The organism is Occultella aeris, assembly GCF_902703175.1.
Classification (GTDB): Bacteria; Actinomycetota; Actinomycetes; order Actinomycetales; family Beutenbergiaceae; genus Occultella; species Occultella aeris.
In genome coordinates, this window is record NZ_CACRYJ010000030.1 from 1 (window position 1) to 93307 (window position 93307).

Genomic DNA, 93307 nt, shown 5'->3' on the forward strand with positions numbered 1-93307 from the left:
CGGTGGGCGCGAGGTGGTGGGGCTGGTCAGGTGGTGGATGGGGAGTCGGCCAGCTGGACGACCTGGAGGCCGTGCTCGCGGCTGACGAACTGGCCACGCCCGGGCTCGCTCGGGCGCGGCTTCGCGGCTCCGACGAGGGCGCCCTCGTCCTTGCTGCCGGACAGCACCAGGCCAGGTGCCGCCAGGTCCCGCAGGGCCTGCAGCACCGGCTCGTACATGGCTCGGCCGGCGCCACCGGTGCGCCGGGTGATGTTCAGGTGCAACCCGACGTCGCCGGCCTGGGCGAGCAGTGGGATCAGCGGGCTGATCGGGTTTCCGGTGGAAGTGGCCACCAGGTCGTAGTCGTCGACCAGCACGAACACCTCGGCGCCGGTCCACCAGGACCGGGCCCGCAGCTGCTGCGGGGTCACGTCGGGACCGGGCAGTCGGCTGCGCAGGTACTCGGCGATGCCCGCGATCTCCCCGGCCGCCTGGTCGGCGGTCGTGAAGTAGCCGGCCAGGTAGTCCTCGGGGATCTCCGCCAGCAGGGACCGGCGGTAGTCGACCACGAAGATCTGGGCCTGCTTCGGCGTGTACAGGCGCTGCACCTCGCGGGCGATCCCACGCAGCAGAGAGGACTTGCCCGAGCCGGAGTCCCCGAACGCGTAGAAGTGTGCGTCCTGGCGGGGGTTCAGACCCACCGGGCCGAGCGCGGACTCGTTGATGCCGAGCAGGATCTGGTCGGCGACGGGTGTGCCGGCCGCGAGGTCGCGGACCTCCTCGAGGGTGATCAGCTCCGGCAGCAGACGCAGCTTCGGGGGAGGCGGTCCGGTCCAGGCCGCGTTGACGGTCTCGATCAGGTGCTCCACACCGCTGCCGAGGGTCGTCGGCGATCCGTCGCCGTCGATGCGCGGCAGGGACGTGAGGACGTGGTGGCGGGAGACCACGAGACCGCGACCGGGCCGGTCCTTCGGTACGTTGGCGGCGACCTTGCGGTCGATGTCGGAGTCCATCGGGTCACCGAGGCGCAGCTCCAGCTTGGTGCCGAAGACGTCCTTGACCTGGGTTCGGAAGTCGATCCAGCGGTTCGTCGTGGCGATCAGGTGCATCCCGAACGTCAGCCCGCGCCCGGCGAGCGCCTGGATCTCCATCTCCATGCCGTCGAACTCGGCGCGCAGGGTCGACCAGCCGTCGACGATCAGGAACACGTCACCGTAGCCGTCGTCGGCTCGGCCCTCGAGGCGGCGCTGCCGGTAGGTCTCGATCGAGTCGATGCCCTGCTCGCGGAAGTACACCTCGCGGGCGTTCACGATCCCCTCCAGCTCGGCGAGGATCCGCCGCACCACATCGGGCTCGCTGCGGGTCGCGACACCGGCCACGTGTGCCAGGGACGCCATCGGCGAGAACGTGCCGCCGCCGAAGTCCATCACGTAGAACTGCACCTCGAGCGGGCTCTGCGTGAGCGACAGGCCGGTCACCACCGACCGGGCCACGGTCGACTTGCCGGACCGCGGTCCGCCGACGATCGCCATGTGGCCACCGGCGCCGGACAGGCTCAGGCGAAGGGTGTCGCGGCGCTGTTCCAGCGGCCGGTCGACGATGCCCAACGGGAACGTGAGCGCACTCGCGCCCCGCCAGGCCGCGGAGACCAGGCCGAGCGCCGGGTCGGTGGTGAGGTCCGGCATCATCTGGTCGTAGGTGAACGGCACCTCCAACGGTGGCAACCACACCTGGTGCGCGGCCGGTCCCTTGCCCTTCATCCGATCGACCGCGATGTCGAAGGTGACCCGCTTCTCCTCGGGCTCGTTGTTCGACGGTGCGAGATCGGGTTCGTCGTCGCTGTCGAGGGAGAGTACGGGAGCCGCCGTGAACGCCTCGATCTTCGCCTCGGCGACGGACCCGGACGGACCGCCGACGGACCGCCGTCGGGCCTTCGGCGGAGCCGACACGTACGCCGCACGGAACTGGATCAGCGTGGACGCGTCAGATTTCAGGAACCCGTGGCCACCGCCGCCCGGGAGCTCGAACGCGTCCGGCACGCCGATGACGGCCCGGGAGTCCGCGCCGGAGAACGTCTTCAGGCCGACCCGGTAGCTCAGGTGGGACTCCAGGCCACGCAGCTTGCCCTCCTCGAGCCGCTGCGTGGACAACAACATGTGGATCTGGAGCGAACGCCCCAGCCGCCCGATCGCGACGAACAGGTCGGCGAACTCGGGCTTGGCCGAGAGGAGCTCGGAGAACTCGTCGGCGACGATGAGTAGCGCGGGCAGCGGTGCGAGATCGCTGCGACCACCCTTGCGGGCCTTCTCGTAGTCGGCCACGTTGGCGAAGTTCCCGCTGGCTCGGAGCAGCTCCTGGCGACGCACCATCTCGCCCTTGAGAGCGTCCTGCATGCGGTCCACCAGGGTCAGTTCCTCGCCCAGGTTCGTGATGATCGCCGAGACGTGCGGCATGTCCGCCATCCCGGCGAACGTGGCACCACCCTTGAAGTCGACCAGCACGAAGTTCAGGTCCTCGGAGGAGTGCGTCAGCGCCATGGCGAGCACGAGCGTGCGCAGCACCTCGGACTTGCCTGACCCGGTGGCACCGATCAGCAGGCCGTGCGGGCCCATACCCTGTTGGGCGGACTCCTTGATGTCCAGCGCGAGCGGTTGGCCCTGCGAGGTCAGTCCGATCGGCACCCGGAGCCGGTCCCTGGGCAGCCGCGGTGCCCAGGCGACGGCAGGGTCGAAGTCGCGCACGTCCGGCAGGCCGAGCAGGTCGGTCAGTTCCGCCGATACCGTCGCCTTCGGGGCACCACCCTCGTCGGAACCCTCGACCAGCAGCGGTGCGAGCCGTCGAGCGGTGGCCTCCGCCTCGGCGATGCTCATCTGGTCGGCCATGCCGCGCTGGGGCGGGAACCCGCGCTGGAGCACCTGCATCGGGGTCAGACCGGCCTCGGCACCGGCACGGATCGTGGCGTACAGCTGGATCCGCATCGTGTTCCGGCTGGACAGCTCCTCCCAGGTCTCCGGCAGGTCCAGGACGGTGACGCCCATGACACCCTCCGGGCTGACCAGTGGGTTGCCGCCCGGGATGTGCCCGCCGTCGATCACGACCAGCACGTGCGGACCGTCGAATTCTCCGTTGCGCTGGAAGCGGCCGCGCTCGTGGATGCCCTTCGGGAGCAGAGCCTCGATGTCGGCGTACGTCTCACCGATCATCCGCGCCGGCCCGACGGCGTCCCGCTCGTGTGTGGAGTGGGCGTGGGGCAGCCACTTCACCCACTCCCACTGCGGCAGCGCGTCCGGTGCGGCCACCACGGCGATCTGGAGCAGTTCGGGGGCCACGAACGTGGCCAGGTGGCTGATCATGGCGCGGGCCAAGGACCGGGACGGCTCGGCCGACCCGGCGAGCTCGACTCGGGCAACCGTGCGGATGTCGACGCCGAGGGGGAGCGAGGGTTGGTTCGCGTGGGTGACCAGGAACCGGTGCGCGGCGGACGCGGAGACGGGGTCGAGCTGGGCAAGCGGCGACGTCTGCGGCGGCTCGAGGGTCAGGGACAGCGGCTGCGTGGACCGGCCGATCCGCGTGCGGAGCAGGTTCTGCTCACCGCCCAGCCGTTCCCAGACCCGGGCGCCCTCCTCGGCGACCACCGGTAGCGCCGCCGGATCCGGCATCAGCCACTGGGTGTGGTGCCGCTGACGCTTCGCCGCCCCGCGGACCGTGGTGCGCATCTCGGACAGGTAGGCCAGGTACTCGCGCCGGGCCGAGACCACGTCCGCGGTGTGTTGCGACTTCTGCCGCCAGATGTTCATGCCCACCATGGACAGCGCCATGAACAGGAACATCCCACCCATGAGGAAGGTTCGGCCGCTCGGACCGCCCTGGCTGAACGTCAGGACGGCGATCGATCCCATCGAGCCCAGCATCGGCAGCGCCGTGGTGAGGGTGTTGCTGGCACCCTCCGGCTTGATCAGCTCCGGTGGTGGCTGCAGGGGCAGTTGACCGGTTGGAACCTTCGGCGGCGCAAGGCGTGAGGCCGGGCCTGCGGACATGCATGACTCCTCGGGTGCTGGTGGCCGGTCCAGCCTACTGGGCGGATCCCTGCGCGCGGCGGGCGGGACCCGAGGACACCGGTGTCCGGATGGGCACCTCAGCCCATTCCCGAAGGCCCGTGGGGGTGGTCGGCGGGGGAGCCGACTCCGGCGGGATGGCTACTATGGCGGAAGTCAGCAGGCACCGGTGGGCCCTGCCACCAGGCCCACCGACTCCGAGCGCACCGGGGGGACAGTGAGCACCACCGCACCGGCTCGTCTCTTCCTCGCGGTCGTCGACGGCGACGAACGGGCGGACATCTCCGTCTCACCGGACGCGCTCGTCGGCGAGGTGCTGCGTGCGCGGGGTGCGGACCCTGCCCGGGTGGTGGCGGTGTCATCGTCGGGAGCTGTGCTCGATCCCGACCACGCCATCGGCCGACACCTCGGCAACGGGAGTGTGCTCTGGTTGGTGACCGGCGATGCCGCCGGGTCCACCGACGGCGCCGGCAGGCCAACCCGGGAGCGGCACCGGGCGGTGCGCCGGCGCACACCCTCCGGCAGCGCCGGTTGGCTGGCCTGCATCGCGGTCACCGCGGCGTGCGCGCTCCTGGTCGTGATCCACTCAATCTCGGTCGGAGCGGGCGCGGGCGTGCTCACCGACCCGTTCCGGTATGCCGTCGCGGCCCTGCTCGGCGCCGGCGCCGTGGTACTCGCGCTGCGCCGCAGCGGTGATCAGGGCGGGACCACCGTGGCGGGCTCGCACCTGGTGGACGAGACGATCCTCGGCCCGATCCTTGCGTTCACCGCCGGATTCCTGCTCGCCCCACCGGACGCGTTCGCGGTACTGCGGCTGGCCGTTGTGATCGGGCTCGTGGCTGGTGCCTCGATGGCCGCGCTCAGGCTTGCGGTGAGCACCTACCACCAAGACCCTTCCACCTCCGTGGCGTCGGTGCTCACGATGGCCTGGGTGGTACTCGCGGTGCTGTTCGGGCTGTCGCTCATCCTCGACCTGCCCGTGCACGTGGCCCCCGCCCTGATCCTCGGCGTCGTGCCCCTGGTGCTGCGGGCCATGCCGAGCGCATCGATCGCCGTCCCCGACGAGCAGCTGCTGGACCTGTCCTTCGTGGCCCGCACCGCCACGTCGGTGCGCGGGCGGGCGCCGCGGCCACCGGGGCGGGTGCAGTGGCTGCAGGTCGAGCGCACGGTGCGGTACGCCGAGCGTCGCAAGGCGGCCGGGCTCGCGGTGGCGAGCGTGCTGGTGATGGCCATGGCGCCGCCGGTCCTGGCGGCGTACGAACCGGGCACCATCACCGGTTGGGCCACTCTCGCGCTGTTCACGTTCCTGGTGATCACGCTCGGCCTCGGTCCCCGCTCCTACCGCGGGGTCATCGAGAAGTCCGCCCCACGATTCGCGCTGCTGGTGCTGCTCATCGAGATCGCGCTCGCCGCCCGGGTGACACCGGACGCGGGCCTGTGGTCCCTGGTCGGGATCGGCGGGGGCCTCGGCATCGCGCTACTCACCATGGCGATCGTGACCGGCTGGCGCTCCGTGAAGTGGTCGCGCGCCGGGGACATCATCGAAGGAATCGCGATCATCTTCGTGATGCCCGCGGCGCTGCTCGCCGCCGGGGTCATCGAAGGTCTTCAGACCGTGGCCGCCGGATAGACTGCGGCGGGCAGGCAAGCGGATTGAGGGGACGTTGATGTCGGTCGAGGTAACCGAACGCCCGACCTGGGCTGTCCAGAACGGCCCCGGCGGGGCCGCGCCGGATCCGGCGCGCGAACCGTCCGGCCGGCGGGTGGCGTCCGGGGTACTCCGGCGCCTCGCCGCGTACGCACTGGATCTGGCCGCCGTCGCCGCGGTCATCGCGGCCGTCTACCTGCCGACCCGCAGCCTCGTGCTCGGCGGCATCGTCGGAGCCGAGGCGATCGGCGCCCTGGTGCTCTGGGAGGCGCGGACCGGGCGCACGCTGGGCAAGAGCGTGCTCGGGATCAGGGCCGCGCGTTCCGACGGCCCGTACGCCCCCGGGCTGGGTCGGGAGCTGGTCCGGGCCGCCCTGCTGGGGGCCGCACACCTCGTGGCGTTCGTGGGCCAGTTCGCGCTGATCGCGACCGCCGCCGCGGACCGGTCCGGTCGCGGCCAGGCGCTGCATGACCGGGTGGCCCGCACCGCCGTCCTCGACCTTCGTCCGGACGCGGTCGGCAAGCCGGCTCCCGTGCCCGGGCTCGCGCCGATGCCCTCGACGCACGCAATGCCGGGCGGGATGCCCGGCCGCCGCGACGGCGGCTCCCAGGGCCCGGCGCCGACAGGTGCGCCTGTGTGGGCCGCGCAGGGCTCGCCAACGACCGCCCCGGCCGGGTACGCCCCCGGCAGTGCCGCGACGTCCGCCCAGGGCATGCTGGGCGCGGCGCCCGGACCCAACGCACCACGCCAGCCCGCGGCAGCGCCCGGCCCAGCCCTCGTGGCACCGTGGGAACGGCCACGTGGACCCGTGCCTGCGCAAGCGGGGGCATCGGCGGAGCGCGGGCCCGCGGCGGGTGCGCCGTCGATGCCGTCGCCGCAGCCGCAGCCGCAGCCGCAGCCCCATGGGCCATCGGTCCAGGGCGGATCGGTGCCGGGAGCCCCATGGGCGGCCGCGCCGCCGCAGCACGGGCAACAGGGCGGCCAGGCGCAGCAGGGTGCCCCGCAGGGCCGAAGCCCGCAGCGACTTACGCCTCAGGGACAGCCAGGTCAACAGGGGCTCGCGCCGCAGCCGGGCCAGGTGGCGCAGCACGGCCAGTTGCCACCGCAGCAGGGACAGCCAGGTCAGCAGGGGCACGCACCGCAGCCGGGCCAGGTCGTGCAGCACGGCCAGCCACCCCAGCAGTACGGTCGGCCTGCCGGTCCGGGCCATCAGGCCCAGGCCGCCGGCGCGCCCGGCGGATCGGCGGCGGTCGCCGGATACCCACCTGCAGCAGGCCGGCCCGCTCATCCGGAACCCGAGAGCCGTCGGGCCCGTCGGGTCGCCGAGGCGGCGGCGCCGGAGGCTCCCGGCCAGCCGGCCGCGGCGTCCGCGCAGCTGCCCGAGCACACGTTCTATCCCCGCGCCGTCGAGCCGGCCCGGGTGCCGGGTCTCACCGACGCACCCGCACCCGGCGAGGGTTCCGAGCGGCGCGGCGCCGCGCCGTCAGCGGTGTACGTCCTCACCATGGACGACGGCGCGACGGTCACCGTGACCGGCTCCGGCCTGCTCGGGCGGCGTCCACAGGCACCCGCGGGCGAGCGCTACGACCACCTCGTCGCGATCGACGACCCGGGCCGCTCGCTCTCGCGGACACACGCCCGGATCGGGATCGAGGACGGCGACCTCTGGGTGGAGGACCGCGGCTCGGCGAACGGCACGCTGGTCGTGGCCGCTGACGGGACCCAGACGCGGGCGTTCCCAGGCAAGCGCGTGACCGTCCCGGAGGACGGATCGATCGAACTCGGCGAGCGCGTCATCACCGTCGCCCGCTGGGAGAGCTGAGCCACCAGCGGCGAGCCCGTTCCCGATCTGCCGGCCCCGGGCGCTTGCCAAGTCCCTGGGCTCGACGATCGACGGGCCGCCCGCGTGCCACCGAACCTGCCGCGAAGCAGGCGAAGCCTACGCGGCCGCAGCAGCCGTTGCATCCGAAGCGACGGCACATCAGGTCGCGCTCCGTCTCCGGACCGAACGCCGGGACCCGCACGGGACGAGCCGGCCGCACTCGTCATGGTCGCAGCGGCAGCCCGGGACGGCGGCGCGGGACGGGGACGGGGACCCGACGACCAGTGGAACGCCCCGACGAGGAGCAGAACGCCCCGACGGCCGGTGGCCGTCGGGGCGTTCGGTGTGGCCAGGGCGCTCAGTCGCTCTGATCGCCTCGGCACCTCACCACTTGGGGTCGAAGTCCTCCTCCGGAGGCAGCTCCGGGAGTTGGGCGTCCCGGGAGCCGGCGTTCGCCGCGGCGCCGAGGTCCGGCGTGACTGCCTCGTCCTCGAGCTCCTCGGCGACGAGGCCGAGCCCGTGGCCGTTCTTGCGCTTCTTGTCCTTGCCGCCACCGGCTCCGGCGCCGCCCATCATGCCGGCACCGGGTCCGCCGCGGCCACCTGCGCCGCCACGGGCGTTGGTTCCTGACCGGCCCCCGGGCGCGCCGCGGCCACTTCGACCACCGGCGCCGCCCGCGGCGCCACCCAGCGGCACGCCGCCGATGCCGCCGGCTCCACCGGCTCCGCCCGCGCCACCGGCGAGACGACCGGCCGCACCGGCGCCGAGCGCGCCGCCGACACCGAGGCCGCCACCCACACCTCCGCCGATGCCGCCGGGACCGCCGATTGCGCCGGGCCCGAGGCCGCCGCCGATGCCGCCGGGACCACCGCCGATCGCGCCGGGCCCGAGCCCGCCGCCGAGGCCACCGTCCGCAGAGGTGTCATCGTCGCCCGGGTTCCAGGTGTCATCGGGATTCCAACCGTCGTCCCCGGGACCACCTGGGTAGTTCGGGTCGTTCGGGTTGTTCGGGTCGTAGGGAGGGTTCCCCGGGTAGTTGGGGTCGTTCGGGTTGTTCGGGTCGTAGGGCGGGTTGTTCGGGTCGAACGGGGGATCGGTGTCGACCGGCGGAATACCCGTGGTGGGCCCAGGGCCGATGTTGGGCGGTGGTGCCACGTTCCCGGGACCGGGAACGTTGCCGGGGCCGCCGGGCACGTTCGTGTTCGTCGTCGGGTTCGTCGTCGACGGCGGGGGGTGTGTGCCGGGTGGGGTCTCGGGGGTCGGCCGCCGCTCACCGGGGTTGAACTCCTCCGGGGTGGTGTTGGTCAGGTAGGTGCTGCCCAGGGAGGCGTCCAGGTTCGTCATGGCCTGCGTGGCAGCATCCTCGCGAGCCTGGTCCCAGCCGTCCAGCCAGTGGTTCGTCGCCACCGCAGCGGTCACGGCGCCGACGCCACCGAGGACGATCATGCCGCCAGCGGCCGCCGCGGCCTCGATGGCCCGCTTCTGCCACCAGTTCAGCTCCTGCGGTGGGAGGTTGTTGTACGCCTCGCGGGCCGTATCGATCGCGTCGAGGGCATAGGTGGTGCTGGTCTTGGCGTTGGTGAGGTCCGCCGAGGTCTGGTTCAGGCTGGACGCCAGTGTGGTCATCTGGGTCCACGCGGCCATGCCGGTCTCGCTCTCGGCACCGCTGTCGGCGCCGATGTTCTGCACGCTCTGGGACGCCTCGGTCAGCGAGGTGGAGTGTGTCCCAAGCGTCTCCAGGTCGGTCCTGGCGGTGGTGAGCCTCTCCGCAGGAATCTGACTGATCTGTTCCAGATTGTCGGTGTTCGCACCCATGTCACATTCCTCCATGCTGGGTCGGTGGTGGCTGTCGTGGTGGTGACTGTGGTTCCCCGGCCTGCTGGCCGGGCGGTGGATAGGGCTGCCGGCCGGCAGGCTGGTACGGCTGCTGACCGGGCGGCCCCGAGATGGGCTGGTTCTTCCGTCTCCCCCGGGCGGCGCCGATGATCAGGCCGGCGATCAGGAGGAGCACCAGGACCCCGGCGACCGCGGCGATGGCCAGGACCGGGCTGGACGTCTCGTCGGCGTCACTGCCCTCCGAGGTGGCGGCCGGGTCCGGATCGGTGGGGTTCTCGCCGGCAGTGCCCGCGATCTGCGCGGCACTCGGCACCGCGTCCGGGTCGTCGCGGATCAACGGGTTCACGTCCTCGAACGTGGTCGGATCCGTCGCCATCAGGGCCGGCACCGAGATCAGGCCGTAGCCGGTGTTGTCGTTGCGGGCGGGGTCGTGTGTGCTCCCGCCGGTGGTGCGGATCAGCGACTGGATGAGCTGGTTGCCGGTCGCTTCCGGATATGCGGACTTGACCAGGGCCAGTGCGCCGGACGTGAACGCGGTCGCCTCCGAGGTCCCGGATGAGAGCCACTGGGCGTTCCAGGCGCCACCCTCCCAGCCGGTCCGGACGATCTCCGTCCCGGGGGAGACCACGGTGAGCAGCGGGCTCACCACTGGGTTCTCCAGGATCTCGGAGTTGATGTCATGGGCCTCGACCGTCACGATCCCGTTCGCCGTCGCGGGCCAGCCGAGCTCGCTCGGCGGGTCGTTCGGCATGGCGTTCACGATCACGACTCCGGCGCGAAGCGCCTCCGCGAACGCCTCACCGTTGTCCTCGTTGAAAGCACCGCTGAACGACATGCTGATGATGTCGGCTCCGGCCGCCACGGCGGCCCGGATGGACTCGTCGACACGGCCACCGCAGCCCCGGTCGTTGACGACGGTCACGTAGCTGAGGATGGTGGCATCCGGGGCGACCCCCTGCGAGCTCGGGAACCCGCCCACCTCCGCGCCGTTGCCGACCAGCAGCTCCGCCATCGCGGTGCCGTGCTCGGCCTCCTCCCCGGAGCTCGTGCCCGGAAACGCCGTGCCGTCGTCGGGGCACACGTAGTCGGGCTGGGTCTGGATGTCCGCGCCGGCCAGGGTGGGGACCTCGAGGTTCACCGGGCTGTCGAGCAGCGCGATCGTCACGCCCGCGCCGGTCGCGGTCTGATGCGCCTGCGAGACACCCGTCTCGCTGTAGTACCAGAGGCCACCGAGGCTCGTGTCCCAGTCCGCCGACGCCGACGGCGCGACGAGCCCGACGAGGAGCGCGGCCGTCGCGGCCGTGGCCAGCGCCGGGCGGGTTCTGCTCAGGTTCATCAGGCCGCGTCGAGCGCCGTCTTGATGGCCTGCAGCCGCGCGGTGACGTTCTCGTCGAGGTCCTTCATGTCCTTGGCGTAGGCCGCGAGCTCCTCGTGCATGGTCACCATGGTCGCCACGTACGTGTCCAGGCTGGTCTCCATGGTGGTCAGCGTCTGGCGCAGCTGGCCGGAGTACGTGGTCGGTGACTGGACCGCTGACCAGGTCTGCGCGTCCTGCCGGTCGCGGATCTCGACGACGTCCGGCCGAAGCTTGCTCACCTCGTCCACGAGCGTCTCCAACTGCCCGAGCCGGTGTGTGAGGACCTCAGGGGTGATCTCGGTCTGTCCCATGACGGTGATCGTCTCTCTGTGTCGTGATCAGTGGTTCTGTCGGGGTGTCGCCACGAAGGGCGGCGCACGCCGAAGCCTGTCGGGGCTTCGGCGCGACCGTCAAGCGTGGCGTCGGCTCACTGGAAGCGAGCGGCGTTCTGGTTCTCGGTGGACTGGTAGTCCTGCCCGCCCTGACCCACGGCGGTACCGATCTCGGTCAGCAGCGCCTTCATGTCCGTGATCGCGGTGGTCCACTGCGACTTCGCCGTCTGGTAGGACTCGGCGGCCGCACCGGTCCAGTCCGCACGCAGCGGCTGGAGCTGGGAGTCCATGTCGGCGAGCTGCTGCTCGAGCTTGTTCGCGCCGCCGACGATGTCGGCGCCAGCGGTGGCGATGCCCTCGAAATTGGCCTTGAACGTCATATCTGTTCCTCAGTTCCTAGTTGAGAGAGCGTCAGCCGAGACGGCCCTGGAGGCGGGACATGGCCGAGCTGGCCTGCTCGTCGGAGGCGGTGTAGCTGCTCTGCGACGACTGCAGGTTCTGCTCGAACGTGTCGAGGCTGGTGATGATCTTGCGGGCGTCCGTGCGCCACCGCTCCATGAGCGAAGCGAACGCGGTGGCGGCCTGACCCTGCCACTGGGCGCCGATGCCGGAGAGGCGACCCTCGAGCGAGGAGAGCTCACCGTTCAGCGTGATCTTCGATTCGGCGACGATCCTCGCGCCGCGCGCCAGTGCACCGTCTGCTGCGGAGACTTCCTGTCCCACAGTCACCTCCAAGTTCATGGGCCCCTCGGCCCGTGTGTGTGAACCGCCGGTTGGCAGTCCATCACCGAATACCCCCGGTGAATGACTTCACCTTACGAAACGCCACGGGGTGCGTCGATGGGGAGAGGTCCCCGCAGGGCTGCCGCCCGAACCGCCGACGGTGCGGCGGGAGCCGCCTCGGTCGTGGCTATGCTGAACCGGGCCACCAGTAGGTAGAGGGATATCGATGACCGAACTTTCCAGCGGCGAGCGCGCGCTCGGCCAACTCCTGCGCGTCTCGGTGGTGGCCGGCGATCGTCGGCTCGACCTCGCGGCGCCCGGGGGTGTCCCGGTCGCCGAACTCGTGCCCGGTCTCGCCCGGAACCTCAACCTCCTCGACGCCGCGACAGTGTTCGGTGGATATCGCCTGATGCGGCAGCAGGGCGGCCCCCTGGAGGACGCTCGGAGCCTGCAGGCCCAGGGGGTCCAGGACGGTGACGTGCTCACCCTGACCTCCGGCGCGGACATCGACGAGCATCGCGTCTACGACGACCTCGTCGAGGCGGTCGCGGACGTCGTGGAGAGCGACGACAAGCCGTGGACGCCGAAGGACGCGGCTACGACGGCGGTGCTCGCCGCCGTCGCGCTGCTCGTCACCGGCGCGATCCTGCTCTTCGGCGCCGGCCCCGGCTCGGGCACCAGCGCCGTCTTCGTCCCGGTGACGGCGGCTCTGGCCGCGGTGCTGCTGCTGGTCAGCGCGCTCGTCGTGGAACGGGTCGGCGGCCCGCCCGCGGCACCGGTCGCGCTGGTCCAGGTCGCGGCGGTCTACGGTGCGCTCGCGGGCTTCAGCGCCCTCGGTGCGTCCGATCCCTGGGGCGCGGGCGCCGCCGGCGCCGGCGCCGGCGCGCTGGTCGCCGGCCTGCTCGGCCTGATCGCCCTACGCGAGCGGCGTGAGTACTCGATCATCCCGGTGACCGTCGGGGCCGTGATCGGGATTGCTGGCGCGGCCATGTGGTTCGTCGACACGCCCCCTCCCGCCGCGTTCGCCGTCGCCGTCGCGGCGGCGGGGGTCGCCGGGATCGGCGTGCCCTGGGTCGCGCTGGCGACCACGCCGCTGCAGATCGTGAGTGCCCGGGACGATTCCGAGATCCTGGCCGACCCCGGCGAGATCGACCGGGCCCAGGTCTCCCGCGAGTACGTCCGCGGCCACCGGTACCAGGTCGGCCTGCGGATCGCCGTCGGTGTGGTGATGCTGATCGCCGCGCCGGTCGTGGTGGGCTCCGGGCTGCTCGGGACCCTTCTGATGGTCGTGGCGTTCGGCGGCATGATCCTCAGCGTGCGTGAGACGTACTCCCGCTCGGACATCGTCGCGGTCATGACGATCGCGATCGTCGGGGTGGTCGTCACGGGGGTCTCGGCCGCCGTACTGCACCCCGAGTGGCGGACGGGGCTGACCGTGGCGGTCGGGGTCGTCGCCGCGGCCGTGGTCGGCCTGACGCTGATCTCGCCGAAGCCGCGGTTGTGGCTCGGCCGACTCGCCGACGGGGCCGAACTCGGCTGCCTGGCCGCGCTGCTGCCGCTGGCGGCGCTCGCCTCCGGATTGGCGTGATCGCGTGGCCACCAAGAAGGAACTGATCGCTGCCCAGAACTTCAGCCGACGGCGGTTGCTCACCGCGTTCGTGAGCGGCGCCCCGGGTGGGCGCGAGCTCGAGCCGGCGAAGCCGCTCGTCGGTGTCGTCGCCGGTGCCGTGCTCAGTGTGCTGGTGGTGGTCGGGTCCCTGATCGCGGGCTTCTTCACGGGCAGTCTCCCGGACGGGTGGGAGGACAGTTCGCTCGTCGTCGTGGACACCGGGGCGAGGTACGTCGCCCGCGCCGGCACCCTGTACCCGGTCGCCAACATCACCAGCGCGCAACTGCTCGCCACCGGTGAGGACGGGGAGCTGCTCGTGGTGCAGGCCAGCGAGGACGACCTCGCCGGACTGCCGCGTAGCTCGGTGGTGGTCGGCATCGAGGGCGCGCCCGATGCGCTGCCCACGCCCGACTCGCTCATCAACGTCGGCTGGTGGGCGTGCGCGCTCGACGTCGAGCGCACCTGGGTGGACCTGGACTCCGCGCATGCCGGGGTCGAGGAACCGCGCGGCGCCCTGGTCGTCGTCGACGGCGCCTACTACTACATGAGCGGCGGCTACCGGTATCTGGTCGCCGAGCAGGACCTCACCGCGCTCAGCCTTTTCCTCGGGTTCTCCGCCACCGGCGCCTACGAGGTCTCTGCCCGGTGGCTCAACCTGTTCACGGAGGGCACCCCGATCGAGCGGCTCACCGTGCCAGGTGCGGGTGACCCGCTGCCCGGCCCCGCCGCCCAGATCGGCGGTGAGCTCGAGGTGGGCAGCGTGGTCCGGTTGCGCAGCGCCAGCGGCGACACCGGCGCCGTGCACGTATTCACCGCGGACGGCGCCCTGGTCGAGCTGAGCGACGTGGCCCTCGAGCTGTACTACATGGGTACCGGGCTCACCCCTGACGACGTCGTCACCCTGGACAACTCCGAGGTGCAGCAGGTGCCGATCGAGGACTCGACCGGACTCGTGCCGGTGGACTGGCCCACGCAGCCGTTGCCGGCGGTGGAGGGCGAGCTGCAGCCGTGCGCCCAGCTCGTGGCCGAGGACGACCCAGCCGCCGCGGGCGCCCCGAGCAATGTCGCGCTCGTGGCCGCGCCGCCGCCGGAGGACGGTGACGCCGAGGTGAGCGTCGCGCCCGGCGCGGGCGCGCTGGTCCAGCTGGACGGTGGCGGTACCCAGGGTGGCTACGCCCTGATCGATGAGCGTGGCCGGATGTACCCGATCCCGGTGACCAGCACGGACGTGATCCTTCTGCTCGGTTACGGCGAGGTGGAGATCCCGCGCGTCTCCCAGTTCTGGGCGGCGCTGTTCCCCGCCGGTCCCACGCTCACCGTGGAGGCCGCCAGTGAGGGCATGAGCGCCGCCGGGCCGTCGTGAGCGCCTCCCGGTTCCGGCGCGGTCTCGCTGCGGCGGCCGCCCTGACGCTCGGCGGAACCCTCCTCATAGCGGCGCCGGTGACGCCCGTGTACGCCACCAGCACCAGCGAGAACTGCTCGACAGACTCGCCGGCGCTCGTAGCCGCGTCGCCACCCGCGTTCGACGCCCTTGGAGTACGGGAGGCCTGGGAGCTGGCCACGGGCGCCGGGGTGGTCGTGGCGGTCGTCGACTCGGGCGTCAACGTGGCCAACGTCCACCTCCGTGAGGGGGTGCTGCCCGGCGTGAACCTGGTCCGTGGCACGGACCCCGCGACCACCGACGCGGAAGGGCACGGCACTGTGGCCGCCAGCATCATCGCCGCCCGGGGGGTCGAGGGATCGGGCCTGGTGGGTGTCGCGCCCGAGGCCGAGGTCCTACCGGTCCGGGTCTACTACGCGTCCAGCGACGAGGCCCAGGAACAAGGGGTGTCGCTCACCGCGGACCGGATCGCCGCCGGGATCCGGTGGGCGGCCGAGAACGGGGCCGACGTCATCAACGTCTCGCTGAGCACCACGGAGAACATCCCCGCGATGGAGGAAGCCGTTGCGGTGGCGACGGCGAACGGCGCCCTGGTCGTGGCCAGTGCGGGCAATCGGGACACCAGCACGGTTGCCGAGGACGTGCCCCGGTACCCGGCGGCCTACCCGGGGGTACTCGGCGTCAGCGCGGTCGACGTGAACGGAGCCTGGGTGGCGGGTGCCTCGTTCGCCGGGGAGTGGGTGGACGTTGTTGCCACCGGCCAGCAGGTCCCGTCGGCCTTCCACTGGGCCGGTGACTGCGTGCAGGCACCAGGCGACGCGCTGCCGTCCTCGAGCTGGGCCACGGCCTACACCGCCGGCACGGCCGCTCTCGTCGCGCAGGCCCACCCCGACGAGACCCCTGCGCAGTGGGCCCACCGGCTCATGGTGACCGCGTCCCGCCCGCAGCCCGCCGACCGCGACGACCAGATCGGATGGGGCCTGGTGCAGCCGGTCGCCGCCATCGAGTTCATCGACGACGGTTCGGCGCCCGGCCCGCCCTCGCCGATCCACCCGGCGCCCGAACCGGCTCCCGCGCCCACCTCAGGGATCGACCTCAGCCCCATCGAGGACCCGATGGCACCCACCCGCCAGATCGCGCTGTGGTGGCTGATCGGCGGCGTCGCGTTCGGTGCCCTGGTGGTCCTCATCGCTCGCCTGGGCACGGCCCGCCGTCCCGGCCGCCGCTGAGGACGTCCAGGTGGGCTGGGTTCTCCTCATGTGTGGCCCGGCCGGGTCCGGCAAGTCGACCCTGGCCCGAGCCCTCGAGGAGCGGGGCCTGGTGCGGCTGTCGTTCGACCAGACCGCCTGGGACCGCGGGCTCCGCGCCATGCCGTTGCCGGACCAGGCGCACCGGGAGATCGAGTCGCACCTGCGGGAACGGCTCCTCACCCTGGTCCGCAGCGGCGACGCCGTGGTCCTGGACTTCTCGTTCTGGTCACGTCGGATGCGCGCCGACTACCGAGCGCTGCTCCGTCCGCTCGGGGTGGAGCCGGTGACGATCCACGTGGCCACGGACCGGGCCACCGTGTTGCAGCGGGTCCGAGGCCGCGTCACCGGGCACGGTGACGACTTCCGCCTGTCCGAGCACCTGGCGGCCTCCTACTTCGACCACTTCGAGGCCCCGACGCCCGACGAAGGACCGCTCGTGGTCACGGCCGGCGACCACCCTCCGGAGCGGCAGCTCGCTGCGATCGAAGAGGTCATCGGCCGGGTGCCGGGGTCAGTCCGTCGCGCCTCGGCGCGGGGAGTTGCGCCGGGCGAGCCGTAGCCCGTCCGTGGTGAGGATCACCAACGCGACCCAGACGAGCGCGAACCCGGCCCACCGGCTCGGGGCCATCTCCTCCCCGAACAGCAGCACCCCGCTCAGGAACTGCATCGTCGGGGTGATGTACTGCAGCAGGCCGAGTGTCGCCAGCGGCAACCGGCGGGCCGCGGCGGCGAACAGTAGCAGCGGGGCCGTCGTCGCGACGCCCGAGGCGACCAACAGCGCGGCGTGCCCGGCCGGCCCTACCCGACCTCCGCCGTCGGCCCCGAATGTACTCGCCCCGGTCGCGGTCAGGTACACCAGATAGCCGAGGGCGGGCGCGGTGAGGGCGAGGGTCTCCACGCCGAGGCCCGGCAGTGCGGGGACCTTCGCCCCGACGGTCTTCTTCACGAGGCCGTAGCCGGCGAAGCTCAGCGCCAGGACTGTCGCGATCCACGGGAAGGAGCCAAGCCCGACGGCGATCACGACCACCCCGGCGCCGGCGACGCCGACCGCCGCCCACTGGGCCGGGCGCGGTCGCTCGCGCAGCACCAGCACGGCCAGCAGCACGGTGATGATCGGGTTCACGTAGTAACCCAGGGCGGCGTCCACCACCCGGTCGGTGAGGACGCCGACGAGGAAGGTGATCCAGTTCACGGCGAGCAGGACCGCGGCGAGGGTCAGCCGGCCGGCTGTGCGACGGTCCCTGAGCAGGGTCGTGAAGGTGCGCCACTGTCCGAGGGCCGCCAGCAGGAGCAGGCAGAGCAGCATCGACCAGACCACCCGGTGGGCCGTGATCTCCAGCGCGCCCGCGGATGCGAGGAGGCTGAAGTAGATCGGCAGCACGCCCCAGAGGAAGTATCCGCAGGCACCCGCGATCAGTCCGCGGCGGTGCTCGGACGTCGCGACGCCGTCCGGCGTGGGCTGGGCGGTCGACACCCGGCGAACCTATCCCAGTCCGTGGCTCACCCCGGGCACGGGTGAGGCGAGCCTTACACTGGAGGGGTCTGTGCTGCCCGCGAGAGCGTGGCAGCCCCCAATCCGTTGAAAGAGGCGTCTCACCCGTGCCCAGCAACACCAGGCTGCGTGTCGCCATCGTGGGAGCCGGCCCCGCCGGGATCTACGCGGCCGACATCCTCTCCAAGACCGACCTCGACGTCGACATCGACCTGTTCGAGCGGTTGCCCGCCCCGTTCGGTCTGGTGCGCTACGGCGTCGCCCCGGATCACCCCCGGATCAAGGCCATCATCGTGGCCCTGTACAAGGTGCTTCAGCGCGGGGACATCCGCCTGATCGGCAACGTGGACTTCGGCGCCGACGTCGACCTCGCGGAACTGCGCGAGTACTACGACGCGATCATCTTCTCCACCGGGGCGATCAAGGACGCCGACCTGCCCATCCCGGGTGTCGAGCTGGACGGCAGCTACGGCGCCGCGGACTTCGTGTCCTGGTACGACGGGCACCCGGACGTGCCCCGGACATGGCCGCTCGAGGCCCAGCAGGTCGCCGTGCTCGGCGTCGGGAATGTGGCGCTCGACGTCGCCCGGATCCTGGCCAAGCACGTCGAGGACCTGATGCCCACCGAGGTGCCGGACAACGTCGTCGAGGGTCTGCGCACCAGCCCCGTCACCGACGTGCACGTGTTCGGGCGCCGTGGGCCGGCACAGGTGAAGTTCACGCCGTTGGAACTGCGCGAGCTCGGCCACGTGCCGGACGTGGACATCGTGGTCTACCCCGAGGACTTCGACTTCGACGACGGTTCGGAGGAGGCGATCCGGTCCTCGAACCAGACCAAGCAGGTCGTCAAGACCCTCACGGACTGGACCCTGCGCGAGGAGTCGGAGTTGACCGCCTCCCGGCGGATCCACCTGCACTTCCTGCACCGGCCGGTGGAGATCCTCGGCGCCGACGGGAAGGTCACCGGGATCCGTACCGAGCGCACCGAACTCACCGGTGACGGCTCCGTGCGCGGCACCGGGGAGTTCGCGGAGTTCGATGTGCAGGCCGTCTACCGTGCGGTCGGGTACTTCGGCTCACCGCTGGCCGGGCTGCCGTTCGACGAAGCCGCCGGGGTGATCCCCAACGACGGTGGCAGGGTCCTCGACAACCACGGTCGGCACATCCCAGGTACCTACGCGACGGGCTGGATCAAGCGCGGCCCGGTCGGGCTGATCGGGCACACGAAGTCCGACGCCAACGAGACCATCCGGCACCTCGTCGACGACGTCGCCGGCGGCGCGGTGCCGAGTGCCCCGAAGCGTGACCCGCGGGCCATCCTGGAACGGCTCGAAGCGGACGGCGTGCCCTTCACCACCTGGCAGGGCTGGGAACTGCTTGACGCCTACGAGCGTTCTCTGGGTGAGGAGCAGGGCCGGGAACGGATCAAGGTCGTGCCGCGCGAGCACATGACCGAGATCTCCCGCCAGGCCCACGCTCCCGCCTGACGCTGCCCGGGACCGGTGGCGCCGATGAGCCGAGCCCGGGTCCCGTGCCAAGGGAAGGAGAGCGCCGCAGGTGATGGGTCACCGGTACTTGAACGGCGTCAAGACCGTCGCACTCTTCAGCCTGCTCTGGGTCGTGATCCTCGGCGTCGGCGCGATCGTCGCCGCGGGGACCCGGCGACCCGGCGCGATCTGGCTCTTCGCGGGCCTCGGGCTGGTGATGACGTTCGTCAGCTACTGGAACTCGGACAAGATCGCCATCCGCGCCATGGCCGCGCGACCGGTCTCCGAGGCCGAGGCACCGGCGATGTACGCGATCGTGCGCGAACTCTCCTCGAAGGCCCGGCAGCCGATGCCGCGGCTGTACATCTCGCCGACCGAGGCCCCGAACGCGTTCGCCACCGGGCGGAGCCCGCGTAATGCGGCGGTCTGCTGCACCGTCGGAATCCTGAAGATCCTCAACGAGCGGGAGCTGCGGGGCGTGCTCGCCCACGAGCTCTCGCACGTCTACAACCGGGACATCCTGACGTCCTCGATCGCTGCCGCGATGGCCGGGTTGATCACCTCCGCCGCGCAGTTCCTGCTGTTCTTCGGAGGAGGACGCGGCCGCGACGCCGGACCGCTGGCCCTGGTCGGGTCCCTCGCCATGGCGCTGCTCGCGCCGTTCGCCGGATCACTGATCAAGCTGGCCATCTCCCGCACGCGGGAGTACGACGCGGACGAAGACGGCGCCAAACTCACCGGCGACCCGCTCGCTCTCGCCAGCGCCCTGCGCAAGCTGGAGCGTGGTACCGCGGCGGCGCCGCTGCGGGCCGAGGGCGAGGTGGCCGACGTGTCCCACCTGATGATCGCCAACCCGTTCCGGGCCGGCTCCGTCAAGAAGATGTTCAACACCCATCCGCCGATGGCCGAACGGATCTCGCGCCTGGAAGGCATGGCGGGCAGCACCGGACTCAGCGACCCCAGCACCTGGTGAGAAGGGCCGGACCGGGCGAGGCACCCTGGCCCGGGTGAGGGCGCCAAACCGGGTCGTGTCCGTCGCCTACCGGTAGTTCACGAACTGCAGCGCGGCGTCGATGTCCTCGGCGCCCTTGAGGAGCGCGATGACCGTCTGCAGGTCGTCGCGGTTCTTCGAGGAGACGCGGACCTCGTCGCCGGTGATCTGGGTCTTGACGCCCTTGGGTGCCTCGTCCCGGATCAACTTGGTGATCTTCTTCGCGTTCTCACCGGACAGGCCCTCCTTGAGGGTGCCGGCCAGGCGGTACTCCTTGCCGGACAGTTGCGGCTCCTTCTCGGCGGTGTCGAACGCCTTCAGGGAGACGCCCCGGCGGATGAGCTTGCTCTGGAACACGTCGAGCACGGCGAGGACCCGCTCCTCGGAATTGGCGACCATCACGATGGCCTCCTCGCCGCTCCAGCTGATGGAGGCGCCGACGTTCTTGAAGTCGTACCGCTGGGAGAGTTCCTTGGCGGCCTGGTTCAACGCGTTGTCCACCTCCTGGCGGTCGACCTTGCTGACGACGTCGAACGAGGAATCGCTGGCCACAGGGGGCTCCTTCTGGAGTGTGCTTGACCACACCGCGGCCGCGGGCGGGCTCGCGATGGTCACGGGACGGTCCCGGACTTGGTATTGTTCCATCCGGTCCTTCGACCATACGGCGGGTTGCCCGAGCGGCCAAAGGGAGCTGACTGTAAATCAGCCGCGTTACGCTTCGCAGGTTCGAATCCTGCACCCGCCACCAGCGCCTGGGGCGCCTCCCACCGGAGGTGCCCCTTCGCCGTCGTCGGCGTCGAAGAGTCCGGCTGTGTGATGTTCGCCATGTTGGGCCCGATCCGGCCCGCTTGCGGCTCGTGTGAGCAGGACCTCGCGCTAGGATTTCGTCTGCAGGCGCACGAGCATGTAACCTCGTTCCCGCTGCCCCGATAGCTCAGTCGGTAGAGCGTCTCCATGGTAAGGAGAAGGTCTAGGGTTCGATTCCCTATCGGGGCTCTGCTCCACAGGTTGCCCACCGCCCCGGCGGCGGGCCGCCCGTGGGTCGAGGCGGGGTAGCTCAGTCGGTCAGAGCGCACGACTCATAATCGTGAGGTCGCGGGTTCGAGCCCCGCCCCCGCTACCGCATTCGAGAAGCAAACATCCGCACCAGCGCGGGTGCCAACGTGAGGAAGACCAGTGGCCAGCAAGTCTGCGGATGTCCGCCCCAAGATCACCCTTGCCTGCGAAGTGTGCAAGGAGCGCAACTACATCACCAAGAAGAACCGTCGGAACAACCCCGACCGGCTCGAGCTGGGCAAGTACTGCCCCCGCTGCAACGCCAAGACGACGCACCGCGAGACGCGCTGACCTCGGCGACTAGCATGACGGGCATGACTGAAGTCAATGCCGACCTCGTAGGGCGGGTGTTCTCCGGAACCCCGCCCTACGTCGTGTCCGCCGTCAAGATCGCCGAGTTCGCCGAGGCCGTGGGGGCCGGCTCACCCCTGCACCACGACCCCGCGGCGGCCCGAGCCGCTGGCCACGCCGACGTGATCGCCCCGGTCACCTTCGCCGTCGTGATCGCCCAGCGCGCCGAGGCCGAATACATCGACTCGCCGGAGGCCGGCATCGACTTCTCCCGCGTGGTGCACGCAAACGAGGCATTCACCGCGCACCGCCCGATCGTCGCGGGGGACCGGCTGCACACGGCCGTCCACGTGGACGCGGTCACCGAGCGGGCCGGCATCGCCATGGTCAGCACCCGGTGCGAGATCACCGATGACGGCGGGGCCCCCGTGGTGTCCGTGACCTCAACTCTCGCGGTACGGGGGACGGACGCGTGAGCGCCCTCACCGCCGACGTCGGCGTCGGCGCCGAGTTGTTCTCCGTCACCCGCAGCGTCGACCGGGCCGCCCTGGTGCGCTATGCGGGGGCCAGTGGCGACTTCAACCCGATCCACTGGAACGAGGCCTTCGCGCTCGAGGTTGGTCTGCCCGGCGTGATCGCGCACGGGATGCTCACCATGGGCGTCGCCGGATCCGCGCTGACCGACTGGCTCGACGACCCCACCGATGTGCTCTCCTACGGCGTGCGGTTCACCCGTCCGGTGCCGGTGCCCGACCCGGGCGCTGTTGAGCTGCTGATCGTGGCCACCGTCGGCGCCGTTGATCCCGGTGCGGGTACCGCCCGCGTGGACCTGCGGGTCACCGTCGAGGACAAGACCGTGCTCGGCAAGGCACAGGCACAGGTGCGGTTGCACTGAGCGCCGCCGCACGGCCCGACGGCGGTCGCTCGCCTCGTTCGCGGACGGTCAGGCCGGGGCCGGTCCGGTCGTGGTGCCCGGCCGCAACTCGACTGCCAGGACGGCGGAGCGCGCGCGCCCGCCGGCGGCGAGCGCGATCGCGGCCGCAGCGGCCAGGCGGCCCTTCTCCTGGATGGGCTGCGTCACCGTGGTGAGCACGTCCTCACCGAGCCAGGGCAGGTCCACGCCGTCGAACCCGGCGATCGAGACGTCCTGCGGCACCCGCAGTCCACGCTCGCGGGCGGCGAGCAACAGGCCGGCGGCGAGCAGGTCACTGAACCCGACCAACGCCGTCGGGCGGGGCGTGGCATCGAGCAGGGCGTGTCCGGCGCGGATGCCCTCCTCCACCCAGGACCCGCGGGCCACCTGGGCCGCCGAGGGCAGCACGCCACCTTCGAGCAGGCCCGCCCACCGGGCCGCGGTGTACGGAGCGGTGGAGCGGCCCGGCCGGGCCGGGTCCAACGGGCCGGGCTCGACGCGCGGTCCCCACGGCAGGGTGACCACCCCGACGACATCGTGGCCGAGCCCGCGCAGGTGCTCGGCGACGGCCCGCATCCCCGCGGCGTCCGTGACCCGGATCGAGACCGAGCCGCGCACGGCCATGTCCACGTGCACGGCCGGGACCGCGCGATCGCGCAGGACCCGCACCGAGGGGGCGCCGGCGGCGGCGCCGTTGAGCAGGATCGCGGCGTCCATCGCCGCGTGCCGGAGCAGGTCCGGGGCCTGGCCGGACGCGTCGTCGGTGGGCACGAGCAGCATGCCCAGATCCGACTCTCCGAGTGTGGTGGCGACGCCGTCGAGGGTCTGGATGGCCACCGGATCACGGAAGTTCTGACGCAGATCCTTGCGGACCACGACCCCGATCACGCCGCTGCGACCCCGCCGCAGCGACCGGGCCACCGGGTTCGGCCCGGAGTAGCCCAGGTCCGCGGCGGCCGCGAGCACCTTGGCCTTCGTGGCTGCCGAGATCGGACCGGCGCCGGAGAACGCGAGCGATGCCGTCGAGATCGAGACACCCGCGGCGCGGGCCACGTCGGTCAGTGTGGCGCGAGTGGTCACGGACGCCCTTCCTCCTCGACGACATCGGCTGTTCTGCTCCGCCGGCGGACGCGGCCAGGTTCCGTGGGGCCGGACGGCACACGATAGCCTAGGCCGGTCGAAACGTTGCGACATCCCGTACGTCCGAGAGTGACCATGACCCCCTCCGAGCCAGGCGCCGCTGTGTCAGTCCAGTCGGTGCACGCCCGCCGCGGCGCCGCAGCCGTGTTCGCGACGTTCGTCCTCAACGGCTTCACGTTCGCCAACTGGTTGGCGCGGATCCCGACGATCAGGGACGAGCTCGGCCTGCGGCCCGAGCAGCTCGGCCTGATCATCCTGCTGGGCTCACTCGGGTCGCTGACCGCGCTGCCCGTCACGGGCAGGATCCTGGTCCAGATCGGGGCAGTGCGGACCGTCATCGCGGCCTCCGTGGTGGCGGCCGCCGGTCTGGTCGTGGCCGTCACGGGGGTGGCCCAGATCAACCCGCTGCTGGTGGGGGCCGGCCTGTTCCTGTCGACGATGGGCATCGGGGCCTGGGACGTCGGCATGAACTTCGAAGGTGCCCGGGTGGAACAAGCACTCGGGCGGGCGATCATGCCCTGGTTCCACGGCGGCTTCTCGATCGGCACCGTGCTCGGCGCCGCTGCCGGTGGTCTGGCGATCCGCTTGGCCGTGCCCGTGCCGACCCACATGCTCGTGGTGGTCGGGGCCGCCGTCGTGCTGGTCGTGGTGATGACCCGCGGGTACCTCCCGGAGACGCCCGAGCAGCGCCGAGCCGCAGCAGTCCAGGGCGAGCACCACGGCACCCGCTCCTACCTCCGGTTCTGGCTCGAGCCGAGGACGCTGATGGTGGGCCTGGTGGTGCTCGCGGCGGCGCTGACCGAGGGAGCGGCCAACGACTGGCTCGCGCTCGCGGTGATCGACGGCTTCGAGACCCCGAACGAGACCGGCGCGTTCGGGCTCACCGTGTTCCTGACCGCGATGACCGTGATGCGCTTCCTCGGCACGTTCCTGCTGGACCGGTTCGGGCGGGTGGTCGTGCTCCGGCTGTGCACCGGCCTCGCCATCGTGGGCCTGCTCGTGTTCACCCTCTCGCCCACGCTGCCCCTCGCGCTCATCGGGGCGGTGCTCTGGGGGATGGGTGCCGCACTCGGCTTTCCGGTCGGGATGAGCGCGGCGTCCGACGACCCCGCGAAGGCCGCGGGTCGGTTGTCCGTGGTGGCCACGATCGGTTACACCGCGTTCCTGGTGGGGCCGGGACTGCTCGGCCTCCTCGCCAGCCACGTCGGGTACCGGCACGCCCTGCTGGCGATCCTGGTGCCGCTCGTCGTCGGCCTGCTCGTGATCCCCGCGGCACGGCCGCTGGGGCGTCCCGCTGAGGACCCCGACGGCGCAGCACCGGCCGCGTAGGTCGCTCCCGGCGCGCCGCACGCACCCGGGCTCGGCCGCCTCCGCGGCGTAGATTGGGGGGATGACGACCGCGGCCCAGTCCAACTCCCTGCGTACCCCGGCGCCGGTGCCGCTCGCCGACGCCACCACGCTACGGGTGGGCGGACCGGCCCGCCGCCAGGTCGAGGCCGCGACCGAAGCGGAGTTCATCGACGCGATCCGCGCCGCGGACGACGCCGGTGAGCCGCTCCTGGTGCTCGGCGGCGGTTCCAACGTGCTGATCGCCGACGACGGCTTCGACGGCGTGGTGCTGCGGGATGCCCGGCGCGGCGTCGTCGTGGAGAGCGAGGACACCTGCGGCGGCAGCTCCGCCCGGGTACCGGCCGGGCAGCCCTGGGACGAGTTCGTGGTGCGGGCCATCGAGGAGGGCTGGATGGGCGTCGAGGCGCTCTCCGGGATCCCCGGCTCCACCGGCGCCACACCGGTCCAGAACGTGGGCGCCTACGGCCAGGAGGTCAGCGACGTGATCTCCTCCGTGCGCACCTGGGACCGCGCGGAACGCCGGGTCCGCACCCTGGCCCGGGTGGACCTGAGGTTCGGCTACCGGGACTCACTGCTCAAACGGACCCTGCGCGCCCCGTCCGCGGACCGGATCTGGGGGCCGACGCCCCGGTATGTGGTCCTCGACGTCGGCTTCCAGTTGGTGCTAGCCACGCGCTCGGCCCCGATCCGCTACGCCGAGCTCGCCGCTGCCCTCGGCGTGGAACTCGGCCAGCGGGCTCCCTCGGTCGAGGTTCGCGAGGCGGTGCTGGGACTGCGCCGGCGCAAGGGCATGGTCCTCGACGCCGACGATCACGACACCTGGAGCGCCGGCTCGTTCTTCACGAACCCGATCCTGGCGGCCGACGACGCGGCGCGGCTGCCCGAGGGTGCGCCACGCTTCGACGCGGGCGACGGGCGGGTCAAGACCAGCGCCGCGTGGCTGATCGACCACTCCGGCTTCGGCAAGGGCTACGGCCTGCCCGGGCCGGCGGCACTGTCCACCAAGCACGTGCTCGCCCTGACCAACCGCGGCGATGCGAGTGCCGCGGACCTCGTCTCGTTGGCGCGGAAGGTCCGCGCCGGGGTACAGGCGGCGCACGGCATCACCCTGGTCCCGGAGCCGGTCCTGGTGGGTCTGACCCTCTGAGGCGCCGGGTTCCATCGCGCAACCGGCGCGGCCCGGAGATCAGGTGCCGTAGTCGGCGACGGCGGCCACGATCGTGTCCTGGACCCGAGGGTCCCCCAGGATGCGGAAGTGGCCACTGACCGGAACCCGGATGTTGCGGGCTCCCAGCAGTTCGCTGCCGCCCGGGATGTGCGGGTCCCAGGACGCGTGAACCGAGGTGATCGCGGCGTCCACGGCGCGTTGCCGGCCCAGTCGGCGCACTCCCGCGGGGGAGAGCGCTCGCACGGCCGCGACCGGCAGGTACCGGGCGTAGGAGGAGCCCGCGAACGGCGTGTTCACCGCCACCATGCCGAGCACCCGCGGTGCGCCGGCCACGCCGGCCGTCGCGACGCCGTCGAGCATCACCTGCTTGCCGATCAGGCCACCCTTGCTGTGCGCCACGAGGACCACGGCGGGTAGCGCCAGTGCCTCCAGGTGCCGCGCGACGACGTCGGCACCGGTCCGCACATCCGCATGGTTGAGGCCGAGCTCACGCACCACATGGACGGGGTGCCCGGCATCGTGCAGACGCTCTGCCAGCGGTTCCAGGAACCGCCAGGACTCGTAGACGCCGGGCACGAGGACCACCGGCAGGCCGGCCCCGGGCCGTGGTGCGCGCGCCCACGGCGGTTCGCGCGTCAGCAGGGAGTGGGCGATCCGGCCGACGGCGTAGGCGTAGTCGGCGGCCCAGGCCGCCGCTCGGCGCGCTGCGAGGGGGAGGTGCCTCACGTCGTGCCCGAGCCGTCGCTCCCGGCATGGGTGGGTTGCGGCTCGGCACGCGCGGCGCCGGGCCGGACGGGTCCCAGCCCGGGGTCCGGTGCGGCCAGCCATGCGTCCACGTCGGCGAGCATGGCGCGCTTCGACGTATCGGAAGCGCGCGAGGCCCGGATCGAACCGCGCGCGAGGTCGGCCACCCCGGCGTCGTCGAAGCCGTGCACCGTCCGGGCGCTCTCGTACTGGGCCAGCAGCCTCGAGCCGAACAGCAACGGGTCGTCCGCACCGAGGGCGATCGTCGCGCCGGCGTCGACGAGGGTGCGCAGCGGCACCTCGGCCGGCGTCGCGTACACCCCGAGGGACACGTTCGAGGCCGGGCACACCTCGAAGGCGATGCCGTCGGCGACCACCTTCTCGAGCAGAGCCGGGTCCTCGCTGACCCGGACCCCGTGACCGAGGCGGTCCGGGTGCAGGTGCGCCACGACCTGAGCGGCGTGCTCGGGCCCGAGGAGCTCACCGCCGTGGGGGACCAGGGCCAGGCCCGCGCGGGCCGCGATGTGGAAGGCCGCGGCGAAGTCCGACGTCTGCCCGCGGCGCTCGTCGTTGCTGAGGCCGAAGCCGATCACCCCGCCGGGCCCTTCGTCGGCGTGCCGTGCCGCGAGCCGGGCCAAGGTCCTGGCCTCCAACGGGTGCCTCATCCGCGAGCAGGCGATGATGATCGCGACCTCGACCCCGGTCGCAGCGCTCGCGGCCGCGGCCTCGTCGGTGACGATCTCCAGGGCGGGGGTGATGCCACCGACGAACGGGGCGTAGGAGGTCGGGTCGACCTGGAGCTCGAGGCGCCTGGATCCCTCGGCGGCATCGGCGGTAGCCGCGTCCCGGACGATCCGGCGCATCGCCGCCTCGCTGCGGACCACTGCCCGGGCGGCGTCATACATGCGCTGGAACCGGAACCAGCCGCGCTCGTTGGCCGGGAGCCGGAGCGGGTCACCGGCGACGGTCTCCCGCAGCGACTCCGGCAGTCGCATCCGACGCTCCGCGGCGAGCTCGGTGAGGGCTGCCGGGCTCATCGAGCCGGTGAAGTGCAGGTGCAGGTGCGCCTTGGGCAGGAGACGGAGATCGCGGGGCACATTCGTCACTCTAGGACGAGGATGAGAGTTCTCTCATGCGGACCTCACGTCGACGTCGATCGGGAGGTGGTGAGATGGGCGGCATGGAGACGTCGGAGCCGAGCACGGCCGCACGCGAGTCACGTGATCTCGAGGATCTCACCGGCCCGGGTCGCGTCGACATCGTGCGGGCTGCGCTGCTCGGGATCACCCCCGCCGACGGCGCGGCTCCGGTGGCCGTCCAACTGCACCTGTCCGTCGAGGTCGACCGGGTCCACCACCGTCCGGGAGCCGGGGTCTCCGTGGGCTACCGCGTCGGTTACGACGGGGGCGGTGGTCGGGTCAACGAATACCTCGTCGCAAGCACGGCGCCGCGGCTGCCCGAGTCCGATCAGGTCGCCCTGCTCGAGGACGGCGACAGGCAGGTGCGGGTCTGGCGCCACCCGCACGACCCGGCCCTGCCAGGGCTGGCGCAGGCGTGTGACGCCGAGACGGTGGCGCGGTGGCTCACCGACATCGGACGCCATCCGGCCGGGCCGGTCCGGCTCGATCTGGTCAGCTACCGGCCCAGCCGGCGCGCGGTGCTGCGCGCGGGTGCCGGCACCGATGCCGTGTTCGTGAAGGTGCTGGCGCCGCGACGGGTCGACGCCCTGCGTCGCAGGCACGAGGTGCTGACCGGGGCGGGTGTGCCCGCGCCGCGGGTCCTGGCTCAACCAGGGCCGGGGGTGCTCGTGACCGAGCGGGCACCGGGTCATGCCCTGGCGGAGGCGATCGCCGGGGCGCTGACGAACCCGGCCGGGCTACCCGGACCCGAGGTACTGGAGTCCTGGCTGGACTCGCTCCCCGCTGCGGTCACGGAGCTTCCGGCCCGGCCGTCCTGGGCGGATCGGATCGACTTCCACGCCGAGGCCGCCCGGGCCGCACTGCCGGCCGAGGCGGACCGGATCACCCGCCTCGAGACCGGTATCGCCGGGCTGCTCGCGCGGAGCCCGGACCGGCCAGCGGTACCCACGCATGGCGACTTCTACGAGGCGAACGTGTTCACGGCCGACGGTGCGGTCACCGCCGTCATCGACGTGGACTCGCTCGGTCCCGGGCGGCGCGCGGACGATCTGGGCACCTTGCTCGGCCACGTCGCCGTGCTGCCCGCGCTCGCGCCGCGCGTCTACGCACACGTGCCCGGGATCCTCCGGGAGTGGACGGCCTACTTCGAGACGCGGGCGGATCCCGTGGAGCTGCGGGCGCGCACCGCCGCCGTGGTGCTCTCCCTCGCGGCCGGGACCTCCCCGGAACAGGGCCTTGCGCGGCTCGCGGTCGCCGAGGCATGGCACACCGACGCGCAGCAGCGAACATGAGAGTTCTCTCATCCGGGTCTTCGCGTGTTCTCATCCTCGCGTGGCAGGCTGGCGGGGTCCGACCGGGAGAGCGAGGTGACGCATGCGCAAGCGAGCGGCATGGATGGTGACCGGAGCGCTGGGCCTCGCCGGGATGGCCGGAGGGTCGATCGCGCTCGTCTGGGACCCGATCGGTGACGAGTCGTTGCCGGGCGTCGGCATCACCGCACCGGACCAGGGTCAGGCAGCGACGGGTGACCTCGCCGACCCGGCGCTGCAGGACCCGGCGACGGTGGCCCCGGTCAGCGCGGTGACCGCGATCACGGCCGCCTCGGCATCCGACCCGGCGGCTACCGACGACGAGCCGTCCGCACCGTCACCGGTGGCTCAGGCCTCGCCCGTCTCGGCCCAGACCCCCGCCACGGTCGACTCCGCTCGGTCCGCAGGCTCCGCCGACTGATCCAGATCGAACCGCCCCTGCGGGGCCCACCACGATCGCCCGACGGCACCGGCCGTCGGGCGTTCGTCCTTGGCGGGTGAGAGAGCTTTCATCTTGGTCTCCTTGTGGCCTCATCGGCGCGCGGAACTGTGTCGGGTGTCAGCAAGTGGATCGCGGTCCCGTCGTGGGATCTCCGAACGTGGAGGAAGCATCATGAACAAGCGCACTGCATGGATCGTCACGGGAACGTTGGGTGTTGTGGCCGTGGCCGGCGGGGCTGTCGCTGCGTCGGCGGACTCGATGGGTCCGGCACCGGCTCCGGCTCCGGAGCAGTCGACGACGCAGACCGCTTCCGTGGCGTCGGCGGCGGCCCCTTCGGCGGCTTCGCCTGCGGCGCCGGCGACTCCTGCGGCGCCGGCGTCTCCCGCACCGGCCGCGACGGACCCGGCCACGGTGGACCCGGGCAGTGCGGTGTCGGCGGTGACCGCGATCAGCGCGGTGTCGGCGCAATCGGCCCAGTCGGCGCCGGCGAGCCCGGCCTCGGCTCCGTCTGCGGTGTCCGCGCCGTCGCCGGTCGCGAGCCCGGTCTCGGCGCCGAGTCCGGTGTCCGCGCAGAGTCCGGCCTCGCCGGCGAGCCCGGCGAGCGCCGCGTCGGCCAGCTCCGGCGACTGAGCCCGGCGCCGGCCGGCGCGCCGCAGGACCGCAACGACGAACGCCCGACGGCACCCACGCCGTCGGGCGTTCCGCATGGCCGGGTTGGGTCCGAGCCCCGAAGATGAGAGTTCTCTCATCATCTGCTCCTCAACGTCTCATCAACCGTCCCGAGACTGGACGCAGTCGAGAGCCGCCGATCGCGGCGCACGAACGAGGAGCGAAGAGTTGAACAAGCGAACCGCATGGATGGTCACCGGGGCACTGGGAGTCGTCGGTGTGGCTGGTGCGTCGATCGCCGCGGCGGCCGACAACCGCACCGGGGACGACCTGCCCGGCGTGAGCATCACGGTGCCCAGCCAGTCGCCCTCACCGGTCGAGACACCGGCCCCTGCGCCTGCCCCCACGAACCCCGCAACGGTGGATCCGGGTAGTGCCGTGACCGTCGTCAGCGCGCCCAGCCCGGCCGCACCGGCCCCGGTGGCACCCACCCCCGCACCCGCCCCGGCCCCGACCAGTTCCGCGCCGTCGCCGGTGGCCCAGGCCTCGCCGGTGTCGGCGGTGTCTGCGGTCTCGGCAGTGTCCGCCGACTCGGGGGACTGAAGCTCATCACGGCGTCGGGTGGCCGCCCGTCGGGGTCACCCGACGTTCGTGTGCCCGGCCCGCGCCCCAGTTCCTCGGTCATGGGTGAGAGAGGGCTCATCTTCGTCTCCTTGTGGCCTCATCCGGCGGCGGGATCGTGATGGGTGTCAGCAGGACTCGGAGGTTCCGCCGCTGGGCGGGACCGGATAGTGGAGGAAGCATCATGAACAAGCGCACTGCGTGGATCGTCACGGGAACGTTGGGTGTTGTGGCCGTGGCCGGCGGGGCTGTCGCTGCGTCGGCGGACTCGATGGGTCCGGCTCCGGCTCCGGCTCCGGAGCAGTCGGTTACGCAGACCACGTCGGCGGCGTCGGCGGCGGCCCCTTCGGCGGCTTCGCCTGCGGCGCCGGCGACTCCTGCGGCGCCGGCGTCTCCCGCACCGGCCGCGACGGACCCGGCCACGGTGGACCCGGGCAGTGCGGTGTCGGCGGTGACCGCGATCAGCGCGGTGTCGGCGCAATCGGCCCAGTCGGCGCCGGCGAGCCCGGCCTCGGCTCCGTCTGCGGTGTCCGCGCCGTCGCCGGTCGCGAGCCCGGTCTCGGCGCCGAGTCCGGTGTCCGCGCAGAGTCCGGCCTCGCCGGCGAGCCCGGCGAGCGCCGCGTCGGCCAGCTCCGGCGACTGAGCCCGGCGCCGGCCGGCGCGCCGCAGGACCGCAACGACGAACGCCCGACGGCACCCACGCCGTCGGGCGTTCCGCTTTCGGTACGGACCCGCAGACCATCGCGTCCTCAGCGTCAGGCGCACGGCTCCGACGCCGTCGGGTCCCTACGTCTCGTGGGTGCGGCACCGACGCCGTCGGGCGGCACCCGCCAGAGCGTCGCCTCGGGACTCAGCGCAGTCGGTAGCCCATCCCGCGCACCGTCTCGAAGCGCTCAGCGCCGAGCTTCTTGCGCAGGTAACGCACGTACACATCCACGACGTTCGAGCCAGGGTCGAAGTCGTAGCCCCAGACCCGGGAGAGCAGTTGCTCGCGGGTCAGTACCTGGCCGGGATTGCGCAGGAACGTCTCGGCGAGGGTGAACTCCCGCGCCGAGAGGTCCACCTCTGTGGTTCCGGCGCGAGCGCGGCGCGAGCGCAGGTCGAGGGAGAGATCGCCGTGCACGAGGGTGGTGGGCTCGGCCGCGCCGCCCTCGGACCGCAACCGCAGCCGGACCCGGGCGAGGAGCTCCTCGAACCGGAACGGCTTGGCCATGTAGTCGTCGGCGCCGCCCTCCAGGCCGGCCACCGTGTCGGTGACCGAGTTCCGTGCGGTCAGGATGATCACCGGGAAGGTGACGTTCATCGCGCGTACCTGGCGCAGTACCGCGAAGCCGTCCATGTCCGGCAGGCCGAGGTCGAGGATCATGAGATCGAAGTCGCCGGTGCTCGCGAGGTCCACGGCCTCCCGACCGGTGGTGACGGCGGTCGGCGCGTACCCGGCGGACCGCAGCCCCTTCGCGACGAACGACGAGATCCGGGTCTCGTCCTCAGCGATCAGGATCTGGCTCATCGGCGCTCCAGGGCGGTGGTGCTCGGCGCGTCGCCGGCGGGGGAGGGGGTCTCGGGCGGTTCGTCGGTGGCGTCGGAGTCGGTCGAATCGGCGTCGGTACTCTCGGACTCTGCCACGAGGGGCAGGTAGAGGCTCACCGTGGTGCCCTTGCCGATCCTGGACTCCACCGCCGTACGGCCACCGTGCGCGACGGCGATCGAGCGCACGATGGTCAGGCCGAGACCGGAGCCCTCGGCGGGGCTGCCGGCGCGTTCGAAGCGGTCGAAGATCCTGTCCAGGTGTTGCGGTGCGATCCCGACGCCCTCGTCGCGGACCCAGAGCCGCACCTCGGTGTGCGTCGCCGAGCTGCCCAGGGCGATGGTGGACCCCGGCTCGGAGAACTTCACCGCGTTCGACGCGAGCTGGAGCAGTGCTTGGGTGATCCGGCGGGGATCGATCTCGGCGGTGACATCGGCGAGTCCGTCGAGGACCCAGCGGCGGTCCGCCAGCGTGCGGGCCTTGGTGAGGACCTCGTCGGTGAGGAGCGCGATGTCCGTGGGTTCGGCCATGACGAAGTCGGGTCGGCCCGCCTTCGCCAGCGTGACCAGGTCCTCCACCAGGCCGTTCATCCGGTCGAGCTCGTCGAGGACGAGCTCCTTCGTGGCGGCGGCGTCCGCGGGGTCTGCCGCATCCATGAGTTCGAGGTGACCGCGGACGATGGTCAGCGGCGTGCGCAACTCGTGCCCGACGTCGTCGAGCAGTTGGCGCTGGGACCCGAACGCATCCTCCAGGCGAGCAAGCATGCTGTTCACAGTCTCCGTCAGCACGGCGAGATCGTCGTTGCCCACCACCGCGATCCGTCGCGAGAGGTCGCTGGAGTTGGAGATCTCAGCGGCCGTCGTCCGCAGGAGTCTGATCGGTTCGAGGAGGCTACCGACCACGAACCAGCCGATGATGGCCATCCAGACGATCGCGCCGAGCGCGACCAGGGCGTAGGTGCGGAACGTCGCACCCAACTCAGCGTGCTCGGCGTCGAGGTTCCAGGCGAGCACGAGCGCCCCGGGCACGCCGCCCGGTTCCGGGGCGACCGGCACGGCTGCGACGTAGTAGTTCCGCACGTCCGTGCTGACCTGCAGGTACCGACCTCTTTCCCAGCTGGACGCAGCGGAGACGGCGGCGGCGAGCCCGGGGTCATCCGCAAGCCATTGCTGCGTCGGACCGACTTGGGCGACCTGGTCCACCTCCGAGCCGAGCATCGAGAACATGGCCTCGTTCTCTTGCACCACCATCCGGCTCAGAGCGGTGCGCAGCAGCGCGCTCGCCGTAGCGAATGGACCGCCAGTCGCAGGGTCGATGCCCTCCGTCGCAAGCGTCTCGAACTCGGCCATCGAGTCCTGCAACACGGCCTTGACCCGGTCGTCGGTGCGTTGGGTCTCGAGGATGTAGGCCGTCGTGCCGGCGAGGGCGACCGTGAGGGTCGTGAGCAGCACGAGGGCGACCATGACCCGGGTGCGCACCGAGGCGCGCAGGCGGGAACGTCGGGTGGCCATCGGTCGATTATCCCGTAACCGTGACCCGGGCGCTGGCGGGTCGGAGGTGAGGCGCGGCACACGGGTTCGACCCATGGCGCGGACTCCCGTACACTCGTCCGAGGTGGTTGACGCCCGCCATGATGGAACACGCCCGCGAGGAGCTGTGATCCGCAGTTCGGGCGGCACTCATTGCAAAGGGTAGTGGCGCAATTGGTAGCGCACCGGTCTCCAAAACCGGCGGTTGAGGGTTCGAGTCCCTCCTGCCCTGCACATCTCGCTCGATCGCCGGTCGAGCCAGCACACACGAACGAGTTGGGGAACATCTGTGAGCACACCCACGAACCCGGAGTCGGGCGAACCCGACGGCGGCGAACGTGGCGACGTCACCGACCCCACGGAGGGTGTCACCCCAGGTGACACCGACGGTTCGGCGGACGTGAGCGAGGAATCGGTGGACGAGGCGGTCGACGCCGAGATTCCCGCCGATGACGAGGCCGAGGTTCCCGCCGAGGACGCCGATGCGAGCGCCGACGAGATCTCGACCGACCAGGCCGCGGCCACCTCGAGCCGCAGGGGCCGGTCCGAGCGCACCGCATCGGACTCCGCCGAGAAGTCGGCGACGAGGTCCGGGTCGTCGAAGTCCTCGGTTCGTTCCTCCTCGAGCAAGGCCGTGGCCGCGTCGGCGAGTGCCGGCAAGGGCCGGGCTACGCGCAGTCGCGCGGAGGCCGAGCGTGAGGTGCGGCCGAACGTGTTCGCGAGGATCGCGCTCTTCGTCCGCCAGGTCATCGCCGAGCTCAGGAAGGTCGTCACCCCGACCCGGTCGGAGCTGCTGACATTCATCGCCGTTGTCGTGGTGTTCGTGCTGATCGTCATGGCATATGTCGGTGTGCTGGACTTCGCGATCGGCAAGCTGGTGCTCTGGGCGTTCGGCGCCTAGCGCGGCAGCCATCCCGGCTGCCTGGAGACCACTCCGGTATGGCGCCGGCGGTACGAAGCGGGACAATGACGAGGTCGGGAAGGTTCCGATCTCGACGAAGCATGCAGGATCATCGAGCAGGACAAGACGAGGGAAGCAGGTCAGGACGTGTCTGAAGAGACCCGCGACGTGGACGAGACGGTCGACGTCGTCGAGGAGGTCGGCGCCGAGGGCGTGGACTCCGCCGACGGTGCGGACTCCGCGGACATCGCCGAGGACTCGGCCGTGTCCGACGGCGAGGCCGACGCAGTGGACGAGGCCGTGGTCGAGGACGTGGCCGCAGTCGAGGACGAGGACGAGGACCCGCTGGTCGCGTTCCGCCGTGAGCTGCGCTCGCTCCCCGGTGACTGGTACGTGATCCACTCCTACGCCGGCTACGAGAACCGCGTGAAGGTCAACCTCGAGTCCCGGATCCAGTCCCTCAACATGGAGGACTACATCTTCCAGGTCGAGGTGCCCATGGAGGAGGTCGTCGAGATCAAGAACTCCGTGCGCAAGGTGGTCCGCCGGGTGCGGATCCCCAGCTACGTGCTGGTGCGGATGGACCTGACCGACGAGTCCTGGGGCGCCGTCCGGCACACCCCGGGTGTCACCGGTTTCGTGGGGCACACCCACTCCCCGGTCCCGTTGAGCCTCGATGAGGTCATGTCGATGCTCGCCACGACGGTGGAGCAGAAGGCCCCGACCGCGACCGGTGGACGCACCACCGCCGCCAGCCCAGCCGTGCAGGTCGACTTCACCGTCGGCGAATCGGTCACCGTCACCGACGGCCCGTTCGACACCCTGCCGGCCACCATCTCCGAGATCAACGCCGAGGGCCAGAAGCTCAAGGTGCTGGTCTCGATCTTCGGCCGCGAGACTCCCGTCGAGCTGTCGTTCAACCAGGTCGCCAAGATCTGAGCCCGCTCACCCGAGCAGGGGCCCGCCATCGTGGGTCCTGACCGCAAGGTCGTGCAACCGGGTCATCGCCCAAGGCGTCGGCCCACCAACAGGAAGCAGTAGAGCATGCCCCCCAAGAAGAAGGTCACCGGCCTCATCAAGCTCCAGATCCAGGCCGGCGCGGCCAACCCCGCGCCGCCGATCGGCCCCGCGCTCGGTCAGCACGGCGTGAACATCATGGAGTTCTGCAAGGCCTACAACGCGGCGACCGAGTCGCAGCGCGGCAACGTCATCCCGGTCGAGATCACCGTGTACGAGGACCGTTCGTTCACGTTCATCACGAAGACGCCGCCGGCCGCCGAGCTCATCAAGAAGGCCGCCGGCGTGGCCAAGGGCTCCGGTACCCCGCACACCACCAAGGTCGGCTCGCTGACCAAGGATCAGGTCCGCGAGATCGCCCAGACGAAGTTCGAGGACCTCAACGCCAACGATCTCGACGCCGCGTCGCTGATCATCGCCGGCACCGCCCGTTCCATGGGCATCACCGTCAAGGACTGAACCCCCGTCCCTGACCCATCCCCGCGGTGAGCGTCACGCGCACCGCACAGTGGAAGGGCCCGCGCGGGCCCGCACCACGACTGCTCACATGAAGGAGAAGCAGATGACTACGCGCAGCAAGGATTACCGCAAGGCCGCCGAACTCGTGCAGGCCGACCACGTCTACGCCCCGGCGGAGGCCATCGAGGTGGCCCGCAAGGGTGCCGCGACGAAGTTCGACTCGACCGTCGAGGTCGTGTTCCGGCTCGGGGTCGACCCCCGCAAGGCCGACCAGATGGTTCGCGGCACCGTGAACCTCCCGCACGGCACCGGCAAGACCGCTCGGGTCCTGGTGTTCGCCACCGGTGACCGCGCGGAGCAGGCCATCGCGGCCGGCGCCGACGAGGTCGGTGGCGACGAGCTCATCGAGAAGGTCGCCGGCGGCTACACCGACTTCGACGCGGCCGTGGCCACGCCGGACCTGATGGGCAAGGTCGGTCGTCTGGGCCGCGTGCTCGGGCCCCGTGGCCTGATGCCGAACCCGAAGACCGGCACCGTCACCATGGACGTCGCCAAGGCCGTGACCGACATCAAGGGCGGCAAGATCGACTTCCGGGTGGACAAGCACGGCAACCTGCACTTCATCATCGGGAAGGTCTCGTTCGACCAGGCGCAGCTGCTGGAGAACTACACGGCCGCCTATGAGGAGGTCATGCGCCTCAAGCCCGCCTCCTCCAAGGGCCGCTACATCACCAAGGCCGTGCTGAGCACGACCATGGGTCCCGGCATCGCGATCGACCCGGGGAAGCTGGCTGTCGAGACCGCCTGAGCCCAGCCGCGGCGATCCGCCGGCCGGATCCCCGTACGTCGCACACGCGGCCCGGTCCCTCCATCGGAGGGACCGGGCCGTCTTCGTCCGGACCAGTAGCCGGCCGGGGTCGCCCGTGATGCATCGCACAGGCCCTGCGATTTGGTCGGGCACGAAGGGCTGTGTAGAGTGGCACCTGCCCAAGACCGCCGGTCGCCCGTCACACGACGGGGCCAAGTCCGCAGATGCGGAGCCAGCGCAGGTGAACGAGTTCGATCAAGTGCCGGAGCGTCAGCGCTCCGAATCCGAACCCCGTGCATCTGCGCGGGGTTCTTTCCGTATGTGCACCCTCGACCTTCGCGGCACATCTCGGAAGGAGGGCCCATGGCACGGCCTGACAAGGCGGCAGCAGTTGCCGAACTGACGGAGAAGTTCCGCCAGTCCACGGCCGCTGTGCTGACCGAGTACCGCGGGCTCACGGTGGCCCAGCTCAAGGCGCTGCGCACCGATCTCGGCGGTACCACCAGCTTCGCCGTGGTGAAGAACACGCTCACCGGCATTGCGGCCAAGGAAGCCGGCATCGACGCGTTCGATGGCGAGCTCACCGGGCCGTCGGCCATCGCCTTCGTCTCCGGTGACCCGGTCGAGGCGGCGAAGAGCCTGCGTGACTTCGCCAAGGCGAACCCCAAGCTGGTCATCAAGGGTGGTGTCCTCGACGGGCGCGCCCTGACGTCCGCGGACGTCACCAAACTCGCGGACCTCGAGTCCCGCGAGGTGCTCCTGGCCAAGGCGGCCGGCGCGTTCAAGGCGAAGCTGCACCAGGCGGCCTACGTCTTCAACGCTCCCGCTGCCAAGGCGGTGCGCACCATCGAAGCCCTGCGTGAGAAGCAGGCGACGGAGTCCGCGGCCTGAGGCCCGGTCTTCGACCAACCACACACTGCTTCTCCGCAAGCAGGACCAACAGGAAGGAACGCCATCATGGCGAAGCTCAGCACCGACGAGCTCATTGACGCTTTCAAGGAGCTCACCCTGATCGAGCTCTCCGAGTTCGTGAAGCAGTTCGAGGAGACCTTCGAGGTCACCGCCGCCGCTCCGGCCGCCGTTGCGGTCGCCGCCGGCCCCGCCGCCGGTGGCGGCGAGGACGAGGCCGAGGAGCAGACCGAGTTCGACGTCATCCTCGACTCCGTCGGCGACAAGAAGATCCAGGTCATCAAGGAGGTGCGCGCCCTCACGAGCCTCGGCCTGAAGGAGGCCAAGGACCTCGTCGACAGCGCCCCCAAGGCGATCGTCGAGGGCGTGGCGAAGGACGTCGCCGAGAAGGCGAAGGAAGCCCTCGAAGGCGCCGGCGCCACCGTCACCGTCAAGTGATCTGACGGCGGGTGCTCAGTTCCGCCGGTTCGCGCCGCAAGGCAACGACACCGGGCACACGGAGCCGGGCAGCTCGCCGGCGTTACCCGGCCACGCCAATAACGAGGCCACAATGACGAGGCCCGCACCGATTCCGGTGCGGGCCTCGTCGCCACTGGACAGACGTAGCCAAAGTGGCTATGCTGTCGCTTTGCGCTGTCTTCTGCCCCCAGCACACGCTTCCCGAACCGGGTCCATCTCACACGTCCGCGTGCGCGATGTCTGGCCCGGGCGAAGTTCGGGCGGGGTTTGTTTGGGGTGGTCCGGCGCGCGTGCACACAATTCGTAGGGAAGGACCCCTCTTGGCTGCCTCGCGCACCCCTTCTGCTCCGACCACCGACGCCATCGCCCAACGTACCGCCTCTCGCCGGGTCTCCTTCGCAAAGATCCACGAGCCTCTCCAAGCACCCGACCTTCTCGGGCTGCAGACCGACAGCTTCGACTGGCTGCTCGGTAACGAGGAGTGGCAGGCGCGGGTACAGGCTGCCGTCGACTCGGGCAACAACGACGTCACCATGACCTCCGGACTCGAGGAGATCTTCGAGGAGATCTCGCCGATCGAGGACTTCGGGGCGACGATGTCGCTGTCGTTCCGGGACCACCGGTTCGAGCCGCCGAAGTACACCGCTGACGAATGCAAGGAGAAGGACTTCACCTACTCCGCGCCGCTGTTCGTCACAGCGGAGTTCGTCAACTACACGACCGGCGAGATCAAGTCGCAGACGGTCTTCATGGGCGAGTTCCCGCTCATGACCGAGCGCGGCACGTTCATCATCAACGGTACCGAGCGGGTCGTCGTCTCTCAGCTCGTCCGTTCGCCCGGCGTGTACTTCGAGCGCACCCCGGACAAGACGTCCGACAAGGACATCTTCACCACCAAGGTGATCCCGTCCCGTGGCGCGTGGCTCGAGTTCGAGATCGACAAGCGGGACGCCGTCGGCGTGCGCGTCGACCGCAAGCGGAAGCAGTCGGTCACGGTCTTCCTGAAGGCCCTCGGCATGACCGAGAGCGAGATCCGCGAGTCCTTCGCGGAGTACCCGTCCGTGCTGGAGACGCTAGAGAAGGACAGCGTCCACACGCAGGACGAGGCACTCCTCGACATCTACCGCAAGATTCGCCCGGGCGAGCCGCCCACGGTCGAGGCCGGCACGGCGCTGCTCGACAACTTCTACTTCAACGCCAAGCGTTACGACCTCGCGAAGGTCGGTCGCTACAAGGTGAACAAGAAGCTCGGCGTCGACGCCGCGATCGACGACTCGGTCCTCTCCCGCGATGACATCGTCGGCACGATCAAGTACCTTGCCGCGCTGCACAAGGGCGAGGTAGAGATCCCCGGCCTGAAGGACGGCAAGGAGGTGGCCGTGCGCGTCGAGACCGACGACATCGACCACTTCGGCAACCGCCGCATCCGCGCCGTCGGTGAGCTGATCCAGAACCAGGTGCGTACCGGGCTGTCCCGGATGGAGCGCGTGGTCCGCGAGCGGATGACGACCCAGGACGTCGAGGCGATCACGCCGCAGACCCTGATCAACATCCGCCCCGTGGTGGCCTCCATCAAGGAGTTCTTCGGGACCAGCCAGCTCTCGCAGTTCATGGACCAGAACAACCCGCTCGCGGGTCTGACGCACAAGCGTCGCCTGTCCGCGCTCGGCCCGGGTGGTCTGTCCCGTGACCGCGCCGGCATGGAGGTCCGTGACGTCCACCCGTCGCACTACGGCCGCATGTGCCCGATCGAGACCCCTGAGGGGCCGAACATCGGTCTGATCGGTTCGCTGGCGACGTACGCCCGCATCAATCCGTTCGGTTTCGTCGAGACCCCGTACCGCAAGGTCGTCAAGGGTCGCGTCACCGACGATGTGGACTACCTCACCGCCGATGACGAGGACCGTTACGTCATCGCGCAGGCCAATGCCCCGCTCACCGAGGACGGCCACTTCGCCGAGTCCGACGTGCTGGTCCGGGTCCGTGGCGGGGACACGCTGGACATCGCCGCGGAGAACGTGGACTACATGGACGTCTCCGCGCGTCAGATGGTCTCCGTCGCCACCGCGATGATCCCGTTCCTCGAGCACGACGACGCGAACCGCGCCCTCATGGGTGCGAACATGCAGCGCCAGGCGGTGCCGCTGGTCCGCAGCGAGGCCCCGCTCGTGGGTACCGGCATGGAGCGCCGTGCGGCGGTCGACGCCGGTGACGTGATCGTGGCCACGAAGCCGGGTGTCGTGCAGGAGGTCTCCGCGGACGCGATCGTCGTGGCCCAGGACGACGCCTCCACGTTCACCTACCGGGTGGCCAAGTTCCGTCGCTCCAACCAGGGCACCTCCTACAACCAGCGTGTGCTGGTCGATGAGGGCGCCCGGGTCGAGGTCGGCTCCGTGCTCGCGGACGGCCCCGCCACCGATGAGGGCGAGCTCGCCCTCGGGCGCAACCTGTTGGTCGCCTTCATGTCGTGGGAGGGTCACAACTACGAGGACGCGATCATCCTCTCCCAGCGTCTGGTCCAGGACGACGTCCTCTCCTCGATCCACATCGAGGAGCACGAGGTCGACGCCCGCGACACGAAGTTGGGACCGGAGGAGATCACCCGGGACATCCCGAACGTCTCCGACGAGGTCCTCGCTGACCTCGACGAGCGCGGCATCATCCGCATCGGTGCCGAGGTCGGCGCCGGCGACGTGCTGGTCGGCAAGGTCACCCCGAAGGGTGAGACCGAGCTGACCCCGGAGGAGCGCCTGCTGCGCGCGATCTTCGGTGAGAAGGCGCGCGAGGTGCGCGACACCTCGCTCAAGGTGCCCCACGGTGAGTCCGGCACGGTGATCGAGGTGCGTGAGTTCAACCGCGAGGACGGCGACGAGCTGCCCCCGGGTGTGAACCAGCTGGTGCGCGTCTACATCGCGCAGCGACGCAAGATCACCGACGGCGACAAGCTCGCAGGCCGGCACGGCAACAAGGGTGTCATCTCGAAGATCCTGCCCATCGAGGACATGCCGTTCCTCGAGGACGGCACCGCGGTGGACATCGTCCTGAACCCGCTCGGCGTGCCCGGCCGGATGAACGTCGGCCAGGTCCTCGAGACCCACCTCGGGTGGGTGGCGAAGCAGGGCTGGGAGGCCGGCATCGAGGATGCCAAGAACGGGAAGGTCCCGGCGTGGGCGAAGAACCTCGCCCCGGAGGCGCTCAAGGGCGCACCCGGCACCCCCGTGGCATCGCCCGTCTTCGACGGTTTGCACGAGGACGAGTTGACGGGGCTGCTGGACTCCACGATCCCCACCCGGGACGGGGACCGGCTCGTGGACGCGACCGGCAAGGCGAGGCTGTTCGACGGCCGCTCCGGCGAGCCTTTCCCGGAGCCGATCGCCGTGGGCTACATGTACATCCTCAAGTTGCACCACCTGGTGGACGACAAGATCCACGCGCGTTCGACGGGTCCGTACTCGATGATCACGCAGCAGCCGCTGGGTGGTAAGGCGCAGTTCGGTGGTCAGCGGTTCGGCGAGATGGAGGTGTGGGCCCTGGAGGCCTATGGCGCCGCCTACGCGCTGCAGGAACTGCTCACCATCAAGTCCGACGACGTCCCCGGCCGCGTGAAGGTCTACGAGGCGATCGTCAAGGGCGAGAACATCCCCGAGCCCGGCATCCCCGAGTCCTTCAAGGTGCTCATCAAGGAGATGCAGTCGCTGTGCCTGAACGTCGAGGTGCTCAACTCCGACGGGACCTCGATCGAGATGCGTGACACCGACGAGGAGGTGTACCGGGCCGCTGAAGAGCTCGGTATCGACCTCTCCCGCCGTCCCGACGCGAGCAGCGTCGAAGAGATCTGAGCGGCCCCGTCAGCGGTCGGGTCCACGTGACCCGACCGCTGACGGCCCCCTCATCCTGATTGGTTCCACACGGTGTTACACCGAAGGAAGTAGGAAAATTGCTCGACGTCAACGTCTTCGACGAGCTACGTATCGGTCTCGCGACCGCGGACGAGGTCCGCGCCTGGTCGCACGGTGAGGTCAAGAAGCCGGAGACCATCAACTACCGCACCCTCAAGCCCGAGAAGGACGGCCTCTTCTGCGAGAAGATCTTCGGCCCCACCCGGGACTGGGAGTGCTACTGCGGCAAGTACAAGCGCGTGCGTTTCAAGGGCATCATCTGTGAGCGCTGCGGCGTCGAGGTGACCCGCTCCAAGGTCCGCCGCGAGCGGATGGGCCACATCGAGCTCGCCGCGCCGGTGACGCACATCTGGTACTTCAAGGGTGTCCCGTCCCGCCTGGGCTACCTGCTCGACCTCGCGCCGAAGGACCTCGAGAAGGTCATCTACTTCGCGGCCTACATGATCACCTCGGTCGACACCGATGGTCGTCACGAGGACCTGCCGAGTCTGCAGAACGAGATCGACCTGGAGAAGGCCGACATCTCGAAGCGTCGCGACCTCGATGTCGCCAACCGCAGCGAGCGTCTCGAGGCCGACCTGGCCGAGCTCGAGGCCGAGGGTGCGAAGGCCGACGCGCGCCGCAAGGTCAAGGACTCCGCCGAGCGCGAGATGGCTCAGATCCGCAAGCGTGCGGACAACGAGCTGGACCGCCTCGAGCAGGTCTGGGACCGGTTCAAGAACCTCAAGGTCGCCGACCTCGAGGGCGACGAGATGCTGTACCGCCAGCTGCAGGACCGCTACGGCAACTACTTCGAGGGTTCGATGGGGGCCGGCGCGATCCAGAAGCGCTTGGAGACCTTCGACCTCGAGGCGGAGTCCGAGTCTCTTCGCGAGACGATCCGCACCGGCAAGGGCCAGCGCAAGACTCGCGCCCTGAAGCGGCTCAAGGTCGTCAACGCGTTCCTGACGACGAACAACTCGCCGCTCGGCATGGTGCTGGACTGCATCCCGGTGATCCCGCCGGACCTGCGTCCGATGGTGCAGCTCGACGGTGGCCGGTTCGCGACCAGCGACCTGAACGACCTGTACCGCCGTGTGATCAACCGCAACAACCGGTTGAAGCGACTGCTGGACCTCGGCGCACCCGAGATCATCGTCAACAACGAGAAGCGGATGCTCCAGGAGGCCGTCGACTCGCTGTTCGACAACGGTCGCCGCGGTCGTCCGGTGACCGGCCCGGGCAACCGGCCGCTCAAGTCGATCTCGGACATGCTCAAGGGCAAGCAGGGCCGGTTCCGTCAGAACCTGCTCGGCAAGCGCGTCGACTACTCCGGCCGTAGCGTCATCGTGGTCGGCCCGCAGCTCAAGCTGCACCAGTGCGGCCTGCCCAAGCAGATGGCTCTCGAGCTCTTCAAGCCGTTCGTCATGAAGCGGCTCGTGGACCTCAACCACGCGCAGAACATCAAGAGCGCCAAGCGCATGGTGGAGCGCGCGCGCTCCGTCGTGTGGGACGTGCTCGAAGAGGTCATCACCGAGCACCCCGTGCTGCTGAACCGGGCACCGACGCTGCACCGCCTGGGCATCCAGGCCTTCGAGCCGCAGCTGGTCGAGGGTAAGGCGATCCACCTGCACCCGTTGGTGTGTGGCGCGTTCAACGCCGACTTCGACGGTGACCAGATGGCCGTCCACCTGCCGCTCTCCTCGGAGGCGCAGGCCGAGGCCCGCATCCTGATGCTCTCGAGCAACAACATCCTCAAGCCGTCGGACGGTCGTCCGGTGACCATGCCCTCGCAGGACATGATCATCGGTCTGTTCCACCTGACCTCGGATCGTGAGGACGGGCTCGGCGAGGGCCGTGCGTTCACCTCCCCGGCGGAGGCCTTCATGGCCTTCGACGCGGGTGAGCTCGACCTGAACGCGAAGATCACCCTACGGCTGACCGACCTGGTCCCGCCGGAGGGCTGGGAGGCGCCGGAGGGCTACGCCGAGGGCGACGCGATCCTGTTCGAGACGACGCTCGGTCGGTCCTTGTTCAACGAGGCCCTGCCGGTGGACTACCCGTTCATCAACACGATCGTGGACAAGAAGGTGCTGTCCGGGATCGTCAACGACCTCGCCGAGCGCTACCCCAAGGTGGTCGTCGCGGCCAGCCTGGACGCGCTCAAGGAGGCCGGCTTCAAGTGGGCGACCCGCTCGGGCGTGACCATCTCGATCTCCGATGTCGCGACACCGTCGAACAAGGCGCAGATCCTCGAGGGCTACGAGGCGAAGGCCGCGAAGGTCCAGGGCCAGTACGACCGCGGCCTGCTAACGGACGACGAACGTCGTCAGGAGCTCGTGGAGATCTGGAACCAGGCCACCGACGAGGTCGCCGCAGCCATGCGGGAGAACTTCTCGAAGACCAACCCGGTGAACCGGATGGTCGGCTCGGGTGCCCGTGGTAACTGGATGCAGGTGCGTCAGATCGCCGGTATGCGTGGTCTGGTGGCCAACCCGAAGGGTGAGATCATCCCGCGGCCGATCAAGTCCAACTACCGCGAGGGTCTGTCGGTGGTCGAGTACTTCATCGCCACCCACGGTGCCCGGAAGGGTCTTGCCGACACCGCCCTGCGGACGGCGGACTCGGGCTACCTGACCCGTCGTCTCGTGGACGTGTCGCAGGACGTCATCATCCGTGAGGACGACTGTGGTACCGAGCGGGGTCTGACCCTGCCGATCCTGGAGCGCACGGCCAGCGGGCAGGCGCGCCGCGCGGACACCGTCGAGACCAGCGTCTACGGACGCAGCCTCGCAGGTTCGGTCTCCTCGCCCGACGGCGAGGTGCTCGGCCAGGGTGGTGACGACGTCGGTGACGTGCTCCTCGACAAGCTCATCGAGGCCGGCGTCGAGCAGCTCAAGGTCCGGTCGGTGCTCACCTGTGAGTCCCGCGTCGGTACCTGCGCCAAGTGCTACGGCCGCTCGCTGGCCACCGGCAAGCTGGTCGACATCGGTGAGGCCGTCGGCATCATCGCGGCCCAGTCCATCGGTGAGCCCGGCACCCAGCTGACGATGCGGACCTTCCACACCGGTGGTGTGGCGAGCGCCGAGGACATCACGCAGGGTCTGCCCCGTGTGACCGAGCTGTTCGAGGCCCGCACCCCCAAGGGCGAGGCCCCGATCGCCGAGATCGCCGGCCGCATCGCCATCGACGAGAGCGAGCGTTCGCGTCGCCTGGTGATCACGCCCGACGACGGCAGCGAGGAGATCGCCTACCCGGTCACCAAGCGGTCGCGGCTGCTGGTGCACGACGGTGACCACGTCGCCGTCGGTCAGCAGCTGGTCGCGGGTGCGGTTGACCCGAAGAAGGTGTTGCGGATCCTCGGTCCGCGCGCGGTGCAGAAGCACCTCGTGGACGAGGTCCAGGAGGTCTACCGCTCCCAGGGCGTGGACATCCACGACAAGCACATCGAGGTCATCGTCCGGCAGATGCTGCGTCGGGTCACTGTGCTCGACTCCGGCGAGTCCCGGCTGCTGCCGGGTGAGCTGGCCGAGCGTTCGCGGTTCGAGGACGAGAACCGTCGGGTCGTCTCCGAGGGTGCCCAGCCGGCTTCGGGTCGTCCCGAGCTGATGGGGATCACGAAGGCCTCGCTGGCGACCGAGTCGTGGCTGTCCGCGGCGTCCTTCCAGGAGACCACGAAGGTGCTGACCGAGGCCGCGATGAGCGGACGCTCGGACTCCCTGCTGGGTCTGAAGGAGAACGTCATCCTCGGTAAGCTCATCCCGGCCGGGACCGGCCTGCCGCGCTACCGCAACGTGCGCGTCGAGCCGACCGAGGCCGCGAAGGCCGAGATCTACCCGAGCTTCGGCTACGACGAGATCGACTACACGCCGGTCTCCGAGGGCTCCGGCGAGGCGATCGCACTCGAGGAGCTCGACCTGGGCCGCGGTTTCGAGGCGGACTTCCGCTGAGTCGCACGACCTGATCGACCACTGAATGGTCCGGCACCCAAGGGGTGCCGGACCATTCGTGTGTCCGGCACCGGATCGGCAGCCGCCGCCCGAGCCCGCACCGGCTCGCAGTGATGCCACTCACATGTGGCGGAGACGGGAATGTGGTTGAACTTTCACCCATTGAGAGGTGCATGACTTCTCACAAGATCGGCATCATCGTCAGCTCCTCCCGCCCGACCCGCATCGGCACCAAGGTCGCCCGGTGGGTCGGCGATCAGGCGCCGAACGGCACCGATGTCGACATCATCGACCTTGCCGAGGTGGGCCTGCCCTTCCTCGCGGAACCCGAACTCCCGTCGTCCGGCAACTACACCCAGGCCAGCACCCTGGCGTGGTCGGAGCGGGTGCGCGCCTACGACGCGCTGATCGTCACCCTGCCCGAGTACAACGCCGGCTACCCGGCCGTCGTGAAGAACGCTATCGACACCCTGCACGCCGAGTGGAGCGACCTGCCGATCGGCATCATCGGCTACGGCTGGGGCGCTGCCGCCGGATCCGCCCGCCAGTTCGGTGAGGTCCTCGACCGCGTCAAGGCGCTCCGTCTCGACGGCCCGGGCCTCAGCTTCGGTCAGGATCTGACTCCGGAGGGCGACATGCTCGACGCCGCCCCGGCCGATGAGGTGCGCGGCCTCTACGACCAGATCATCGCGGCCGTGCGCGAGAAGGTCACGGCCTGACCCCTGACCCGCAGTCGGTACTTCCCGGCAGCAGAGGCGGTGGCGCGCGGCGCCACCGCCTCTCGTGCGCCCAGGGCACCTGTTCGACGGCGCCAGATCCGGCGATCCCCGGGCCCGTCTCGGCGCTGTGGTCAGGCTAGGCACCGCTCGCGTACAGCCGCCGGACCACGTCCTCGATGTCCGGCTCCTCGATCGTGAGGTCGCGCACCGCGGCGCGGGCGGACACCTGTGCTAGGACCGCGGCCGCCGTCGTCGATCCGGGGGTGAAGGCGAGCCGCTGACGCAGCCCGTCCGCCTCGACGCCGAGCAGCCGGGTGCCAGCGACGTCTTCCAGTGGGGCAGCGGTCTCCTCGAGGTCGACGACGATCACACGGTCGGCGCCGACCCGCTCCACGAGGCCGGGCAGGGAGCCGTCGTAGGCCATCCGACCGTGGTCGACCACGATGATGCGGTCGGTCAGGCGTTGCACGTCGTCCATGTCGTGCGTCGTCAGGAGCAGGGTGGTGTCCCCGCCGGCCCGCTCCTCGAGCAGGAACTGGCGCAGGCGTTCCTTGCTCAGCACGTCCAGACCGATGGTGGGCTCGTCCAGGATCAGCAGTTCGGGGGAGTGCAGCAACGCCGCCGCGATCTCGCCCCGGATGCGCTGCCCGAGACTCAACTGCCGCACCGGCGTCTCGAGGAAGTCACCGAGGTCGAGGCGTTCGACCAGGGTGGCCCGACGTGTCCGCAGGGTGTCCGGGCCGAGCCGGTGGATCGCTGCCAGAGCGCGATAGGACTCGGCGAGCGGCAGGTCCCACCACAGCTGCGACCGCTGCCCGAAGACCACGCCGATCCGCCGTGCCAGTTCCCGACGGTGACGGTGCGGGTCCAGGCCGCAGGTCTGCACGCGGCCGCTGGTCGGTACCAGGATGCCGGTGAGCATCTTGATCGTGGTGGACTTCCCGGCGCCGTTGGCGCCGATGTACCCGACGGCGGCCCCCGCGTCGATCGTGAAGTCCAGGTCGGCGACGGCGTGGGTGATACTGCGCCTGCGGCGCAGCCCGCGACCGGTCCGGACCACGAAGTCCCGGCCGAGGCCGGTGGCGCTGATGATCGTTTCGGTCATGACCCCGCTCCCGTGTAGTGACGTAGGCCCGCCCGCCAACCGAGCAGGGCGACGGTCCAGATCCCTGCGGCCGCGACCGGTGCGAACCACCCCAGGACGGCCGGCGTCCACGCCGGCCCGGCGTGGCCGAGGAGGACGAGGGTGGGCAGGTACGCGGTGAACGCGGCCGGGACCACGAACGTGAAGAGCACTCGCATCGGCAGACTGAAGATCGAGGTGGGGTAGGACGCCGCATACGAGCCGCCGTACGTGAACGCGTTCGCGAACTCGCCGCCCTCCACGAGCCAGAACTGCACCGCGGCCGCGCACACGAACAGCGCAGCGAAGATGATCGCGCTGACCAGCGGCGTCAGGACGGCCAGGACCACGAGTGCCGGCGTCCACGCGATCGTGTTCATCGTCAGCGCGATCGCCAGCACCACAGCCGCGACCGCCGTACGACCCAGCCGGCGCAGCTGTAGGTCGCTGGTGATCAGCTGGGCCAGGACCGGCAGCGGACGCAGCAGGAATGCGTCCAGGGTGCCCGAGCGGAGGTACGTCGGCAGCGAGTCCACGTGCCCGACCGCCATGTCCGCGAGGGAGAAGCCGATCCCGGCGAAGGCGAACAGCAACAGCGCACCGGCCAGGTCGAGTTCACCCAGGATGGTGATCGAGGAGAAGATCACGAGCACCTCGGCGAGCTCGAGCACACCGATACCGACCGCGCCGACGAGGTCGAGGACGAACGAGCGCCGATAGGCCAACTGCGAGCGCAGCCGGGAAGCGAGCAGGGCCCGGTAGGGCGCGAGGGCCTCAGCCACCCTGCACCACCACCCTCCGCACCCCGATCTCGAACACGGCGCGACCGACCACGAGCAGGCCGAGCGTCCACGCGACCTGCTCGCCGAGCAGCACCAACGCCTCCGGTCCCGCCGCGCGCCCCATGATGATGTCGATCGGGTGCTGCAGCATCGCCGGGAACGGGGTCCACGCCGCCACCGCTGCGAGCCAGGGTGGGAACCAGTGCACCGGCACCACCAGACCGCACAGCAGGTTGGACGCGACGAGATAGAGCGTCATGACCCCCCGGAGGTCCAACAACCAGAACGCCGCCAGGTTCACCAGCCACCGGCAGGCGAACGAGACCACGACGGCGAGCGTCACCGAGACCAGCCCGAGCAGATAGGGCAGCACCTGGCCGGGCAGCGCCAGCCCGGTCACGAGTGCGCCGACCACCAGCGGCGGAGCGCCGCGGGGCACCAGCTGGAACGCGGCCCTTCCGAGGTCCGCCGCCAGGTAGCCCGCCTGCGGGTCGATCGGGCGGGCCAGGTCGATGGCGATGTCCCCGGACCGGATCCGCTCCGCGAGCTCGGACCAGGTGAAGACGTTCACCGGACCGATGAGTGCCTGGGCGAGCCAGGCGTAGGTGGCCCCGGTGAGGGCGTCGTAGCCGGCCAGCATCCCGCCGGCGGCCCCGATCGCCCCCATCGTGATCGCCGCCTTGATGAGGCCGAAGACCGTGTTCGTGAACGCACCCGCGGCAGCCGCGGTGCGGTACGCGGACCATCGCCGCCAGCCGAGACCGGCATACACGGCGAGGGCGGACACAAGAGCGAGAACTTACTCGCCGCTCGGGTGGGAGTCAATCAGGACCGACACCCCGGGCTATCATCGCGGGATGGGCCGGGGGAGTGTCGCGGATCTGCGTCAGGCTCGCCGGGTGCTCTGCTACGGCGTGACCGGTTCGGGCAAGTCCACCCTGGCGCTGCGCCTCGGGGCGGAACTCGGACTGCCCGTCGCCCTGGTGGACGAGCACTACTGGGAGCCCGGCTGGGTGCCCGCGCCGCAGGAGCAGTTCGAGGAGTACATCGCCTCGACCCTGAGTGGCCCGCGCTGGGTGGTCGACACCGCATATGCCCGGCACCTGGACGCCATCTTCCACCGTGCGGACGTGATCGTCGCGTTGGACTACCCGCGGCTCGTCTCCCTGACCAGGCTGGTGTGGCGCACCTGCCGCAACATCGTCACCAGGGCGCCGCTCTGCAACGGCAATGTCGAAACCCTCCGCAACGCGCTGTCGGGTGACTCCATCATCCGCTGGCACTTCCAGTCGTGGCGGAGCAAGCGCAGGAGGATGCGCGCGTGGGCCGCGGACCCGGGGGTGCCGCCGGTGCTGCTCCTGGGCCGGCCCGCAGACGCCGAGCGGGCCCTTGCGCAGCTCAGATCCTCGCCCAATCAGTCGTCGTGACGCCCGTGTCCGTGAGGACCGTGAGCAGGACGCGGCTGCGCAGCAACTGGTACTCCCAGACGCGTTTCGCACCGAGACCGTCGGTGGCCACGTCCGCCGGGTGCAGGAAGATCTCGCTGACGCCGGCCGGGAGGGTGGCCACCAGGTCGGCGTAGTAGCGAGCCGTGTCGTCCGGGCCGTCGATCGCCGCGGTCGGCCGCGGATCCGTGCAGATCGTCTCCGGGAGGCGGACGCCGGAGTCGTCAGCCAGTGCGACGGCGAGCCGATGCGCCTCGCCGACGCCGGCGCTGTCGGGCGCTCGCCTGGGCAGCCGCAGCGGCAGGCGGTGCCGGGCGGCCACCGCTATCGCTTCCACGAGCACCCCGCCGGGGCGGGTGGCCTCAGGCCCGAGCCCGTAGAGCGCGGCGGTGTGAAGGTCCAGGTGCGTGGGCACGGCGCCGCGGGCGCGCATCCAGGCCACCTGGTCCTCGATCGCGGCCTCGATCTCGTCGTGGCTCGCGGTGGCGAGCAGGGTCGGGTCGAACTCGACGTGGAGCCCGACGGCGATCGGCAGGTCGAGCTCGAGGGCCGCCTCGGCGTGTGGTCGCCCGACGAGCAGGGACGTGGCCGTCACGGCGCCTGCGCCGGCCAGAGCTGCGACTGCGCGGTTCACAGCAGGGGAGAGACCGAGATCGTCGGCAGTGACGATGACGGACGTGGTCATGGCTGCGGTCGACGTGCGTCCGCGGCGCCGGGCGGGTCGGTGTCGTCGGTGCCCGGCGCGTTGGTGCCGGGGCTGCGGATAGCGGCCGCCTCGGCGACCTCCTCACCGGCGCCGCCCGCCGGGCCCACGGCCACCGTCGGGAGGATCTCCGCTGCCGTGCCGCGATCGAAGCGGACGAAGTGGGACATGATGGCGGCCAGGCTCACCAGGACGAACGGGAACACCGAGAGCAGGAATCGCGCGGCCTCGTCGGGACGGGCGCCGGTGTCATCACCGCTGTGGAACCCGAACAGCATCGCCACGGCGAGGAAGCCGAGCGACTTCACGAACGCGTTCAGCCGGTTGAAGAACCCGAACGCGGACAGGAACATCCCCTCGCGGCGCACTCCGGTGCGGGCGGTGTCCTCGTCGAGGAGTCGCGCCACGATCAGGTCCATGGTGGCCATCACCCCGCTGTACCCGAGCCCCACGAGCGCCCCGCAGACGATGGCGAGCAGGAGAGTGTCCGCCAGATACATGGTGGCCAGCGCCCCGGCCAGCACGATCAGTGCGATCCGCCAGATCCGCTCCGGGCCGTACCGGCGCACCAGCCGGGTCCACACCGCCAGGCACAGGGCGGACACGAGGATCACCGTGGCCAGCAGGTAGGTGGAGTCTCCAGGCGGAAGCCGCAGCGTGTACTCGACGAAGAATGCCACCGCGGCGATCACCAGGGCCATGCCGGCCGAGTACAGGCCACTCGTCACGGCGATCATCCAGAACTTGCGGTTGCCCACGATCACCTTGAGGGAATCCAGCAGACGGGGCTGCTCCGCGGTCAGCACTCGCGGATCCTCCCGGGCTCCGAGCGCGCAGTAGATGATCACCGCAGCGGCCACGACTCCGAAGATGATGGAGGTGCGGCTGTATCCGATCGCCTCCGCGATCCGCGGAGTGAGTGCCACCGAGATGATCATCGCCACGAGCTGGAAGCCCTGGCGTAGCGAGTTCGCCACCGCACGCCGCTTCTCGTTCGGGAACAGCTCCGGGAGCAACGCCCCGTAGTTCGCGTTCACGAGTGAGTCCGACGTGCCGGTGAGGACGGTGAACACTGCGAACCAGGCGATCAGGGTGGCACCCTCGAGGGTGTCCGGAGGGGAGAAGAACGCGATGAAGGAGATCGCCAGCAGTGGTGCCGCCAGGATCATCCATGGCCTGCGCCGACCCCACCGGGTCCGGGTGCGATCGGAGAGGTAGCCGTAGACCGGGTTGTCGATCGCGTCGATCACCGCGTACAGGGCCAGCACGGCGGCGTACGCGCGTGCGTCCATGCCGAGGTCGTTGATGTAGTAGAACGCCATGAATGCGAGAAACATGTTGATCGGGATCGACGTCCCGAACATCCCGACCGCGTATCGGACCGGGCGGGTGCTGCGCCCGGTCGCGCCGGCGCTGGGAGCGGACGTGCCGGGCTCGACGCCGACGGTGGCGGGCCCGACGGCAGCGTCCTGATCGCCCTGTGTCGTCATCGTCGACTCTCCTGTTCTCGGCCCACGGGTGCGGCTGACCACCTGCATCGAGCGTAGTGCGCGTCCGGATCGTGGACTTCTCGAATCCGGGTCCCACCATGACGACCCGATCGGCGCTACCGTTGGGTGGAACTTCACCGGCTCGGTCCAGCCCGGCACAGGGAGTGTTTTGCACCACACCGTGCCGCTCGGCTTTGACGCTTCCGTCGCGCGGAGAGTACTCTGGTCGGCAGTGCCCGCTCTGTCGGGCCCTCGCGTGCGCGCTGTGACCTGGACGTCGCCCCGAAACGGGCCCGGACGAGGATGAGCGTGCGGTGGGTCACCCCCCGTCCGGCACGCACACCGACCACCACAACACCCGTGATGGGCCTGTGATGGGCGAAGTGTGCGTGAAGAACCGGGGGACGACACGCCCGAGCGCGGGGGGCACGTCGGGGTGGAATACGCCGGGCACCAGCAGTGTTCCGGTCCTGATCGCACCCCGATCACCATGAGCAGTCAGACTTTTCGAGACGGAGATGTAGTGCCCACGATTCAGCAGCTGGTCCGCAAGGGTCGCAGCGCCAAGGTCGGCAAGTCCAAGACGCCTGCCCTCAAGGGCAGCCCCCAGCGTCGCGGCGTGTGCACCCGCGTGTACACGACGACCCCCAAGAAGCCGAACTCGGCCCTGCGCAAGGTGGCCCGGGTGAAGCTGTCCAGCCAGATCGAGGTCACGGCGTACATCCCCGGCGTCGGTCACAACCTGCAGGAGCACTCCATCGTGCTCGTGCGCGGTGGCCGTGTGAAGGACCTCCCGGGTGTCCGTTACAAGATCGTGCGTGGCGCCCTCGACACCCAGGGTGTTCGCGGCCGTCAGCAGGCTCGCAGCCGTTACGGCGCGAAGAAGGAGAAGAAGTAATGCCTCGTAAGGGTCCGGCCCCGAAGCGGCCGCTCGCGATCGATCCCGTCTACGGTTCGCCGACGGTCACCCAGCTCGTGAACCGGGTGCTCATGGACGGCAAGAAGTCCACCGCTGAGCGGATCGTCTACGGCGCCCTGGAGGGTGTCCGCGAGAAGACGCAGTCCGACCCGGCCGTCGTGCTCAAGCGCGCGCTGGAGAACGTCCGCCCGACCCTCGAGGTCCGGTCCCGCCGCGTCGGTGGCGCGACCTACCAGGTCCCGATCGAGGTCCGCGCCTCGCGTCAGACCACGCTGGCCCTGCGCTGGCTCGTGGACTACGCCCGCGCCCGCCGCGAGAAGACCATGACCGAGCGCCTCATGAACGAGATCCTCGACGCCTCCAACGGCCTCGGTGCCGCCGTGAAGCGACGCGAGGACACCCACAAGATGGCCGAGTCGAACAAGGCCTTCGCGCACTACCGCTGGTAGTCGCCCCGGTCATGGCGCCGCCTCACCCCGGCGCCATGACCCACCTGATCACGCTCGTATCGACCAGAAGAGAGCAACTGTGGCACTCGACGTGCTGACCGACCTCACCAAGGTCCGCAACATCGGCATCATGGCCCACATCGATGCCGGCAAGACCACCACGACGGAACGCATCCTGTTCTACACGGGGGTCAACCACAAGCTCGGTGAGACGCACGATGGCGCGTCGACCACCGACTGGATGGAGCAGGAGAAGGAACGCGGCATCACCATCACCTCCGCCGCGGTGACCTCCTTCTGGGACGGCAACCAGATCAACATCATCGACACCCCGGGTCACGTCGACTTCACGGTCGAGGTGGAGCGTTCGCTGCGCGTCCTCGACGGTGCCGTTGCCGTGTTCGACGGCAAGGAGGGTGTCGAGCCGCAGTCCGAGACGGTGTGGCGTCAGGCCGACAAGTACGACGTGCCGCGCATCTGCTTCGTCAACAAGATGGACAAGCTCGGTGCCGACTTCTACTACACGGTCGAGACCATCGTGAAGCGCCTCGGCGCCAAGCCGCTCGTCATGCAGTTGCCGATCGGCTCCGAGAGCGAGTTCGTCGGCGTCGTCGACCTGGTCACCATGAAGGCCTTCGTGTGGCCCGGTGACTCCAAGGGCGACGTGACGATGGGTGCCGCCTACGAGACCCAGGACATCCCCGCCGACCTGCTCGAGCGCGCCCAGCAGTACCGCGCCCAGCTGGTCGAGGACGTCGCCGAGGCGTCCGACGAACTCATGGAGAAGTTCCTGGAGGGCGAGGAGATCAGCATCCCCGAGCTCAAGGCCGGCATCCGCAAGATGACGATCAACTCCGAGGCCTACCCGGTGTTCTGTGGCTCCGCCTTCAAGAACCGTGGTGTGCAGCCGATGCTCGACGCGGTCATCGACTACCTGCCGTCCCCGATCGACGTGCCGCCGATGATCGGCCACGACCCGAAGGACGAGGCCGTCGAGCTGACCCGCGCGCCGTCGGAGTCCGAGCCGTTCTCCGCGCTCGCGTTCAAGATCGCGTCGCACCCCTTCTTCGGGACCCTGACCTTCATCCGCGTGTACTCCGGTCTCGCCCACCCCGGCGACCAGGTCATGAACACGACCAAGGGCCGCAAGGAGCGCATCGGGAAGCTGTTCCAGATGCACGCCAACAAGGAGAACCCGGTCGACGAGGCCCACGCGGGCCACATCTACGCGGCGATCGGGCTCAAGGACACCACCACCGGTGACACCCTGGCCGCCCTGGACGCACCGATCGTGCTCGAGTCGATGTCCTTCCCGGACCCGGTCATCTTCGTCGCGATCGAGCCGAAGACGAAGGGTGACCAGGAGAAGCTGTCCACGGCCATCCAGAAGCTCTCGGCCGAGGACCCGACGTTCACCGTCTCCCTCAACGAGGACACCGGTCAGACCGAGATCGGCGGCATGGGCGAACTCCACCTGGACATCCTGGTGGACCGCATGCGACGCGAGTTCCGCGTCGAGGCGAACGTCGGCAAGCCGCAGGTCGCCTACCGCGAGACGATCCGCCGCAAGGTGGACAAGCTCGACTACACCCACAAGAAGCAGACCGGTGGCTCGGGCCAGTTCGCGAAGGTCCAGATGTCCTTCGAGCCGCTCCAGAGCGAGGCCGGCGAACTCTACGAGTTCGACAACAAGGTCACTGGGGGCCGCATCCCACGGGAGTACATCCCCAGCGTGGACGCCGGTGTGCAGGACGCCCTGCAGGTCGGCGTGCTCGCCGGATACCCGCTCGTGGGCATCAAGGCCACCCTGTTGGACGGCGCGTACCACGACGTCGACTCCTCGGAGATGGCCTTCAAGATCGCCGGCTCGATGGCACTGAAGGAAGGCGTCAGGCGCGCCGACCCGGTGCTCCTGGAGCCGGTCATGGACGTCGAGGTGCGCACGCCCGAGGAGTACATGGGCGACGTCATCGGCGACCTGAACTCCCGCCGCGGCCAGATCCAGTCGATGGAGGACGCGAGCGGCGTTAAGGTGGTTCGCGCCTTGGTGCCGTTGTCGGAGATGTTCGGCTACATCGGCGACCTGCGGTCCAAGACCCAGGGTCGTGCGGTGTACTCGATGCAGTTCAGCAACTATGCCGAAGTGCCTCGGAATGTCTCCGAGGAGATCATCAAGAAGACCCGGGGCGAGTAGTCCCACAGGTCGACCCTGTTTCACCATCACCAAACCGACCCGTAGGATCGCTCAGCCTCAGTGGGGCGACAGCCAGTCACCCCAGATGCTGCGTACAACTACCCAAGTTCCAGGAGGAACCCAGTGGCGAAGGCCAAGTTCGAGCGGACCAAGCCGCACGTCAACATCGGCACGATCGGTCACGTCGACCACGGCAAGACGACGCTGACCGCTGCCATCTCCAAGGTGCTCGCTGACAAGTACCCCGATCTCAACACGTTCGCTTCGTTCGAAGAGATCGACAACGCTCCCGAGGAGCGTCAGCGCGGTATCACGATCAATGTCTCCCACCAGGAGTACCAGACGGAGAAGCGCCACTACGCGCACGTTGACGCCCCCGGTCACGCTGACTACATCAAGAACATGATCACCGGTGCCGCGCAGATGGACGGCGCGATCCTCGTGGTCGCGGCGACCGACGGTCCGATGGCCCAGACCCGCGAGCACGTGCTGCTCGCCCGCCAGGTGGGTGTGCCCTACCTGCTCGTCGCGCTGAACAAGTCCGACATGGTCGACGACGAGGAGATCCTCGAGCTCGTCGAGCTGGAGGTCCGTGAGTTGCTCTCGAGCCAGGAGTTCGACGGCGACAACGTGCCGGTCGTGCGCGTCTCCGCACTGAAGGCGCTCGAGGGCGACCCGGCCTGGGTCAAGTCCATCGAGGAACTGATGGACGCCGTCGACGAGAACGTCCCGGACCCGGTCCGCGACATCGAGAAGCCCTTCCTCATGCCGATCGAGGACGTCTTCACCATCACCGGGCGCGGCACCGTCGTCACCGGTCGTGTGGAGCGTGGCCAGCTCAAGGTCAACGAGGAGGTGGAGATCGTCGGTATCCGCGCCCCGCAGAAGACGATCGTCACCGGCATCGAGATGTTCCGGAAGCTGCTCGACACCGCTGACGCCGGCGAGAACGTCGGGCTGCTGCTTCGGGGCACCAAGCGCGAGGACGTCGAGCGCGGCCAGGTCGTCTCCAAGCCGGGTTCGATCACGCCGCACACCGACTTCGAGGCTCAGGTCTACATCCTGGCCAAGGACGAGGGCGGCCGTCACAACCCGTTCTACGCGAACTACCGTCCGCAGTTCTACTTCCGTACCACGGACGTCACCGGCGTCATCACGCTGCCCGAGGGCACCGAGATGGTCATGCCCGGTGACAACACCGAGATGACGGTCGCGCTGATCCAGCCGATCGCCATGGAAGAGGGCCTCGGCTTCGCCATCCGCGAGGGTGGCCGGACCGTCGGCTCCGGTCGCGTGGTCAAGATCATCAAGTGATCCTCCGCTGGGCGTGAGCCCAGTTCCGACGAAGGGCCCGCCGGTCACCGGCGGGCCCTTCGTCATGCCACCGTCGCCGCGGGGAGAGGCAGAGGTGCCCATCCCCGGCCCCGCCACGGAGCGGTCCGTGCCAGTACGCTGGCCCGCATGGGATGGTTCACACAGGGGAATGACGTCAAGGGACCGACGCCGGCAGAAGCGGAGTCGCTATGGGACGCCGAGGCGCCCGAGGCGGGCCTCGGCTCGGCGACGCTGAAGCTCATGGACGCGTTCCAGGTCCCCGGCAGCGGCACCGTGTTCACCGGCCAGGTGGTCAGTGGCACGTTCCGGGTGGGGCAGCAGGTCATCATCACCGGCAAGGCCGGCTTCGCGCGGGGCACCATCGGCGAGATCTCGGTGGGACAGGAGCGGCCCGAGTCTGCCGGGGTCGACAAGTACATCAGTTTCAATGTCGCGAACCTGAGCCTTCGGGTCGAGATCCTCGGTCTGGACGAGAACGCGACGGTCACCGGGCTCTGAGCCGGCGGGCTCGTCCCGGTCCCTGCCCACCCGCACGGCGGCGGGCGACGAACGTGACACGACCCAACCACCGGTGCGCACCGCGTGAGTGCACCACGAGGCGCCGTGACGGGCGCACGCACGGCGAGACCGGCGCACAACCGTGGGCGCGCCACCAGCAGCGCCGCAGGCACGCTGGTAGCGTTTCGGCAACGGCTCGAGAGGCGACCGGCACGACCAGCGGTGAACTCCGCCGTCGGGCCCTGTGGCGTAGCCCACCGGTGCCCGACTTGGGATCTGCCCATGACCTGTGGCAGACTGTTCAGGTTGCCTCGTGCGAGGGGTGCAGGACACGCGTGTGCGTAGGTCGGTGAAGCCGGCCCGTCGCAGACACGGCGAGTTCGGCCCTCGACCGGGCATCCGACCCAGATCGATTCGATTGACTGGCCCACGGGGCAGGCGGACGGATCACACAAGTCATCTTCCGACCCACACCAACCGGTGTACGGCGGTGGGGTGCGTCGCCAAGCGCGACACGCCCGAGCGCGGGGGTCGGTCAGTTGGTACTAAGAGAGAGAGTCAGACGACGCCATGGCGGGACAAAAGATCCGCATCCGGCTCAAGTCCTACGACCACGAGGTCATCGACAGTTCGGCGCGCAAGATCGTCGACACGGTGACTCGCGCTGGTGCGACGGTCGTGGGCCCGGTGCCGCTGCCAACCGAGAAGAACGTGTTCTGCGTCATCCGTTCTCCGCACAAGTACAAGGACAGCCGCGAGCACTTCGAGATGCGCACGCACAAGCGGCTGATCGACATCGTGGACCCGACGCCGAAGGCCGTGGACTCGCTCATGCGACTCGACCTGCCGGCTGACGTCAACATCGAGATCAAGCTCTGAGGACTCAGTCATGACTTCTACTCCCCAGCAGTCCGAGCGCGCCGTCAAGGCCATCCTCGGCACGAAGCTCGGCATGACCCAGGTGTGGGACGACGCCGGTCGTCAGTTCCCGGTCACCGTCGTGCAGGTGGGCACCAACGTCGTGACCCAGATCCGCACGGTGGACAAGGACGGCTATTCGGCCGTTCAGCTCGGCTTCGGCCAGATCGATCCGCGCAAGGTCACCCAGCCCCTGCGGGCACGCGCCGACCAGGCGGGCATCACCCCGCGTCGGCACGCGGCCGAGTTCCGCACCTCGGACGCCGAGTCCTACGAGGTCGGCCAGGAGCTGACCGCGCAGACCTTCGAGTCCGGAACCCGTGTCGACGTGATCGGCACCACCAAGGGCAAGGGCTTCGCCGGCGTGATGAAGCGTCACGGCTTCCACGGCGTCGGCGCCTCCCACGGTGCGCACCGCAACCACCGCAAGCCCGGCTCGATCGGTGGGGCTTCGACCCCGTCGCGCGTGTTCAAGGGCGTGCGGATGGCCGGCCGGATGGGCCACGACCGCCAGACCACCCAGAACCTGACCATCCACGCCGTGGACGCCGAGAAGGGACTGCTGCTCATCACGGGCGCCGTCCCCGGCCCCAAGGGTGGGCTCGTCGTGGTTCGCACCGCCGTGAAGGGGGCGTGAGCGTCATGACCGACGCAACCGTGATCGACGTCATCGACGCCAAGGGCAAGAAGTCCGGCTCGGTGGATCTCCCTTCGGAGATCTTCGACGTCCAGACGAACGTGCCGCTGATCCACCAGGTCGTCGTCGCACAGCTCGCCGCGGCCCGCCAGGGCACGCACAAGGTCAAGACCCGCGGCGAGGTCCGCGGTGGTGGCCGCAAGCCGTACAAGCAGAAGGGCACCGGCCGCGCCCGTCAGGGTTCGACCCGCGCCCCCCAGTTCGCCGGTGGTGGCGTCGTGCACGGGCCGGTCCCGCGCGACTACAGCCAGCGCACCCCCAAGAAGATGAAGGCCGCCGCCCTGCGTGGCGCGCTCTCCGACCGGGCCCGCGCGCAGCGCGTGCACGTGGTGAGCTCCTTCGTCACCGATGGGACGCCGTCGACCGCCACCGCGGTCGCCGTGCTCGCAGGTGTCGCCTCCTCGCGCCACGTCCTCGTGGTGCTCGAGCGCCAGGACGAACTGAGCTGGAAGAGCCTGCGCAACGTGCCCACGGTGCACTTGATCTACCCGGACCAGCTGAACACCTACGACGTGCTGGTGAGCGACGACGTGGTCTTCACGTCGGGCGCCTACGAGGCCTTCGTGGCCGGCCCCGCACAGGGCCGTGGCGCGACCGCTGTCGCCAGTTCGGCCGAGGTCGAGGAGGAGCAGAAGTGAGCGCAGCACTCAAGGACCCGCGCGACGTAGTGATCTCCCCGGTCGTCTCCGAGAAGAGCTACAACCTTCTCGACGAGGGCAAGTACACCTTCCTGGTGGACCCGCGCTCGAACAAGACCGAGATCAAGATCGCCATCGAGCAGATCTTCAGCGTCAAGGTCGAGTCCGTGAACACGATCAACCGCAAGGGCAAGACGCGCCGGACGCGTTTCGGGACGGGCAAGCGCAAGGACACCAAGCGCGCCATCGTCACGTTGCGTGAAGGCAGCATCGACATCTTCGGCGGAGCGGTCGGCTGACGCCGGGCCTCGCACCAGAACAGATTGAGGATCTAATCCCATGGGAATCCGTAAGTACAAGCCGACGACGCCGGGCCGCCGCGGTTCGTCCGTTGCCGACTTCGTCGAGATCACCCGCACGACGCCGGAGAAGTCGTTGGTCCGTCCGCTCACCAAGAGCGGTGGCCGCAACTCCTCGGGCCGGATCACGGCACGGCACATCGGTGGTGGACACAAGCGCGCCTACCGCGTGATCGACTTCCGTCGTCACGACAAGGACGGCGTGCCGGCGAAGGTCGCCCACATCGAGTACGACCCGAACCGGACCGCGCGCATCGCGCTGCTGCACTACGCCGATGGGGAGAAGCGCTACATCCTCGCCCCGGTGAAGCTGAAGCAGGGTGACCGCATCGAGAACGGCGCGGGCGCCGACATCAAGCCGGGCAACAACCTGCCGATGCGCAACATCCCGGTCGGTACGGTCATCCACGCGGTCGAGCTCAAGCCGGGTGGTGGTGCGAAGATCGCTCGCTCCGCCGGATCCTCGGTCCAGCTCGTCGCGAAGGACGGCCCGTACGCACAGCTGCGGATGCCCTCCGGCGAGATCCGCAACGTCGACCTGCGCTGCCGCGCCTCCATCGGTGAGGTCGGCAACGCCGAGCAGTCCAACATCAACTGGGGCAAGGCCGGCCGGATGCGGTGGAAGGGCAAGCGCCCGACCGTCCGCGGTGTCGCCATGAACCCGGTCGACCACCCCCACGGTGGTGGTGAAGGTAAGACCTCCGGTGGACGTCACCCGGTCAGCCCCTGGGGCCAGACCGAGGGCCGTACCCGCCGTCCGAACAAGCCGAGCGACAAGCTCATCGTGCGCCGTCGCCGTACCGGCAAGAAGCGCTGATAGGGAGACGACGACGAGATGCCTCGCAGTCTGAAGAAGGGTCCCTTCGTGGACGGCCACCTGCAGAAGAAGGTGGACGTACAGAACGAGAAGGGCACGAAGAACGTCATCAAGACCTGGTCACGTCGGTCGGTCATCACCCCCGACTTCCTGGGTCACACCTTTGCGGTACACGACGGTCGCAAGCACGTCCCGGTGTTCGTCACCGAGTCGATGGTCGGCCACAAGCTGGGGGAGTTCGCCCCGACGCGCACGTTCCGTGGGCATGAGAAGGACGACCGCAAGGCGCGTCGTCGCTGATCTCGTGACACGCGAACTCACCAAGCACACTCTTTGAGAAGGCAGGACATCGATGGAAGCCAAGGCGCAGGCGCGGTTCGTGCGCGTCACGCCCCAGAAGGCCCGGCGCGTCGTGGACATCATCCGCGGCAAGCAGGCCGATGAGGCCGTGGCCGTGCTCCGATATGCCCCCCAGGCGGCGGCGGAGACCGTGCGCAAGGTAGTGGAGAGCGCGGTCGCCAACGCCCGCGTGAAGGCCGAGCTCGCCTCGGTCGCATTCAACGAGGGCGACCTGGTCATCGCAGAGGCGTTCGTGGATGAAGGTCCCACGCTGAAGCGGTTCCGGCCGCGTGCCCAGGGACGGGCCAACCAGATCCTCAAGCGCACGAGCCACATCACCGTGATCGTGGCTGAGCGACAGACCAAGGGAGGGGCTCGCTGATGGGCCAGAAGGTCAACCCCACAGGGTTCCGGCTCGGCATCACCACCGACCACCGGTCCCGCTGGTTCGCTGACTCCACCAAGGAGGGGCAGCGTTACCGCGACTACGTCCGCGAGGACGTCGAGATCCGCAAGCTGATGGCCACCGGCCTCGAGCGCGCCGGCATCTCCAAGGTCGAGATCGAGCGCACCCGCGACCGGGTCCGCGTCGACCTGCACACCGCCCGCCCGGGCATCGTCATCGGGCGTCGCGGCGCGGAGGCCGACCGCCTGCGCGGTGAGCTGGAGAAGCTCACGGGCAAGCAGGTGCAGCTGAACATCCTCGAGGTCAAGAACCCCGAGATCGACGCTCAGCTCGTCGCCCAGGGCATTGCCGAGCAGCTCGCCTCCCGCGTCTCCTTCCGTCGTGCGATGCGCAAGGGCATGCAGTCCGCGCAGCGCGCCGGTGCCAAGGGCATCCGGGTGCAGTGCTCGGGCCGTCTCGGTGGCGCCGAGATGAGCCGTAGCGAGTTCTACCGTGAGGGTCGGGTGCCGTTGCACACCCTCCGGGCGTACGTGGACTACGGCTTCTTCGAGGCTCGCACCACATTCGGTCGCATCGGCGTGAAGGTGTGGATCTACAAGGGCGACATGACCGAGAAGCAGTTCGCTGCCGACCAGGTCAACTCCGGCCCCCGCGCCCCCCGTGGCCGTGGCGACCGTGGGGACCGTCCGCGTGGCCGTCGCACCGACGCTCCTTCGACGCCCGCCGCCGAAGCCCCCGCATCCACCCCCGCCGCGGCTCCGGCCGGCGGCACCGAGACGGAGGCCTGAGCCATGCTCATCCCCCGGCGCACCAAGCACCGTAAGCAGCACCACCCCACCCGGCGTGGCGCGGCAAAGGGCGGCACGAACGTCACCTTCGGTGACTTCGGCATCCAGGCCGTTGAGCCCGCCTACGTGACGAACCGCCAGATCGAGGCTGCTCGTATCGCCATGACCCGCCACATCAAGCGTGGCGGCAAGGTCTGGATCAACATCTTCCCCGACCGTCCCATCACCAAGAAGCCGGCCGAGACCCGCATGGGTTCCGGTAAGGGTTCGCCCGAGTGGTGGGTCGCCAATGTCAAGCCCGGCCGAGTTCTGTTCGAGCTCGCCGGTGTGAACGAAGAGCTTGCTCGCGAGGCCCTGCGCCGCGCGCAGCACAAGCTCCCGATGAAGACGCGTTTCGTGCGTCGCGAGGGTGGTGACGCGTGATGGCTATCGGATCCAAGGAACTGGCGCCGTCCGAGCTCGACGGCATGGACAGCGAGCGCCTGGTCGCCGAACTGAAGAAGGCCAAGCAGGAGCTGTTCAACCTGCGGTTCTCCTCGGCCACCGGTCAGCTCGAGGACCACGGTCGGCTGAAGACGGTGCGTCGCGACATCGCACGCATCTACACGATCCTGCGCGAGCGTGAGCTCGGCATTCGTACCGAGCCCACCGCCGACGCGAAGTGAACGAGGCAACGACAATGAGCACTCCCACCACCCCCGAGACCGGGGCCGAGACGGCACGCGCCGACCGTAAGGTTCGCCGCGGCTACGTGGTCAGCGACAAGATGGACAAGACCGTCGTGGTCGAGGTCGAGGACCGGGTCAAGCACCCGCTCTACGGCAAGGTCATGCGTCGCACCAACAAGGTCAAGGCCCACGACGAGGCGAACGAGGTCGGCATCGGTGACCTCGTGCTGATCATGGAGACTCGCCCGCTGTCCGCCAGCAAGCGGTGGCGGGTCGTCGAGATCCTCGAGAAGGCCAAGTAGGACTGCTGCGGCCCGGTTGCACGCACCCGGGCACGGCAACTGACAACCCATCCGTTCGGCAAGGCTCGCCCGAGTGCGAGAACCGGCACGACAACAGGAGTAGATCCACATGATCCAGCAGGAGTCGCGACTCAAGGTCGCCGACAACACGGGTGCCAAGGAGATCCTTTGCATCCGCGTTCTCGGCGGTTCCGGTCGTCGCTACGCCGGCATCGGCGATGTCATCGTCGCCAGCGTCAAGGACGCGATCCCCGGCGGCAATGTGAAGAAGGGCGACGTCGTCAAGGCGGTCGTGGTTCGTACGGTGAAGGAGCGCCGGCGTCCGGATGGCTCCTACATCCGTTTCGACGAGAACGCAGCGGTGATCCTCAAGGCTGACGGCGAGCCGCGCGGCACGCGCATCTTCGGCCCGGTGGGTCGCGAGCTGCGCGACAAGAAGTTCATGCGCATCGTCTCGCTCGCACCGGAGGTGCTGTAACCATGGCAAAGGTCAAGAAGGGCGACCTGGTGGTCGTCATCGCCGGCCGCGACAAGGGCCAGCAGGGCCGCGTCCTCGAGGTACTGGTCGACTCCGACCGGGTGATCGTCGAAGGTGTGCAGCGCGTTCAGCGCCACACGAAGGTCGCGCAGTCCCAGCGGGGCTCGCGCACCGGCGGCATCGAGACCATCGAGGCCCCGATCCACATCAGCAACGTGATGGTCGTGGACCCGGAGACCAAGAAGGGCTCAAGGGTCGGCTACCGCACGGAAGAGGTCGAACGTGACGGCCGCACCCGCACGCAGCGGGTCCGCGTCGCCAAGCGTTCCGGTAAGGACATCTCATGAGCACCGTCACCGAATCGGGCACGGACAGCACCGTCGTGCTGCCGCGGCTCAAGCAGAAGTACCGCGAGGAGATCGTCGCGGGCCTGCGCGAGGAGTTCTCCCACGGGAACGTCAACCAGGTGGCCGGTCTGACCAAGATCGTCGTCAACATGGGTGTGGGGGACGCCGCTCGTGACTCCAAGGTCATCGAGGGCGCCATCCGCGACCTGACCGCGATCACGGGGCAGAAGCCGCAGACCACGCGGGCGCGCAAGTCGATCGCCCAGTTCAAGCTGCGCGAGGGTCAGCCCATCGGCGCACACGTCACGATCCGTGGCGACCGAATGTGGGAATTCCTGGACCGCCTGCTCACGTTCGCACTGCCCCGGATCCGCGACTTCCGCGGCTTGTCCCCGAAGCAGTTCGACGGGAACGGCAACTACACCTTCGGCCTCACGGAGCAGTCCATGTTCCATGAGATCGACGTCGACAAGATCGACCGGGTGCGCGGCATGGACATCACGGTCGTCACGACCGCTACCACGGACGAAGAGGGTCGCTCGCTGCTGCGTCGACTCGGCTTCCCGTTCCAGGAGGCCTGAGTCGGATGGCGAAGACCGCCCTGATCCAGAAGGCGAACCGCAAGCCGAAGTTCGGCGTGCGGGCCTACACCCGATGCAACCGTTGCGGTCGTCCGCACTCGGTGTACCGCAAGTTCGGCCTGTGCCGAGTGTGCCTGCGGGAGATGGCCCTTGCCGGCCAGCTCCCCGGCGTGACCAAGAGCAGCTGGTAAAACGACTACGTCGCAGGTCCCGATGAGGAAACCGCGACGAGGAAGGGCAACAGCCCAATGACAATGACAGACCCGATCGCCGACATGTTGACGCGTCTGCGCAACGCGAACTCGGCGTATCACGAGTCGGTTTCGATGCCGTACTCAAAGCTCAAGTCCCACATCGCGGAGATCCTCCAGGCGGAGGGCTACATCACCGGTTGGTCCGTCGAGGACGCCGAGGTGGGCCAGACCCTGAACCTCTCGCTCAAGTTCGGCCCGAACCGGGAGCGCTCGCTCGCCGGTGCGCGCCGTGTCTCGAAGCCGGGTCTTCGGGTGTACGCGAAGTCGACCAACCTGCCCAAGGTGCTCGGCGGCCTGGGCGTGGCCATTCTGTCCACGTCCTCCGGCCTGCTCACCGATCGTCAGGCGGCCAAGAAGGGCGTGGGTGGGGAAGTCCTCGCCTACGTCTGGTGACCAGGGAATCAGGAGGAGAACCCCATGTCTCGAATCGGTAAGGTTCCGGTCACCGTTCCCAGCGGCGTCGATGTCAACATCGACGGCGCCGCGGTCACGGTCAAGGGGCCCAAGGGCACCCTTGCGCACGTCATCCCCGCGCCCATCACCGTCGCTCGCGACGATGACGGCGCCATCGTGGTCAGCCGCCCCAACGACGAGCGCGAGTCGCGTTCGTTGCACGGCCTGACCCGCACGCTGCTCGCCAACCTGGTGCAGGGCGTCACGCAGGGCTACGAGAAGAAGCTCGAGATCGTCGGTACCGGGTACCGCGTGGTCGCGAAGGGCTCCACACTCGAGTTCGCGCTCGGCTTCTCCCACCCCGTCACCGTGACGGCCCCGGAGGGCATCACCTTCGCCGTCGAGTCCCCGACCAAGTTCTCGGTCGCCGGCATCGACAAGCAGCAGGTCGGCGAGGTCGCCGCGAACATTCGGAAGATCCGCAAGCCCGAGCCCTACAAGGGCAAGGGCGTGCGGTACGCGGGCGAGCAGGTCCGCCGCAAGGTCGGAAAGGCTGGTAAGTAGCCATGGCTCTGTCCATCAAGGGAACGGGCAAGCGCGTCGCCCGGTCGCGACGTCACCTCCGGGTGCGCAAGCGCGTCACCGGCACGGCCGAGCGGCCCCGCCTGGTGGTGAACCGCTCCGCGCGCCACATGGTGGCGCAGCTGGTCGACGACACCACCGGCACCACGTTGGTGTCCGCCTCGACGCTCGAGGCCGACCTGCGCAGTGCGGACGGCGCGAAGACCGACAAGGCTCGCAAGGTCGGCGAACTGGTCGCCGAGCGGGCGAAGGCCAAGGGTGTGGACGCGGTCGTGTTCGACCGCGGTGGCAACAAGTACCACGGACGGGTCGCTGCGGTCGCCGAAGGCGCCCGCGAGGGGGGACTGTCCCTGTGACCACGCCCCAGCATTCCGACAAGCAAAGGATCGCATGATGGCTGCTCCACAGCGCAGCAGGACCGGCACGACCGCCGGCACCGCCGGTGGCGGCACCGGTGAGCGTTCGAACGAGCGCTCCAACGACCGTCGCGACCGTCGCGGCGGGGACAACCGCCGTGGTAACGACACCGACAAGAACGCCTACGTCGAGCGCGTCGTGACCATCAACCGCGTCTCGAAGGTCGTCAAGGGTGGACGTCGGTTCAGCTTCACCGCCCTGGTGGTCGTCGGCGACGGTGAAGGCACGGTCGGCGTCGGCTACGGGAAGGCCAAGGAGGTGCCCGCGGCGATCGCCAAGGGTGTCGAGGAGGCCAAGAAGAACTTCTTCAAGGTTCCGATGATCCAGCGCACCATCCCGCACCAGGTGCAGGGTGAGGCGGCGGCCGGCGTGGTCTTCCTGCGCCCGGCCTCGCCGGGTACCGGTGTTATCGCCGGTGGTCCGGTTCGCGCCGTCCTCGACTGCGCCGGGATCCACGACATCCTGAGCAAGTCCCTCGGTTCCGAGAACGCGATCAACATCGTGCATGCCACGGTCGCCGCGTTGCAGGGACTCGAGCAGCCGGAGGCGGTCGCCGCCCGGCGTGGGCTGCCGCTCGAGCACGTCGCGCCCGCGGCGCTGCTGCGCGCGCAGGCCGCCGGACGTAGCGACGCGGCCGAGGCCGCGACCTCCGGGGCGGTGGCATCATGACACAGCTCAAGGTCACCCAGAAGAAGTCCGGGATCGGCGGCAAGCAGAACCAGCGCGACACGCTGCGTTCGCTCGGTCTGAAGCGAATCGGCGACACCGTCGTCAAGGAGGACCGTCCCGAGTTCCGTGGCATGGTCACCACGGTGGCGCACCTGGTCACCGTTGAGGAGGTCGACTGACATGGCTGAGAAGGCTGTGAAGGCGGAGAAGGCCGACAAGGCTTCCGCGAAGACGGAGGCGACCACCGAGTCGCGTCCGGGCACCCTGAAGGTGCACCACCTGCGTCCCGCCCCGGGAGCCAAGACCGCCAAGACCCGCGTGGGTCGTGGCGAGGGCTCCAAGGGCAAGACCGCAGGTCGTGGTACCAAGGGCACCAAGGCCCGGTACCAGGTACCGGCGCGGTTCGAGGGTGGCCAGACGCCGCTGCACATGCGGCTGCCGAAGTTGCGCGGGTTCAAGAACCCGTTCCGCACCGAATATCAGGTGGTCAACCTGGACAAGCTCTCCGCGCTCTACCCAGAGGGCGGCGAGGTCACCGTTGCCGACCTGGTCTCCAAGGGCGCTGTCCGCGGCGGCCACCTGGTCAAGGTTCTCGGAACCGGTGCGGTCAGCGTCAAGCTGGACGTCACGGTGAATGCGTACTCCGCGTCCGCGAAGGACAAGATCGTCGCAGCAGGCGGAAGCATCGAGCAGGCCTGAGGCACCCAGGTGTACGGCGGCGCAGGAAGCAATGATTCCTGCGCCGCCGTACGCCGTTATCGGCCCCGTCGACCGTTAAGGTCGGACGGTACCCATCGGGCGCCACGTCGTGCGCGAGCTGCGCACTACGCCCGTTGACCTAAGCAGGAGGACCTTTGCTCGGCGCATTCGCTCGCGCGTTCCGGACCCCGGATCTGCGGAAGAAGCTGCTCTTCACGCTGGCCATGATGGCCGTGTTCCGGCTCGGCTCCTTCATCCCGACGCCCGGCGTCGACTATGTCAACGTCCAGCAGTGCATCGGCACCGCGGGAGAGGGCCAGGACGTCCTCGGCCTGGTCAACCTGTTCAGCGGCGGCGCCCTGCTGCAGCTCTCGGTGTTCGCCCTGGGGATCATGCCCTACATCACCGCGAGCATCATCATCCAGTTGCTCAGGGTGGTCATCCCACGGTTCGAGGCCCTGCACAAGGAGGGCCAGTCGGGCACCGCGGTACTCACGCAGTACACCCGGTACCTGACGATCTTCCTCGCCGTCCTGCAGGCGACCACGATCATCACCGTCGCCCGGACCGGGAACCTGTTCCCCGACTGCACCGTGCCGATCATCCCGAACGACTCGGTCACCACGATGCTCCTGATGATCGTCACCATGACAGCCGGTACCGGTCTGATCATGTGGATGGGTGAGCTGATCACCGAGCGGGGCGTCGGCAACGGCATGTCCCTGCTGATCTTCACCTCGATCGCGGCCTCGTTCCCGAGCGCCATGTGGCAGATCGCGACGTCGGACAACGGGGTCGTGAACTTCACGATCTTCCTCGTCATCGCGCTCCTCGTGGTCGGCCTGATCGTCTTCGTCGAGCAGTCCCAGCGCCGCATCCCCGTGCAGTACGCCAAGCGCATGGTGGGCCGGCGGATGTACGGCGGGTCGAGCACCTACATCCCGATCAAGATCAACATGTCCGGCGTGATCCCGGTGATCTTCGCGTCGTCCCTGCTCGCTTTGCCGACGTTGGCCGCGCAGTTCGTCGAGGACCAGACGACACCCTGGGTGCAGTGGGTCGCAGTCAACCTGATGGACCCCGGTGCGAACGTCCACATCGCGATCTACATCGTGCTGATCATCTTCTTCGCGTACTTCTACACCTCGATCACGTTCAACCCGGACGAGGTCGCGGACAACATGAAGCGCTACGGCGGTTTCATCCCGGGCATCCGGGCCGGACGGCCGACCGCCGAGTACCTGCAGTTCGTCATCTCGCGGATCACCGCTGCCGGAGCGATCTACCTCGCCCTGGTCGCGCTGATCCCGACGATCGCGTTCAAGCTCATGAACATCAGCACCCAGATCCCGTTCGGTGGGGTCTCGTTGCTGATCGTCGTGGGGGTCGGACTGGAGACCGTCAAGCAGATCGACGCCCAGCTCCAGCAGCGCCACTACGAAGGGTTCCTCCGATGACTCGTCTCGTCCTCCTCGGCCCGCCCGGGGCCGGCAAGGGCACCCAGGCCACCCGGGTCGCCGACCGTCTCGGCGTGCCCGCGATCTCCACCGGCGACATCTTCCGCGCCAACGTGGCCCAGGGGACCGAGCTCGGCAAGCTGGCGCAGCGGTACATGGACTCGGGCGAGTACGTGCCGGACGAGGTGACCAACAAGATGGTTGCCGATCGCCTGACCCAGCCCGACGCTGGTGCCGGCTTCCTGCTCGACGGGTATCCCCGGACCGAGGCGCAGGTGCATGAACTGGACCACATGCTCGCCGCGGCGGGCGCCGCCCTGACCCGCGTGGTCGAGCTGACGGCTGACACCGAGGAGGTCGTCGCCAGGTTGCTCAACCGGGCCAAGGAGCAGGGCCGCGCCGACGACTCCGAGGACGTCATCCGCCGCCGCCTCGAGGTCTACGCCGAGCAGACCGCGCCGCTGGTCACGCTCTACACCGCGCGTGGTCTGCTGGTCCAGGTGGACGGCATGGGCAGCGTCGATGAGGTGACCCAGCACCTGCTGGCCGCGCTCGACGCCAGCTGAGGTAGCCGCCGTGTTCGGCCGCGACCGGATCGAGTACAAGACCCCTGAGCAGATGCGCATCATGCGCCGAGCCGGACTCGTCGTCGCGGACCTTCTCGATGCGGTCCGCGAGCAGGTCCGGCCCGGTGTCACCACGGCGGAGCTCGACGCGGTGGCCGCCCGGGTGATCGCCGACGCCGGTGCGACCTCGAACTTCCTGAACTACCACGGGTTCCCGGCCCGCGTCTGCATCTCCGTGAACTCCGAGGTCGTGCACGGCATCCCGGGGCAGCGTGTCATCGAGCCGGGTGATGTGGTCTCGGTGGATGGTGGCGCGATCGTGGACGGCTGGCATGGCGACTCGGCGTTCTCTGTCGTCGTCCCCGACGCGGATCCGGCGGACCTCGAGCTGGTCCGGGTCACGGAGGAGGCGATGTGGGCCGGGATCGCGGCACTCGCCACGGCGGACCGGCTCGGTCAGGTCGGCGAGGCCATCGATGACGCCGTCACGGCTGCCGGTGGACTCGGCATCGTCGCGGAGTACGTCGGGCACGGCATCGGTTCCGCGATGCACCAGCCCCCGGACGTGCTGAACTACCGGTCCGGCCACCGCGGGCCACGGGTCCGTGCCGGAATGTGTCTGGCGATCGAGCCGATGCTGGTGCGGGGTGAGCCCACGACGGCGGTGCTCGCCGACGATTGGACGGTGGTCACCGTGGACGGGTCCCGGGCCGCCCACTTCGAGCACAGCGTGGCCGTGCACGCCGGCGGGATCTGGGTTCTCACTGCCCGCGACGGCGGTGCGGAGATCCTCGCCCGGCACGGGGTGAGCGTCGTTCCGATCGGCTGAATGCAGGCGCTGATTGGCCCAACTGGGTACGCGATTCCGGCATTGGAACGCTCAAGGGTTTCGGGGTGCCGGTGCTCTCACCCCCACCTCACCCGCCATGTGAAACTCGTTCACCCACGGCCCTGGAGCAATCATCCGTGGATGACCTTCTCGGTCCTCGCATCAGATGGTTGAGTTCACACAGCCGGGGATTCGAGAGGCAGCCGATCCTGCCCGATACCCCGTGTGTCAGCCACACACAGCGGTACGGAGGACGGGCAGTGTCGAATCTCGACAGCATCGGGGTAGCGGGGACGATCTCCCACGCGCGCGCCGACCACAGGACATTGAGGTAGCACGGTGGCCCTCACGACCGACCGTCCCTCCCGCATCCGTTCCAGCCGAGGTGAGCTGCTCACCAGTCTGATCGCCCGGTTGGCGTCGACCGTTCCCGCCGAGGAGGAGCCCACCTGGGCCGTCATCTCCCGGCGCTACCGCGCCATCGCGATCGGCTCGGACGCCACGATCGCTGCCGCCATCACGTGGCCGGCCACCGCTTTGTCCTTCCCGGCAGGAATCGCATTCGTCTCGGGGTTGGTCGCGGCGGCCCTGTTCGTGGCGGCAGTGGGCCTGTGTGGCGGCTACGACCGGCGCCGAGCCGCGGCCGGACGTGAGGAGCTCACCTCGCTGCTGCGCGGCGGTCTGCTCCTCGCCGTGGTCGCCATGGTGCTCGTCTTCGTGAACGTGCCACTGCCTCGAACCCTGGTGATCGCGACCCTCGCCCTCGTGACGGGCGCCGCTCTGCTGCTGCGGACGGGTCAGCGGTACGTGGTGCGGCGGGCCCGGTCCCGCGGCCGGATGCTGCGTCGTACCCTGCTTGTCGGCGAGCCGGCGCGGCTGGCACCCGTCCTCACCGAGCTGGCCCGGGAACCCGGCCACGGCTTCGCACTCACCGGGATCTGCCCACCCGAGGGGACGGGCGATGAGACCACCGACGTGCCGGTGCTCGGCTCCGTCGCTGATGTACCCGACCTCGTTCGGAGCCTGCGCGTGGAGACCGTCGTGATCGCCGGAGACAGCGTGGCCGTGGCGGACCTCAGCCGGTTCGGTCGCCAGTTCGAGGCGCTCGACGTCGAGGTCCTGCTGGCCCCCGACGTCGCCCAGGTGGGGGCCTCGAGGGTGACCCTGCGGGGACTGATGGACACGCCGGTGCTGACCCTCTCGACCGACCCGGGGCCGCTGCATCGCTGGGGCAAGGTCATCGGAGACCGGGTGCTGGCCGCCGTCCTGCTGCTCCTCGCCATGCTGGTGCTGATCCCGGCGGCGCTCGTGATCCGGCTGAGTTCGCCGGGTGCCGCACTCTTCCGTCAGACCCGGATCGGGCTGAACGGCGCGCCCTTCACGATGTACAAGTTGCGGTCGATGTACTCCGACGCCGAGGCCCGGTTGGCAGCACTGGAGGATCGCAGCGACGGCAACGGCATGCTGTTCAAGATGCGTCGTGATCCGCGCACGACGCCCGTCGGCCGGTTCCTGCGCCGATTCTCCATCGACGAGCTTCCGCAACTGTGGAACGTGCTGCGCGGCGACATGTCCCTGGTCGGCCCTCGCCCACCGTTGGCGAGCGAGGCATCCGGCTACGACGAGGCGTCTCGCCGCCGGTTGCAGGTCCGCCCGGGCCTGACCGGACTCTGGCAGGTGAGCGGACGCTCGGACCTCTCCTGGGAGGAGTCCATCCGGCTCGACCTGCGCTACGTCGACAACTGGACGCTTTCGATGGACCTCATGATCCTGTGGCGTACCGCGCGCGCTGTCCTGGGGGGCCGCGGTGCCTATTGATGCTGCGGGTTGGTGCCGGGTGGAGGGGGTGCGCCCTCGTACCCCCGACGGGGGCGCACCCCCGCTTCCCGGCACCAGTTCGGGCGTGGTGCCCTAGTGATTGCCGGGATGTCGCCGGTCGGGGCCACGATGGACGCGGACCTCGATGACCTCCACCTCGCCCAGGTGCTGGCCGGCTCCACCGCGGACCTCCTCGAGGAGCTGCGCGCCGACAGCGCCGGGCTCGAGCCGGTTGCACTCGGCGCTCGTGCCCTCCAGCGCGCGGGAGCCTTCCTCGCAGCCCAACTCATCGCACGGTGCCCGATGGACTCGGTGCTCTCCGGGGTGCACGCCGGTGCCTTCGATCCGCGGGCTCTGCGCACCTGGCTGATCGGAGCCCTGGACGGCGTCCCCGAGTATGCCGCGGGGCGCCGGGACTGGGGCGTCGGCGTCGCGCTCGTGGTCGGCGGCACCATCACGGCCGCGGCCGTCGCGCTGCCGGGGCTGGACCTGGTGCTGAGCAACGACTCGCCGACGCCGCCGTACCCGGGGGAGGCGCAGCGTCGCCTCGTCGTCGAACGGGGCACCAGCACTGCTCTGATCGAGGCGGTCGCATCGGCGATCGGGGGCCGTACCGTCCAGGCGGGCTCCGTCGCGTACCGCACCGCCGCCGTGGTCCGTGGGGAGGCGGATGCCCACCTGCACCTGGGCAGGCTCCCGGTCTGGGACGTGGCGGCCCCGGTCGCCATCGCACGCGCCGCCGGACTCCACGCGAGCCGGATGGACGGCAGCGACGTGCTGCTCGACCGAGCAGACCACCTCGTGCCCGACCTTCTGATCTGCCGAAAGGAGCTCGCCCCGGACCTCCTCCGGATCGTGCGGGCGATGCCGTTGACCGGGTGAGCCGACCCGGTTCCGGCGCGAGAAGTCGACTCGCGAGGTCGCTGGACGGGACACGGCGCGGCTCGATGTGGTAACGAGCAGGTCTCGATCACCAGCAATCGCTTACAAGATCGCGACCTACTCGTTATCCTCAGGTGGTCAACCCAGTGTGAGATCGTCTGCGAGCCGTGTTCGAGCCCGTAACGGTGTGTCAGGGGGGCCTCATCGTCAGTAAGCCCGGGTCGTTCGGTCGTTGGGTCGTTGGGAACGCGCAGAGTGGTGCGCGCGGTGCACGGTGCCCCGACGGGTTCGAACGTGGCCGGAACCGGGCCGGGGTGGCACGGTGACGGTCGGGTCGGCGTCGCTGCCGCCTGGCCTGCCGCGGATCCCGCGGGACACCCAGATCAGCGAGCACGTGCTGAACACGCTTGCCGGCGAGCATCCTCTGACGGTCCTTCGCGGTCCGCGCGGCTACGGGAAGACCAGTGCCATCGTGACGTGGCTGCGGAGCGAGGGCCATCGGCACCCCACCGTCTACGTCACGTTGAGCACCGCGAGCAACGAGCTGGCCGGGTTCTGGGCGGAGCTGCGGTCCGGGCTCGAACGGGCGGACCTGCTGGGCGCCCCGGCGTCGGACTCCGACGCGCACGCGGACGTGACCGGACTACTCGCGGAGCGGCACGAGCCGCTGGTGCTGATCATCGACGACTTCCACGAGGCCGGTCTGAAGCATGGCGCCGCGACGATCGATGACGAGATGGTCGACCTCGTCCGCCAGAACGATCAGTTGTTCCTCGTGGTGGGTTCGCGCACGCTGCGTGCGCTGGAGACGACGGGCGCACTCTCTGTCGAGGCGGCGATGATCGGACCGGCCGACCTGCGGATGACCGGACCTCAGGTACACGATCTGGCGACTCGTCTCGGGCTCACGATCACGATGGACGAGGCCCAACAGATCGCCGTCGACCTGGGTGGCTGGCCGTCCGCGATCCGGGCCGGCCTGATGCGCGCCGTCTCCGGCGTCGATGGCGATGGCGATGGCGGGACGCTGGTCGACGGGAGTCTGGTCGACGGCTACATCGCCACCATGGTTCGGGATCTACGCTTCGAGAACGTGCGCTCGTTCCTGCTGCGCACCGCGATCCCGGAGCAGTTCGACATCGAGATGGCCAGGGCGATCGCCCCGGAGGGCAACACGGTCCGGATCCTGCGGAACGTGCGCGCGGCCGGCCTGCTCAGCGAGCGGCACACGGTCGAGGGGCAGATGTACTCCTACGCACCGGCCATCCGCAACGCGCTGATCCGGGTGATGCGGGAGTCGCGGCCCGAGCTCTTCCGCGAGGTGCATCTGGCACTGATGAACCTCTCGGCCGCCAACAGGGACCCGGGCGAGACCCTGACGCACGCCGTCCACGCAGCCCAGTGGACGACCGCCATGGATGTCATCGAGCGGCAGTGGGCACGGCTGCTCACCCACCAGCCGCTCACCCTGATCGCTGCGGCCCGGATGTTCCCTGACAACCTGGTGGCCGCCAACGCCAGACTTCGCGTTGCGGTCGACTACGTGGAGGGGGCGCTCGACCCGCACGCCCCCGACTCCAGCATCTGGGCGGTCCCGGACTACACCGCGATCAACTCGATCATCGAAGAGGACCGCTCGGGAACGGGCGACCCCGAGCGGGACGAGAGCCTGGTCCTGCTGCAATGGGGGATCTCGAGCCTGCTCGGCGGCAACCTGGACACCTCCGTATACGCGTTCAGCCGCGCACGCGAGCGCGGCCTGATCACGCCGTCCGACGCAGGGGCTCTGCAGATGGGCACGGTAGGCCTCGCGCTGGTGCACGCGCTGAACGGCGAGCCGGACCTCGCCCTGCGCTGGCTGGAGGACTCCACGCTGCAGGACCGGATTCAGCACGCGCAACCGGAGGACGCACGGGACATCGCACTCGTCGCGGCCAGCATCGCGCGGGCGCTCGCCATGGTCGATGCCGCTCATCCGGGTGCCGACGAGGCCGTGGCCACCATGATCGAGCCCAGGCACCGGGACGAGCTCTGGGCGCTGACCGTGTTCATTCGAGCCCACCACGCAGTGCTGGAGGGCACCCCGGACCGGATCTTCCGGCAGACGAACCACCTGCGCGCTGCCCTACGTCACATCGCCCGCGGGAGCCTCGTCGAGGCGGTTCTGAGTTCGACCCTCGTGGAACTCCTCCTGGTCGCCCAGATGCCGGGGGTGGCGCGCGAGGTCGCGGATCGGTACGACGGCAACCCGGTGGCCTGGGCGGCGGTCGCCAAGGTGCACCTGACCGACCGGACCTTCGGCGAGGCGATCTCCTACGCCACGAAGTCGCTCGACTCGGGCGGCTCTCGGCGGGCCGCGGTGGAGTGTCAGGTGATCCTGGCCAGTGCCCACCACGCACTCGGCAACCTCACCGAGGCCCGGCGTGCCTTCGCTACCGCGGTCCGGCTGGCGCAGGCGACCGGTCAGCGGAGACCGTTCTTCCTGATGCAGCGATACGTCTTCGAGACCCTCGCCGGTGACGACGCCAGGATCCACCAGCTGTGGCCCGGCGCCGAAGGTGCTCCGGTGCAGCAGCCGGCCCCGTTGGCCGATGAGATGCAGACGTTGACGATGCGAGAGGCACAGGTGCTGCGCGCGCTCGAGGTTCACGCCGGGCCGGTCGGGATCGCCCACGATCTCGGTCTGTCGGTGAACACCGTGAAGACACACCTGCGGACGATCTACAAGAAGTTCGGTGTCTCGAACCGGAACGAGGCGCTCGCCGCGGCCGAGCGGGGCATCCATCAGGCCTGAATCGCTGGTGATTCCCCCAGCGCCGAGCAGTCCGAACCGGCACGAAGGTGGACGCAGCGGCACCAAGTTCGTGTGATTCGATGCCCAGTCGGTCGCTGGAAGGCCGACGCGTGGGCGCGGAGACGAGCATGATGGGGGACGAGTTCGAGGTCGCGGCGCTCGGTGTGCCGATGTCATCGTGACCGGGGAGGAGCGGACCATGGGCGTGGTGAGCCCCGGTGCAGGCGACGGCTTCGGCATGCCGCGCGTCCCGATCGGGTTCGTGCCGGCGCCCGAGGTGCGTCGTGCGCTGGGCTCGGTGCCCTCACTCGTGGTGTTCCGCAGCCCACGCGGGTGGGGCAAGACCAGCACGGCCTCGTACTGGCTGCGCCAGCACGGCTCCGGGTACGACCGGATCTGGATCAACGTGCCGAGCCGGGAGGTCGGGCGCGAAGAGTTCTGGCGAATCGTCCACCGACGCATCAGGGACGCCGGTCTCGGAGACCTGGCCGGTTCCGACACCTGGGACGACGTCCACCGCAGGATCTACGAGCGAGCCCGCCACCTGGTCCTCGCGATCGACGGTCTGCACCACGTCACCGAACCCGGGGTCGACGAGGAACTCCTGGCGCTGGTCAACGAGAACGAGTCGTTCCACCTGTTCGTGATGATGCGTGACGAGCGACCGATCGAGACCCTCGCGAAGATCACCGCGGACGGCGTCGTGTTCCGCGTCGCGCAGCTGACGCTCGGGACGGCGGAGGTGGCCGACCTGGCCGAGGCGGCCGACCTGCCTGTCAGTATCGCGGAGGCACAGCGGCTGCGGACCGAGCTCGGCGGCTGGCCGGCTCTCGTGCGGGCCGTCCTGCTCGAGTCGACCCGCGGCGCGGACGGCGAGCTGCGGGTCGACTGGTCCGCCGTCGAGAAATACACCCGGCTGGTGCTGTCCGATCCCGACGTGGCGGCGACCGCCCCGTTCGTGATGGCGATCGCGGTCCCGCGTGAGTTCACCGAGGACGTCGCCGCACACGTCCTCGGCCGGGCGGTGGCGGACCGTGCCTTCGGCTACCTGACCGGATCCGGTCTGCTCACGAGATCGGCGGCGACCGGACCGCCGTCCTACCACTACTCGAGCGTCGTGCGTCTTGCCATCCTGCGTGTGTACGCCGAGAGCGATCCCGAGGGCTATCAGCGGGCCAACCGGGAGATGGCCGCGTGGTACCGCGAACGCGGCGTGGCCGACGCCGCCCTGGAACATGCGGTCCGGGCGGAGGACTGGCCCTCGACCGCGTCCATCATCGAGGCGTACTGGGTCGAACTCGTCTCGGGCCACCCCGACCAGGTCCGCGACGCGCTCGGGCGGCTTCCGGCTGCACTGGTCCGGGGGAGTGCACGCCTGCTGGTCGCCCGCGACTACATCCTCAACGTGGACACCTCCGAGCGCTCGGTGTCCGCCCTTCGGGCGGGCCTGCTCGATGTCGATTCCGACCTGGGACGCACCGGGGAGCTGCGGCTCTCGCTCGGACAGGTCCTCTCACTCCGGTCCACGGGCCAGTACGAGGTCGCCCGCGAGATCGTCGAGCGGCAACGCGTCGACCTGCTCACCGCGGACGGGGCCTGGACCGAGGACGTCCTGTCCGAGATGCCCGAACTGCTCCTGCAGTGGAGTATCACGAGACTCTTCGGCGCGGACACGGTTGGCGCCGCGTACGCGTTCCGGGAGGCCTACCGCTGGGCCGGGGAGCGCGGGCTGACCCCGGCCAAGCGGGAGGCGGGCGCAGGGTTGGCGCTCTCGCTGGCCATCCTCGGGCACACCCTCGGGGCGCAGCGGTGGTTGACGCGCGTGGCCGGCCTCCCGCTGTCCGACGAGGCGGAGCCGAGCACGCTCGAGCACCTGAGCGTGCGGTTCGTGCACGAGATCATCGATCTGGACTCGCTTCGTCTCGAGGTCGGCCCCCAGTGGCGCGAGCCGAGGCTTCCGGTGGCCCTCGCGGATCTGCGGGCGATCGCGCTTCAGTTGCATGCGAGCCGGTCCATGCACTCCGGGAGCCGGTTCGACTCCATCGGCATGTTGGAGAGCTATCGGCAGCAGTTGCGCGAGCAGGGCAAGGGACCCGGTCTCGCGGACAACGTGGTCGTGACCTCACTGGTGGACCTGCTGGTCCAGACCGGTCAGGCGGACCGTGCCCGGGCGATGCTCACCGAGGCCGATCCCAACAGCGCCTGGCAGCGTCTGGCCCACGCCCGGCACTCGCTCTACGCAGGCGAGTTCGAGGAGGCGATCGCGTTCACCGACAACGCGGTCGCCCAGGCCGGCGTCCGGCCCCGGACCTCCCTGCACCTGGCACTGCTGCGCGCGAGCGCATCGCACCGGGCCGGTCTGGCCGATCAGGCCGCGGACGCCCTGCACCTGGCGATCGCCGTGGCCGAGCAGAGCGGGCAGTTGCGACCGTTCCTCATGGTGCCGCGCGCAGACCTGGAGGAGATCGGTGCGTCGATGCCCCAGGCCGCGGAGTTCCTCTACCGCCCGGAACTCGTCGACGCCCCGGAGCTCTTCCCCGCCCCGCACGAGGCGATCCGGCTCAGCGAGCGAGAACTGCGGGTGCTCACCGAGATCGCGCCAGGGCTGTCCCTCTCCCACGCGGCCCGGCGGCTGTACGTCTCCGAGAACACGATCAAGACCCAGATGCGCAACATCTACCGCAAGCTCGGCGTGCACACTCGCGAGGACGCCATCGATCGCGCCCGCGAACTCGGTCTCCTGCCGCCACTGGTGGACCTGGACCGGTCGACTGACGCAGGGTGAGCCGTCACCCGGCGTCGGCCTGACCCCCTCCGGGCGACAGCCGCCGGGTGCCCTGACCCGCAAGGGCCGGCTACGCGGCACCGGTTCGTTGCGCGCCCACCCGGACCTCTGCGGACGATGTCCGCGGCGCCACCCTCACCCTTCACCCTTGGTCACACCCGCAGCCACGGCATCGCGCGGCCACCGAATCACCAGGCGATCACCACGCCAGGTGTACGCGCAGCCTCGTCGGATCTGGTCATCTGGTCTGGATCCAACCTCCGCGTCCCTGGTGACGGCGACGCGGTCGTGCGGATCGCGAGTGGCCGGCTCGGCCACCGCCTCAGACGCGGCCGCTGTTCCGCTCCCCCGGAACGGCGCCGCAACCCACAGGGGCCTCGACCGTCTCCCCCACGGCCGGGGCCCCTGTGCTGTCCCGGTCCGGGCGACGGTCGTCCTCCCTCACCCTCTGCGGGTCCCGGTTCACCCTGACCGGATCACCTGCCCTTCATCACCCGCGGCCATTGGTAGCGGCTCCGAGATCTGGTCGGATAGGTGGTGTTCGGCCCGGTAGACCGGTCCGGACCCGCCCGACGCGACTCCAAGCGCGGACCGGCGGTAACGAGTAGGGGCCCCGGTCGTTTCCCCCACGGCCGGGGCTCCTGCTTCGTGTCAGGCTCCGAACGGTCGTCGACGACGGTACCGACCTGGCGCCGGGTGTGAGCCAGACCGCAGCCCGGGCGGGTCCGCGCGGTTACCGGAAACGGCAGCGATGCCGTACGATGGACCGTTGGGCGTGGCATGTTCGCGGTACCCCCGCGGGCAGGGTGTCACGCTCGTTCGGACCAGCAGGTCGGCACGCACGTCGGCATGCACAGCACAGCAGTTAGCGGAGGACATGGCAAAGAAGGACGGTGTCATCGAGATCGAGGGCAACGTGGTCGAGGCGCTGCCGAACGCGATGTTTCGCGTGGAGCTCACCAACGGTCACAAGGTTCTCGCTCACATCTCGGGCAAGATGAGGCAGCACTACATCCGGATCCTCCCCGAGGACCGGGTCGTGGTCGAACTCAGCCCGTATGACCTGTCCCGCGGGCGCATCGTCTACCGCTACAAGTAACCCCCCTCTCGATCAAGCCGTCGCGAGCAAACCCCACGGGGCGTTGTTCCCGCGCGCGGCGGCAAAGGAAGAGCCATGAAGGTCAAGCCGAGCGTCAAGAAGATCTGCGACAAGTGCAAGGTGATCCGCCGTAACGGAAGCGTGCGCGTCATCTGCGACAACCCGCGGCACAAGCAGCGCCAGGGCTGAACCCCTGACGCGTCCGGCGCACCCGACCAGGGTGACGCCACCAGCGCATCATCAGCTCCGCCATCGTCCATGAGGGCGTACGCGGCGCAACCCCCGGTCGGAGGCCGGGGCCCGGAACACCGGGACGATGGTGCGGCAGACCTCCGATACTCACAGGAGTGAGAAGAAGTTGGCACGAATCGTCGGCGTCGACCTCCCCCGCGAAAAGCGGCTAGAGGTTGCGCTCACCTACATCTTCGGCGTCGGGCGTACCCGGGCAGCCGAGACCCTGACCTCCACCGGCCTGAGCCCCGACCTGCGGGTCAAGGACCTCACCGACAACGAGATCGTCGCGCTGCGTGACTTCCTCGAGGGCAACTACAAGCTCGAGGGTGACCTCCGCCGCGAGATCGCCGCGGACATCCGCCGCAAGGTCGAGATCGGTTGCTACCAGGGTCTGCGGCACCGCCGCGGCCTGCCCGTGCACGGGCAGCGCACCAAGACGAACGCCCGTACCCGTAAGGGTCCGAAGCGCACCGTGGCCGGTAAGAAGAAGGCTGCCCGCTAGCAGTAGTCCGTCGACCGGCACACCGCCGGTCCGGATCGACGACCTCACCGAAGAAGAAGGAAACCCAGAATGCCTCCCAAGACTCGCCAGGCAGCCGGCGTGCGCAAGCCGCGCCGCAAGGAGAAGAAGAACGTCTCCGCGGGCAATGCCTACATCAAGTCCACGTTCAACAACACGATCGTCTCGATCACCGACCCCTCGGGCGCGGTCATCTCCTGGGCCTCCTCCGGCCAGGTCGGCTTCAAGGGGTCGCGCAAGTCCACCCCGTTCGCCGCTCAGCTCGCCGCCGAGGCCGCTGCCCGCAAGGCGCAGGAGCACGGGATGAAGAAGGTCGACGTGTTCGTCAAGGGTCCGGGTTCGGGCCGCGAGACCGCGATCCGCTCCCTGCAGGCCACCGGCCTCGAGGTCGGCTCCATCCAGGACGTGACGCCGCAGGCGCACAACGGGTGCCGGCCGCCCAAGCGCCGCCGCGTCTGACCTCGGACCTCGGGACCGGGCCGCGGCGGTGACCACCGCCGGGCCCGATCCCGGACCGCGCACCACCGCAGTACCGTACGACCCCCTCGACCGGACCGATGGGCGGGGGGCTTTGCATGGCGTCATATGGCGGACGCCTGCCGAAAGGACATCTCCGTGCTCATCGCACAGCGCCCCACCCTGACCGAGGAAGTTGTCGACGACTACCGCTCGCGGTTCGTCATCGAGCCTCTCGAGCCGGGCTTCGGGTACACCCTCGGTAACTCCCTGCGTCGGACCCTGCTCTCCTCCATCCCGGGGGCTGCGGTCACGAGCATCCGGATCGACAGCGTGCTCCACGAGTTCTCGACGATCACCGGTGTCAAGGAGGACGTCACCGAGATCATCCTGAACATCAAGAACATCGTGGTCTCCTCGGAGAACGACGAGCCCGTCGTGATGTACCTGCGCAAGCAGGGTCCTGGCACCGTCACCGCGGCAGACATCACCCCGCCGGCCGGCGTCGAGATCCACAACCCGGACCTGCACATCGCGACCATCAACGCCAAGGGCAAGCTCGAGATCGAGCTCACCGTCGAGCGTGGCCGCGGATACGTCTCGGCCGCGCAGAACAAGAACTTCGACGCCGAGATCGGGCGCATCCCGGTCGACTCGATCTACTCCCCGGTGCTCAAGGTCACCTACAAGGTCGAGGCCACCCGTGTGGAACAGCGCACGGACTTCGACAAGCTGATCGTCGACGTCGAGACGAAGCGCTCGATGGCACCGCGCGACGCGCTCGCCTCCTCGGGCAAGACCCTCGTCGAGCTGTTCGGCCTCGCCCGCGAGCTGAACACCGAGGCCGAGGGCATCGAGATCGGCCCGTCCCCGACGGACGCCGCCGTCGCGGAGGACCTGGCCCGTCCGATCGAGCAGCTGGATCTGACCATCCGGTCCTACAACTGCCTCAAGCGCGAGGGCATCCACACGGTGGGTGAACTCGTGGCGCGCAGCGAGGCGGACCTGCTGGACATCCGCAACTTCGGTGCGAAGTCGATCACCGAGGTCAAGGAGAAGCTGGTCGGCCTGGGCCTCTCGCTCAAGGACAGCCCCGCGGACTTCGACCCGACGCTCGTCGCGAACGCCTACGACGACGGCGACGATTTCGACGCCTACAACTGACCTGCCGGTCTTTCCATCTCGTTAGGAACTGAGGAAACATCATGCCCAAGCCCACTAAGGGTCCTCGTCTCGGTGGCGGACCGGCGCACGAGCGGCTGATCCTGGCCAACCTGGCCCAGTCGCTGTTCGAGCACCAGAGCATCACGACCACCGAGGCCAAGGCGAAGCGTCTTCGCCCGCTCGCCGAGCGCCTGATCACCAAGGCCAAGCGCGGCGACCTGCACGCCCGCCGTCAGGTCCTGGCCGTGCTCTCCCGCAAGGACGTGGTGCACACGCTGTTCGCCGACATCGCCCCGGCGATGGCCGAGCGCGAGGGTGGCTACACCCGGATCACGAAGATTGCCCCCCGAAAGGGCGACAACGCCCCCATGGCGGTCATCGAGCTCGTGACGGAGCCGGTCAGCCCGAAGCAGGCCACGGTCCGCGAGGCAGAGGCAGCCACGAAGCGGGACGTCAAGGAGAAGGCCGCCGAGGCAGCGGCCGTCGAGGCGACCACGGACGAGTCTGACGACGTCGAGGACGTCGACAGCGACGCCGTCGCCGAGGACGCCGCGACCGACGAGGCCGCGACCGACGAGGCCGAGGCCGTCGCGGCCGACGCCGACGAGGAGGCTGCGGACGCCGACGAGGCCGACGCTGCTGACGACGAGGCTCCGGCCGAGAAGTAGAACCTCCTCTTCGGAGGACTGAGACACCTGTCGCGGCACGACCTGCCGCGTCCGTCTCACCGAGGGGCCCGCCGGCCAGGATGATCTCCTGGTGGCGGGCCCCTCGCCTTTCGCCCAGCGGTGCCTGGCGCCGCCGCGAGGTCCGATCAGTCCTTGCCCCCCACCTCGGCGAGCCGCGCATCCCCAGCGCCGCGTACCCTGGATCGATGAGTACCCCCTCGATCATCCTCGTGCACGGCATCCGGACCTCGGCCACCATGTGGCGCGGCCAGATCGAGTTGCACGAGGCCGCCGGGCGCCGGGTCGTCGCGGTCGACCTGCCCGCACACGGGACGCGGATGGACGAACCGTTCACGCTCGCCGGCGCCCGGGCCGCGATCGACGAGGCGGTCGCGGAACTGCCGGGACCGCATGTGGTGGTCGGCCTGTCGATGGGCGGTTACATCGCGTTGCACTGGGCGGCTCGAGCGGAGCAGCCGCCGGCGGCCATCCTCGCGGCGTCGTGCTGCACCCAGCCGAGCGGCGCCGCGCTGGCGGGCTACCGGGCGGTCGCGGGCGCGATCGAGGCGCTACCCGACCAGGGCCGGTTCCTCGGGAACACCATGGCCAGGCTGACCCTCTCCCCGGACGCGGCCCGGGACGTCAACGCCGGTGGTGTGCCGTGGGGCGTGATGGGCCAGGCCCTGACCGCGATGAACGAGGTGGACACGCTCGCCGACCTGGCCACCATCGAGGCACCGATCTGGTTCGTCAACGGTGCCTGGGACCACTTCCGCACCCAGGAGCGCCGATTCCTGGCCGCCGCGCAGTACGCGCAACTGTGCGTCGTCCCCGGCGCCGGGCACCTGGTCAGCCTCGACCGGCCAGAAGCGTTCGCGCGGCTGACCGGGCTGCTGGTGGAACGGACCCGGCTCGTCACCGTGTGAGGCGAAGGTCTGCTCACTCGGTCCGGAGCGACCAGGCCCGCACCCCACCGATGATGCCGGCGCTGTTGGGCACGATCACGACGTCGTCGCCCAGCTTCTCGAGCACTGTCGCGGTCAGCCGACGTGAGTTCCCGCCGCCGATGTAGAGCCGGTCCCAGAGGTAGACGGGACGCAGCGCGTCCACGACCCGACGGATCCGCCGAGACCACTGCGAGTCGCCGAGCCTGAGTCGCTCGTGCTCACCGACGTACTCGTCGTAGGTGAGGCCCCATCGGACCGGCCCCTGCGAAAGCTCCTGGTGCGGGGCGAGCATGCCGCCGTCGAACACGGCGTTGCCGAGGCCGGTACCGAACGTGAGCATCAGCTCCAGGCCGGCACCGGCGATCACCCCGGCGCCGTGGACCTCCGCGTCGTTGAGGACGAGGGCCGGCAGGTCGAACTCACCGCTGATCGCGGCCCTCATGTCGAACCCCGACCAGGCGGTGACGAGCTCGGGCAGGACTCGGGTCCGCGGACCGGCCTTGGTGACGTAGTGCGGCGTGTGGACCACCACGCCGTGCCGGATCATCCCGGGCATGCCGACCGTCACCCGGCCGGCCGGGGGGAGCCGGCCCGCGAGGTCCGCGATCAGCGAGAGGAGACGCTCCGGCGGCAACGGGTAGGGCGTGGCCGCCCGGACCGGTTGGGCGTGCATGGTCCCGGCGGCGTCGAGCACCGACGCCTTGATGCCGCCTCCGCCACAATCGACCGCCAGCGTCGCTGGTGTGTCCTGCACGAGCGTGACTCTACCTGCGCCCCGGTCGTGATGGACTTGGGGCGTGTCCCCAGACAGCGACGCCCAGAACCCGCCGGACCGCGACACCGCGCCGGCGCCCGAGCCGAGCCCCGCCGGCGGCGAGCGACCCGCACCGGCGAGCGACGCCGTCGTACGCGTGCGGCTCGACGTCGCCTACGACGGGACCGACCTCGCCGGCTGGGCCATCCAGCCCGGCCAGCGGACCGTCCAGGGTGACATCGAAGCCGCTCTCGCCCGGGTGCTACGGCTGCCGGAGCCCCCTCGGCTGACGGTCGCCGGCCGGACCGACGCCGGCGTGCACGCCCGCGGTCAGGTGGCACACGTCGATCTGCCCCGGGGCGCCTGGGAGGCGACCCCCGGACGCAGCGACCGCACCTCCGGCGTGGCGCTCGCGCGCAGGCTGATGGCCGTGCTCGCGCCGGACATCGTGGTGCGGTCCGTCACGCCTGCCCCGGACGGCTTCGACGCCAGATTCTCGGCGATCTGGCGTCGCTACTGCTACCGCCTGGCCGACCGGATCGGCGACCGGGATCCGCTGTCCCGCACCGGCGTGACCTGGTACAAGCGCGAACTCGACGTCGATGCGATGGATGCGGCGGCGCGCGCCCTGGTCGGCGAACACGACTTCGCGGCCTACTGCAAGCCCCGCAGGGGGGCCACGACCATCCGGACGCTGCAGGAGTTCCGGTGGCACCGGGACCGCGAGTCCGGGCTCATCGAGGCCCGTGTGCGCGCCGATGCGTTCTGCCACTCGATGGTGCGGGCGCTGGTGGGCGGGTGCCTGGTCGTGGGGGAGGGGCGCGCCGAGCCGGACTGGCCCGCGCTGATCCTCGCCGCGGCCCGCCGCGATCCGCGGGTCACGGTCGCCCCGGCGCGCGGGCTCACCCTTGAGGAGGTCGCCTACCCGCCCGACGGCGAACTCGCCGAGCGTGCGCGCGTCGCCCGGGCAGTCCGCACCCTGCCGAAGCGGCCCTCCGGGCCGGTCTGACCGTCACGGTCAGGGCGACGGCGCCGGGTCAGGCCCCGTCGTCGTCCTCGTCGTCGCGGTCCGGGCGGTCCTGGTCCGGCAGACCATCCTCGTCGCCGCGCACGTAGGCGACCACGCCCTCGGGATCGTCCTCGCCGTCGCCATCCTCGTCCTCGCCGACCACGATGTGCATCGCAGCCTCCTCGGCCGAGGCGGCGCCGCCGGCGACGCCCGCGTCCCGGCCCCAGCCGTCCTGCTCGCGGGCACCGTCCCGGACGTCCTCGAGCCGGCCCGCCCGGTCGGCCTGCCGGTACTCGGTCGCGCCGCGCTCCTGCCACGCCTCCGGTCGCTCCTGGGCGAGCTGCTGGTCGTGGCTCTCTCCGCGGGACTCCTCGTAGGCCGTCTCGCCCCAGTGATTGTTCCGATCGCGCTCCGGCGGTGAGTAGCCCTCGTCGAGCAGGTCGTCCACCGCTCGCGACTCGAGCGTGTCCTCACGCGCCAACTGATCGTTGTCACCCTCGCCGGGCAGCTCGGGATCTGTGCTGGTGCCTGGGGTCTCCTCGGTTCCGCTCATACCCTCAGACTGGCACTTCCGGCCCGAGCGCGCACCAGATCCCGTGCGGACCGACGCCCGCTCCCCACGTTGTCCCCCGCCGGATCCGGCTCGCCCGCCTCGTCGGAGGCCGAATCAGGTTGGCTGACCCGAGGCCAGGGCAGCATGCTGGGTCCGTGGCACACCTCGAACTGGCCGGGATCGGCTTCAGTCTCCCGGACGGCCGGGTCCTGCTCGATGACGTCTCGCTGCGCGTCGGCGAGGGCGCCCGGATGGCGCTCATCGGGCCGAACGGGGCCGGCAAGTCGACCCTCCTGCGGATCGCGACCGGACGATCGGCACCGCACGCAGGCACCGTGACCCACTCCGGATCACTCGCGGTCATGGACCAGTGGGTCGGTCGCGCCTCGGACGAGCGCACCGTGCGCGACCTGCTCGTCGAGCACGCCCCGCCGGCTCCTGCTGCCGTCGCACGGCGCATCGAGGCCGCCGAGGAGGCGATGATGCTCGCCGACGACGAGCCCACGCAGCTCGCCTACGCGCAGGCGCTCGCCGACTGGGCCGATGTTGGTGGTTACCAGCTTGAGGCGGAGTGGGACGAGATCTGCATGTCCGTGCTCGCCCAGCCCTACGACCGTGCGCAGTGGCGGCGCGCGGACAGCCTCTCCGGCGGTGAGGCGAAGCGTGTCGTACTGACCGCGCTGCTCCGCGGGCCGGCCGACATCCTGGTCCTCGACGAGCCGGACAACTCCCTCGACGTGCCCGCCAAACGGTGGCTCGAGGAGGGGTTGCGGGTCAGCGGCAAGTCCGTCCTCTTCATCAGCCACGACCGGGAACTCCTGGCCGCGACCGCCACGCAGATCGTGACGCTTGAGCCGGCCGGCACCGGTTCCACGGCATGGATCCACGGTGGCGGCTTCGCGAACTACACCCAGGCGCGCAACGACCGGATGGCACGGTTGGAGGACCTGCGCCGTCGATGGGACGAGGAGCATCAGAAGTTGCGCGCCCAGATGCTCATGTACAAGCAGAAGGCGTCCTACAACGCCGACATGGCCTCGCGCTACCAGGCCGCCCGGACGAGACTCGAGAAGTTCGAGCAGGCGGGCCCACCGCAGGAGGTCACCCGGGACCAGCACGTGACGATGCGGCTCACCGGCGGCCGTACGGCAAAGCGGGCGGTGGTGTGCACCGGGCTCGCCTTGGACGGGCTCACGGAGCCCTTCGACCTCGAGATCTGGTTCGGTGAGCGTGTCGCAGTGCTCGGCGCGAACGGCACCGGCAAGTCCCACTTGTTACGGCTGCTGGCCGGCGGCGGCACCGACCCGGATGTGGAGCACAGACCGGTCACCGACGTGCTGCCCGCCCCGGTCGCGCACACCGGGCGCGCAGTCCTCGGCTCCCGGGTGCTGCCGGGCTGGTTCACGCAACAGGCGCTCCCGCCGGCGCTCGTCGGCCGCACCCTCGTGGAGATCCTCGGGCGTGGAGAGGGACGCAGGCACGGCATCCCGCGGGAGCAGGCCGGCCGGGTCCTGGACCGGTACGAGCTGGCCGCCGCCGCCGAGCAGAGGGTGGAGACGCTGTCCGGCGGGCAGGTCGCCAGGCTGCAGATCCTCCTGCTCGAGCTCGCCGGCGCGACCCTGCTGCTGCTCGACGAACCGACCGACAACCTGGACCTGCATTCCGCGCAGGCGCTGGAGGCGGGCTTGACCGCGTTCGAGGGGACGGTCATCGCGGTGACCCACGACCGATGGTTCACCCGGACCTTCGACAGGTTCCTGCAGGTGCGGGCCGACGGGCGGGTGCTGGAGACCGATGAACCGGTATGGTCCGATGACGGAGCGCTCCGGCGCCGCTGAGGTAGTCCCGTCCGCGGCAGCGGCGTGACGAACGTCGCTCCGGCCGTGACCCATCTCGCTTTGACCGTGACGCCAGGCTCGGAGTACTCTGTGGAGTCGTTGTGCGTCCGCGTTCGCTGGTCGGTGCCTCCCACTCACCGCATCGCGCGTGATGATGACGCTCACCAACCACCGAAGTGACCATCCGGTCCACTGTGTGTCCGCGCCCCGCGAGGGGCCGAGGGGGCAGGCAGCGTGCCGCAAGCAGACCAGCAGAGAAACGAAGGCTACGACCGTGCGTACGTACACCCCCAAGGCAGGCGAGACCGAGCGTAATTGGTACGTCATTGACGCTGCCGACGTCGTCCTCGGCCGTCTGGCCACCCAGGTCGCCACCTTGCTCCGGGGCAAGCACAAGGCCACCTTCGCCCCGCACGTCGACGGCGGCGACTTCGTCATCGTCATCAACGCGGAGAAGATCGCGCTGACCGGTGCGAAGCGGGAGAACAAGCTCGCCTACCGCCACTCCGGTTACCCGGGTGGTCTGCGGGCGACGAACTACGCCGAGCTGCTTGAGAAGCACCCCGAGCGGGCCGTCGAGATGGCCGTCCGGGGCATGATCCCCAAGACCCGCCTGGGCCGCGCCCAGATGCGCAAGCTGAAGGTCTACGCCGGCGCGGAGCACCCGCACTCGGCGCAGCAGCCCACGACCTTCGAGATCACCCAGGTCGCGCAGTAGCGCCACCCGCGCTCACTGCCGCGAACAAGAACTTAGGAGAATCGTGTCCGAGACCATCACCGAGATCGACGAACTCGAGGGCGAAGCCCCCTCGTCGTACACCACCGAGACCACCGCTGCCGAGACCACCGGCGCCGGCCGATCGCTGACCGCCCCCGGCGCCGCCCTCGGCCGCCGCAAGGAGGCCATCGCCCGCGTGCGACTGGTGCCCGGCACCGGGACCTGGAAGGTCAACGGCCGCACCCTCGAGGAGTACTTCCCGAACAAGCTCCACCAGCAGCTGGTGGGTGCACCGTTCACGCTGCTCGACCTCACCGGCCGCTTCGACGTCGTCGCGCGCATCACGGGCGGCGGGGTCTCCGGCCAGGCCGGCGCGCTGCGTCTGGCCATCGCGCGGGCGCTGAACGAGATCGACGGCGAGTCCAACCGCGCCACGCTCAAGCGGGCGGGCTTCCTCACCCGCGACTCCCGAGTCACCGAGCGCAAGAAGGCCGGTCTCAAGAAGGCCCGTAAGGCGCCCCAGTACTCCAAGCGCTGATCGGCGCAGCACTACCATCGGCCCCGAACGACCCCTGTGGTCCGTTCGGGGCCGATGTCATGTCGCCCCACGGGCGCGGCGTTGGTCGCAGAGAGAGGCACAGCCATGGCACGACTTTTCGGCACCGACGGGGTGCGGGGACTTGCGAACCGGGAGGTGACCGCCGAACTCGCGCTGCAGCTGGGCACCGCCGCCGCGCACGTGCTGGGAGAGCGCGGCACGTTCGCCGACCGCCGCCCGCACGCGATCGTCGGCCGTGACCCACGTGTCTCCGGCCAGTTCCTCTCCGCAGCCGTGATCGCCGGCCTGGCCAGCGCCGGGGTGGACACCGAGGATCTCGGGGTGCTCCCGACACCGGCCGTCGCCTACCTGACCGCCGCCGAGAACGCGGACCTCGCCGTCATGATCTCGGCATCGCACAACCCGATGGCGGACAACGGCATCAAGTTCTTCGCGCGCGGTGGTGTCAAGCTCGACGATGCTGTCGAGGACGCCATCGAGGCTCAGCTCGGCAGCGACTGGGTACTGCCCATCGGCGCCGATGTCGGCCGCATCACGCTCGACCGGGGCCTGGGCGGTGACCGGTACGTGCAGCACCTGCTGAGCACGATCGGCCACGACCTCGCGGGCCTGCGGATCGCGGTCGACTGCGCCAACGGCGCCGCGAGCCAGGTGGGGCCCGACGTGCTCCGTGCCGCGGGAGCCGACGTCGTGGTCATCAACGCCTCACCCGACGGGCGCAACATCAACGAGAAGTGCGGATCGACGCATCCCGAGCAGCTCCAGGCCGCCGTGGTGGCCTCGGAGTCCCATCTCGGAGTCGCCTACGACGGTGACGCCGACCGGTGCCTCGCGGTGGACCACACCGGGGCCCTGGTCGACGGGGACCAGATCATGGGCATACTCGCGTTGGCACTGGCCGAGGAGGGCCGCCTCGCCCACAACACCCTCGTCGTCACCGTGATGAGCAACCTCGGCCTGATCCTGGCGATGCGGAAGGCGGGCATCCGCACCGAGCAGACCGGCGTCGGTGACCGCTACGTGCTCGAGGCCATGCGGGCAGGTGGGTTCAGCCTCGGTGGCGAGCAGTCCGGCCATGTGATCATGTCCGATCACGCGACAACCGGTGACGGCATCCTGACCGGGTTGCACCTCGCCGCCCGGGTGGCGGCCACCGGTCGCACCCTCGCCGACCTCGCCTCGGTGGTCCAGCGACTGCCGCAGGTCCTGATCAACGTGCCCGGCGTGGACAAGGCGCGCGTGAACTCCGATGAGGGTGTCGCGGCTGCGGTCAGCGCCGCCCAGGAGCGGCTCGGCGCTACCGGCCGGGTACTGCTGCGCTCCTCCGGGACGGAGCCCTTGGTCCGTGTGATGGTGGAGGCCGCCGAGCAGGAGCAGGCGGACAGCGAGGCGCGCACGCTCAGCGACGTGGTCCTTGCCCGGCTCGCGCTCGCCTGAGCCGATGACCGGGCCGTCGGGGGCAGTCCACTCGCTGGCGGCGCTGGTGGGGGAGTTGCTCGAACACGCCGACGACGGCGTCCTGCCGATCCTGCGAGCCGGCGACCCCGTCCTTCGGCGCCGGGTCATGCCCTATCGGGATGACCTGGACCGAGGACTGCTGAACGACCTGGTCGCGGCGATGTTCCGCACGATGCACGCGGCCCCGGGGGTTGGTCTCGCGGCACCCCAGATCGGGCTGCCGATCGCGCTCGCCGTCATCGAGGACCCGGGGACCACCGACCCGGCGGTCGCGGACGCGCGGGACCGGCGGCCGTGCCCGCCGATGATCCTGGCCAACCCCACCTACGAACCGGTCGGCACCGACGTCGCCGCGTTCTACGAGGGCTGCCTCTCGATCCCCGGATGGCTGGCCGTCCGACGGCGTTGGCGCACCGTGCGGTTGCGCGCCCAGACTCCCGACGGAGCGCCGATCGACGAGGTCATGCACGGGTGGACCGCGCGGATCGTCCAGCACGAGACCGATCACCTGGCCGGCGAGCTGTACCTCGACCGCGCCGAGCCGAGGTCACTGGCGCACGAGAGCGTGGCCGGCCGCTGGGCCGGGCCCGCGCACCCGATCACTGCCGCCGAGGCACTGGGATTCGATCTCCACGAACCGTGATGTGTTCCGCCCCACATGACCCGGTACCCGACCCGTCCAATGGACCACGGAACCGCTTCCGGAGGGACGCCCCGGGCGACCGGAGCCGCGGAATCCCAACGCTTCGGCGGATACATCGGGACACCGCACCGTTTGGTCGGTGCACCTTCGCACCACACCGCCCTGATTTGACCAGCACCCGCGATCCGCGTAGTGTTACATCTCGTTGCCCCGACAGGGAGGAACGGACACCGCAAGGTGGCCAGTCCCCGGTCAGGCAGCCCCTGGATCCGGTCCGGCCGGCGCGAAGCGCCTGGAAGGCCAGGAGCCGGAACTCAGCCAGATCGGTCACCCGATCGGTGTCGGTGCAGGACGGCCGCCGCTCGATTTGGAAGACAGGGACAGGCTGGGCTAGGGTAGAGAGGTTGCCCCAGCGAGGATCCGATCGGGTCTGGGTTGGTGCGCGTCCGCTCCTTGAGAACTCAACAGTGTGTCATATGATCGATGCCGAATAGTTTGTTTATTTGGTTTGACCAGTTGTGCCAGATGACTGGTCGGGCCGGGTTTTGAATCGGCTTCCATTGCAGCTTTGGTTGTGGTGGGGGTTGCTTCGTAGTGTCGGTGCTTGTGGCTGCCTTTGGGTGGTTGTGGGTGCTGTTATGCATTTACGGAGAGTTTGATCCTGGCTCAGGACGAACGCTGGCGGCGTGCTTAACACATGCAAGTCGAACGGTGAAGAGGGAGCTTGCTTCCTTGGATCAGTGGCGAACGGGTGAGTAACACGTGAGTAACCTGCCCCGAACTCCGGGATAACGCTGGGAAACTGGTGCTAATACTGGATATGAGATGCGCCTGCATGGGTGTGTTTGGAAAGAATTTTGGTTCGGGATGGACTCGCGGCCTATCAGCTTGTTGGTGGGGTAATGGCCCACCAAGGCGACGACGGGTAGCCGGCCTGAGAGGGTGACCGGCCACACTGGGACTGAGACACGGCCCAGACTCCTACGGGAGGCAGCAGTGGGGAATATTGCACAATGGGCGAAAGCCTGATGCAGCGACGCCGCGTGAGGGATGACGGCCTTCGGGTTGTAAACCTCTTTCAGTAGGGAAGAAGCGAAAGTGACGGTACCTGCAGAAGAAGCGCCGGCTAACTACGTGCCAGCAGCCGCGGTAATACGTAGGGCGCAAGCGTTGTCCGGAATTATTGGGCGTAAAGAGCTCGTAGGCGGTTTGTCGCGTCTGCTGTGAAAACGCGAGGCTCAACCTCGCGCCTGCAGTGGGTACGGGCAGACTAGAGTGTGGTAGGGGAGACTGGAATTCCTGGTGTAGCGGTGGAATGCGCAGATATCAGGAGGAACACCGATGGCGAAGGCAGGTCTCTGGGC

The 93307-nt window shown here is 69.7% G+C and carries 94 protein-coding genes, 4 tRNA genes and 1 rRNA gene; 77 read left to right on the forward strand and 22 right to left on the reverse strand.

Annotated elements, in window-relative coordinates:
* Positions 1–26: 26 nt before the first annotated feature.
* Positions 27–4016, reverse strand: a complete 3990-nt coding sequence (gene eccCa, locus HALOF300_RS10685) for a type VII secretion protein EccCa (RefSeq protein WP_156740952.1) — start codon at positions 4014–4016, stop codon at positions 27–29.
* A 235-nt stretch (positions 4017–4251) separates the two neighbouring features.
* Here eccCa and HALOF300_RS10690 point away from each other — a divergent pair, with 235 nt between their 5' ends.
* Complete coding sequence (locus HALOF300_RS10690) at positions 4252–5664, forward strand: hypothetical protein (RefSeq protein ID WP_156740953.1); 1413 nt, start codon at positions 4252–4254, stop codon at positions 5662–5664.
* A 37-nt stretch (positions 5665–5701) separates the two neighbouring features.
* Positions 5702–7504: an RDD family protein gene (locus HALOF300_RS10695; RefSeq protein ID WP_156740954.1), complete on the forward strand. Its 1803-nt coding sequence runs from the start codon at positions 5702–5704 to the stop codon at positions 7502–7504.
* Between the two features lie 384 nt (positions 7505–7888).
* On the opposite strand, the gene HALOF300_RS10700 is transcribed toward HALOF300_RS10695, so the two are convergent.
* The 5 genes from HALOF300_RS10700 to HALOF300_RS10720 all read right to left on the reverse strand — a co-directional run bounded on the left by HALOF300_RS10700 (position 7889) and on the right by HALOF300_RS10720 (position 11752).
* Positions 7889–9319, reverse strand: a complete 1431-nt coding sequence (locus tag HALOF300_RS10700) for a hypothetical protein (protein WP_156740955.1) — start codon at positions 9317–9319, stop codon at positions 7889–7891.
* A gap of 1 nt (position 9320) precedes the next feature.
* A complete protein-coding gene (locus HALOF300_RS10705) occupies positions 9321–10676 on the reverse strand; it encodes a S8 family peptidase (protein WP_156740956.1) in 1356 nt (451 codons plus the stop codon).
* Positions 10676–11008 carry a hypothetical protein gene (locus HALOF300_RS10710; protein ID WP_154792876.1) on the reverse strand — a complete coding sequence of 111 codons (333 nt, stop codon included), beginning with the start codon at positions 11006–11008 and terminating at the stop codon, positions 10676–10678. Before HALOF300_RS10710 ends, HALOF300_RS10705 begins: the two co-directional genes overlap by 1 nt.
* Before the next feature lie 116 nt (positions 11009–11124).
* A complete protein-coding gene (locus HALOF300_RS10715) occupies positions 11125–11409 on the reverse strand; it encodes a WXG100 family type VII secretion target (RefSeq protein WP_156740957.1) in 285 nt (94 codons plus the stop codon).
* A 31-nt stretch (positions 11410–11440) separates the two neighbouring features.
* Positions 11441–11752: a WXG100 family type VII secretion target gene (locus tag HALOF300_RS10720; protein WP_156740958.1), complete on the reverse strand. Its 312-nt coding sequence runs from the start codon at positions 11750–11752 to the stop codon at positions 11441–11443.
* 226 nt (positions 11753–11978) lie between these two features.
* Between HALOF300_RS10720 and eccD the strand changes: the two genes are divergently transcribed.
* Genes eccD through HALOF300_RS10740 form a run of 4 tightly spaced genes read left to right on the forward strand, consistent with a single transcriptional unit; the run spans position 11979 to position 16551 of the window.
* Positions 11979–13340, forward strand: a complete 1362-nt coding sequence (gene eccD / locus HALOF300_RS10725; RefSeq protein WP_156740959.1) for a type VII secretion integral membrane protein EccD — start codon at positions 11979–11981, stop codon at positions 13338–13340.
* A gap of 4 nt (positions 13341–13344) precedes the next feature.
* The gene (gene eccB / locus HALOF300_RS10730) at positions 13345–14724 is read left to right on the forward strand and encodes a type VII secretion protein EccB (RefSeq protein WP_156740960.1); all 1380 of its coding nucleotides are present in this window, start codon (positions 13345–13347) and stop codon (positions 14722–14724) included.
* Positions 14721–15971: a S8 family serine peptidase gene (locus HALOF300_RS10735; RefSeq protein WP_156740961.1), complete on the forward strand. Its 1251-nt coding sequence runs from the start codon at positions 14721–14723 to the stop codon at positions 15969–15971. The genes eccB and HALOF300_RS10735 overlap by 4 nt, the downstream gene beginning before the upstream one ends.
* 10 nt (positions 15972–15981) lie before the next feature.
* Positions 15982–16551 (forward strand): AAA family ATPase, encoded by a 570-nt coding sequence (locus HALOF300_RS10740; RefSeq protein WP_197522471.1) that lies wholly within the window; start codon positions 15982–15984, stop codon positions 16549–16551.
* Here HALOF300_RS10740 and rarD read toward each other — a convergent pair.
* Complete coding sequence (gene rarD / locus HALOF300_RS10745) at positions 16504–17466, reverse strand: EamA family transporter RarD (RefSeq protein WP_156740962.1); 963 nt, start codon at positions 17464–17466, stop codon at positions 16504–16506. The genes HALOF300_RS10740 and rarD overlap by 48 nt on opposite strands.
* A 125-nt stretch (positions 17467–17591) precedes the next feature.
* Here rarD and HALOF300_RS10750 point away from each other — a divergent pair, with 125 nt between their 5' ends.
* A complete protein-coding gene (locus HALOF300_RS10750) occupies positions 17592–18971 on the forward strand; it encodes an FAD-dependent oxidoreductase (RefSeq protein ID WP_231955241.1) in 1380 nt (459 codons plus the stop codon).
* A 73-nt stretch (positions 18972–19044) separates the two neighbouring features.
* Positions 19045–19944 carry a zinc metalloprotease HtpX gene (gene htpX / locus HALOF300_RS10755; RefSeq protein ID WP_156740963.1) on the forward strand — a complete coding sequence of 300 codons (900 nt, stop codon included), beginning with the start codon at positions 19045–19047 and terminating at the stop codon, positions 19942–19944.
* Between the two features lie 66 nt (positions 19945–20010).
* Here the strand turns inward: htpX and HALOF300_RS10760 are convergent, their stop codons facing one another.
* Positions 20011–20514, reverse strand: coding sequence for a YajQ family cyclic di-GMP-binding protein (locus HALOF300_RS10760; RefSeq protein WP_197522472.1), 504 nt, complete (start codon positions 20512–20514; stop codon positions 20011–20013).
* 111 nt (positions 20515–20625) lie between these two features.
* Here HALOF300_RS10760 and HALOF300_RS10765 point away from each other — a divergent pair.
* The 6 genes from HALOF300_RS10765 to HALOF300_RS10790 all read left to right on the forward strand — a co-directional run bounded on the left by HALOF300_RS10765 (position 20626) and on the right by HALOF300_RS10790 (position 22204).
* Positions 20626–20710: transfer RNA gene (locus HALOF300_RS10765), tRNA-Tyr, on the forward strand.
* Positions 20711–20885: 175 nt separating this feature from the next.
* Positions 20886–20958 (forward strand) — tRNA-Thr (locus HALOF300_RS10770).
* Between the two features lie 50 nt (positions 20959–21008).
* Positions 21009–21082 (forward strand) — tRNA-Met (locus tag HALOF300_RS10775).
* Positions 21083–21138: 56 nt separating this feature from the next.
* Positions 21139–21309 (forward strand): 50S ribosomal protein L33, encoded by a 171-nt coding sequence (gene rpmG, locus HALOF300_RS10780; protein WP_156740964.1) that lies wholly within the window; start codon positions 21139–21141, stop codon positions 21307–21309.
* Between the two features lie 23 nt (positions 21310–21332).
* On the forward strand, positions 21333–21785 hold the full coding sequence (locus HALOF300_RS10785; protein WP_231955242.1) for an FAS1-like dehydratase domain-containing protein: 453 nt from the start codon (positions 21333–21335) through the stop codon (positions 21783–21785).
* On the forward strand, positions 21782–22204 hold the full coding sequence (locus HALOF300_RS10790) for a MaoC family dehydratase (protein WP_156740966.1): 423 nt from the start codon (positions 21782–21784) through the stop codon (positions 22202–22204). Before HALOF300_RS10785 ends, HALOF300_RS10790 begins: the two co-directional genes overlap by 4 nt.
* A 48-nt stretch (positions 22205–22252) precedes the next feature.
* Here HALOF300_RS10790 and HALOF300_RS10795 read toward each other — a convergent pair whose 3' ends face one another.
* A complete protein-coding gene (locus HALOF300_RS10795) occupies positions 22253–23302 on the reverse strand; it encodes a LacI family DNA-binding transcriptional regulator (protein WP_231955243.1) in 1050 nt (349 codons plus the stop codon).
* 162 nt (positions 23303–23464) lie between these two features.
* Here HALOF300_RS10795 and HALOF300_RS10800 point away from each other — a divergent pair, with 162 nt between their 5' ends.
* Both HALOF300_RS10800 and HALOF300_RS10805 read left to right on the forward strand, forming a co-directional pair.
* Complete coding sequence (locus HALOF300_RS10800; protein ID WP_231955244.1) at positions 23465–24691, forward strand: MFS transporter; 1227 nt, start codon at positions 23465–23467, stop codon at positions 24689–24691.
* Positions 24692–24752: 61 nt separating this feature from the next.
* Positions 24753–25859: a UDP-N-acetylmuramate dehydrogenase gene (locus HALOF300_RS10805; protein WP_156740969.1), complete on the forward strand. Its 1107-nt coding sequence runs from the start codon at positions 24753–24755 to the stop codon at positions 25857–25859.
* Between the two features lie 39 nt (positions 25860–25898).
* On the opposite strand, the gene HALOF300_RS10810 is transcribed toward HALOF300_RS10805, so the two are convergent.
* Together HALOF300_RS10810 and HALOF300_RS10815 are read right to left on the reverse strand one after the other, a co-directional pair.
* Positions 25899–26606 (reverse strand): esterase/lipase family protein, encoded by a 708-nt coding sequence (locus HALOF300_RS10810; RefSeq protein ID WP_156740970.1) that lies wholly within the window; start codon positions 26604–26606, stop codon positions 25899–25901.
* Positions 26603–27721: an adenosine deaminase gene (locus HALOF300_RS10815; protein WP_197522473.1), complete on the reverse strand. Its 1119-nt coding sequence runs from the start codon at positions 27719–27721 to the stop codon at positions 26603–26605. The genes HALOF300_RS10810 and HALOF300_RS10815 overlap by 4 nt, the downstream gene beginning before the upstream one ends.
* A 74-nt stretch (positions 27722–27795) precedes the next feature.
* On the opposite strand from HALOF300_RS10815, the gene HALOF300_RS10820 reads away from it, so the two are divergent.
* Together HALOF300_RS10820 and HALOF300_RS10825 are read left to right on the forward strand one after the other, a co-directional pair.
* A complete protein-coding gene (locus HALOF300_RS10820) occupies positions 27796–29055 on the forward strand; it encodes a phosphotransferase family protein (protein ID WP_156740972.1) in 1260 nt (419 codons plus the stop codon).
* Positions 29056–29137: 82 nt separating this feature from the next.
* Positions 29138–29494, forward strand: a complete 357-nt coding sequence (locus tag HALOF300_RS10825) for a hypothetical protein (protein WP_156740973.1) — start codon at positions 29138–29140, stop codon at positions 29492–29494.
* A 110-nt stretch (positions 29495–29604) separates the two neighbouring features.
* Here HALOF300_RS10825 and HALOF300_RS10830 read toward each other — a convergent pair whose 3' ends face one another.
* The gene (locus HALOF300_RS10830; RefSeq protein ID WP_156740974.1) at positions 29605–30264 is read right to left on the reverse strand and encodes a hypothetical protein; all 660 of its coding nucleotides are present in this window, start codon (positions 30262–30264) and stop codon (positions 29605–29607) included.
* A gap of 88 nt (positions 30265–30352) precedes the next feature.
* On the opposite strand from HALOF300_RS10830, the gene HALOF300_RS10835 reads away from it, so the two are divergent.
* On the forward strand, positions 30353–30727 hold the full coding sequence (locus HALOF300_RS10835; RefSeq protein ID WP_156740975.1) for a hypothetical protein: 375 nt from the start codon (positions 30353–30355) through the stop codon (positions 30725–30727).
* 96 nt (positions 30728–30823) lie between these two features.
* Here the strand turns inward: HALOF300_RS10835 and HALOF300_RS10840 are convergent, their stop codons facing one another.
* From HALOF300_RS10840 to HALOF300_RS10850, 3 genes are all read right to left on the reverse strand, one after another.
* On the reverse strand, positions 30824–31510 hold the full coding sequence (locus tag HALOF300_RS10840) for a hypothetical protein (RefSeq protein WP_156740976.1): 687 nt from the start codon (positions 31508–31510) through the stop codon (positions 30824–30826).
* Between the two features lie 85 nt (positions 31511–31595).
* The gene (locus HALOF300_RS10845; protein ID WP_156740977.1) at positions 31596–32255 is read right to left on the reverse strand and encodes a response regulator transcription factor; all 660 of its coding nucleotides are present in this window, start codon (positions 32253–32255) and stop codon (positions 31596–31598) included.
* The gene (locus tag HALOF300_RS10850) at positions 32252–33784 is read right to left on the reverse strand and encodes a sensor histidine kinase (RefSeq protein WP_156740978.1); all 1533 of its coding nucleotides are present in this window, start codon (positions 33782–33784) and stop codon (positions 32252–32254) included. Before HALOF300_RS10850 ends, HALOF300_RS10845 begins: the two co-directional genes overlap by 4 nt.
* 177 nt (positions 33785–33961) lie before the next feature.
* Between HALOF300_RS10850 and HALOF300_RS10855 the strand changes: the two genes are divergently transcribed.
* The 10 genes from HALOF300_RS10855 (at position 33962) to HALOF300_RS10900 (ending at position 46902) form a co-directional block, all read left to right on the forward strand.
* Positions 33962–34034, forward strand: a tRNA-Trp gene (locus HALOF300_RS10855).
* A gap of 57 nt (positions 34035–34091) precedes the next feature.
* The gene (gene secE, locus HALOF300_RS27725; protein ID WP_408636809.1) at positions 34092–34703 is read left to right on the forward strand and encodes a preprotein translocase subunit SecE; all 612 of its coding nucleotides are present in this window, start codon (positions 34092–34094) and stop codon (positions 34701–34703) included.
* 147 nt (positions 34704–34850) lie between these two features.
* Entirely contained in the window at positions 34851–35642 is a 792-nt protein-coding gene (gene nusG, locus HALOF300_RS10865) for a transcription termination/antitermination protein NusG (protein WP_197522474.1), read from the forward strand.
* Positions 35643–35747: 105 nt separating this feature from the next.
* The gene (rplK, locus tag HALOF300_RS10870) at positions 35748–36179 is read left to right on the forward strand and encodes a 50S ribosomal protein L11 (RefSeq protein WP_154792901.1); all 432 of its coding nucleotides are present in this window, start codon (positions 35748–35750) and stop codon (positions 36177–36179) included.
* Positions 36180–36282: 103 nt separating this feature from the next.
* Positions 36283–36987 carry a 50S ribosomal protein L1 gene (gene rplA / locus HALOF300_RS10875; protein ID WP_156740979.1) on the forward strand — a complete coding sequence of 235 codons (705 nt, stop codon included), beginning with the start codon at positions 36283–36285 and terminating at the stop codon, positions 36985–36987.
* A gap of 363 nt (positions 36988–37350) precedes the next feature.
* Positions 37351–37878, forward strand: a complete 528-nt coding sequence (gene rplJ, locus HALOF300_RS10880) for a 50S ribosomal protein L10 (RefSeq protein WP_156740980.1) — start codon at positions 37351–37353, stop codon at positions 37876–37878.
* Positions 37879–37944: 66 nt separating this feature from the next.
* The gene (gene rplL / locus HALOF300_RS10885) at positions 37945–38334 is read left to right on the forward strand and encodes a 50S ribosomal protein L7/L12 (protein ID WP_154792904.1); all 390 of its coding nucleotides are present in this window, start codon (positions 37945–37947) and stop codon (positions 38332–38334) included.
* Between the two features lie 341 nt (positions 38335–38675).
* Entirely contained in the window at positions 38676–42194 is a 3519-nt protein-coding gene (gene rpoB / locus HALOF300_RS10890; protein WP_156740981.1) for a DNA-directed RNA polymerase subunit beta, read from the forward strand.
* 98 nt (positions 42195–42292) lie between these two features.
* Complete coding sequence (locus HALOF300_RS10895) at positions 42293–46183, forward strand: DNA-directed RNA polymerase subunit beta' (protein WP_156740982.1); 3891 nt, start codon at positions 42293–42295, stop codon at positions 46181–46183.
* A 173-nt stretch (positions 46184–46356) separates the two neighbouring features.
* Positions 46357–46902, forward strand: coding sequence for an NADPH-dependent FMN reductase (locus HALOF300_RS10900; protein ID WP_197522475.1), 546 nt, complete (start codon positions 46357–46359; stop codon positions 46900–46902).
* A gap of 136 nt (positions 46903–47038) precedes the next feature.
* Here HALOF300_RS10900 and HALOF300_RS10905 read toward each other — a convergent pair whose 3' ends face one another.
* The 3 genes from HALOF300_RS10905 to HALOF300_RS10915 are packed head-to-tail and all read right to left on the reverse strand — an operon-like array spanning position 47039 to position 49594.
* Positions 47039–48007, reverse strand: coding sequence for an ABC transporter ATP-binding protein (locus HALOF300_RS10905; RefSeq protein ID WP_156740984.1), 969 nt, complete (start codon positions 48005–48007; stop codon positions 47039–47041).
* A complete protein-coding gene (locus tag HALOF300_RS10910) occupies positions 48004–48807 on the reverse strand; it encodes an ABC transporter permease (protein WP_156740985.1) in 804 nt (267 codons plus the stop codon). Before HALOF300_RS10910 ends, HALOF300_RS10905 begins: the two co-directional genes overlap by 4 nt.
* Positions 48800–49594: an ABC transporter permease gene (locus HALOF300_RS10915; RefSeq protein ID WP_231955247.1), complete on the reverse strand. Its 795-nt coding sequence runs from the start codon at positions 49592–49594 to the stop codon at positions 48800–48802. The genes HALOF300_RS10910 and HALOF300_RS10915 overlap by 8 nt, the downstream gene beginning before the upstream one ends.
* A gap of 70 nt (positions 49595–49664) precedes the next feature.
* Here HALOF300_RS10915 and HALOF300_RS10920 point away from each other — a divergent pair, with 70 nt between their 5' ends.
* Positions 49665–50234 (forward strand): P-loop NTPase family protein, encoded by a 570-nt coding sequence (locus HALOF300_RS10920; RefSeq protein ID WP_156740986.1) that lies wholly within the window; start codon positions 49665–49667, stop codon positions 50232–50234.
* On the opposite strand, the gene HALOF300_RS10925 is transcribed toward HALOF300_RS10920, so the two are convergent.
* Together HALOF300_RS10925 and HALOF300_RS10930 are read right to left on the reverse strand one after the other, a co-directional pair.
* Complete coding sequence (locus HALOF300_RS10925) at positions 50206–50937, reverse strand: ChbG/HpnK family deacetylase (protein WP_156740987.1); 732 nt, start codon at positions 50935–50937, stop codon at positions 50206–50208. The two genes, HALOF300_RS10920 and HALOF300_RS10925, sit on opposite strands and share 29 nt — an antisense overlap.
* Positions 50934–52445: an MFS transporter gene (locus HALOF300_RS10930; protein ID WP_197522476.1), complete on the reverse strand. Its 1512-nt coding sequence runs from the start codon at positions 52443–52445 to the stop codon at positions 50934–50936. The genes HALOF300_RS10925 and HALOF300_RS10930 overlap by 4 nt, the downstream gene beginning before the upstream one ends.
* Positions 52446–52968: 523 nt before the next feature.
* On the opposite strand from HALOF300_RS10930, the gene rpsL reads away from it, so the two are divergent.
* The 40 genes from rpsL (at position 52969) to HALOF300_RS11130 (ending at position 84390) form a co-directional block, all read left to right on the forward strand.
* On the forward strand, positions 52969–53343 hold the full coding sequence (gene rpsL / locus HALOF300_RS10935; protein WP_154792912.1) for a 30S ribosomal protein S12: 375 nt from the start codon (positions 52969–52971) through the stop codon (positions 53341–53343).
* Complete coding sequence (rpsG, locus tag HALOF300_RS10940) at positions 53343–53813, forward strand: 30S ribosomal protein S7 (RefSeq protein WP_154792913.1); 471 nt, start codon at positions 53343–53345, stop codon at positions 53811–53813. Before rpsL ends, rpsG begins: the two co-directional genes overlap by 1 nt.
* A 79-nt stretch (positions 53814–53892) precedes the next feature.
* Positions 53893–56007 (forward strand): elongation factor G, encoded by a 2115-nt coding sequence (gene fusA, locus HALOF300_RS10945; protein ID WP_156740989.1) that lies wholly within the window; start codon positions 53893–53895, stop codon positions 56005–56007.
* A gap of 123 nt (positions 56008–56130) precedes the next feature.
* Entirely contained in the window at positions 56131–57321 is a 1191-nt protein-coding gene (gene tuf, locus HALOF300_RS10950) for an elongation factor Tu (RefSeq protein WP_156740990.1), read from the forward strand.
* A gap of 147 nt (positions 57322–57468) precedes the next feature.
* Complete coding sequence (locus HALOF300_RS10955; RefSeq protein WP_156740991.1) at positions 57469–57840, forward strand: hypothetical protein; 372 nt, start codon at positions 57469–57471, stop codon at positions 57838–57840.
* 570 nt (positions 57841–58410) lie between these two features.
* Positions 58411–58719, forward strand: a complete 309-nt coding sequence (gene rpsJ / locus HALOF300_RS10960; RefSeq protein ID WP_006946210.1) for a 30S ribosomal protein S10 — start codon at positions 58411–58413, stop codon at positions 58717–58719.
* A 10-nt stretch (positions 58720–58729) separates the two neighbouring features.
* Positions 58730–59395, forward strand: coding sequence for a 50S ribosomal protein L3 (gene rplC, locus HALOF300_RS10965; RefSeq protein WP_156740992.1), 666 nt, complete (start codon positions 58730–58732; stop codon positions 59393–59395).
* A gap of 5 nt (positions 59396–59400) precedes the next feature.
* Positions 59401–60093 carry a 50S ribosomal protein L4 gene (gene rplD / locus HALOF300_RS10970; protein ID WP_156740993.1) on the forward strand — a complete coding sequence of 231 codons (693 nt, stop codon included), beginning with the start codon at positions 59401–59403 and terminating at the stop codon, positions 60091–60093.
* A complete protein-coding gene (rplW, locus tag HALOF300_RS10975; protein ID WP_156740994.1) occupies positions 60090–60392 on the forward strand; it encodes a 50S ribosomal protein L23 in 303 nt (100 codons plus the stop codon). Before rplD ends, rplW begins: the two co-directional genes overlap by 4 nt.
* A gap of 40 nt (positions 60393–60432) precedes the next feature.
* On the forward strand, positions 60433–61269 hold the full coding sequence (gene rplB / locus HALOF300_RS10980; protein WP_156740995.1) for a 50S ribosomal protein L2: 837 nt from the start codon (positions 60433–60435) through the stop codon (positions 61267–61269).
* Between the two features lie 18 nt (positions 61270–61287).
* The gene (gene rpsS / locus HALOF300_RS10985) at positions 61288–61569 is read left to right on the forward strand and encodes a 30S ribosomal protein S19 (RefSeq protein ID WP_133110064.1); all 282 of its coding nucleotides are present in this window, start codon (positions 61288–61290) and stop codon (positions 61567–61569) included.
* A gap of 52 nt (positions 61570–61621) precedes the next feature.
* Positions 61622–61990, forward strand: coding sequence for a 50S ribosomal protein L22 (gene rplV / locus HALOF300_RS10990; protein WP_154792921.1), 369 nt, complete (start codon positions 61622–61624; stop codon positions 61988–61990).
* Positions 61990–62802, forward strand: a complete 813-nt coding sequence (rpsC, locus tag HALOF300_RS10995; protein WP_154792922.1) for a 30S ribosomal protein S3 — start codon at positions 61990–61992, stop codon at positions 62800–62802. The genes rplV and rpsC overlap by 1 nt, the downstream gene beginning before the upstream one ends.
* Before the next feature lie 3 nt (positions 62803–62805).
* Positions 62806–63225, forward strand: a complete 420-nt coding sequence (gene rplP, locus HALOF300_RS11000; protein ID WP_154792923.1) for a 50S ribosomal protein L16 — start codon at positions 62806–62808, stop codon at positions 63223–63225.
* Positions 63225–63467 (forward strand): 50S ribosomal protein L29, encoded by a 243-nt coding sequence (rpmC, locus tag HALOF300_RS11005; protein ID WP_133110068.1) that lies wholly within the window; start codon positions 63225–63227, stop codon positions 63465–63467. Before rplP ends, rpmC begins: the two co-directional genes overlap by 1 nt.
* A gap of 14 nt (positions 63468–63481) precedes the next feature.
* Positions 63482–63772 (forward strand): 30S ribosomal protein S17, encoded by a 291-nt coding sequence (gene rpsQ / locus HALOF300_RS11010; RefSeq protein ID WP_154792924.1) that lies wholly within the window; start codon positions 63482–63484, stop codon positions 63770–63772.
* 109 nt (positions 63773–63881) lie between these two features.
* On the forward strand, positions 63882–64250 hold the full coding sequence (gene rplN / locus HALOF300_RS11015) for a 50S ribosomal protein L14 (protein ID WP_133110070.1): 369 nt from the start codon (positions 63882–63884) through the stop codon (positions 64248–64250).
* A gap of 2 nt (positions 64251–64252) precedes the next feature.
* Complete coding sequence (gene rplX / locus HALOF300_RS11020; RefSeq protein ID WP_154792925.1) at positions 64253–64597, forward strand: 50S ribosomal protein L24; 345 nt, start codon at positions 64253–64255, stop codon at positions 64595–64597.
* On the forward strand, positions 64594–65178 hold the full coding sequence (gene rplE, locus HALOF300_RS11025) for a 50S ribosomal protein L5 (protein ID WP_154792926.1): 585 nt from the start codon (positions 64594–64596) through the stop codon (positions 65176–65178). The genes rplX and rplE overlap by 4 nt, the downstream gene beginning before the upstream one ends.
* 5 nt (positions 65179–65183) lie before the next feature.
* Positions 65184–65369, forward strand: coding sequence for a type Z 30S ribosomal protein S14 (locus HALOF300_RS11030; protein ID WP_133110073.1), 186 nt, complete (start codon positions 65184–65186; stop codon positions 65367–65369).
* A gap of 57 nt (positions 65370–65426) precedes the next feature.
* Positions 65427–65825, forward strand: coding sequence for a 30S ribosomal protein S8 (gene rpsH, locus HALOF300_RS11035; protein WP_156740996.1), 399 nt, complete (start codon positions 65427–65429; stop codon positions 65823–65825).
* 24 nt (positions 65826–65849) lie between these two features.
* A complete protein-coding gene (gene rplF / locus HALOF300_RS11040; RefSeq protein WP_156740997.1) occupies positions 65850–66389 on the forward strand; it encodes a 50S ribosomal protein L6 in 540 nt (179 codons plus the stop codon).
* A gap of 2 nt (positions 66390–66391) precedes the next feature.
* Positions 66392–66763, forward strand: a complete 372-nt coding sequence (rplR, locus tag HALOF300_RS11045) for a 50S ribosomal protein L18 (protein ID WP_154792929.1) — start codon at positions 66392–66394, stop codon at positions 66761–66763.
* A gap of 37 nt (positions 66764–66800) precedes the next feature.
* Positions 66801–67493, forward strand: coding sequence for a 30S ribosomal protein S5 (rpsE, locus tag HALOF300_RS11050; protein ID WP_156740998.1), 693 nt, complete (start codon positions 66801–66803; stop codon positions 67491–67493).
* On the forward strand, positions 67490–67672 hold the full coding sequence (gene rpmD, locus HALOF300_RS11055; protein ID WP_156740999.1) for a 50S ribosomal protein L30: 183 nt from the start codon (positions 67490–67492) through the stop codon (positions 67670–67672). Before rpsE ends, rpmD begins: the two co-directional genes overlap by 4 nt.
* Position 67673: 1 nt before the next feature.
* Positions 67674–68192 carry a 50S ribosomal protein L15 gene (gene rplO, locus HALOF300_RS11060; RefSeq protein ID WP_156741000.1) on the forward strand — a complete coding sequence of 173 codons (519 nt, stop codon included), beginning with the start codon at positions 67674–67676 and terminating at the stop codon, positions 68190–68192.
* 155 nt (positions 68193–68347) lie between these two features.
* Positions 68348–69649 (forward strand): preprotein translocase subunit SecY, encoded by a 1302-nt coding sequence (gene secY / locus HALOF300_RS11065; RefSeq protein ID WP_156741001.1) that lies wholly within the window; start codon positions 68348–68350, stop codon positions 69647–69649.
* Complete coding sequence (locus HALOF300_RS11070) at positions 69646–70215, forward strand: adenylate kinase (RefSeq protein ID WP_156741002.1); 570 nt, start codon at positions 69646–69648, stop codon at positions 70213–70215. The genes secY and HALOF300_RS11070 overlap by 4 nt, the downstream gene beginning before the upstream one ends.
* 10 nt (positions 70216–70225) lie before the next feature.
* Positions 70226–71044, forward strand: a complete 819-nt coding sequence (gene map / locus HALOF300_RS11075) for a type I methionyl aminopeptidase (RefSeq protein WP_156741003.1) — start codon at positions 70226–70228, stop codon at positions 71042–71044.
* A gap of 339 nt (positions 71045–71383) precedes the next feature.
* Positions 71384–72862, forward strand: coding sequence for a sugar transferase (locus tag HALOF300_RS11080; RefSeq protein ID WP_156741004.1), 1479 nt, complete (start codon positions 71384–71386; stop codon positions 72860–72862).
* Positions 72863–72970: 108 nt separating this feature from the next.
* Complete coding sequence (locus tag HALOF300_RS11085) at positions 72971–73744, forward strand: inositol monophosphatase family protein (RefSeq protein WP_156741005.1); 774 nt, start codon at positions 72971–72973, stop codon at positions 73742–73744.
* A gap of 322 nt (positions 73745–74066) precedes the next feature.
* Positions 74067–76538: a LuxR C-terminal-related transcriptional regulator gene (locus HALOF300_RS11090; protein ID WP_156741006.1), complete on the forward strand. Its 2472-nt coding sequence runs from the start codon at positions 74067–74069 to the stop codon at positions 76536–76538.
* Between the two features lie 199 nt (positions 76539–76737).
* Positions 76738–79323, forward strand: coding sequence for a helix-turn-helix transcriptional regulator (locus HALOF300_RS11095; protein ID WP_156741007.1), 2586 nt, complete (start codon positions 76738–76740; stop codon positions 79321–79323).
* Positions 79324–80200: 877 nt separating this feature from the next.
* On the forward strand, positions 80201–80422 hold the full coding sequence (gene infA, locus HALOF300_RS11100) for a translation initiation factor IF-1 (RefSeq protein WP_133110087.1): 222 nt from the start codon (positions 80201–80203) through the stop codon (positions 80420–80422).
* A 75-nt stretch (positions 80423–80497) separates the two neighbouring features.
* Positions 80498–80611, forward strand: a complete 114-nt coding sequence (gene rpmJ / locus HALOF300_RS11105; protein WP_133110088.1) for a 50S ribosomal protein L36 — start codon at positions 80498–80500, stop codon at positions 80609–80611.
* Between the two features lie 169 nt (positions 80612–80780).
* Complete coding sequence (gene rpsM, locus HALOF300_RS11110) at positions 80781–81158, forward strand: 30S ribosomal protein S13 (RefSeq protein ID WP_133110089.1); 378 nt, start codon at positions 80781–80783, stop codon at positions 81156–81158.
* 69 nt (positions 81159–81227) lie between these two features.
* On the forward strand, positions 81228–81635 hold the full coding sequence (gene rpsK, locus HALOF300_RS11115; RefSeq protein ID WP_156741008.1) for a 30S ribosomal protein S11: 408 nt from the start codon (positions 81228–81230) through the stop codon (positions 81633–81635).
* 156 nt (positions 81636–81791) lie between these two features.
* A complete protein-coding gene (locus tag HALOF300_RS11120; RefSeq protein WP_154792940.1) occupies positions 81792–82796 on the forward strand; it encodes a DNA-directed RNA polymerase subunit alpha in 1005 nt (334 codons plus the stop codon).
* Between the two features lie 41 nt (positions 82797–82837).
* Complete coding sequence (rplQ, locus tag HALOF300_RS11125) at positions 82838–83464, forward strand: 50S ribosomal protein L17 (protein ID WP_156741009.1); 627 nt, start codon at positions 82838–82840, stop codon at positions 83462–83464.
* Between the two features lie 206 nt (positions 83465–83670).
* Positions 83671–84390, forward strand: a complete 720-nt coding sequence (locus HALOF300_RS11130; RefSeq protein ID WP_156741010.1) for an alpha/beta fold hydrolase — start codon at positions 83671–83673, stop codon at positions 84388–84390.
* Between the two features lie 13 nt (positions 84391–84403).
* Here the strand turns inward: HALOF300_RS11130 and HALOF300_RS11135 are convergent, their stop codons facing one another.
* Positions 84404–85165 (reverse strand): ROK family protein, encoded by a 762-nt coding sequence (locus tag HALOF300_RS11135; RefSeq protein WP_156741011.1) that lies wholly within the window; start codon positions 85163–85165, stop codon positions 84404–84406.
* A 43-nt stretch (positions 85166–85208) separates the two neighbouring features.
* Here HALOF300_RS11135 and truA point away from each other — a divergent pair, with 43 nt between their 5' ends.
* Positions 85209–86174 carry a tRNA pseudouridine(38-40) synthase TruA gene (gene truA, locus HALOF300_RS11140; protein WP_156741012.1) on the forward strand — a complete coding sequence of 322 codons (966 nt, stop codon included), beginning with the start codon at positions 85209–85211 and terminating at the stop codon, positions 86172–86174.
* A 28-nt stretch (positions 86175–86202) separates the two neighbouring features.
* Here the strand turns inward: truA and HALOF300_RS11145 are convergent, their stop codons facing one another.
* Entirely contained in the window at positions 86203–86727 is a 525-nt protein-coding gene (locus tag HALOF300_RS11145) for a DUF5709 domain-containing protein (RefSeq protein WP_231955254.1), read from the reverse strand.
* Positions 86728–86882: 155 nt separating this feature from the next.
* Here HALOF300_RS11145 and HALOF300_RS11150 point away from each other — a divergent pair, with 155 nt between their 5' ends.
* The 6 genes from HALOF300_RS11150 to HALOF300_RS11175 form a co-directional block, all read left to right on the forward strand.
* Positions 86883–88565, forward strand: a complete 1683-nt coding sequence (locus HALOF300_RS11150; RefSeq protein ID WP_156741013.1) for an ABC-F family ATP-binding cassette domain-containing protein — start codon at positions 86883–86885, stop codon at positions 88563–88565.
* A 274-nt stretch (positions 88566–88839) separates the two neighbouring features.
* Positions 88840–89283 (forward strand): 50S ribosomal protein L13, encoded by a 444-nt coding sequence (gene rplM / locus HALOF300_RS11155; RefSeq protein WP_154792946.1) that lies wholly within the window; start codon positions 88840–88842, stop codon positions 89281–89283.
* Positions 89284–89326: 43 nt separating this feature from the next.
* A complete protein-coding gene (gene rpsI, locus HALOF300_RS11160; protein ID WP_156741014.1) occupies positions 89327–89821 on the forward strand; it encodes a 30S ribosomal protein S9 in 495 nt (164 codons plus the stop codon).
* Positions 89822–89926: 105 nt separating this feature from the next.
* Positions 89927–91279, forward strand: coding sequence for a phosphoglucosamine mutase (glmM, locus tag HALOF300_RS11165; protein WP_156741015.1), 1353 nt, complete (start codon positions 89927–89929; stop codon positions 91277–91279).
* Between the two features lie 4 nt (positions 91280–91283).
* Positions 91284–91943: a peptide deformylase gene (locus tag HALOF300_RS11170; protein ID WP_156741016.1), complete on the forward strand. Its 660-nt coding sequence runs from the start codon at positions 91284–91286 to the stop codon at positions 91941–91943.
* A gap of 643 nt (positions 91944–92586) precedes the next feature.
* Positions 92587–93307 (forward strand): 16S ribosomal RNA (locus tag HALOF300_RS11175); the annotation flags it as partial.

What these genes read in the sequence shown, in the direction of transcription:
- HALOF300_RS10920 (WP_156740986.1), top strand. Translation starts at nt 49,665, where the DNA reads ATGGGCCGGGGGAGTGTCGCGGATCTGCGTCAGGCTCGCCGGGTGCTC.
- glmM (WP_156741015.1), top strand. Translation starts at nt 89,927, where the DNA reads ATGGCACGACTTTTCGGCACCGACGGGGTGCGGGGACTTGCGAACCGG.
- rpsS (WP_133110064.1), top strand. Translation starts at nt 61,288, where the DNA reads ATGCCTCGCAGTCTGAAGAAGGGTCCCTTCGTGGACGGCCACCTGCAG.
- HALOF300_RS10905 (WP_156740984.1), bottom strand. Translation starts at nt 48,007, where the DNA reads ATGACCGAAACGATCATCAGCGCCACCGGCCTCGGCCGGGACTTCGTG.
- rplP (WP_154792923.1), top strand. Translation starts at nt 62,806, where the DNA reads ATGCTCATCCCCCGGCGCACCAAGCACCGTAAGCAGCACCACCCCACC.
- rpsE (WP_156740998.1), top strand. Translation starts at nt 66,801, where the DNA reads ATGGCTGCTCCACAGCGCAGCAGGACCGGCACGACCGCCGGCACCGCC.
- HALOF300_RS11030 (WP_133110073.1), top strand. Translation starts at nt 65,184, where the DNA reads ATGGCGAAGACCGCCCTGATCCAGAAGGCGAACCGCAAGCCGAAGTTC.
- rplF (WP_156740997.1), top strand. Translation starts at nt 65,850, where the DNA reads ATGTCTCGAATCGGTAAGGTTCCGGTCACCGTTCCCAGCGGCGTCGAT.
- rpsK (WP_156741008.1), top strand. Translation starts at nt 81,228, where the DNA reads ATGCCTCCCAAGACTCGCCAGGCAGCCGGCGTGCGCAAGCCGCGCCGC.
- HALOF300_RS10705 (WP_156740956.1), bottom strand. Translation starts at nt 10,676, where the DNA reads ATGAACCTGAGCAGAACCCGCCCGGCGCTGGCCACGGCCGCGACGGCC.
- rplA (WP_156740979.1), top strand. Translation starts at nt 36,283, where the DNA reads ATGACTACGCGCAGCAAGGATTACCGCAAGGCCGCCGAACTCGTGCAG.
- eccD (WP_156740959.1), top strand. Translation starts at nt 11,979, where the DNA reads ATGACCGAACTTTCCAGCGGCGAGCGCGCGCTCGGCCAACTCCTGCGC.
- HALOF300_RS10710 (WP_154792876.1), bottom strand. Translation starts at nt 11,008, where the DNA reads ATGGGACAGACCGAGATCACCCCTGAGGTCCTCACACACCGGCTCGGG.
- HALOF300_RS11170 (WP_156741016.1), top strand. Translation starts at nt 91,284, where the DNA reads ATGACCGGGCCGTCGGGGGCAGTCCACTCGCTGGCGGCGCTGGTGGGG.
- rpsQ (WP_154792924.1), top strand. Translation starts at nt 63,482, where the DNA reads ATGAGCACTCCCACCACCCCCGAGACCGGGGCCGAGACGGCACGCGCC.
- rpsC (WP_154792922.1), top strand. Translation starts at nt 61,990, where the DNA reads ATGGGCCAGAAGGTCAACCCCACAGGGTTCCGGCTCGGCATCACCACC.
- HALOF300_RS11145 (WP_231955254.1), bottom strand. Translation starts at nt 86,727, where the DNA reads ATGAGCGGAACCGAGGAGACCCCAGGCACCAGCACAGATCCCGAGCTG.
- infA (WP_133110087.1), top strand. Translation starts at nt 80,201, where the DNA reads ATGGCAAAGAAGGACGGTGTCATCGAGATCGAGGGCAACGTGGTCGAG.
- HALOF300_RS10845 (WP_156740977.1), bottom strand. Translation starts at nt 32,255, where the DNA reads ATGAGCCAGATCCTGATCGCTGAGGACGAGACCCGGATCTCGTCGTTC.
- rplN (WP_133110070.1), top strand. Translation starts at nt 63,882, where the DNA reads ATGATCCAGCAGGAGTCGCGACTCAAGGTCGCCGACAACACGGGTGCC.
- eccCa (WP_156740952.1), bottom strand. Translation starts at nt 4,016, where the DNA reads ATGTCCGCAGGCCCGGCCTCACGCCTTGCGCCGCCGAAGGTTCCAACC.
- HALOF300_RS10930 (WP_197522476.1), bottom strand. Translation starts at nt 52,445, where the DNA reads ATGACGACACAGGGCGATCAGGACGCTGCCGTCGGGCCCGCCACCGTC.
- HALOF300_RS10820 (WP_156740972.1), top strand. Translation starts at nt 27,796, where the DNA reads ATGGGCGGCATGGAGACGTCGGAGCCGAGCACGGCCGCACGCGAGTCA.
- HALOF300_RS10955 (WP_156740991.1), top strand. Translation starts at nt 57,469, where the DNA reads ATGGGATGGTTCACACAGGGGAATGACGTCAAGGGACCGACGCCGGCA.
- htpX (WP_156740963.1), top strand. Translation starts at nt 19,045, where the DNA reads ATGGGTCACCGGTACTTGAACGGCGTCAAGACCGTCGCACTCTTCAGC.
- HALOF300_RS11130 (WP_156741010.1), top strand. Translation starts at nt 83,671, where the DNA reads ATGAGTACCCCCTCGATCATCCTCGTGCACGGCATCCGGACCTCGGCC.
- rplB (WP_156740995.1), top strand. Translation starts at nt 60,433, where the DNA reads ATGGGAATCCGTAAGTACAAGCCGACGACGCCGGGCCGCCGCGGTTCG.
- HALOF300_RS10805 (WP_156740969.1), top strand. Translation starts at nt 24,753, where the DNA reads ATGACGACCGCGGCCCAGTCCAACTCCCTGCGTACCCCGGCGCCGGTG.
- rpmJ (WP_133110088.1), top strand. Translation starts at nt 80,498, where the DNA reads ATGAAGGTCAAGCCGAGCGTCAAGAAGATCTGCGACAAGTGCAAGGTG.
- HALOF300_RS11085 (WP_156741005.1), top strand. Translation starts at nt 72,971, where the DNA reads ATGTCGCCGGTCGGGGCCACGATGGACGCGGACCTCGATGACCTCCAC.
- rpmC (WP_133110068.1), top strand. Translation starts at nt 63,225, where the DNA reads ATGGCTATCGGATCCAAGGAACTGGCGCCGTCCGAGCTCGACGGCATG.
- HALOF300_RS10925 (WP_156740987.1), bottom strand. Translation starts at nt 50,937, where the DNA reads ATGACCACGTCCGTCATCGTCACTGCCGACGATCTCGGTCTCTCCCCT.
- rplC (WP_156740992.1), top strand. Translation starts at nt 58,730, where the DNA reads ATGACTTCTACTCCCCAGCAGTCCGAGCGCGCCGTCAAGGCCATCCTC.
- rpsG (WP_154792913.1), top strand. Translation starts at nt 53,343, where the DNA reads ATGCCTCGTAAGGGTCCGGCCCCGAAGCGGCCGCTCGCGATCGATCCC.
- rpsJ (WP_006946210.1), top strand. Translation starts at nt 58,411, where the DNA reads ATGGCGGGACAAAAGATCCGCATCCGGCTCAAGTCCTACGACCACGAG.
- rplL (WP_154792904.1), top strand. Translation starts at nt 37,945, where the DNA reads ATGGCGAAGCTCAGCACCGACGAGCTCATTGACGCTTTCAAGGAGCTC.
- rplV (WP_154792921.1), top strand. Translation starts at nt 61,622, where the DNA reads ATGGAAGCCAAGGCGCAGGCGCGGTTCGTGCGCGTCACGCCCCAGAAG.
- rpsH (WP_156740996.1), top strand. Translation starts at nt 65,427, where the DNA reads ATGACAATGACAGACCCGATCGCCGACATGTTGACGCGTCTGCGCAAC.
- HALOF300_RS10825 (WP_156740973.1), top strand. Translation starts at nt 29,138, where the DNA reads ATGCGCAAGCGAGCGGCATGGATGGTGACCGGAGCGCTGGGCCTCGCC.
- rplO (WP_156741000.1), top strand. Translation starts at nt 67,674, where the DNA reads ATGGCTGAGAAGGCTGTGAAGGCGGAGAAGGCCGACAAGGCTTCCGCG.
- HALOF300_RS10830 (WP_156740974.1), bottom strand. Translation starts at nt 30,264, where the DNA reads ATGAGAGAACTCTCATCTTCGGGGCTCGGACCCAACCCGGCCATGCGG.
- rplX (WP_154792925.1), top strand. Translation starts at nt 64,253, where the DNA reads ATGGCAAAGGTCAAGAAGGGCGACCTGGTGGTCGTCATCGCCGGCCGC.
- rplD (WP_156740993.1), top strand. Translation starts at nt 59,401, where the DNA reads ATGACCGACGCAACCGTGATCGACGTCATCGACGCCAAGGGCAAGAAG.
- HALOF300_RS10700 (WP_156740955.1), bottom strand. Translation starts at nt 9,319, where the DNA reads ATGGGTGCGAACACCGACAATCTGGAACAGATCAGTCAGATTCCTGCG.
- rplR (WP_154792929.1), top strand. Translation starts at nt 66,392, where the DNA reads ATGGCTCTGTCCATCAAGGGAACGGGCAAGCGCGTCGCCCGGTCGCGA.
- HALOF300_RS11070 (WP_156741002.1), top strand. Translation starts at nt 69,646, where the DNA reads ATGACTCGTCTCGTCCTCCTCGGCCCGCCCGGGGCCGGCAAGGGCACC.
- rpmD (WP_156740999.1), top strand. Translation starts at nt 67,490, where the DNA reads ATGACACAGCTCAAGGTCACCCAGAAGAAGTCCGGGATCGGCGGCAAG.
- rplJ (WP_156740980.1), top strand. Translation starts at nt 37,351, where the DNA reads ATGGCACGGCCTGACAAGGCGGCAGCAGTTGCCGAACTGACGGAGAAG.
- HALOF300_RS10715 (WP_156740957.1), bottom strand. Translation starts at nt 11,409, where the DNA reads ATGACGTTCAAGGCCAATTTCGAGGGCATCGCCACCGCTGGCGCCGAC.
- HALOF300_RS10695 (WP_156740954.1), top strand. Translation starts at nt 5,702, where the DNA reads ATGTCGGTCGAGGTAACCGAACGCCCGACCTGGGCTGTCCAGAACGGC.
- rplQ (WP_156741009.1), top strand. Translation starts at nt 82,838, where the DNA reads ATGCCCAAGCCCACTAAGGGTCCTCGTCTCGGTGGCGGACCGGCGCAC.
- HALOF300_RS11095 (WP_156741007.1), top strand. Translation starts at nt 76,738, where the DNA reads ATGGGCGTGGTGAGCCCCGGTGCAGGCGACGGCTTCGGCATGCCGCGC.
- HALOF300_RS10785 (WP_231955242.1), top strand. Translation starts at nt 21,333, where the DNA reads ATGACTGAAGTCAATGCCGACCTCGTAGGGCGGGTGTTCTCCGGAACC.
- rplK (WP_154792901.1), top strand. Translation starts at nt 35,748, where the DNA reads ATGCCCCCCAAGAAGAAGGTCACCGGCCTCATCAAGCTCCAGATCCAG.
- HALOF300_RS10900 (WP_197522475.1), top strand. Translation starts at nt 46,357, where the DNA reads ATGACTTCTCACAAGATCGGCATCATCGTCAGCTCCTCCCGCCCGACC.
- rplE (WP_154792926.1), top strand. Translation starts at nt 64,594, where the DNA reads ATGAGCACCGTCACCGAATCGGGCACGGACAGCACCGTCGTGCTGCCG.
- HALOF300_RS10850 (WP_156740978.1), bottom strand. Translation starts at nt 33,784, where the DNA reads ATGGCCACCCGACGTTCCCGCCTGCGCGCCTCGGTGCGCACCCGGGTC.